Origin of the sequence: Reichenbachiella sp., assembly GCF_039969095.1 — a bacterium.
Classification (GTDB): domain Bacteria; phylum Bacteroidota; class Bacteroidia; order Cytophagales; family Cyclobacteriaceae; genus Reichenbachiella.
This window is the reverse complement of the sequence record NZ_JBDVOL010000017.1, coordinates 230686-346028: the sequence shown is the minus strand read 5'-3', so window position 1 is coordinate 346028 and position 115343 is coordinate 230686. Positions and strand designations below refer to the sequence as shown.

Sequence of the window (115343 nt, the reverse complement as noted above, 5' to 3'; positions counted from 1 at the left end):
GCCCCATACCAAGGAGAGAAACTCACAGCTGTTTTCACCTCAGGAAAATCTTGTCTCATCGCTTGAGCCATGGGATGTGGCGTACGAGTTTGAGCATGCTCGGCTATCCAGCTTATTCTGTAAATGTTTTCGTAGTTCGGTAAATCCCGATCATAAGAAAGTTCATCTGCAACGAAGAGATAAATGAGAATGCTACAAGTAAACCCCAGTGTGATTCCTAATAAATTAATAAGCGTAAAAACTTTGTTATGCTTCAGGGTTCGAATAAATGTTTTGAAGAATTGACTGACCATAGTGTGTTTGAGTTTTTTATTAAAAAGATGACTCAAACTAAAGGTGCGAGCAGTTGACAAAGGTCTTTTCTTATCGGGTAGCCGTTCTTCCCGATAAGATCGAACGTCCTTGGATTCCCGATATTCTGAGGGAGTCAGCCCTGTATGGCGCTTAAAAGCGGTGTTGAAGGCCGATTTGGAGTTGTAACCGACCATCGTGGCTATGTTCTCCACTTTGGTGTCTTTTTGATCAGGAGCCTTGAGTAGATGGCGTGCTTCTCGAATTCGGTATTGACTGATGAGCTCTTGGAAACTTATTCCTTTGTTTTCATTCAGTACCTGTGATAAATGATGAGTGGTGGTATGTAGCTCTTCGGCTAAACTGGATAAAGAAGTATCGTCTTGCAGATAAAATTTTGTTTCGTTCAGTAGCTTTTCCAGCCTTTCCAGAATGGCAGCTTTTTGACTGGCCGACAGTGTAGATTTTTTGTACTTGTTGGCTACCGGAATGGGAGACAGAAAACTAGATTCTTTGAATATTTGAAAATAAATAAACCCGAAGTTGATCAGTACTCCAATCAAAATCAATTCACTGGTTAGAAATTGATCAAAAAATAGAAAAGCAAAAATGAGAAGTAGATTGAAGGTATAATAATTTCTAAACCAAACGACTCGCTTACCTGGATTCTGGAACCACCCAATCCCTCGATTTCCAGCTTCTTTTTTTACTTTTTTAATGGATTTAAAGAGTAACAAAATTGTGAATGTAGAGATCAACCAAGGCTGATTGAAATGAAAAGCCAAACCTCCGAACACAAAGGAAATAAGGACTATCCAAATATAATTTCGACTTATTCTTGAGTTTTGAGTGAAGAAAGAAGAAGCGTACCAGTTTAGGGAGATTGCAATAACAATAAAAGCCAGCTGGAGCCAAAAAGCCTCCAAATGAAGACTTGATAAAAAAGCCAAACCTAAGTAGGCAAAACCCAATTGACCCAAAAACCGACTGGCAGGAAATTTATTGAGTACCAAATAAAGAGAAACACCAATTCCAATGAGGCATGTACACGCCATCAGCATTTCAGTCCAGGGCCAGCTGATCCATTGATCCATGTGATGAAATTAGAGAATAAATGGGAGTTGGAGAAAGGTGTTTGGTTTTAAAAATATTTGAGATATTGGTTTGGCATCGAACCCAGTGTTCGGATCTCGATTTCTTTGAAGTATGTTTCTGCCCCTTCACTTTGAATTTGTATTTTTCCTCTGGTCATTGGAAAGGTTTCCCCATGCTCGATTCGTCGAGAATTCTTTAGAATCATTACTACTTTTCCGTTGACAATATGGAGGCTTTTTCCTTCAAAGCAGATCAGCTCCAAAGTGTTCCATTCACTATGAGGGTTTTCGGCATTTTCGCTTCGCATACAAAAGCCACCTGCCTCTTCTCCTGTACCAAACCCAATAAAATCAGGATTTGGGTCAGCTACTGGATTCATCACACCTTCGGGTATATAGGCTCGAATGTCTATGGCGGAGTTGGCCTGACTCCAATAGTCTCCCATGTGCCCTTCCATGATTTGAAACTCTTGGGATAGCATCCAGGTTCTCCAGTATTCTGCACCCATTGACCCGATGGAGTGGTATAGAATGCCCGTATCTTTTAGCTTTTCTATTCTTGGAATCCACTTTTTGTCTCCCCATTTTACTTTTAGCCGCAGATGATAATTTTCATATTCCTTTTTCGAAATCAAACTTCCGTAGATTTCTCCACTCACTTTCAGTGTAGGCTCACCATACTTTTCTGAAACGGTAAACACGTCATAACCTACAGGGTTTAACCCGATGGGCTTGATGACTTTTCCTTTTGGATCTACAGGTGCATTGCCGTTATAATCGGATTGATGCCGATAACTTAGATAAGTATCCCATTGTGAAAGTTCAGCATCCAAAAGTGGTGTCCAGAGTTTTTCTTTTGCAGAAAATGAACTAAGGATGATTAATAGCGTTTGAGGAAGAAATTTTCTCACAGCGATTTTGAGGTGATTTGTCATGCTTAAAAATACATCATGACTTTATGTGAAAGGCAAGAGATTTTTCACAAGTTACAAAGGGGTTTGTGAACCTGATTTGATACTAGGGTATTTAGACTTCAAACAGCAATCGTTTGCTTTTCTTTACTTCTTCTAGTTGGTTCAAATCAGGAAAGGATTTTTCGAACCAGAGTGTTACCGTTTTTCCAAACAAGGAATTAAATCCGTCCTGTAGCTGGCAATAGTTATCCGCATAGTGCATCGTAGGAATATCGGCATTAAATCGTACCAAAAAATGAACCTGATCTTGGTCTAGCCTCGAGTTTTCGATTGCTGACAATTCCTTCACCTTGTGCTTTTCGCAAAGGGCTTGAACTTGATTGATATGTTTGGCTATTTCTATTACCATATATGATCAAAATTAGGACAGTAGCCGCTTTCTTGATATACCTATTATTAGGTGTATTTTATAATACCCCAATTACGGTAAAATTCAAATTCAACTCCTGACCTTGGCCGTCTAACAAATGAAGCTCGTGCTTGCCTGGTTCGGCAAATAGTCCCATCTGATGCACACGTTTGGTGCTGCCTAGGTAGACGCCATCCAGATGCCAATAAATTATTTCTTTGGTATTGCTATGAGCCGCTTCGAAAACCGTTTGTCCGAAGGTGCCATCCAGTTCTTTTGGGATAAAGACTTTGGCGTTGGCTTTTGGATAGATCATTTCTAAGGTAGCAATTGAAGTAGCCTGTTCACAACCAGTTTTAAATTTTGGTGGACTTTGATAATCCGTGTTGTATTGCCGATAGTACCAGGCCTGAACTGGAGGCAGCATAAACCAGCTTTTATGCACCATTTGATTCACATCATAGCAAGAACTGTTTACCTGATAAGTTTCGGTTTGATCTAAATGAATCAACTGATGAAAGGAACAGGATGTGGAATGGTCAATTGACATGGGCAAAGACGTATCCATCGTGTTTTCGCAATAGCTGTTGGCTTTTTGACCACTTTCTTTGCAGATTTTAAATAGCTGAGTTTCGCTTGTGGGCACTTCATCAAATGGATCACTTTCTAGCTGTTCGAAAACCTGAAACATCAATGGTGCTGCAGCCTTACCGCCGACTAATCCAGGACGGCCTTCTCCATCGGCATTGCCCACCCATACGCCCACTGCATATCGGCCATTGAGCCCAATCGCCCATGCATCCCGAAACCCAAAACTGGTGCCCGTCTTCCATGAAATGGGCGTGGAGGATCGAAACTGCTCCCAGCCCGCAAAGTCATCTGGCCGGTTCAGCCCTTTCATGGCTTCCAACATAGACCAAGTCGATGCGATGCTGAACTCTTCTGGGTTCTGGAAAGTAGGAATTTGCCTTAAGGGTTGATTCACCAAATACTCATGTTCGAAATAATTATCGGCCAGATATAGAGTGGTGATGGATTGATCAAATGAATTTCGATAGACTCTGTAGAGATTAGCATACATATTGACCAGCTCCCAAAGACTCGATTCGGCACCACCCAAGATCATAGACAGCCCATAATGATCGGCTGGTCTATCCAAACTATTCATGCCGATTCTTCGCAGCTTCTGATGAAATTTCTGGTAGCCATATTCCTTTAATAGCATCACAAATGGCAGATTGAGGGAACGAGTCAAAGCCTCATCTGCATGAACTGCTCCTCGGTATTGCAAGTCAAAGTTTTTTGGTGCAAAACCTTCAAAGAAAACAGGGTAGTCGCCAAGCAGTTGCTTTGGTGTGATCAGACCTTCATCTAAAGCAGCTGCGTACAAAAAAGGTTTGAGTAAGCTGCCTGTGCTTCTTTTAGATTGAATGATATCCACAGAAGGGCTGTGAATTTCTTCTGTATCCACGTTGCCGACATAAGCTTTTGTTTCTCCGCTCAATAAGTCAACTACCAACACCGCACCATTAAAAATGTAGTTTGCATTCAAATGCGCTATGTGACTTTTTAGTAAACGATTTACGGTTTGTTGCAGCCTTGGATTAAGTGTCACTACGTTTCGTTGGCCACTTTTGCCTTTTTTGACTAACTCGCCTAAAAGGTGAGGAGCGAATTGAGGCAAATCATGAGGCTGACTCGGAAGCTCTTCCGCTTGGGCCAATTCCAAGGTAGTGGCATCAATCAGATTATTTTCGAATAGCTTGGTAAGCAATTTGTTTCTTTTGGTTCGGAAGGCCTCATCGTTTTTTCCTGGAAAAATAATGGAGGGCTGATTGGGCAAAACGGCTAAAGCAGCAGCTTCGGCCCATGACAATTGTTCAGGTGCTCTGCTGAAGTATCTCCAAGAAGCCGCGGAGATACCTACCACATTTCCTCCGAATGGCGCATGACTTGCATATAGATTTATTATTTCTTTTTTAGAATAAAAGAGTTCGAGTTTCAACGCCAATAGCGTTTCCCACAGTTTTTGAAACACTGTTCTGGATTGATTTCCTCTGGCCATTCTGATGACTTGCATCGAGAGGGTACTCCCGCCACGTTTGATACTTCCAGTTTTTACATTGGTAATAAAAGCCTTGAAAATAGACACAGGATTGACGCCTGGATGGTAATAAAAGTATTCGTCTTCGAAGTACAGAAGCGCTGTTTCAAATTTGATGGGCAGGCTGTCTACCATCGGAAATCGCCACTGACCATCATTGGCTATTCTGGCACCCATCAGCTGGCCTTCTGATGATTCTATAGTTGTGGTATATGGTTGATCGAATAACGGATCAGGTAGAGGCAATAATAAAAACAAAACCGATCCGAGCATCAGAAGCTGCACGAGTCTGTTTTTGAGGACACTTTCGATTTTGTTTTTCATGAATTACTGGTGTGCTTTTCATTTTTAGTTCGTCATTACCCGATTTATTCGGGTGATCTGAATCGGTAACCACTGCTTCTATCGTATATGCAACAAACCCGACAGGGATAGCCCGGACGCTCGCCGGGCTATGACGGTTGATTGGACACTCTATTCCACCACCTTCACCCATTGTCCAGCCGTACGTGCATAGATCGAATTGTCATACATCGCTTCTATAGCCACGGCAGGTAAATAGAATTTACCTTTATAAGAAGCATTGAGTTTGATCTCAAACGTCTTCTTTTCATTTGGTTTCAAATCGAAATATTGCATTACTCGATCATCACGAATATCTATGTAATCTGGTTGATCGCTACTTCCTGAATCTGGCGTCTCATTCAAGCGTGTGTTTATGATTTCCCATCCAGATGGAAAGATTTGTGTCAAGGCTAAATCTTTATATTCTCCTCTTACTCCCGGATGATGAATGGTTACTTGAGCCGTGAAATTAGTGCTTTGATTCAGATCGGTGATATTCAAAGTTTTACCATTTTTACCCTTATAGCTCACGGTCATTTTGATGTTTTCAGCTTTGGCAATCTCCTCACCTCCCAGTGGAATGCCAGTGCGAATGATTCGTGCATATAAGGGTGCATTACCATTGTTTTTGATAACCACGGCCTGTGACTTTTCCTTTTCATCAATCAGAATTTGAGTCACGTATTTTCCTTTTTTGAAACTAGCTACGGCACTGCCCACATTCACTTCAAAATCCATGGCTTCGTTCAATTCTGCTCCTTTCGTATAGCTGGCAATTGCCACCAAACTGTAAGCGGTTGTTTGCGTACTCATCCATCGGTTTTTGTCACCCATCTGCAAAGCGATTTCTTCAAGAATCTGATAAGCTTCTTCTTTTCTATCCAAAACAGAAAGTGTTTCTAATATCATGGCTCGATCACGAAGTCTTGAACCATAGGTATAAGAAGGGCGAGCATATTTTTCAACCGTTTTAGATAAACCATCAATCATCGTTTCAGCAGGGCCTTTGTGTCCCGCTAGGGCATAAGCCAAGGCCAAGCGCCATTTGGCTACATGACTGATGTCATCCATTTCTTTCATGCGATTCATTGCCCCTAATGCTTTTTCGTCTGCTAGAATCAATGTGTACAGTCTATAGGCTTGAATCAGATCATTGTCCCTTCTTCCTCCTTTAGACCATTGATTGGCTTGCCTCTTTTGGAATTTAGCCCAGCGACTCATCAATCCTTCTGGCACGGCGTAACCTTTCTTTTTGGCTTCCAACAAGAAGTGTCCTGCATAATTTGTTCCCCAGTCATTTTCTTCTATCTGGCCTGGCCAGTAAGCCATACCACCATTGACTGTTTGAAAACTGCTAAGCCTTTGTATCGCTGCGTTGATATTTGTGCTGATTTGCGCTTTACGATCATCTGACAACTCAACGAAATCTTCCAAATATAACTGGGCAAATACCGAAGAGGTAGTTTGCTCGATACAGCCATGTGGGTATCGAATCAGGTAACGAAGTCGCTGCTCTAAATTAAGTGATGGAAGAGAAGAAAGTTCTATCAGCCCTTCATTGGTACCGATCATGCCGAGTGGCTTATAGTTTGCATTCCAGCTCGTGTTGGCCGCAATTAGTTCACTCTGCACATCAACCATTTCAGGATTAGATGCTCTCACGTCTAATTCAATTTCATGATTGGATGTGATAGTACCTCCTTTGGCATGGACGGTCACTTTAGCAAAACCCAAAGCTTCTGATGCTTTTACTCTAAAATAAACCACTTGCTCACCTGGTTGAGTAAAATTGACGGTTTGGGTTTTTTGACCCATAACTTTCAATTTTCCCTCTTCTTTTACAGAAACAGAGACTTTCTTGATTTTGGTGTCATTCACAAACACCGTGACAGGCAAGTCCATTTCTTCACCCGGCCCTGCTACTCTTGGCAGCGTGGCCAATACCATGACAGCTTGTTTCACAGGCGTGGTTTGCTCCACTGACCCGTAAGCACCTTCATGTGCAGCCACTACCATGGTTCGTACACTGCCTACATACTGTGGCATGGTGATTTTATGCGCAGCGGTTTCACCTGCTTTTAGTTGGAATGGACCTAAGTATTTCACCACAGGTTTAAATCTATTCGCCTTCTTAGCATCCTGTGCTTCTAGTGGTGCATCCCCACCTATAGCTAGCAGTCTTTCTAATTTTCCACCATAAGCGCCAATCACATCATCATACAAATCCCAGGTTTTAACACCAAGGGCTTCCCGTGCATAAAAAGTATTCCAGGGAGATGGCGTTTTATATTTGGTCAAGTCCAAGATACCGTCATCCACCATAGCCACCGAATATGCCATGGTTCTGCCGTTTTGTTCGCTTACTTTCACTTCGAAAGTTTGCTCTGGATTCAATTCCTTTGGCATTGCGATTTGTGGCTTCAATGTGGTGTTTGGATCTATTACTTTGATAGACTGAATGCCATACATTCGAATAGGCAAATCATTGGCTGTTTGTGCATGCGGCTGAATCATGGTGATATGCGCATATACATTAGGAGACATATCCGATGTAGCTTCAAATTGAATGGCGGTAGATTTCTCTTCTGTTTCTACCCAGAACGATTGGATAATTTTCTTGCCTGTTTCTAAACTCACGAGAACTCGCCCACCTTTGGAACTTGGGAATGTCAATTTCACTTGCTCGCTTACGTCATAGGTTTCTTTTTCCACCTCGAAGTTGAGCATGCTTACACCGCCTGCATCTCCTCTTTTGCCTTTGCCAGCCCATCCTGGCCAGTCGATATAAACTACCTGTCCAGCACTATGACCTGAAATTGGATCAGTCACTTTCACATAATATCTGCCCCAGTCAGGATATTTTACATTCAATTTCCATTGACCTTCTCCGTTTGATGTGTTGATTGTGGTATTTTGTATAGGCGTATTGTAATTGCGGTTGACGTAGTTACCAATGTCGTCGTAGCTATTGTCCCACCACCAGCGCCAGCTGAGCTTGTAAAATTCTACTTCTACATCTCGTCTGCTTACTGGCTGGCCTTTGGCATCTACCGTCACGATTCGAATGTTGTGGTCTTCGTCTGTAAGTAACATACCTCGTTTGTCTCCTTCAGGGGCTTTTAGGCCAACGAATGAGGTATATGGGTAATATGGAATACTGACCTGATCTATGCTAAAATTGCCGCTTTCTTCATACACTTTACCACTAAACGTGGCTCTGAGTGCGCCAGGTGAATTGTTTTCCATGTTTAAGTCCAAGTTTACTTTAGCAAACCCATTAGCATCTAGTCTTCCAGAGAAGACCTCTTGGCTTTCGGCATAAAAGTATTTGGACTCATCGTCGAAACTGAAGCTAGGAAAGTCTTCAAAAGTTGTTTTTACCGGTGAAACGATCATTTCATACTCTGCCTTCAATCCCCCCGCTGTTGCTCCATGGAGCCATTTTACATTCAAATCGCCAGAGATATTATCATCCAAAGCCGTGAGTCTATCCTTTTTGAAATCGAGCTCGATTTTCAAACGGTTGGGTTTGATCGTTTCTATTTTCAAAGACTTATAGAAAGTGGCTCCTCCAGCTTTAACTACCGCTTGCCAACTACCGGTTGGTGCATCGGCTGTGGTCGAAAGGTTAAATGCGTACATGCCGGATACAGACTCCGTTTTTACTACTTTCTTAACCAGTTGCCCTTGTGGATTATTGAACTCTAGTATGACGGGATAGCCTTCTGGTAAGACATTTTCTTTGTCTTCCAAAATAAAAGTCAGATAAATGTCATCTCCAGGCCGCCAAACGCCTCTTTCTCCATAGATAAACCCTTTGACTCCTTTTTGAATTTTTTGACCAGTCACATTAAAATTACTCAGCGAAAGAGAAGAACCGTCATCTATTTTGAGATAACCCATTTGATCTCCAGATTTTGCTACAAGTAAGAAGGGTTTGCCCTTCATTTTGATTTTAGCCTGACCGTCATTTCCAGTGATGGCAGATCCAATGGCTTGCTGTTGATAATCATAAACAGCCAAACTCACATCAGAAAGTGGTTTGGTATCCAGCATATTGGTTGTGAAAACGTGCAGGTCGCCATGGTCACTTCTTTTGGCTACTAAACCAAGGTCTGAAGCTAAAACTAGCTTGGTCGGAGTGTTCCGATACATGTAATAAGAGTCATGGCATGGATTTTCGCGTTCGCGCCAGTCGTAGTTGTTATAGGAGTAATAATTTTCATAGTTGTCCCAGTTGCTACTTTCTTCTTGACTGTCCCAGGCATCCAAGTTTTCTAATTCACCTTCTTCAGTATTTGGGCAAAAGAAAGCCGATTGTCCTTTCCGGAAACCCAATTTGATTTGATACATCGCTCCGGGCTGTATTTTGGTAAACTCAGCAATATCTAGCGTGTAGCGATTCCATTGGTTTAGGTCGGTGACACCTGTCTCTAATAGATTGATGGTTTTTCTGGCCACAGGTCGTCCTACTCGGTTGAGTTCATATTCATCTCCCATGCTGTTGACTTGCAGGTATTGGAGGATATTGTCTTCAAAAACTTGAACGATGGTGACATCTACAGCTTTCAACCCTACGGCCTCAAATGGAATGATTAACCCTTCGGAATTTGGGATGATGGTGCCGCTATTGGCTGCCATTCTCACGTCTGGTTTGGCCTGTGTTAATTCTAATTCTTTAGTAAAATCTTCTTTTAGCGTATAGCCGGCAGAATTTTTTATTTTAGAGAATATCTTGAGAGAGATAGTTCCTTCTATCTCAGCGGTTGGGTATAGCTTCAATTCATTTTGATCAATGGCATATCTAGGTTGGTTGCTTCCCAAGGTGATAAAACCTTTGAGGTTTTGTTTGGGCATCAATGGGTCGGAGAACAAAACAGAAATGTAGTCCTGCGAACCACGTGCGATATTGACAGACAGTACTTTATAATCATTTATAGAAGGAATTTCATAATCCAAATCATCAGACTCGTCTACTTGTATACTTGTGCCATTCCAGGCAATGTTCACTTCGCTAGACTTTTCGCCCCGCTTCACATTTTCAACAGTAAAGGAATGGCGAGTCGGAGTAGAGTGTGTCCAGGATAGAGATAAGCTGGTTTGATCCTGAGAAGCTGTAAGAAGTTGTTCGACGGCTTGGTTATCCACGTCATCCGCCGTTTGGACTTCTCCATTCAATTTTACTTTGGACAGGTCTTTTGGGTCGTATATAGCCATTCCCAACATTTTGACTTCAAAGTTTTGAGGGATGGTTCGAAATGCAAATTTGAATTCTCCTTTGTCCTTAGAATCTGGAAGGATTTCGGCAAGACTGAAAGTAGCACTGTAGCTGGTTCCGTTTTGGAGCTTTCCGGCAGGCTCGAAAATAATGGTTCGGTTATCTTCCCAGTAAGCTTTGCCTTTGAGTGTGGGTTCAAACTCGAAAAGATCAGATGACACCTCAGCACCCGGTTTAATCTCATCCACCGGCTTGGCCATTTTAATTTTGATCTTCGACTGGGCAGAAATGACCCCAGAAGTATAAGCCGAGATATAATCTACAAAGAGACTTTTGGCTTGATCGAAGTTAGGTCCTTCGATTTCAGATTTCTTTGAGCAGCTAAAAATGAATAAAACTGCCATACAGGCAAGGAGGAATTTTTTCATGGTGGTTTACGGATAATTATAGGGTTATAAAAATAGGGGATTGATAATTCATGCAAAGAATTGTACAAACTAAATTTTCTTTGTCATTTCGACGATAGGAGAAATCTAATTGTCAACATAGGAGTATGTTAAGATTTCTCCAGTCATCGGACTATCGTCGAATTCCTTGCGAAATGACAATAGTGAGGGTTCCTCATCTAGCCAGATTTGTCTAATTTTGCCGTCCAATAATTTTGGCGCAAGCCGCTCAATATAAGTACGCAAAAGATGGAATTGAATGCACTCACGGCGATCTCGCCAGTAGACGGAAGATACAGAAGACACACCGCTCAATTGGCTGAATATTTTTCAGAGTTTGGATTGATCAAATACCGGGTTCATGTGGAGGTGGAATATTTCATCGCGCTGTGCCAGCACCCATTACCGCAGTTGAAAGACGTGGATGCTTCCGTGTTTGGCAAGTTGAGACAAATCGTTGTGGAATTTTCTGAAGCTGATGCTCAAGCGATCAAAGACATAGAAAAAACAACCAACCACGATGTGAAGGCCGTAGAGTATTTCATCAAGGGAAAATTTGATGATTTGGGATTGGCTGATCACAAAGAGTTCATCCACTTTGGTTTGACTTCTCAGGACATCAACAACACGGCGATTCCATTGCAATTGAAGCACGCGATAGAGGAGGAGTTTCTTCCATTAATCAATCAGATCACGGATACATTGATGGGCTTGGCAGAAGATTGGAAAGATATTCCTATGCTGGCGAAGACACACGGTCAACCTGCCTCTCCAACTTTATTGGGCAAAGAAATTTTGGTGTTTCATGAGCGTTTGACTCAGCAGATCAATATGCTGGATGGAGTGAGGTACAGTGCCAAATTTGGCGGAGCTACGGGTAATATGAATGCACACCACATTGCTTATCCAGAAATGAACTGGATCAAGTTTGCCAACAATTTTGTGGACAACACACTTGGACTTAGAAGAAGCTATCCGACCACTCAGATTGAGCACTATGATGATATGGCTGCTTTGTTTGATAACCTGAAAAGAATCAATACCATTTTGATCGATTTTAGCCGAGACGTCTGGCAGTATATCTCAATGGGCTACTTCAAACAAAAAATTGTGAAAGGTGAGGTTGGATCTTCGGCAATGCCACACAAAGTGAACCCGATCGATTTTGAAAATGCTGAAGGCAATTTGGGAATTGCCAATGCCAATTATGATTTCCTATCTGGCAAATTGCCGATCTCAAGGTTGCAGAGAGATTTGACGGATTCAACGGTACTGAGAAATGTCGGTGTGCCGATCAGTCACTCGTTCATAGCGTTGAAATCTTTGGAGAAAGGAATTGGCAAGTTGGAATTGAATCAACATGCGATCGAATACGATCTAGATCAAAACTGGGCAGTGGTGTCAGAAGCTATTCAAACCATCTTGAGGAGAGAGGCATATCCAGCGCCTTACGAAGCACTAAAAGCTTTGACACGCGGTAATCAGGAAATCACTCATCAGGTAATTAAGGATTTTGTAGATACGCTAGACGTTTCTACTGAATTGAAGAAGCAGTTGAAGTCGATCACACCGTTTAATTATACTGGAATTAATCCGTTGGGCTAAATGATTGCCGTATTGCGGCATCCCTAGCTGATATTACTGCTGTAATTTCGACAGGTCGTGGGTCTGGCCCGCGAAGGAGCATATTATTACCCCCTACGATCGCCGCTGGTCATGGCGCAGGCTTTAAAGCGTTTGTTGACGGTGGCTTTCCACCAAGGGCCTTTAGTAAAAAACAGGATTGTCTTAGTAGAGGTGTTGGTTTTGAATCTGCGCCACCATGGTACAAGTCCAGGTTCGGGTCGGTGTTCTATGCTATATTCGAAGCCCATATTGTGAGTGACTTGCCGGGCACATGGATTCCCAAATAGCACTTTTCCTCCGTCTTTCACATAGATGTATCGAATCTTTTTTTCCTTTGGAAAATTGCTGCGTTTATTTTCTTTTACTTTCTTATTCACTTTTCGTGTAGGCAAATCTTCTTCAATGGGATTTTGTGCCCATGCTTCCATACTTCCGAAGAGTACGGCAAAAAAGACAAGCAAAAGAAAAGGCTTCATATTCGGATAATCATTTAACAAGACAAGATATAAACTGAATGGCAAAGAAGATAGTGCGTCAAAGGGAAATTATTCCTTCAATTTTAGCGGCTTCCTTATAATGGTCTATAATCTCCTGACTGGAAGAAGCCATCAATTTTACGGTGGTACTGATATATTTTCCCCCACTGGATTGTTTTTGCTTGACCTCGTGCTTGGGAAATAACTTTTCTATCTCGCTCACCTGATCTGGTTTTACGATAAACTTGAACACATAGAGTGTAGGAAAGCTATGAGTATTCTCTAATTTTTCTTTGAATGAGTCTGTAGATTGATCCATATAAACAAAAAAGTCACGTCCCCTTAGGAACGTGACTCAAATTTAAAGTTTTAATGACTAAAAGAACTTATATCTTTCGTCTTTGATTTCTGCCAATTCTTTGATCGTTTGATCAACATTATAAGCGATTCGACCCTGACGTTGTTGCAATACCTGAGTTCGATATGATTCGTAATCAGATACTTCAGGCGCTTCTAGTTTATTGACCATTTCAATAATCAACACACCATTATCAACGCTAAATGGTTTAGTCGTTTCACCGTTTTCCATCGAGAATGCAACACCAACAGCTTCGGGCGCTAGACCAACACTCTTTAGTGAGTTGCTACTCAATTTTAATGCAGGCATGTTATATACTTTAGCACCATCTCCATAACCAGCAGCTATTTCTTCCATTGAACCAGACAATCCATTCAATTTTTCAGAAATGATTTTTGCTTTTTTCTGGTCTCTTACTTTTTTGGTAATTTCAAATCTTACAGATTCCAATTCTGCAGCGCCTTCCTCTTGTTCATCAGTTAATACAGCGATTACATATTGATCGTCGATTTCAAAAACTTCAGACACATCGCCAAGACTAGCATTATTATATGCCCAATAAACGATACTTCTACCTTCTGAAATACCAGTGATTCGTCTATCGTTTTTACGAACGCGAGCGGCAGTTTTTACTGAAAGTCCTTTCTCTTTAGCCGTTGATTCGAATTCTTCAATGCTTGTGGCATTTAAAGCAAATTGCTCAGCGTCTCTATAATATTTATTTCTAGTGTCATCTGTAACAAAAATCTCCAAAGCGACTTTAGCAATTTTGTAAACTACATTCGTTTTGATTTCAGTCACATCAATGATATGATATCCAAACTGAGTTTCTACTACATCTCCTATAAGCCCTTTACTAGGTGCTGCAAAAACAGCCTCTTGGAATGGTGCTACCATAGCTCCTTCAGAAAACCACCCCAAGTCACCTCCTTTAGAAGCAGTTCCATCAGTACCGTGCAATCTTGCCATTTCGGCAAAGTCAGTACCATTTTTGATTTTTCTTAAAACGTCTCTTGCTTCTTTTTTAGCTTTAGCTTTTTCAGCATCGCTATCGCTAGCCCACTTGAATAGGATATGGCTGGCTCTAGCTGAATAGGTGTCGCTAGGTCTCATGGAAGCTACTTTGTATAAAACATAGCTGCCATTTTCTACTACTGGTCCTACAAAAGTACCAGAACCCATCACGACATCATCGCCAAGGAAAACAGCAGGAAGCTCACCAGGTGTATAATTTTTGAATGCATCTGAAGCATCAGAATTTACAACGGCAAAAGTGGAATCGTTATCCGTGCTGATCAATTCCGATTTAAGTTTTTCAATTTGTTCTACGACCATTGCCGTATCGTCAGCTGACGGGATCACATCAAAAGAAACATACTTAACTGATTTTGATTCTTCTCTTTGGTATTCTTTTTCGTTGTTGCTTAAGTAAGAATTCAACTCGCTATCTGATACTTCAATTGCTGAATCGGCCATAGACAAAAACGGAACGTACACATAGTTGATATCCGCTGTGTTGGATTCATTTTGATATTTGTATTTGGCTTCAGCTTCTGTAGCGTAGTTAGTTTTGATCATCAAGTTGTCAAACTTCAATCTCAATCTACCAGGACCTAAGTTTTTCTCGAAGTTGTACCAGTTGGCTCTTTGGGCAGGAGTTTGTTCTCCTAGGTTTTGCAGGAATGCTACTACATTGTCCTTGCTAAATCCGCCTGTTTCAGGGTCAGTGAATGCTTGTCTGATTTCTGGGCTTATATTATCACCTTGAACCATGTCAACAATCTCTTCATCAGATACGTTAATTCCTACGGCATTGAATTCATTTTTGAATGCGTATTCTGCAACAAGCGCATCCCAAGTTAGATTGCGAATGCCTGCCATGTCATTAGACGTTGGAGTTCTTCTGTTAGATTGTGTCCAGTTGTATTCTATTTCATCTTGTTTTGCCAAGAAGTCCTGATAAGAAATTTTAGAGCCAGCGATTTCGCCAACGTTGGTTTTTGAATTGCCAAGCAAAGTTGAATTTGGGCCTAATAGGTCAGCGCCTACGAATGCCACAATTGAAAATCCAATTAGGAAAACAATGATCTTACTCCCCTTCTCTCTTAGCGTATTTATTGCTGCCATTGTATAAGATTGTTTAAAACGAAGCGCAAAATAAGCAAGTCTGATGTTAATATCAAAATTTTCCTGCGCTTAGGAAATTGATTGTCACGGAGTTATGCTTGGTGGGTTTATTTTAAGACGAACCTTTTCAATTCTGGCTTCATCCATAAGTAGAATTTCCATAGAAAAACCTTCTATTTCGATGATTTGACCCTTTTTTGGTAGATTCTCATTAACAGATAAAATCAAGCCACCAATAGTGTCAAAATCGCCTTTTGGCAAGGACCATCCATAAGTTTCGTTTAGATAGGTAATTTCTTGCCTGGCACTCAGGTTATATTCACGATCATTTAGTTTTTCTTCAAGCAAATCTGACTCATCATGCTCGTCATGAATTTCTCCAAATATCTCTTCGATGATATCTTCGATACTCACAATACCTGATGTACCGCCATATTCATCTACAACTAGTGCTAATGTCTTATGATCGGTGATCATTTGTAGCAAGAGCTCATTGGCGGCCATAGTTTCGGGTACAATAATAATCTTCGTCAGAATACTCTTGATATCTGTTGGTTTCTTGAACAGCTCCAAAGAGTGACAATATCCAATGACATCGTCTATGGATTCGTTGTAGATGATAATTTTGGAATGCCCACTTTCGATAAATTGATTATTAAGTTCATCTATACTGGCATTGACGTCAATCGCAATAATCTCCGTTCTAGGAATCATACACTCCCGTACTTTGACGGTTTTAAAATCAAGCGCATTGTTGAAATACTTAGTATCTACATCTTGCTCCGCTTGATCAATTCGATCATCTGCAATTTTTTTAATGTAATTGTTAAGATCCGTGAGGCCAAATACAGGAATTTCATCGGAATAATTGAGTCTAAGCAATTTGACTATGAAAATTTTACTCGCAAAAACGATGAGGAAAACTGCGGGACTTAGTAAATAATAAATGACTAAGAACGGGACGGCCAGAAAGGATAGAAGCCGATAAGGATTAACTAAGAATATACTTTTAGGAATGTATTCAGCCGTAAACAATACAATGACCGTTGAAATAATAGTTTGCAAGAGCAATACAACCAGATCGTTGGAAAATTGGACTGGTAAAATTCTAACCAACCAGGGATCCAATAGCATGGCCATAAAAATACCATAGATCACTAATGTAAGATTGTTTCCAATTAGGGTAGTGGCAATAAAATTCGAAGGTTTACGGGCAAATTTGGAGAGCACCCTGGCCGAAAGGGTACCTTGCTGACCTTGTAGCTCTATATGTAGTTTATTAGTCGTAATAAATGCAATTTCTAGTCCTGAAAAAAGAGCTGAAAAAATGATACATACGATGATTACGCCTACAAGAAATGGATCCATTAGCTTATTGCCTCTCCTTTTTTAGTTTGTATAAAAGTATAAGAGAAATACTTAGCATAAAAATCCAATAAGAATGCATGAACCCCAAAGTCATCGTTTGGTGCAATCCAATAAGGAAAAATGCTGCCGAAAATGTAAGAATGATAATTTGAAATAATTTCATTGTCGGTTATTCTCGGGGTGGTGGATTTGTGGGTGCTGGCATGATTGACATCGTTCCACTAGGTTTAAGTATCGTGTATTCTTCAAAATCCTGAGTAGCTTCTAGCCCTTCACCTGTAAGTACTTCATCTTCTGTTTTTATAGTGACAAAATTGTCGGTATAAATTTGCTCTTCATTTGGATCCCAATTCAGTAGCTCAGTAGATAGTTCATCACCAGAAAAAAGACTCCGCATAATTACATTGCCTTCAGCTTGGTAATAATCTTCTTCTGAGAAGTAGTAGCCTTTATCTGCTACTAATGTGGAGGTGACCAGACCAAATGGGTTGTAAAACCTGAGATAAATACCATTTGGAAAATCACGATCTTGGTTTGCTAATACGAGTTGTGTTCGAGCGACCAGCCTAAGTTTGACGACGGCTGAGTCAGTAAGGAGCATGTCTATGTTTCGCATGGCTACTTCTGGGCCATCATAGATTTCATGTTCTATTTTCTTTTGCTCCTTGCAACTGAAAAGAGTGCTAATTAGACAAACAACAAACCATGATTTATTCATCAAATAATTGTGATCATTTGTACAAAAATAAAAAAGCACTCTGAGGGAATTACTACCTTCAGAGTGCTTTTTATATAGTGATAACTTTTCTTAGGGTCTTCTTTCTAGCACTACTGTTTCATTGATCCAGCAACCTACTGTCATAGATTGGCCTTCAGTAAGTCCTAATTCAAAAATTTCTTCGATCGAAGGAAACTGCTCCTTGGCCTTAGCCATGGCAGAGGTGTCTCCTGCTCTTTTATATTGATTGTAAGCAGCAATGAAAACTAATCGATCATCAACTTTGCTTACCCCAGCTTTACAGTCGTTATAACTTTGCATATAAAGATTGCCAATGAGTGTATACGCTTTTTTTGCAGAAGGGTCGTTAGCCAAAGCTTTTCTTGCATTAGTTCTGGCGGCTACTTTATTTTCATTCGAAGCGTACATTTGTGCAAGACTCATATAGATTTCTGATTTTTTCAAGTTGTCTTCAGTAAGATCTAATGACTGAGAATAGTATTCATTCGCCTTACCTAAATCACCCGAAGAGGCATGTTTCATAGCAATTACTTTGGCCAAACCAAATGCAGGCTCACTTTGGTAAACCATTTCTGCTGCTTCAACGAAGGTTGGACTATCTGAACATTTAGCGGTTAGCATCAACTGGAAAACCTTTTTGGCCATTTTTGGGTCTTTATTTTCCCTCATTTTAGGTGCTAACTTCTCTTCTACAAATGCACAATCTACTGTAACTGTAGCAGTCAAGAGCTTGTCTACATTCGCCTGAATTTTTTCCAATCTTGGTACATTTCGTCCTTTTGCGATTTTACCATCAATTACGTCAGAAATCATTCCATATCGGTCAATTACATCTTCGTCAGAAATATCACCACCACTTAATTTGTATCTTCTTACAACATCCATATAGGCCATCAAGTTGTTGTCCAAAGTTTTGGCTTTGTTCATATCGAAAGTTTGATCGAAAAGAGTCATCAACTCCTGATATTTGGATCTCGTACCTTTGTAATATTTATAGGCGGTAAAAGCTTTTCTATTGAGCACATTGGCTTCATCTCCGAAATACTTGATTCTATCGTCGTACATCGAGAGTGCTTTTTCCTGTAGTGCTAATTTTTTAGCTGGGTCTGATTCGGCATCGACCAAACCTTCGTAGATTTTAGCACCATTGATATATAATGACTCATTGAGATCAGGTGCATTGTCTAGCAACCACTGGTGTGGAGCGACTGCAGTTGCAAATTGCTTGCTTTTTACTGCATCTACGTACAATGCATTTTTTTCTTTGGCCGTTTCTACATCTTCAGGCCACTTCCACCCCTGCTGTGCAATTGAGATTGTATTTATGGCTATAAATAATCCTAATAGTACTAGCTTTTTCATATTTTCAAAATTTAAAAATCTTTAGCCTTTTAATATTCTAAAGGCAAAACATTGCTGATTTCACTTAAAGAAAGCGCAACATAATAATTAATTGTATTTTCTTCTAACAAACCAGCGATCATTGATCGTTGCGCCTAACACAAATTTGAAGTATTGTTCTTTTACAAGCACTCCAGAAGCTTCTCCACGTTGACCATATTTAACAGCCATGTTAATTGCAGATACTCCTTTTACTGGTAAGGACCAGCCAAAATTGATGCCAAAGTTATTTATTGTTTTCCCGTCTATTACAAAAGGTTCTTGTTTATAGTCCAAGCCGATTCGATATTTTATTCTTTTGAGGTAACTATTAACGTCATTATATTTTGGAGTTATTTGAAAGCCCAGACCGATGGCCCAAGTACTTCTGTATTCCTCAGCATCTTGACCTAAACTAGTGTCATCGTATAAAAATCCAGCATTTTCTTGCCAAAATGATCGTTTTATATCCAGTCCTATACTCAACTTATTAAGTATTTGCCAAGAAAACCCAACACCTAATTCTGCAGGTAGTTGATACTTTCCAGACTCGTCATTAATTAAAGTGTCTCCAGGCACATAATTTCCAGTAGTAGTTTCAATTTCAAGTCGATCAAGTCTATTGCCATTAATGTTACCACCAAGGTCATACGTTAAGCCGAAATTCAAAAGATTGGTTTCAGTCACTGCTTTACTATAAAAAAAGCCTAACCCAAGATCAAACCCTGAGTAATTTGTTTTTTCATGCCTTCCAGTTGGAAATTGCTGCGTGACCCCTTCTCCATCTAGGTAGATGGATGTTCTGGCTTCAGTTAAACCAAATATATAGGACATCCGAAGTCCAGCTGAAAGTCCTTTGGCTATTTTCAAGCCATTAGAAAAGTAAACCTGATTTAATCCTCCATCACCTTCAAAATCGAAAATGGCATCGACGTTTGTACCATCTACGTCCTGTCTAGTGCTGAAGCTGTAGTTGACCGAACTGTATGGCATGAGACCAATGTTGGATGTCCATTTATTGGGAATAATTGGAAAAGCGAGAGTAAGATATTTGAAACCTCCAGTTCCCACTTTTACAGAATTGAATTCGTTTGAAACTGTTCTGTTTTCTCCTTCCACACCAATTTCAAAAACGGTTAGCGAATTGTAAGTAAGAAGGGCAGGGTTCATATTATTGACATGCCAGACGGATGGAGTGGCTATGCCTACATTACCCATTGCGGCATTATTTGCGAGCGCCATCCCATTCAAGTCCCCCACGCCAAACACGGTATAAGGGGAGTATTTGTTTTGCGCTAAAACAAATTTGCAGCTTAAAAAAGCTGCAAGAATAATCATCCATTTAACTCTGTTCATTGTACTCCAATATCCTGTTCAATCCGATCAACACCAATTTAGGGGATGCAAAGATGGTTGCTTTTAAATTAGATTCAAAACTATTTGCTGCTCTGCCACATATAATGACTTCTAAATCAGGCCATTTGGCCTGATAACGACTTATTATACCATCCATTTCAGCTAAAATTCCATTAACAACACCACTTATCATCGCTTCTTCAGTCGATTTTCCAATCAATTCAAAAGAATTATAATTAGTGATTAATGGTAGCCTTTTGGTGTAATCATTCATGGCACGGAATCTCAAATCAATTCCAGGGGAAATACTTCCGCCGAGATATTTATTGGTTTTGTCCAAAAAATCATATGTAATGCAAGAACCTATGTCTATAACCAAATTGTTTTTCCCTGAATTGATACATTCAGCACCTGCAAGGGCAGCTACTCTGTCCACTCCTAATGTGGTTTTTGTTTTATAATGATTTTCGAAGGGAGTTGGCGTGTTGGAGTCTAAAATAATTATTTGATCAGCTGTTAGTAAACTTTCCAAACTATGTTCGCCTGAAGTAACTGAAGAGATTATTATACGTTTAGGCTCATTTTGCTTTACGATAGCAATGACCTCTTCGATGTTCTGCAATACCCAGTCCTTGGTCAATTCATTATTACGAAATAGGCCAACTTTTATCGAAGAATTGCCCATATCGATAACGAGATTATTCAGCTTATTGCTCATAGTCAATTGTTATCTTTATTGTACTTTTTCTATACTGTGAAATTAAAGGGAGAACTTATTACGCACAAAAATTGTAAAATATTAATACAACACGTTTGGTTTTCGCCTCACAGACAATATCTTTATTACATTGTAATTGGCCTGCTATGAGAAGAATAAAAAAATTACCTTTTGAAACTAAAATGATCGGTTCAGATTTAATATAATTGCCCTCATTTATTTCTATTAGCAGTATGTACAGATATTTGGTGTTTTTTATTTTGTTGTGCTTTACCCTGAAGGGGTATGCTAGCGATATGGAGACCAAAAATTCGGATTCTTTTGGAGTAGAGGTAGTTACAAGTTCCGACAGCTTATCAGAAATAGAAAGTGAAGATGCCCATCATCACGCGCCTGCCTGGAGCGTAATACCATTTGCCTTATTGCTAATAATGATTGCCACAGGCCCATTGTTCTACGAGCATTTTTGGCACAAAAACTATCCTATTGTAGCCTGCATATTAGCAGCCTTGGTCGTTCTCTACTACTTATTCGGGTTGCACAATGTCCATGCGCCTGTACATGCTTTTGCAGAATATGCTCAATTTATAGCATTGTTGAGTGGTTTGTTTATTGCCTCAGGAGGGATCATGATAGAGGTAGATAAAGAAGCTAAACCGGTTACTAATGTCATCATCTTACTCATAGGAGCAGTAGTTGCCAATATAATTGGGACTACCGGAGCTTCTATGTTATTGATTCGGCCATTTATCAGATTGAATAAAAACCGTATTAAACCCTATCACATCATATTTTTTATATTTATGGTAAGCAACATTGGTGGTTCATTAACTCCGATTGGAGACCCCCCTTTGTTCCTTGGATTTTTGAAAGGGGTACCATTTTTCTGGACGCTCGAACATAACTTTATTCCTTGGTTATTTGCCTGTTTGGCTTTAGCCACTATTTTCTATTTTACAGACAAAAAAAATAAGTCTGATTATAGTTTTGGAGAAAGCACGCACCAGCCTTCGAATACAGTTACGCTCGTAGGAACTAAGAATTTTCTTTGGTTAGCTGTTATTGTAGGTGCAGTATTCTTAGATCCGAATGTGTTGGATTGGGTGCCTGCTATTCACTATGATGGACAGAAATTCTCATTTATTCGAGAAATTATCATGCTTACGGCAGGATATTTATCTTACAAATTTGCGAATAAAGAGGCCTTGCAATGGAACGAATTTAATTTTGAACCCATTCGAGAAGTTGCCTTTATATTTATTGGCATTTTTGGGACTATGATGCCTGCATTGGAGCTGGTTGGGAATTTTGCCCAATCAGATGCTGGAGCCGCTATGATTACTCACAATTCTTTGTATTGGGGAACTGGTTTACTTTCAGGTTTTCTGGACAATGCTCCTACGTATCTCAACTTTTTGACTGCTGCATTAGCTTCACAAGGAGGTTCTATTAGCACAATGTCAGATGTAATAGGATTTTCCAATGGTGAATTTGTCGACTCCATATTGTCACTCAAAGCCATTTCGGTTGCGGCAGTATTTTTTGGTTCGATGACCTACATTGGAAACGGCCCAAATTTTATGGTGAAGTCTATTGCAGAGCAGGTAGGAATTAAAATGCCTTCGTTTTTTGGCTATATCATCAGATTCTCAATACCAATATTGTTGCCACTATTTGTGATTGTTTGGTTGGTTTTCTTCTATTGGGGAATTCTCTAAACGACTATTAAAGAGCCAGCATTTTAATGGCTGTAATTGCAGCTTCATCACCCTTATTTCCATGTTTTCCACCAGCTCGATCGGTCGCTTGTTTTTGGTTTTCGGGAGTTAGTACACCGAAAATTACAGGCTTGTCATATTTTAGAGAGACATTGGTAATTCCATGTGCTACAGCATCACATATAAAATCAAAATGCCGGGTCTCCCCTTGGATGACACACCCTAAACAAATTACTGCATCCACATCATTTCTTTGAGCTAATTTTTGAGCCCCAAGACTTAACTCAAAACTACCAGGAACATCTACTCTATGGATATTTTCCTGAAGCGCTCCGTGTTTTTTTAGTGTTTCAATAGCTCCATTGTAAAGTGATTCTGTTACTTCTTCATTCCATTCAGACACGACAATAGCAAAGGTCTTATTGGATATGTCAATCATATTTTTGGAGCTGTAGTCACTTAGATTTTTTAGATTGCTTGCCATGGGGTTCTATTTTGGATTTTAAAATAAAAAAGGGAAAGGTAAAAACCCATCCCTTTTAAAATGTTTTTGCGAATAGCTTAGTTAGCTAACCCTTCGAGTCTAGCCACATGCTTTACAGACTCCTGGTATTCTGCAACACCATAAAAATCATTCACGATTGTTTGATAGTTTTCTTTTGCTCCACTCAAATTACCTGCTTGTTCGTTAGCAATAGCAGCTTTAACCAAATAGGTTGGGCTAAATTGTTTGTTTGCATTATAATCAGCAGCTTTTTCATATTGATCAGCTGCTTCACTATAATTACCCAATTCCATTTGAGCATCACCTATTAGTGAGTAAGCTCTTGCTTGAATGATATAATCCGAAGCACTGAAAGCGCTTAAGTAGCGAACAGCATTTTCGAAATCACCAAGCTTTAAGTAAGTGGCCCCTGCGTAATAATTAGCCATGTTGGCTGCGTCGGTCATGCCATATTCGCTTATGATTTCCAAGAAACCATAGTTGTTTCCATCGCCATTTAATGCTTTGCCTAAGCTATCTGCTTCAAAGTAATATACTGCTTGAAACATATCTCTTTGGGCATTATCGTTTTGGCCTTTTATGTAGTAGCTGCTAAACATATAGCCAACTATTGCAACTACAATGATTCCTGTGATTACAGATACAACAGTTTTATTCTTTTCAAGAAACTGTTCTGTCCTTGAAAGTTGTTCTGCAATGGCTTCCGGATTCTCAAACAAATCGTGGTCGTGATTCTCCGTACTTTTTCTCTTCTTTGTCATTCTATTTCAAAAATTCTGACCGCAAATGTAGCAATATTTTAAATTCAATAGTAAATGCTACAAATTATATCCGTGATTAGTCCTCCAAGAAAGGGTATGCTGGGTCGGCATACACATCTGTGTAGGCATTTTCTGGAGCAGGATATGCTGATTCTTCAGCGAATTTTACGCAAAGGCTTACTTCTTCCTTTACTTTTTGGTCAATTGTTGTTAATTCGTTTTCTGTTGCTAATTTTTTAGTAAGAATCTCTTTTCTTACCATTTCCACTGGATCTTTTGCTTTGTATGATTCTACCTCTTCCTTAGTTCTATATTTGGCAGGATCTGACATCGAGTGTCCTTTGTATCGATAAGTTCTCATTTCCAACAAAGTAGGACCGTCTCCTTTTCTAGCTCTCTCTGCCGCTCTAGCCACCGCGTGGTGCACGTCAATTACGGACATACCATCCACTGATTCAGACGGCATTTCATAAGCGCTTCCTAATTGATCCAAACCAGTTACGTTGGATGTTCTTTGGACTGAAGTTCCCATGGCGTAGCCATTGTTTTCAATCACAAAGATGGCTGGCAATTTCATTGTCATGGCCATATTTAGAGCCTCATGAAAGGCACCTTGTCTCACAGCGCCGTCACCCATATAGGTGATACTCAATTTGCCAGTGTTATTATATTTTTCTGCAAAAGCAAGACCTGCCCCTAAAGGTACTTGGCCTCCTACGATTCCATGTCCACCAAAGAAATGATGTTCTTTATCAAAAATGTGCATTGAGCCACCTTTACCTTTAGATATTCCAGTCTCCTTCGCAAATAGCTCAGCCATGATTTTTTTTGGGTCAGTACCTAAAGCAATTGGGTGAGCGTGATCTCTATATGCAGTGATATACTTATCTCCTTCTTCAAGCGCACTTACTGCTCCTGCTACACAAGCTTCTTGTCCAATGTACAAGTGACAAAAACCTTTGATCTTTTGCTGACCGTAAAGTTGACCTGCTTTTTCCTCAAACTTTCTCATCATCAACATAGTTTCATACCATGTCATATAGGTTTCTTTTGAGAATTCGTTTTTGGATGTTGCTTTTGATTTCTTTTTTTCTTTTACACTTGCCATTTCAAAAGTTATTTAAGCGGTTTGACTTATTTAAGTACTTTGGGATTGTCGTTTCGCTCGTTTTAACGAACAGCGAAATTAGTTAAATTAGTAGTTACAGCAAAGCATTATGTTTCTTCAATCACTCTCCTTGCAATATTTTAAAAATTATGAAAAGGCGGAAGTTTCATTTTGTGATCATTTCAATTGTTTGGTTGGGATCAATGGTAGTGGTAAAACCAATGTGTTAGATGCCATTCACTATTTATCTACTACTAAAAGTGCTTTTCACTCTTTGGATTCACAAAGTATCAATCATGATGGTCAATACTTTGTGGTTAACGGTCGGTTTTCCTTAAAAGGTAAGCAACAAAAGGTTCATTGTAGCTTGAAGAAAAATTTCAGAAAGACTTTTAAAGTTGATGAATCTGAATATGAAAGACTAAGTGAGCACGTAGGCAAATTTCCTGTAGTGATGATCGCACCTAACGATGATGAACTCATCCGAGAAAGCAATGAAACAAGACGTAAGTTTTTTGATAGCATCATTTCACAATATGATCATGAGTATTTACAATCACTGATCAAGTACAACCAACATCTAAAACAGCGAAATGCTCTTTTAAAAGCCATGAATGAATCGGGGAGAGTTGATGCTGTGATGGTGGAAACCTACGATAAACCCTTGATTACTCTTGGTCAGGGCATTGCAAAAAAGAGAAAATCTTTTATCAAAAAATTTCTACCTCATCTTCAATCTAATTATGACAGATTATCTGAGAGAAGAGAAAGAGTGAGTGTGGAATATAATACTAAAGTGTTGGCGAATGATTTTGCAGAGCAATATGCCAAAGGACTTAAAAAGGATGTAATCACACAACGAACAAATTTAGGTATTCACCGAGATGAGTACTTATTGGTAATTGATGACTTCCTTATAAAAAAATATGGTTCTCAAGGGCAGCAGAAGTCATTATTAATCAGTTTGAAATTGGCTCAATTTGAGTTTATCAAATCACATTTGGGAAAAACGCCCATTCTTTTATTGGACGATATCTTTGATAAACTGGACGACGGGCGAATTTCTCAGTTGATGTCAATAATTGGCTCTGACACATTTGGACAAGTGTTCGTTACAGATGCGCGCGAGGAGCGCACAAGAAGTTTGCTTCAGGGGAAATTCGAACCCATGAAATTATTTCGGGTTGATGAAAATTCGATTGAGGAAGTGAGTTAAGATCTTCTTGTTAATTGAATATTGATGGGCTGATCTGGCCGAAGCGTCAACAAAGGGTTGAAGCCAACATCCTTTGGAGATAACGGGTCTATTTTAAAGGCATTTACAATTTGAACAAGAAGTATGGTCATTTCGAAAATGGCAAAATTGTTACCAATACAAAATCTTGGGCCTCCCCCGAATGGTAGGTATTGAAATTTGTGTTTGAAACTATATCCTTCAAATCTTTCGGGCTCAAATGAATCTGGTTTCTCCCAATACTCAGGGTGATGATGTATTTCGTAAATGCTATTCATCAACTGATATTCTGCCTCGATTTCGAATTCACCCAATTGGTCTGGTGCTTTGGCCTTTCTCACTACATTCCAGATTGGTGGATATATGCGCATGGACTCTTTGATGACCTGACTGGTGTACTTTAGATTGGAAAAGTTCATTAAATCCAAATCTTCAAAATCCTTCAAACCTCTAATTTCTTCGTATAATTTCTTCTGGCTATCGGGGTGATGGGCTAGGAGATGTAAGGTCCATGTCATTCCCAACGAAGATGTTTCGTGTCCAGCTACTAGAAAAGTTAGAATCTCATCTCTAATTTGAATGAAGTCATTTTCAGCATCAAAATTGGTAAGTAAAACAGAGAGAAGATCTTCTATTTCCTTTCCTTCAATTGATGTTCTTTCTTCTATGGTTCTTTGAATCAGGTCATTAGATTCTTTCATCATAACATGATAGCGACGATGATTTTTAGAAGGGATCCAAAGTGGCCATTTGATTGGGTTACGAATTCTATTGACTATAAATTCCTGACCAAAATTTACATGACCCGACATCTTGTTCATAATTTCCTTATCCGAGGAATGAATGAGTGAATTCAATAAAATTGTAAGCGTCAAACCATTCATTTCGGTATCTAACCTCAATTTTTGATTTGCTGAAAGACCTGCAAAGTACTGTTGGCCTGTGCTCCAAACTGCGGGTAGTAGTTTCCTTAATTCATTTTTATGAAAAGAAGGCTGAAGTATTTTTCTGTTTCTATGCCACTCTTCTCCTTCAGAGGTAAGTAGACCATTGCCTAATACAAGCGCGACTTGTTTATATCCGTTGCTTTTGGTGTAATTTTCGTGGTTGGTGGCTAATACATGTTGAGCCTGTTCAGGGTCAGATATCAACGCAAATTTTCCTATTGGCAAATTCAAATCTACAGGTGAAGCATAAACTCTTGCAGCTTCTCTCATGTATAAAATAGGTGAAGCTTGAAATTTTTTTAGATTCTGAAATTTACTGTTTTCAGGAAAGGCTTTTGGTGGTTTCAATTTGCAGCTTTTAAAGCGAATATAGTTTTTATCATGGATAAGCTATATGTCAATTTTCAACAATACCTTTCAATTTCGCTCCATGGCACTAAAAATAGGTTCAAAATATATTAGGTTTATGGTGAACCAATTTTGAACTATATTATGAAATGGCTTCTGTTTTTTATTAGTATCATCTTATTGAATTCATCAGTTTTTGGCCAACAAGTTGGAAGTGGAGTCACAGATGGAATTGATAGGGTCAACAACGATTTACTTACGTCATGGATGAATGATATCCGACCTAGCGGAACGGATTTGTCAGCTGTTGAAGGTTCCCCCTATTTTCTTGATGATTGGACTTATGGCAAAGTAGTATCTATCAAAGGGGAGCGATTTGCGGATGTGAATTTGAAACTTAACCTCTTTCAAAAAGAGTTGATGGTGCAACCACTAAACTCTAAAGATTCTTTTTTAATGGATGATTCTAAGTTGCTACAATTCGATTTCATTCAATCAGACAGCACCTATTCATTCGTAAGAGTAAATCAGCTTGATGGGTCTAAACCCAAGCCATATCTGGATTTTTATCAATTATTGGTTTCAGGCAAGATGAATTTGTTATATCAACCGATAGTAGAAATTCGTCAGCCACCCAAGAATACTATGGCTACTGCAGGTGGCAGAGGTGCTGGTATTTATAGTCGGGAGGATAATTTTTATTTATATAATGGCGTAAGTCTGGAGAAAGTAAAAAAGTCTAAAAAACCGTTATTGAAAGCTTTAGGAAGATATCAGAAAGAGGTAGATCGATTCATGTCAAAGTATAATTTGAAACCAGGAAAGCCAGAGGATCTTATTCAGATTGTGAGATATTACAATACTTTGAACTAACAATTTTTTGTTTCTAACTCAAGAAGTTTTTGCTTTCTCCAGACTCCGCCACCATAACCAGTCATAGAACCATCCGACCCGATGACTCGATGGCAAGGAATGATAATCGCAATACGGTTGTCGCCATTTGCGGTAGCCACAGCACGAATGGCTTTCAAATTATTGATAGCGATTGCTTGTTCTTTATAACTGCGTGTTTTTCCATATGGAATGTCTTGAAGTACTTTCCATACTTTTTGTTGGAATTCAGTACCTGGAGTTTCTAATGGCACTGTAAACTTTTTAAGCCCCCCTTCAAAATACTGTTTCAACTCGTGGGTTAAAGTCTGAAAGAGGGGACTTTGCCCCGGAATCAACTCTGCTTTTAAATATTTTCTGAGCCGCTCCACTTGCGTTTCAATCATTCTCCTGTCTGTAAATTCGAGTAGACAAATCCCTTTTTCTGTCGCACCTGCTATCATTGGGCCTAGTGGTGTAGGAATTCGTGTAACTGAGATCACATTTTTGTATTTACTTTCTTTTGGACTAAAACCAGTCGAGCTTTTGAAGCTATCCAAAAAGCCGCTTAATGATTCGAAGCCATTGCTATAGGCTGATTGAATCACTTGATCGCCTTGTCGGATTTGACCAAAAGCATTATTAATCCGAATTGAGCGAAGATAAGCTTGAAAGGTTATTCCATGGTTTTTCTTAAACCATCTTCTCACTCGAGAGGGGTCGAGGCCACGTTCTCTTAAATTTTGGTCATTGATACGCATATTGGGAGAAGATTCTATATCAGCCAGCAATGGCTTCAACCAAATAGGAACCACACCTTTCATTTCCATCGGGTGACAAACTTTGCATGGTCGATAACCATGATCTAATGCATCTTTTGAGTTCCCAAAATATTCTACATTTTCGGCTTTAGGTTTACGAGCATGGCAAGTAGGTCTGCAGAATATTCCAGTAGTTTTAATAGCGGCAAAAAACACACCTTCGAAGGAACTGTCCTTACGCAGAAGCGCATCGTACATGGTGTCAATATCTGGTAGAAGGGGAAGTTGCATATTCATAAATTTAGTGATTTAGTTGCTAAAGTATAGGCCCTCAGATATTCATTCAACCGAAAAATGGACAACCATTTTTAAAGCAGTGAAATCTCAACAGCAATGCATTCAAAATGCATAATAAATTGATTTTAGGCTAGGTTATCACTGCAATTAAAAATAACTTTAGTTGACTCTAGTTTTTTGGAGTCATTCAACTGGCTCATTTTTCTCGTATCAATTTAAACTCGTTTAGTAATGTGATGGGGCAAAAAAGCAATGGAATGCGATTTGTCTCTTCGTCATTATTTTATAAAAAGGGGCATGGAAAAAGTAAAAAATCAAATTGTTGATTCTACATTATTAGCTGGCGTATGTGCAGGTACGGTGGCCTTTTTGATTGCCTATTATCCTTACAATATTCGGGAAGTATCAATTCTATTCTTCAGCGATTTAATATTGCTTGCGAGCCTTATACTCATTTGCGCGTTCCGTAAGCAGATAAAGATTAAGCATAAAGCTATTGTCGTTATTTTGATTCTATTGGTATTAGTTTTTAGCGATATGTATATGTGGGGGATTTACTCCTTGAATAAGGTTATGATTGTTATTATACCTTTTTATACTTTATTCATTTTCAGATTTTGGAATGCCCTCGTAGTTTATGCTATTTCAATAATTGCCTTCCTAAGTATTGGATTTTTTAAGATTTATAAAACTCAAGAGGCCCAATCCATTATAGAGAGAATGAATTCACTTGGTGTCTGGATTGAAGGAGCTATTTTGCTTTCTACAGTTGCACTTATCATTTTAATTTTTACCCGAAACTATAATAGAGAGCTGTATAATTTGATTGGAAGTCTTGAAAAAAAGAATAATGAGTTGGAAGGCAACCAAATTGAATTAAAAGCAAAAAATGAGAAGCTCAAATCCGCATTCAATGAGTTGCAAATTAACAATGATAAGTTAACTGAATATGCATTTATTAACTCACATGTATTGAGAGCTCCGTTGGCACGAATGCTCGGTTTGGCTGCAGTTGTATCCAAAGAGGTCAAGGTAGAAAAGCACCAACAGCTAATGGGTCAGTTGCTTTCTAGTGCGGAAGAATTGGATAAGGTGGTTTCGAACATCAATAATACCTTGGAAGAGCAAAAGGACCTGACCAGACATAGAGTTGTTGTAGACCACAAAGTTGAAGATGATTTTTCAGCGCAAGATGAATTCGATTCCTAAGCCCATTCCGTACGTAATCATATTGTTGGTACTTTGGGCTATGGTTCAAACGCTGATTTTTCATTTGTATGGAATCAAGAGTGCCGTAGATACTACATTTTATCTTGAAGACGCTGCTTTGATTAGACAGGGTATATGGCCTACGGGAAGAGGATTGATGTATATCAGCTATTCAATGCTATTGGCTGTAATCCAGGTTATTGGCTTGAGTGTTTCTTGGATTATTCTTATACAAATAGCGGCTTCGCTTTTCGCAACAATTGCTATTTTTAGATTGGCTACGGATCTATACAAAAACAAGTACGCGGGAGTTTTTGCAGTTGTCTTCTACCTTCTTTGGATCAAAATACACCAGTGGAATTTTATTCTTTATACAGACTCATTGTTTGCCAGCCTCACTATTATTTCTTTAACTCTATTCTACTTTTCTAAGAAAAGGAGAGATTATATAGTCGCTAGCATAGTACTACTCTTTGCTATTTTTATACGCCCAAATGGTGTTGGGCTTATCATTGCAATGGGAGGATTCTTGATGGTAAAGTTTTATTTTGATGAAAAACGAGTTCTAAAAAATAGCTTCTTAGGCATAAGTGTAGTTTTGATTGCAATTGTCATTAATCATTTATTTGAAGCTCATATCGATTCTTTTTTAGATAGTTATGCTAAAGCAGAAGTCATTTATCCTGGCCGGCAACTCTTCCTGTCTCCTCCACATGATTTGGTGATACCTAATGGTGATTCGCCTGCGCTTCTGCAGTTGGCTGCATTTATTATCTACAATCCTGTATATTTTGGCAAGCTATTTTTACTCAAAGCATTACTATTTCTAGCCAATGTAAAACCCTATTTTTCTTGGGTTCATAATTTCATAATTATTGTGGTGTTGTATCCCATTTATTACTTGGCTGTGCTAGGATATAGAAGACTAAATGATCGCGCCGTCAAAACTTTTGTGAGTTTATTTATTGGATTACAAATTGGGATTGTTGGGCTGACAAGTGAGAATTGGGATGGACGTTTTTTGATTCCACTTTTGCCTTTGATATTTGTATTGGCAGCTGGAGAACTGTCAGTGATAGCTAAAAAGGTTTTCCATGGGTCAAACGAACGATAGCTTGGCCAAGCTTTTGATTCTTCAGGATATGTACGGCAAGATTTGATGACCATGACGAACCAAACATTTTCTGAATTTGCCTTCCTGTCCAAAGTCTTGCGGAGAACTGCTTAGACCACTCCTTTTCATAAGACTGCTCCAGATGTATTCTTTTTAATTGTCCTTTGTTGCAATACTTTATAATTAACTCAGATAGAATTCTAGCTGACCGTATAGCCATCGCCATTCCATTGCCACAGAGAGGAGTGATCATGCCCGCAGTATCACCGCACATCAAAATATGGTTATATACCAGTTCTTTTTTTTCAAATGAAATTTCGTTGATCACTTCTGGCTTATCAAATAAAAAGTCAGAGGTTGCCCAAATGTTTTTTAGAAATGGATTTTCATGAAGCACCTGATATTCCATTTCTTCTACTGTTTTGTGTTTTTTTAAATTGTCACGATGAGATAGATAACAGAGGTTAAATGTTTGGTTTTCGACCTGACTAATTCCACAATATCCATTTCGAAAATTGTGAAGAGCTATTTGATCTGGCGCTTGGTCGCTTTTGATATGATACTTTACACCTAGGTATGGAGACTTTTTTTGCATGAACTTCCTATCCTTATCAAGTATTGATCTTTTGCCTTGCGCTCCAATCACAAGTCTGGATTGGTACGATTTTTTGTTGGCAATGACTTCAAATGATTCATTTTCAAAATCAATATTGGTCACGGTTGTGTTTTCAAAAAATGCTACTCCTGAATTTTTGGCCTGATGGTACAAATAATCGTCAAAAGCATAACGACTAATCCCGAACCCACCTAAACCAAGAGGCAATTCAGCCAGATGACCATTTACTGAAGTGAGTTGAAACTGGGAGATGTTAGCTGGATTCAAGTCTTCGGGAAATAAATCGTTTCTCAAAAGAAATGGTTTGACTTCATTAGAGATATATTCACCACAAACCCGATGAAAGGGGTAGACTTTTTTTTCAAAAAGCGCAACATGAAGGCCTTTGCGACTAAGCAATATGGAATTAAATAGACCCGCAATACCACCCCCGACAACTATAACATCGTACATTCATTAAATATCTCTAGAATTGACGAACAATTAAACGTTGACCGCGTAAAATTGCAACTCTAAACCCTATTGAAATGTCAGAAAACTTATTTCTCCCAGATACTGATAACCGTATAGAAAAATATGAAGCTTTGATACCACAGATAGAAGCTTTGATTTCCTCAGAGTCAGACTTAATTGCCAATTTGGCCAATGTATCGGCTGCTTTAAAGGAAGGTCTCGGATTTTTCTGGGTAGGTTTTTATTTGGTGAAGGGTGATGAACTCGTTCTGGGGCCTTTTCAAGGGCCGATTGCCTGTACACGTATCAAAGAAGGAAAGGGCGTTTGTGGAACAGCTTGGGATGAAAAAAGAACGCTTTTGGTTGATGATGTAGATCAGTTTCCAGGTCACATTGCTTGTAGTAGCGCGTCAAAATCTGAAATCGTATTACCAGCCATGAAGAACGGTGAGGTAGCTTTGATTCTCGATATCGATAGTGATCAGTTGGCCGACTTTAGTCAAGAAGATCAAACCCATTTAGAGCGATTGATGAAAATCATTGAAACAAAGCTTTAGCATACAGGAAAGAAAGTGTTGGATTGTTTTGAATTAAATTCAAGACATGGATCTGCAAAAAACTTTCTCGAAATACTCAGACTTATCCCTTTTACTACTCAGAATTGCGTTCGGTGTTCGCTTGATTTGGGGCACCCAAGACAACATTCTCAGTTACGATCGAATGTTGGAATTTGCAGGCTTTCTTGAAGCCAATGGGTTTCCTCTTCCTATTTTTTCAGCATTTGTATCTGTCTATTTACAGTTTGCTGCAGGCGTTTGTTGGATACTTGGATTTTGGGTTAGAGAATCGGCCTTGGTCATGATGGCCAATTTTATTATTGCCTTCCTTATGGTGCATATTGGAGACACTTATATCAACACAGCGCCAGCCATTCATTTACTTACAATTTCTTTTTTCTTGGTTTGTAGCGGGGGAGGGAAATATGCGATTGATTCTAAGGTTATGATTTTAAAAAAATAAGTTATTTTTGAAAAGCATTTCTGAGAGCCTTATAATTTTACGGTATTACATGTCTATTTTGAAAATAATAATTTTCACATTTCTGAAATTCATAATAACAGTATTTTGTGTTTTTTCCACGTATATAACTTTTAGTCAGTCTCCCGAATTGTGGGGTTTGACGTCAGAAGGGGGAAAATATGGAGCGGGAACAGTTTTCAAGTTTAATGAAGAAACGGATCTTGAGATAATACATTCCTTTAATTTCATTCAAGGATCAAGTCCGTACGACAATGAACTTTGTGAAGACACCAATGGTTTAATATATGGCACAGTTAATGGCGGTGCTACTAATGATGGTCTAATATTTCGTTTTGACCCATCGAATAATTCTTATATAACAATTTTAGAATTTAATGGAGAAGAGACTGGCTCAAGACCTGAAGGAAGACTACTTCTTGCAGACAATGGAAAGCTTTATGGCGCTACCCGAAATGGAGGCTCAAATGATGATGGCGTTCTATTCGAAATAAATGTTGAAAATCTAGAGTATAAAAAAATTATTGATTTTTCAGCCTCAGTGTCTGGGCGTTATCCAAATGGAAGCCTTATTCAAGCATCAGATGGAATAATTTACGGGACAACTCGCAGTGGAGGAGGAAATGGTGGTGGTGTAATTTTCTCGTATGATTTTGATAGCTTTCAAGTGCTTGATGGTTTTTATGAATCCGAAACCGGAATAAGCCCTGACGGTGGTTTATTCGAAGCATCAAGTGGTAAGTTGTATGGAGTATCGTATAATGGTGGGGTAAATAATGAGGGAGCTTTATTTGAGTATAATATTGAAGAAGCTAGTTTAAGTGCCACTTACTCTTTTGAGGGTTCAAATAAAGGTAGTAGCCCTTCAGGAGGCGTTATACAAGGGTTCAACGACAAATTATACGGCCTTACTAGATATGGAGGAGCAAGTGACGCTGGAATTCTTTATGAATTTGACATTAATTCAGAGTTGTTAATAAAAAGGGTTGATCTATTTTCTAATTCTTCAAGCCTTCCTGGAACTTTGACACTTGGAAACGATGGAAAACTTTATTCATTTATAAATAGAGGAGGTGGGCGGTTGTTCGAATATGATATCGAGCGCAATCAATATATCGAGTTGAACGATTTGGATGACGTAAATACAAGATATGGTGATTATATGAGCAAGGGGAGTAACCTTATGATGTCTTCTTCGGGAGACTTGTATGGAATGACTAATGATGGAGGCTTTGTGAATAAAGGAATGCTGTTTGCATATAATTTAGAAGAGGATCTTATAGTTGAAAAATTTAGTTTTGGTGCTCCTGATCATATGGGTGGTCACCCTTATGGGTCTCTAACTCAGAATTCGGAAGGGAGAATATTTGGATTGACTAGAAATGGAGGTATTGATAATGCTGGAGTAATTTTTGAATATAGTTTGTTTGAGAATAAGTACAATAAAATTACTGATATAGGAAAAAATAAAAACGGATATTGGCCAGAGAGTGGATTAACTCAAGCTAACAACAGAAGGTTATACGGTATTGGTTCAGTTGGAGGATGCGGCTCAGAGGGTATTGGTGCAATATTAGAATTAAATCCGTCAACAAATAAAATTTCCATTTTGCATGAATTTAAAAATGATTTAGACAATGGTAGAGTAGGTAAAGGTGATTTAATAGAAGTTAACAATAACCTGTATGGATTTACTATTTATGGAGGAGCTTTTGACATGGGAGTTTTTTTTGAATATAATATAGAAAGTAAGGATTTTTTGATAATTAAAAGTTTTGATGGAGCTGTAAATGGTAAGTTTCCAAATGGCAGTTTACTTTATAGTTCTGAAGGAAAACTATATGGTACCACTCAGGAGGGTGGGTATTATAATGACGGAATACTATTTGAATATGATATAGAATTGGGTCTTTTTTTAAAGTTGAAAGATTTTGATGTAACAGAATCTGGCAGAAACCCAACGGGATATCTTCTTGAATATCCAGAAGGAACATTATTGGGACTATCAACAAATGGAGGTAAAGGATTTTTTGGATCTTTATTTGAATATGATATTGAGTCAGCAGAATTACGTGGAATTTATGATTTTACTACTTCCGATGGTTCTTTTCCAAAAGGGGGACTTTATGAATTCAATGGCCAACTTTATGGGTTAACTTCTGAAGGTGGAAGTGAAGATTTAGGAGTAATCTTTAGTTTTGACTATGCTGATAAGAAGTATACTAAAAAGTATGATTTTGACAATGATACTGGATTCAAACCAATCAATACTAGCCTGACAGGTATTTGGTATAAGGAAAAACAAGACATATCCTTAGTTATTGAAGATCAAATTTACGGAAACCCGTCATTTGAATTGTCAGCAATAACCAATAACGAAAATGAAGTTGAATATTTCAGTTCTAATAATGATTTATTGTCGATAGAAGGAAATCTCGGAACAATTAATCAAGCAGGAACAGTAACAGTAAGTGCGGTTCAGCATGAAAATGATCAGTACTTTGAGGGGTTTTCGGAGAAAGAGATATCTATAAAAAAAACTCCACTTCTTGTTCAAGTAAGAGATGCACAAAGACATTATGGTGAAACTAATGATAACTTTATTTTAGATTATACTGGTTTTAAATATGATGATAATGAGGATTCATTACAAAAAAAACCTGTGTTTATAACTGATGCAACATTAACTAGTAATGTTGGAGAATATGAAATTTATGCTAATATGATTTTGGATCAAAATTATGAGATTGAATTAAGAGAAGGATTAATGACTATTATAAAGGCAAATATGATGGCTTATGTTGACGATCAAACCATAACAGAAGGTGATCAAATACCTGATTTTGAAATCAAATATGAAGGATTTTTGAATGATGATGATGTTATGGATCTTGATAACCCACCATCGGCCAACACTACTGCCGATGAATCAAGCCGAGCAGGCGAATATGATATTATACTGTCTTCAGGAAGTGACAACAATTATTCGATTTCCGTTGAAAATGGTAAGCTAATAATCGAAGGCGTAAAAGGTGAAGAAAATGAGGACGAAGAAGATGTAATCCTAGACATCATAAATTACAGTGAAAGTCATGAAAACATATATCCTAACCCTGTTGTTGACCGGTTTCAATTTACAGATTCTACTATTGAGGAAGCATTGCTCTTCAGTTTAAATGGGAAAAGGATAAAAGCCTTAGTATCAAAAAACAAAGAATTTAATGTGAGCGAATTAGCGCCTGGCACATATATTATAGTTGCAAAGGGATTAACTCAAAATCACATTTCAAGACTTATAAAAAAATAGTTTAGTAACTAAAGCTATTCAGGAACTCAATCATTTCGTCTTTGAATTCAGGTAAGTTCTTACCGTAGTCCACATACTGCATCAGCTTTTGATCCATGTCGGCCATTTGCTGCTGGAGTTCTGTATTTTGATTGACAAATAAGAATTCCAATTCAGGTTTCAATTCTTTCAGCACGTCCACAATGTCCAAAACAGAAAGGTTTCTTTCGGATACATTGTATGCACCAGATGGCACTTCTTTTTTGATAACATCCTCCAAAATGTTGGCGATAGAGTTCACATGAATAAATGCTCTTTTCTGATTGCCGTTGCCATTGATCTGCAGTCTTCCATTGAAATTACATTCAAAAACGAATTTATTGATGACAGCATCAAATCGCATGCTGCGGCTATAGCCATAGACGTTACCACATCGGAGTACAATTGGGTTTCTTTCTTTGCTCAATCGTTGGATATGCTCCTCTCCTCTTTGTTTAGAAATAGCATAAAACGAAGAGGGGTTGATCGCATGATCGTCTTTGATAGGTTTATTGTCAAAACCGTATACGCCCATACTACTCAAATAAATGACTTTTTTGACGTCACTTTCTTCGATTGCATATGTTAATTCCGCAGTTCCCCAGTTATTGATTTGTTCGTAAAAATGCAAATTGACATTGGCGAACGGAGAAGTGACTTTAGCAGCCAAGTGAATGACCACATCTACACCTTCCATCGCTTTTTTCAGACTTCGAGAGTCTAGTAAATCACCTTTCACAAACTCAATGGCAAATGGATTGATAAACTTATCTCCAAGAAACAAATTGTAATTGCCTCGCATCAAATTATCGTAGACAATGATTTTTTCTATTTCTTTATTGCTGCTTAAGTTTTTTATTAATCTGGTGCCTATATATCCGGCTCCACCGGTTATTAATACTTTCATTTCTTATGATAAAATAGGTGGTTATTTACTTACTAATTCGGTGTGGAGACCACATTCAGTTTTGTTCATGCCATACCATCTGGCTTCGCGCTCCATCATTTCTAAACTTGGTTTTCGTGTACATGGCTCACAGCCAATGCTACTATAACCTTGTGATTCTAATGGATGCTTTGGCAGCTGATATTCACGGATGTAATCGAAAATCATCTTATTCGTCCATTCCAGCATGGGGTGAAACCTAACGCTGTCGAACTTAGATTTTTCTTCTACTTTCATTTTCGCTCGATTGGCATTTTGATCCCGTCGAATGCCATTGATCCAAATATCGTAGTCAGAAAGCAAACGATCCATAGGTTGCACTTTGTTGTAATAGCAACATCTATCTGGGTCGGAAGCAAAAAGCAATTTGCCTTCGCTGTCCTTTTGCAGACTTTTAGGAACGTCTGGTTTAATTTCAATCATATTGAGTCCGAACTCATCGGCCAGTTGATCTTTATAAGCCATCGTCTCCGGAAATAAAAAGCCAGTATTCAAACAATAAACAGGTATAGATTTATCAATGCGGCTCAACAAGTGGAGCAACACAATACTGTGCGTTTGAAATGAGGAGGTTGTAAATAGTTTTTTACCTTCCTCCTGATACTTTATGATATGACTTTTTATTTCATCAAAATCCATCGAGACAGGTATTTAAATAAGTTGCGAAGATATATTAAATGCTATAAATAGAACTTAAAAGGATATACTAAACCACTGAGTTAGGTTTAAGGTTACAGTCTTTGTATTTTTTATGGGTGTAAGTTTCAAAATTTACAAAAGAACCAATTCGATAGAATGGCGTAACATTGCACTATGAAAGCAGCAGTTTATAGAGTAGAGCATTTCAATGCAGCCCATCGTCTTCACAATCCTGATTGGACTGACGAGAAGAACCAGGCTGTATTCGGGAAGTGCAATAACCCTAACTTTCATGGGCATAACTACAACTTGGAAGTAGGTCTCTTTGGAGAAATTGACCCTCAAACTGGGTATGTTTTTGATTTAAAAGTCTTGAGTGACTTGATTGAAGACAAAGTGCTCAATAGGTTTGATCATAAAAACCTGAATCTAGATGTGGAAGAATTCAAGAACCTGAACCCAACGGCTGAAAATATAGTTGTAGTTATTTACAACTTACTCCGAAGCGAAATTGAGGAAAAATACGATTTGAAAATAAAGCTATATGAAACAGAAAGAAACTATGTCGAATACCCCATCGGATGATGCGATAGATGATTTCGATCATGTAGCGACTTCTTTTGATACGCCTCTTAGGCCTGATGCTTTTGAGAAGGATGATGATTTGAAGATCGAGCTGATTGCGAAGCATTTCAAAGAAATCATGCAAGTGCTGGGACTTGATCTGACGGATGATAGTCTAAAGGGCACACCCAATCGTGTGGCCAAAATGTATGTAAAGGAAGTATTCAGCGGACTTAATCCTAAGAACAAACCACATGCCCGATTGTTCGAAAATAAATTCGGCTATGATCAAATGCTTGTAGAAAAGGAGATCACATTCTATTCGCATTGTGAGCATCATTTCGTTCCGATTTATGGGAAAGCACATGTGGCCTATATCTCAAGTGGCAAAGTGATTGGGCTTTCTAAAATTAATAGGATCGTACAATACTACGCCAAACGTCCTCAAGTGCAGGAGCGTATGACCGTACAGATTGCTAATGAGCTTTGTAGCGTATTGAAAACGGAAGATGTGGCTGTGGTAATCGATGCCAATCACATGTGTGTTTCTTCTAGAGGGGTTGGCGACACCAATAGTAAAACGGGAACGGCACATTTCAGTGGAAAGTTTACCAATGAAGACACCAAAAAAGAATTTCTAAATTATATTAATACTCCAGCATAAATCTATGCGTACTAACACTGAATCCATTAAGCAAATATTTTTGCGTGACTTAACAAGTCTTGAAAAAGAAATTCGAGCCTATCAAGATGAAGCGAACCTCTGGTTATTAGATGGTGAAATCAAAAACTCCGCGGGGAATCTAGTTTTACATATTTGTGGAAACCTACGCCATTTTGTTGGTGCAGTAATCAGTAGAGATGGATACGTCAGGGAGCGAGAAATAGAGTTTAGTAAAAAGGATATGCCTACAGCTGAATTACTCCGAATCATACAAAAAACAAAGGCAGTTGTCAAAAAGGCACTAGATAAACTCACCGATAAAAATTTGGAGCAGACCTATCCATTAGAAGTTTTTGGCAAACCGATGACTTTTTCCTATTTTCTGATTCATTTAACTGGTCATCTCATGTACCATTTGGGCCAGGTCAATTACCATAGGCGTCTGTTGGCGTCCTAACGCCAATTAGAATGCACAAAATCACTAAACCCACTTTATTGCTAGACAAAAAAAAGGCCATTCAAAACATCAAACGAATGGCAGAAAAGGCGAAAAAATCTGATGTAAACTATCGGCCTCACTTCAAAACTCATTTTTCGAAAGAAATAGGTGAATGGTATAGAGATAATGGAGTTACAAGCATCACAGTATCTTCCATCGACATGGCGGTATTTTTTGCAAGTCATGGCTGGAATGACATCTTGATTGCTTTCCCTGTAAATGTCCTTCAAATAGATGTGCTCAAATATTTGTCAAAGCAAGTAAAATTGAGTTTAGTCGTTGACTCAGAATCAGCAATAGAAGTTCTTAATAATGAAATTGATGACGCCATTGATGTTTATATTAAAATTGATACGGGTTATCACCGCGTGGGCATTTGGCACGAGGAAGTCAACCAAATAAAAGATCTAGGAGAGCTAATCAGGGGACCTCACCAATTCAAAGGTCTTTTGGCTCATTTTGGACACACCTACGGAGCGAAAAGTACCGAAGAAATCCAATCGATTTATCAGTACGGGGTGGAGGCCCTGAACAAGCTGAGAGATGCAATAGATAAAAACTTATTAATATCTATAGGCGACACGCCTTCCTGCAGTCTGATAGATTCGTTTGAAAACATTGACGAAATCCGTCCTGGAAATTTGATTTTCTATGATGTGATGCAATCTGCAATTGGCTCGTGTAGTTACGAAGATATTGCTGTCTGTCTGGCTGCACCTGTTGTCGCCGTTTATCCCGAGCGATCTGAAGTAGTGGTTCATGGTGGAGCGGTACACTTGAGCAAGGATCGATTGCAAGATGTAGATGGAGAATATTTTGGAAAAGTAGTTGCGTTAAAAGAAAAAGGCTGGTCCCAACCATTAGATGGGTATAGAGTTAAAGGTCTTTCTCAAGAGCATGGAAAAATTTTTATCCCAAAAGATCAAATAAAAAAATAAAAGTAGGAGATGTCCTTGGCATCTTACCCATTCATTCTTGCCTTACGGCTAATCTAATGAAAGAATATATGACATTGAGGGGTGAAAAAATAGGAACCATGCATTTATAGCCTCAATTAATCTAGCATATTATTATCTAGCAAAAATTGTAGCATTTCGCAGGCAGCATCATCTATAGGTTTGTAATAGACACCAATTTCATGGCGACTCTTTTTGTTATTAAATTTTAGTTCTTGATCGACATTTTCCACCACAAATTTTCTTGAGAACCCTTTAGTAAATCCAAAAAAGTACAACATTTTAGTTGGGAAAAGCTTTCTTGGAAAAGGGAAAGACTCTCCAAATCGATTGTGTAAAATGTTTGCAATGTCCAGCATGGATTTGGTCTCACTCACCAACATAAAACGACCCTCCGCATATTGGTCTTGTGCTGCAAATATGTGCGCATGAGCCACGTCACGTACATCTACAAATCCATATTGTACGTTCGGTACACCTGTTTTATAAGTGCCATTCGCAATTTTTTTGATAAAATCAAAACTCCCTGATTGGCTGTTTCTTGTCAGAGATGGCCCGAGAATAATGGCAGGGTTGAGCACCACCATTTTCCATCGACTTTGGTCGTCATGAATCCGCCAAGCTTCTCGTTCTGCTACCGTTTTTGAAAACGCTAATGGTTGATGCTTTAGATTGCTGGATTTGTTCCAATAGGCTTCTGAAAATTCTTTTTCTTTGGTGGTCTCTATATCGGAGATGTCACCATAAATAGCGGATACCGCACTAGTAAAAATTACTTTTCGTACGGAAGATGTTTTATTGACCATCTCCAGGACGTTTCTCGTGCCATCAAAAGAAGGGTCAATGAGTTGTTTTTGCGGATTGGTGATGCCACTCAATAGATATGGTGATGCCGTATGAAATACGATGTTGCAGCCATACATAGCCGCTTTGAATCCATCCGGTTCGAGTAAATTTGCTTCTAAAATGTCCAGAGAGCCCCTAGATTTTTCAGCTATTTTTTGAAGATGCTTGTACTTATCTTCGTTATTTAAATCCCGAACAGTCACTCGTACTTTGTAACCATCTTCCAATAAATATTTAACCAGCCAAGATGCCATAAACCCAGCTCCGCCAGTTACCAGTACCGGTAATTCTCTGCAGAGTATATGGGGGTTAATTTCTTCTTCTTCGACCTGTTGTAGCATAGAAATTAAAAATTAACGATAAGCGAAGAAAGTTCCTAATGATCGTAGACTATAAAACAAAAAAGAGAGTCCAGAGTCTCCCTTTTTGTTTTGAAGAATTAATTACACTGTGCTTCTACGGATTCTAACTGATCTTCTAAGAAACTGAGATCATCTTGAAATTGTTCATCAGAGTAATCTTCAATTTCCGACACACAGCTTTCATTGCTTTTTAGAAATTCAATAAAGCCTTCTAGCGTATCAATACATTCATCACAATCATTCGTGCTTTGTGTACAGTCTGAAATGTAATCTGCATTCCAGTCAGTGTATTGAGACTCAAGAGAGTTCTCATCACAATCGTCGTCATCTTTACAGCTTGATGCAAATAAGATGGTGCCCATTAGACTAAGAAGTAATAAGAGGTTTTTCATAATATTGCAGTTTTCGAAAAATATTACCTTTAATTTAAAGAAGTTAAAATTGAATACAGTGTGTATTCGGCAAGGATTATGACTAAATCAGCATTTATTGTTTTAATGAGTCTACTATTTTCTGCTTGTCATGAGCAAAACAAAAACACTGTTTCAACAGCAGAATTGATGAAATCGAGAGAGATTAAAAAGGTCTCAGACGCTGAAATCTTGAAAAAGGGAGGAGAAGTAGGAAATCAGATTTTAAGTGCTGTCTTAGAAATAGCATCTCGAAATGTAAATACGGAAACAGTAAACTGTGAGGTTGATAGTTGGAAAGCAATCGATTCGCTAGAAACGACATATCAGTCAAGAATCGAACGCCTCAATAGCAATAATCAACTAATTTCTGAATTAGAACTTCAACTATTAGCAGCCTATCAGTATAATCTGGAAAATAACGAAAAGCCTACTTCTTCTATTCAGAAGCTAAACTCAAAAACAATTTTATATACCTACCCTATAGATTCAGCAAGTGGCATTTTCAAATATTGCCTGGATAGTATTGGCCAAAAAAAGGTAGAGTTGTGGAGTGTAAAAATTCCCATCAAAGAAATTATCAACGAGCTTTAGGCTTTTTGGTCGTTTCTTGGAGCCATTCTTTTTGAGTTAGACAAAAAAATAGCGAAGATTTATGCCTTCGCTATTTATGAGGTATTAAACTCAAACTAATTATTTGTTAGCAACCAAGCTTACATCAAGTGTGAATTCATTTGAGATGGCTTTATCACCTAAGTCGTCAAAAAAGCTTGGAGACCCATATCTTACGTCATATTTAGTTCGATCCACTGTGATTTTTGCAGTGGCCATAGCCTTTCCTTCTTTTACGCTTACTTCTGCAGGAAAAGTCACTGATGTTGTTTTTCCTTTGATCGTTAAATCAGCTGTCACGTCGAATTTACCTTTTGCTGTACTTTTCACGTTTGTGATTATTAATCCAGCTGTTTTATAAGTTTCTACAGCGAAGAAATCGTCCGATTTCAAATGGCCTTCTAATTTCGCTTGCCATTCACCTTCTAAATCAGTGTTGGCAATGGTTGACATATCAATTTCGAATGACCCGCCTTTTAATTCAGTTCCATCTATTTCCAAAGATCCCTTAGAAATTTTAACTGTACCTGAGTGCCCTCCACTTACTACTTTAGTGGCAGTCCACACCACACTACTTTCTGAAACGTTCGTCTCATAGGTAGCATTTGTTTCGATAGGATTAAGATTCAATCCAATAGCTAATAATAATATGTTTAACATGTTTGATAAATGATTTTAAAATTATGTGTTTGTACAATAGTTGTAATTACAAATATAACGAAGCTTGAATAATTAGGTTTTGAAATTGTCTGATTTTTTCAAATTTTTAATAATCTTAAATGATATTTTGAAATATTCAATAAAGCTGTTGAGAGATAACTAATTAAATAATACGAACGTAAAGTTGAATCAAATTGGTTTATCTTTGCCTCTTATAACAATACAAATTAGATCAAAACAAAAATGACGAATACAGTATTAGCATTTGGGATGCCTGGCGGATGGGAGCTTGTAATTATAGTTTTGGTTATTATTCTTCTGTTTGGAGCGAAAAAAATTCCTGAATTAGCAAAAGGTTTAGGTAAAGGAATTAGAGAATTCAAGGATGCGTCTAAAGAAATCAAAGACGAGATTCAAGAAGGAATCAAAGACGACAAAGAATAATTTTGAGCACATACGATTCATTGTCTCGAATCCAATCAGACATTGATTCGGGAGTCATAGACTGTGTAGGGTTGGTCAACCACTACCTCTCCAATATAAAAAAGAACGAATACCTCAATGCACTCACTGCAGTTTATGCTGATGAAGCATTAGCAGCTGCTCAAAATGTGCAGAAAAAAATTGATGATGGCACAGCCGGCCGATTGGCGGGAATGGTTTTTACCATCAAAGATGTCTATTGCCATGATGGACACGAACTGCAGTGTGGAAGTAAAATTCTCGAAGGCTTCGAATCACAATTTACCGCAACCTGCATTCAACGCCTGCTTGATCAAGATGCGATACTTATAGGTAGAAACAATTGCGATGAATTCGCGATGGGTTCATCCAATGAGAATTCTGTTTTTGGGCCTGCAATTAATGCTGCGGGTCAAGATTGTGTACCAGGTGGATCGTCAGGTGGGTCTGCTGTAGCCGTTCAGGCAGAAATGTGTTTGGTTTCAATTGGATCAGATACTGGTGGTTCTGTTCGTCAGCCTGCTGCTTATTGTGGCATAGTTGGATTTAAACCTAATTATGGACGAATTTCACGACATGGCTTAGCTGCATATGCGAGTTCATTTGACTGTGTTGGGATTTTGGCACATTCTATTGAGGATACGGCCTTGACTTTGGAAGTTATGTCGGGAGCGGACGACTACGACACTACAGTTTCTCATGTAGATGTACCTACTTATTCGAAAAATACCGATTGGCAAAGAGCAGCAAAAGTGGCCTTATTCGATAATATTTTATCCCATGAGGGATTAGATGAAGAAGTCAAATCTGCTACCACCAATGTTTATGATAAGCTACAAGAACAAGGACATAGTTTAGATCATCTCGGATTTGACTATTTGGATTATGTCTTGCCTACCTATTATATCTTAACTACTGCAGAAGCTAGCACCAATCTTTCTCGATACGATGGAGTTAGATATGGCTATAGAAGCGAAAATGGGCATGACTTGGAGTCTATGTACAAGAAGTCTCGATCCGAAGGTTTTGGCGATGAGGTGAAAAAAAGAATATTGCTTGGGACATACGTCTTAAGTGAGGGTTTTTATGACGCCTATTTTACAAAGGCTCAAAAAGTAAGAAGACTCATTCGTGATGAGACAAAAAAAATATTCGAAAAGCACGATTTCATCATTTTACCTACTGCTCCTACTACGGCTTTTGAACTCAACAGTCACAACCGTGACCCACTTGAAATGTACCTTGAGGATATTTTTACCGTTCAGGCCTCTTTAGCGGGTCTTCCAGCCGTCTCATTACCAAACGGAACGGATAAAAACGGAATGCCTATTGGAATTCAAGTGATAGCGAATACTTTTGAAGAAGAAAAACTGTTATCTTTTTCGAAGTACTTGATGGATCAGGTGCTGGCCAAATAAATGATGCACAAAAACATTCTTCTTATCCTGGGGCTTTTTGCCACATTTCAATCCTTAGCTCAAAAGGATGCTACATTGGATCAATTTCCAGAAGTTCCATATGAATTGATGCAGGATCGGCTGAATTGTGCGGAGGGCAGTATTCCATTGGAATTCAATGAGCGTATCAAATCATTTATTGATTACTTCACCATTCGTGATAGAGAATATACTAAATCAGTTTTGGTCAATCGAGACCTTTTCTTCCCAATATTTGAAGAAGCATTGGCCGAAAGAGGCATGCCCGATGAGTTGAAATATTTGTCTATTGTTGAATCTGGACTTCGTCCAAATGCCATGTCCCGTGTAGGTGCGGCAGGTCTATGGCAATTTATGCCTGCAACAGGAAGATCTTATGGATTGTCACAATCTTGGTACATAGATGAGCGAATGGACCCCTACGAAGCCACTCAAGCGGCTTGTAGATATTTGAAAGCTCTGTACAACATGTTCGGCGATTGGGAATTGGCTCTAGCTGCCTACAACACAGGACCTGGAAACGTGAGAAAAGCAATTCGTAGATCAGGTTATAAAAAGACCTTTTGGGAAATTTATAATTACTTGCCTCGAGAGACTCGATCCTATGTCCCCCAGTTTGTGGCTATGATTTATACGCTGAATCATCTCGACGAACACAATTTTATTGTCGAAGATATTGAGATGAATTACCCAATTGCATATGATACCCTTCATGTAAACGGCTATATGCATTTGGAAACATTTGCAAACCTGGTCAATGTTTGCGTAGATGACCTAATCACTCTCAATCCTCACGTGATCAGAGGAGCCACACCAGATGGCACATTAAATTTTCCACTTAAGGTTCCAATTGACCTGGCCGAAGACATTAGATTGAATCGTTTTTCTATTTTGGACTCTGCAAGCAAAGTTGGGAAGCAAGATTTAGAGTATTTGGCAAGAAATTCACCAGGAAGTACCTATGGTCGCACCCGTCAAATCTACCGTGTGAGAAGTGGGGACGTATTAGGTAGTATAGCTCAGCGCTATCATGTAAGAGTATCTGATCTCAAAAGATGGAACAATCTCAATAGTAATATGATCAGAGTAGGGCAGAGATTAAACATCTGGACTTTGCCTCATTATTCTTCACAAACTAGAGAAACCTATGTGGTCAAAAATATTCCAAAACCTGTTCCAATTGTTGCTGGCGGGACATACCATTTGGTGAAATCTGGTGAGTCTCTTTGGAGCATTTCAAAACTCTATGAGGACTTGAGTATCGAGAAAATCAAAAAACTGAACAACCTCACTTCTTCTAATATCAAGCCTGGTCAGAAATTATTGATTAATATGTGACTTTTGGCGAAAGGCGGATTAGCAATAAAAGAATTCAACACTCATGATAGTAAAAAAAATACAGAACCTTTTTCTCATACTAATCACAATATTCGCAGCGAGCTGTAGTTCTGGCACTAATAAAAACGGGGGGAGCAAATCACATTTGCCAGTCGCTCGAGGGGAAGCAAACGCTATCCTTTGCGTGATGGATACATCTCAGTGGAATGGACCTATTGGGGATGCATTACGAGATATTTTTTCTGAATACGTGCCTGGATTACCTCAGGATGAAGCTTATTTCAAGCTGAGAAATATCAATCCATTGAAAATGAATAATATTCTCAAAACAGGTAAGTCCATGATTTTTGTGAGTACCATGGACAATCAAGGGGCTCAAAGCCGTGCCATGCAAAACTATTTTACCACTTCTTCTCTAGAAAAGATCCTACAAGACACTTCTTTGTACCGATTGCCACAAAAAAATCAATTTGCTAGAGGGCAGGAAATTTTACACCTATTTGGACAAACGGGAGATCAGCTTATTGCTCATTTGAAAAGAGACAAAGAGGTATTGAGAAACTATTTCTTAAATATAGAAAATGAAAGAATTGCTAAAGGCCTATTCAAAGTACGAGAGAAACAGATAGAAAAAACTTTGAGAGATGCGCATGGATTTGATGTTCAGGTGCCGTATGGTTACGATTTGGCAAAAAACCAAAGAGATTTTATTTGGGTCAGGTTATTAGATCCCGAATATGAAAAGAACATTTTCGTGCACTATAGACCATACAATTCTAGAGACCCTTTTGATGATGTTTTAGCTTTTAGAGAGGAAATCACTTCATCCTATATGCGTGATATTCAGAAACCAGATATTTTTATGACGCTACAAACCGAGAACATGAATATCCGAGAAGTCAATTTCAAAGGCAAATACGCCAAAGAAGTGAGAGGCCTTTGGAAACTAAGTGATATCTCGGGCGGAGGGCCATTCGTAAGCTATGTGTTTGTAGATGAATCTCAAAAGCGAATGTATTATCTTGAAGGCTACGTATATGCCCCTTCTAAAGACAAGCGTGAATTTATGCAAGAAATTGAAGTAATCTTAAATACTTTCCGCTCTGGTGAAGAATTGAAGTAGAAAAGTTTATCCAAATTGGGGCATTATCAGATAGAACATAATGACCTTTTTCTAGCTCATTTCTCGTAGAATTTCCACATTTTTGATGATTGGTTTTTGCCCGACTTGCATACCCCCATGTGCTCAAAAACCAAGAACATTTTTAATCCACGAATTCTATTATGAGTTTTAAAATAAGAAAAAAGGAAGCGCTTGATTTTCATTCGGAACCTACTCCTGGTAAAATTGAAGTCACCCCTACTAAGCCTTTAGCGACGCAGTATGATTTAGCCTTAGCATACTCACCTGGTGTGGCAGAACCGTGTCTTGAAATTGCAGAAGATAAGGAAAAGGTATACAAGTATACGGCCAAGGGCAATCTTGTAGGCGTAATTTCGAATGGAACAGCTGTGCTTGGCTTGGGCAATATTGGCCCTGAAGCTTCTAAACCAGTGATGGAAGGAAAAGGCGTGCTTTTCAAAAAATTTGCTGGGATTGATGTTTTTGACATCGAAATAGAAGAAAAAAACCCTGACGAATTTATCAAAATAGTTAAATCTCTGGAGCCAACATTTGGTGGCATCAACCTGGAAGATATAAAAGCACCAGAAAGCTTTAAAATAGAAGGTGAACTCAGGGAGCAAATGAACATTCCTGTCATGCACGATGACCAGCATGGGACAGCGATAATCTCAAGTGCGGCTTTGCTCAATGCACTTGAAGTGGTAGATAAAAAAATAGGAGACATTAAGATTGTGGTAAACGGCGCAGGAGGAGCAGCCATAGCTTGTACTGATCTTTATGTCAAAATGGGTGCCACTCGCGAGAACATCGTAATGCTGGATAGCAAGGGTGTGATCAGAAAGGATCGTGATAACCTTGACGTGATGAAAGCAAAGTATGCTACAGATAGAGATATTTCTACTTTATCAGAAGCTGTAAAAGATGCAGATATGTTTTTAGGATTGAGCATGGGCAATGTACTTTCACCTGAAGGCTTATTGTCTATGGCCGAAAACCCAATAGTTTTTGCATTGGCGAATCCAGACCCAGAAATCGCTTATGAATTGGCGATGTCTACTCGAGACGATATTGTGATGGCCACAGGTCGATCAGACCACCCTAACCAAGTCAATAATGTATTAGGCTTTCCGTATATATTTAGAGGCGCATTGGATGTTAGAGCCACATCCATCAATGAAGAAATGAAATTGGCAGCTGTAACCGCTTTAGCAGAAATGACTAAACTGCCTGTGCCGGAAATAGTTTCCAAAGCTTATGGAGAGAAAACCATCAAGTTTGGAAAGGATTACTTGATTCCAAAACCGTTAGACCCAAGACTAATTGCCAACATATCATCTGCCGTAGCAAAAGCAGCTATGGATTCTGGTGTGGCAAAAACCAGTATTGATGACTGGGAAGAATACAAAATAGAGCTGGAAGAACGTGTCGGAGCTGAGAAGCGAATTATCTCTCGTATCATTTCTGCTGCTAAGAAAAACCCTAAACGTATTGTATTTGCTGAAGCAGACGAAGAGAAGATTCTAAAAGCAGCCCAGCTAGTTGCTGATGAAGGAGTAGGTATTCCAATTTTACTGGGGAATGAGAAAAAAATCAAACGTCTAATTGGCGAACTGAACCTAGAATTGGATTGCACCATTATTGACCCATTTTACCAAGAGGAGAAAGTAAATACTTTTGCTAAAATCTATTTCGAAAAGCGAAAAAGAAAAGGAGCTACAGTACAAGAAGGTAGACACCAGATGCTCGATAGAAATTACTATGGCGCCATGATGGTAGAGACTGGAGAAGCAGATGCGCTGATATCTGGCCTTAACAGTGACTATCCGAACACTATTCGTCCCGCATTACAAATCATTGGTGTGGAAGAAGGCTTGACTAGAGTAGCTGGAATGTATATCGTGCGAAATAAAAAAGGCACGTTCTTTTTAGCCGACACGACTGTAAATGTAAATCCAAATGTCGAGGGGTTGGTCAATATCATAGAACTGACACATCGGGCAGTGAAGTTCTTTGGGTTTGAACCTAAAATGGCCATGTTATCCTATTCGAATTTTGGTTCTGCTAAAGGTGATGTGCCTACCAAAACTGCTAAGGCTGTACAGATTGCAAAAGAAAAATGGCCAGAGATGATTATTGATGGAGACATTCAAGCGAACTTGGCCATGAACAAAAAAATGCTGGAAAAAACCTATCCTTTTAGTGATTTGGCTGGTCATCAGGTTAACACATTAATTTTCCCTAATTTGTCGTCTGGAAATATTGCTTACAAATTGCTTATGGAGATTGGAGCCAGTGAAGCCATTGGGCCAATTTTGATGGGCATGCAAAAGCCGGTTCACGTTTTACAGACGGGTAGCTCTGTGAGAGAAATTTACAATATGGCAGCTATTGCTGTTGTAGATGCACAAGCTACTGCCAATAAGAAGAAATAATGATTGCATATCTGGAAGGAAAACTGGTAGACAAAGACCCTACCTATGTCATTGTCGATGTAGGAGGCATGGGCTATCATGTAAAAATCACACTTAATACTTTTGCACAAGTAAAAACACTTGACGCTTGCAAGATTCATACACACTTGCATGTCAAAGAAGACGCACATACTTTGTTTGGTTTTTTTGAAGAATCAGAGCGTAAAAGGTTTTTGCAATTAATTTCAATTTCAGGAGTAGGACCATCCACTGGATTAATGATTTTGTCATCTCTTTCACCAGAGGAAATACATTCAGCGATAGTAAATGGAGATGTAAAAACGATCAGTGGTGTGAAAGGAATTGGTCAGAAAACGGCCCAGCGAATTATTCTTGAATTGAAAGATAAAATGAGCAGAGAAGAGTTGGAAGGTCATTCCCCTGTGATATCATTATCATCAGGCAATACCCTCAAGTCAGAGGCGTTATCAGCTCTTACCACTTTGGGTATAAATAAGGCAGTAGCAGAAAAAACAATTGATAAAATCATGAACGAAACCGCGGAGCAAGTGAGTCTAGAGGAATTAATTAAATTAGCCCTTAAAAGGGCTTAAATCAGCAGAGAAAAGGGTTTGACCTCAATCAAATTCCACATAACACCTATCCTAATACTCATTCTCCTCATGGGAATGCTGAAACCGCTTGCGTCCTTTGGTTATCAGCAAGTGCCTCCTGATTCTGTTTCAGCTGATTCAGTCAGCAATCAAAAATACGAACCTTCTTATCGGCCAACATTTAGACAGCAAGATCGATTCGGAGATCCTTTTTCTAATACACAAAGTCCTTCTCCATTACTTCTTGAAGACCCAGCTTCCATGCAATTGGATCTGGAGATTGATACTGGAATGAATTATACGATTTATGAGCGAGTAGGAGCTTTGAACTACCGCCCAAGGTCGACTATGACTTTTGAAGAATTCAATCGCTATCAGGATGCTGAAATGAAAAAGGAATATTGGCAGAACCGATCCTCAGGTCTAGATGGAGAGAGTGCGGTCAGTGGCAGACGTTTGATTCCTAAGTTATACATCAGCCCAGTTTTCGATCGAATATTTGGGGGGAGCTATGTAGATATCGAACCCAATGGATTTGTAAATCTAGATTTTGGCGGGCGTTGGCAGCGCATAGAAAATCCATCACTGAGTATCAACCAACAAAAAAACGGAGGCTTCAATTATAACCAGCAGATTTCCATGAATGTGGTGGGCAAGGTTGGAGAAAAATTGGCGATCACTGCCAATTTTGACAACAACAATTCCTTTGATTTCCAGAATAATTTGAAAGTAGAATACACAGGATATGAAGAGGATATTATTAAAAAAATAGAAATCGGAAATGTAAGTATGGGTGTGTCCAATTCACTCATGTCTGGCGGACAAAGTCTATTTGGGATCAAAACACAATTGCAATTTGGGAAGCTCTTTGTTACAGCGTTGGCATCTCGGCAACAAGGCAAGTCTCAAAGCAAATCTTTTCAGTTTGGCGCCGAAGGTCAACCTTTCAGCTTGAGAGCAGCAGACTATGACGAAAGGAGACACTTTTTCCTAGCACACTTTTTTCGTGACAATTATCAAACCTGGTTGCAAGACATTCCGCAGGTGACCTCTGGAGTCAATATCACAAGAGTGGAAGTTTACGTGGTCAACACGAATAACGAAACGGCCAATGTCCGAAATTTTATAGCCTTTACAGATTTAGGGGAAGGAGACATAGATAATATTGAAAACACAATGGAATGGGGTAGCACCGCAGGAGGAGGACCAGCCGACAACAAAAGAAGCAATGGAAATGGCCTATGGGACTATATTAACTCGAATGAGGCGAGTATAAGGGATAATGCCAATGTTGAAAATTTCCTTAGGTCAGATGCCAATATGGTAGTTGGTACGGATTATGAAATTAGACCTACAGCAAGGAGACTCGATTCACGAGAGTATAAGTGGCACCCTAAGCTGGGATATTTAAGTCTACAACGAAAATTGCAAAATGATGAAGTTCTGGCTGTAGCATTTGAATATACTTATAATGGTCAGAGCTATCAGGTTGGGGAATTGTCTGAATCCTATGTAGGTCGACCAGATGATGATCTCATTTATCTGAAGATGTTGAGGCCAGCTCGAATCAATACAGAAATAAAGACTTGGGATTTGATGATGAAAAATATTTACTCATTGAATTCTCCTCGAGTAAATGAAGAAGGTTTTGAACTTAGAATTAACTATCGAGATGATACCAAAAACTATGATGCACCCAATTTAAACGAAGGAACAAATACCAATAACGTACCATTGATCGAGCTTTTGGCTTTGGATCAGTTGAATGTAAATGGTGATAATCAAAAGGATGGAAAATTTGACTTTATCCCTGACGTCACCTTTGATGTAGAGAACGGTTATGTGATATTCCCGGTACTCGAGCCATTCGGCGCTACGCTGGAATCTAAATTTGAAAGCAATGAGCAAAGACTGATAGATCAATATGTTTTTCAAGACTTGTATGAAAAATCAAAAATTGATGCAGAGCAAAACATTGCCAAAAATAAATTTTTTCTCAACGGTACTTACTCTTCCAGTGCAGCTGGAGTGTATCCTTTAAATGCATTTAATATTGCCAAAGGATCCGTGAAGGTGACAGCTGGAAGTCAGCTATTGGCTGAAGGAGTGGACTATCAGGTCAATTACAATGGAGGGGGTACCGTTACGATCCTTAATGATGGGGTGACAGCTTCTGGAAAGGAGATTAACATCTCTTATGAAGTGGATGACTTATTTAGTTTTCGATCCAGATGGTTGACAGGTGTTCGTATGGATTACCGATTTTCGGAAAAAGTCAATGTGGGGGCAACCGTATTTCACTTGAGTGAAAGACCAGGAGGAGTGAGCCGCTATACAGCGGGAAATGAACCTATCAAAAACACCAAATACGGCTTTGATGTAAACTTTCAAGATGAGTCTCGAATGCTCACAAAAATGGTGGATGCGCTACCACTCCTCAGTACCAAAGAAAAATCCACAGTAACTTTCAATGGTGAATTTGCTCAGCTACTTCCTGGTACTTCAAATAAAGTAAATGGAGAGAGCTCATCCTATTTGGATGATTTCGAAAACTCAGTGACGCCATTCAATATAGCCGGTGGTCATTTACCTTGGAAACTTGGATCCACCCCATCACAGTTTATCGACGACAGCAACCCTGAGCTGGGAGCAAATTTCAAAAGAGCCAAAATGGCTTGGTATATTATAGACCGTTCGGCCTTCTATCTCACGGGCGGTGACAAACCAGATAATATTACGGATGAGGACCTAGAGAATCATTACGTACGTCCTGTACTTCCAAGAGAAATTTATAAGCAACAGGACCGACAAGTAGTTAACACCAATTTACCTATTTTCGATATTGCCTATTATCCCAATGAAAGGGGCCCTTACAATTATAGTGATAGGATTAATGAAGATGCATTGTTTTCTAGGGATGATGCATATGACAACTTTGGCTCGATTACAAGACAGATTACGGGCGAAACAGATTTTAGTAACAACAATATAGAATACATCGAATTTTGGATGATGGATCCATTTATTCTTGGAGAAAATGGTCGGATCATGGACGGTGAATTTGATGACAACAATGACACTGGAGGAGAATTGGTGTTTCAAATCGGAGAACTCGCTGAAAATATTCTTCAAGAAGGAGTTTTTGAATTTGAAAATGGATTACCTGTAGACGATAGTGATGATGATACCCAACAAACAGATTATGGAAAGGCAAGTACCTTACAGTGGCTCACTGATTTTTTTGACAATTCTGCGTCTGCAAGAGCCAATCAAGATGTGGGGTTAGACGGCATCGATTCTGAAGAGGAAAGAGAACGTTTTGGGAAAATACTAGGACTAGATACAGCGAGTATATTAAGTTCAATTGGTGAACAACGCCTCAGAGATGATGTTGCTGCAGACGATTTTGAGTATTTTCTATCGGATAATTACAATCAGAGAAATGCTAAAGTGCTGGAGCGCTACAAAAAATTTAACGGCTTGGAAGGAAATTCTCCTTTGAGTAGTGGCAATAATGATTTTGCTGCGTCCGCTACAATTGCACCCGATAAGGAAGATTTGAATGGAGATACTTACATCACCTCTTCTGCGGATGAAGCTTATAGAGAATTTAAAATTGATCTTCAACCAGGGGAACTTCGAGTGGGAGAGCATAACATAGTGGATAAGGTAAATGCTGAAGATGGAGCTTCATGGTATTTGTTTAGAATTCCAATCAATCAACCCACAGATACAAAAGGAGATTATACGGTTCAGTCTAATAAGCATATCAGATTGTATATGGCTAAGTGGAGAGAGCCTGTAGTGTTGAGAATGGCGAAGATGCAGCTGGTAGCCAGTCAGTGGAGAAAAACGGTTGAGAATTTGAAGGATAAAGGATTTGATGTCATACCAGAAACGGGTACGTCTGACTTTGAAGTCTCTGTTGTGAATATTGAAGAAAATAGTTTGCCCGCAGATGGTAAACCTCCTTATGTATTGCCTCCAGGCATATCCAGAGATCAAGACAATACCACCACTATTTCACGTCAAGTGAACGAACAATCTTTGAAAATCTGTGTAGAAGAGCTAGAAGATGGCGATGCAAGAGCTGTATACAAAGAAGTGACGCAGGATTTGGTTAATTATGGGAGAATCAAGATGTTTTTTCATGCTGAGCAATACAAAAATGAGATTGTTGATGATGATGAAATGACAGCATTCATCCGATTAGGATTGGATCGGACAAGCAACTATTATGAAATTGAGGTGCCTTTGAAAATTACGCCTGATAATGCGGCTCCATATTCACGCGAAGACGTTTGGCCAGAAGCGAACGAAATCAACCTTGCCTTGGATGAATTGTATGGGACAAAAGCAGCTAGAAATGGCAGTGATGTGAATGTGGAGGATGAGTTTTCCAGACAGTCGACTGATGGTAGGCATAGAATAACGATTGTAGGAAATCCGAAACTGAACAACATTACCATGATGATGATCGGACTAAGGAATCCGAAATCGGAGGACAATGCGGAGCCACATTCTTTATGTATCTGGGCTAATGAGATGAGATTGACTGATTATGATGATGAAAAAGGATGGGCAGCTAATGCCAGAATGAGTTTGAAATTAGCCGACTTTGCCACCATCAACGCAGCTACAAGATATACAAGCGTGGGCTTTGGTGGCATCCAGGATAATATCTCGCAAAGGACAAGAGAAGAGTCTATAGACTACGATCTGTCTATGAATATGAATGTGGATAAATTGATTCCCTGGAAAACAGGGATCAAAATCCCAATGTTCGTGAGCTATTCCAAATCCAAGCAAACGCCAAGATATGACCCCTTAGATCCAGATATTCCCTTGGACGCCTCTGTATTAAAATTTGATCAAGAAGAAGAGAGAGAGGAATACAAGAATAAGGTCATCTCCCAGACGGTAAACAAAAGCATCAACTTCATAGACGTTCACAAAGAAAAAGTTAAGGAAGATGCCAAAAGCCATGTATATGATATTGAAAACTTTTCTTTTAGCTATGCCTACTCAGAGCAAAAGTCGAAAGATGTCAATACCGAAAGAGATTTAAGAAAAGAATATGATGGGAATGTATCTTATCAATATAGTCCTCAACCACCTTCTTTAGAGCCATTCAAAAACTCAGAGGCCTTCTCCAGTCCATACTTGCAATTGATCAAAGACATCAATTTTTCACCTCTCCCTAACAATTTCTCCGTTCGAGCATCGATGAATAGAGTTTTTAGGAAAAGACAATTGAGAAACGCTGACTTGACCACCGATGGCATCGATCCGAATTATGAAAAATACTTTACGTTCAATCGAGCATATAATGTACGATGGAGTATTTTCAAAAGCTTAAGCGTAAACTATAATGCTACGGCCAATGCTATTGTTGATGAGCCAGAAGGAGATATAGATACTCAGGCCAAGCGGGATTCCATTTGGAATAATGTAAAGAGACTTGGGCGAATGAAAAGTTACGATCAAAGTATTGGAGCCAACTATAGATTACCGCTTGACAAATTGCCACTTACTGATTGGATGAGTGCAGACTATCGTTACAACGTCAATTATAGGTGGACAGGCGGAAACATTGGTCAGGTAGAAGAATTTGGAAATCTGGTAGAAAATAGCCGAACAAGAGACCTGACTGGTAAATTTGATTTGGTCAAACTTTACAATAAATCGAAGTACCTAAAATCAATCAACACGCCCTCACGCTCGAGAAGTAGTTCATCCAGGTCGCGTGTACCTGCTAGAGTAGACACCACTCGCAGTACTGGTGGAGGCGCCGGAGTCAAAGGATTTATGAGACTACTCATGTCCGTTAGGTCTGTGAATTTGACATTTGGTAAGCGAGAATCTACTCAGCTCCCTGGATTTGTACCTGTTCCCTATTTATTTGGCATAGATAGTGATTTTGACGCCCCTGGTTCAGCCTTCATTTTTGGTAGTCAGGATCCTGATATTAGGTTTAAAGCCGCGGAGAACGGATGGCTGGTTGAGAACGAAAGGTTGACCACACCATTTGTCCAAAGTCTGACGAATGATTTAAATCTAAGAGCAAATGTGGAGCCATTTAAGGATTTAAAAATCCAATTGGATGCCAAAAGATCAGAAACCAGTGCCTATCAAGAGATTTACCGATTTGAGAGTGATACTTCAGATATTGGCGTAATTACTGAAGGATATAGGTCTCTGACGCCTACCAGATCAGGTAGTTACACGGTTACTTTCTTGCCGATCAAAACAGCTTTTGTCAAAGAGAAATCACAAAATGTTTCTCCTACGTTTGAAGAATTTGTAGAGAACAGAGATATCATTCGCCAAAGACTCAACTTGCTCAATTCAAATGGGGAGTATGATATCAACTCACAAGATGTGCTGATTCCAGCCTTTATTGCGGCCTATTCGGGTAAGGATGCTACATCTGTCAAACTCACGCCATTCCCCAAAACTCCTGTACCTAATTGGAGGGTTGACTATGCGGGATTGAGTAAGGTTAAAGCCTTTAAAGATATCTTCTCATCCATTAATTTGACACATGCCTATGTATCCACTTTCAGTATTACTAATTATACAAATTCCCTCATCTATACTGACGCTAACACACTCGAATTGACCAATAGTATTTTGGAATATCCAATGGCTACAGATACTTTGAACAGTCAATACTTGAGTCCTGTATACGTCATCAATCAGGTAGACATTGTCGAAAGGTTTTCACCGCTCATTGGTATCAATATTCGGACTAAAAATAACATCACTTCAAAAATTGAATACAAAAAAGAACGGAGTTTAAGTTTAAATCTTTCTAATTCTCAAGTCACGGAAATGAGTAGCAGTGACATCGCTTTTGATTTTGGCATCACAAAAAGTAAAATGAAGATTCCTTTCAAAATCAGTGGGAGAACGGTTACACTCAATAATGACATTCAGTTCCGATTCACCTTTACAGTCAGAGATACCAAAACGGTACAAAGAAAAATCGACGACGCACAAGTGGTGACCAACGGAAACATCAACTATCAGGTAAGGCCTACATTGAGCTATGTGGCTAATCAAAAATTGAACATCACGATGTACTTCGAAAAGAACATCAATGAACCAAAAATTTCAAACACCTTCCCAAGATCTTCATCTGCATTTGGTATCCAAATGAGATTCAGTTTAGCTCAATAACTTTTGCATATATCTGGATATAATAATCTTATAAGATTAATAATTCAATTGAGAAAATCGACGTATTTTTGGCTCAGTTATTAAACAAAATCGATTCAAGATGAATATTCCTGAAAACTTACTTTATACAGAAGATCACGAATGGGTGAAAATAGATGGTGATGTAGCCACAGTAGGTATTACTGATTTCGCTCAAGCCGAATTAGGTGATATTGTATATGTAGAAATAGAAACTGAAGGTGAGACCATTGCAAAAGGTGAATTGTTCGGTACGATCGAAGCAGTGAAAACTGTCTCTGATTTGTTCATGCCTATGTCTGGTGAAGTAGCAGAGTTCAACGAGGAGTTGGAATCTGAGCCTGAAATCGTAAATTCAGATGCATACGGAGATGGTTGGATGATCAAAATCAAATGTTCTGATTTGAGCGAAAAAGAAGGGTTGTTATCTGCGGATGCGTATAAAGAATTGATTGGGAAATAATCCTATCAAATTCTACATATAAGAAAATAGCCATTGGATGGACTTGTGCCATCCTATTTGCTACTTTGTCTCCATCGAGCGGCGAACCGTTATTTGATATTCCCATCCGTCATTTGGATAAGCTAGTTCATTTTGGACTTTTTTTTATTCATGCGATGCTTTTGGCTTTAGCACTTGAGGTAAAAAAGGAAGCACTCAAGATTTTTTCTTTTGGTGTGATTCTGACATTGGCTACTGAAGGGCTTCAGACCTATGTGCCTGGTCGCCAAGCGGACGTTTGGGATGGAATGGCAGACGTCTGCGGAACTTCATCGGGAATGCTGTTTGTTTATTTGTTACAGTATCAATCAGTTAAGAAGTAACCCTTAAATCTATAATGTGGATTTATTGTGGATTATTTCGATTGAAAAAAAATGAATTAATGTAGATATAAAGCGGACTTTGCTATATTTGAAGTTGCTATTAGAAAAGAAATTTTATTTAAATAAATAAGCATGGAGCTAAAAAAAGACCCGAGAATATCTCTTGAGAGAAAAACAGGGATGTTTTTTAACATTGGCCTTGCTGTCAGTTTATTGCTAGTCATCACTGCTTTTGAGTGGAGATTTTATGATGATGGAGGATTAGTTGATTTAGGTCAAGTGGATGATGATTTTGAGGATATCATGGAGATTCCTCCAACCGAGCAGCCACCACCACCACCACCAAAGATTGAATTGCCGAAGATTATTGAAATTCCAGATGAGGAAGAAATCGAGGAAGAAATCGAAGTGGATTTAGATGTGGAGATTACAGAAGAAACTGTGATTGAAGATATCGTATTCGAAGAGGCTCCTGAAGAGGAGGTTGCCGATGAGATTTTTGATATCGTGGAAGACCAGCCAGGACCTCCTGGAGGTATGGCAGCATTCTATAAGTATGTAGGTAAGGAAATGAAATATCCTAACCAAGCACGTAGAATGGGTATCGAAGGTAGAGTATTTGTTCAATTCGTTGTTGACAAAGCTGGAAATCTTACTGAAGTGAGAGCCATCAAAGGTATCGGAGCTGGATGTGATGAAGAAGCGGTAAGAGTATTGAAAAATGCTCCGAAGTGGACGCCAGGTAAGCAAAGAGGACGACCAGTGAAGGTAAGAATGATTTTGCCTATCACATTTAAGTTGAGCTAAGCGAAAGCAAAGACATATAGAAAAACCCGATCAGGAAACTGGTCGGGTTTTTTGTTTTTCTAAGCTAGAAGTTAATGGTGAAATCATCGCTATCCGCCACAAAAGGATATTTGGTTCTGAACTTATCCTGTGTGGTTTTACTTAATTTTTGAATAAGAATGCCTTCCTTGTTATCTATGAAGTCAAGTGTCTCTCCTAGATAATCATAAATCCCGCTGTGGCCTACATAGGCATACCCATTACCATCTTCTCCTATTCGGTTACAGCCAAGCGCATAGCTTTGGTTTTCGATGGCTCTAGCCTTCAGTAAGGTGTCCCAAGCATTAACTCTGGGCTTTGGCCAACTGGCAACATAGATCAGCAAGTCATAGTCATAATCATCTTTGTCATACTTGTTTTTTGCCCAGGCAGGGAAACGCAAGTCATAACAAACCAAAGGGCATATTTTCCAACCTTTATATTCGACAGTTAGTCTTTCTGTACCACCCTTGAAAAACATTTCCTCCTTGGCGAGTGAGAACAAATGCCTTTTGTCATAAGTTTTAGAAGAGCCATTGGGAAAGGCCATGAAAAATCGATTGAAATAATCCGCACCTTCTTTCACAATGTAACTACCTCCTACCAATGCTTGCTTCTGATTAGCCATTTGTAATAGCCATTTCTGGGTTTTCAAACCAGGTACTTCAGCCAGTTTTTCAGGAGTCATGGAGAATCCCGTATTGAACATTTCTGGCAGAACAATTAAATCTACAGGCTCTTGAATGCTCCAAATTTGTTCTTCGAACATGGCCAAATTAGCATCTACATTTTGCCAATGAAGATTGGACTGAAGAATGGCTACTGTTAGATCTGACATAATTTTAGAGCGGCTTGTTTAAGTGTTTCTTCACTTTTGGCAAAACAAAAACGAAGTTGTTTGTTGTCTGAGTGATCAGTATAAAACGGTGAAAGCGGAATAGATGCTACCCCGTGAGTCTTGGTGATCCATTCAGCCATTTCTCTATCAGGCTTGTCACCGATATCAGCATACGAGAAGCTTTGAAAATAGGTCCCTTTGCACATAACAGGATTGAGTCTGGAAGGTGCCATCAAATCCAGCAACAGGTCTCTTTTGTCCTGAAAGAAATCAGGCAGAAATTCATAGTGATTGGGCTCTTTTAAATAATCAGCTAGTGCCCATTGTGTCGCAGTACTTACGCTAAAAACCAAAAATTGATGAACTTTTCTGATTTCATTGGTCAGATAGTCAGGCGCTATGGTGTAGCCCATTTTCCAGCCAGTGGCGTGAAAAGTTTTACCAAAAGAATATATGGCGACACTTTTCTTTCTCAGCTCTTCATGTTTCAGCACTGAGTGATGATTTTCTCCATCAAAAATGAGATGTTCATAAACTTCATCACTAATTACATAGATTTCTTTGTCTCTAGTGATCCGCGCTAATTCATTGAGATCTTCTTTCGACAATATAGCACCGCTGGGGTTGTGAGGCGTATTGATGATGATCAACTTGGTTTTAGCAGAGATTTTTTCTTCTACCTCTTCCCACGGTATAGAAAAGTCATTTTTATTTAAATTGATGTTGACAGGTACACCCTTACAAAGTTGAATGGTAGGTAAATAGCAGTCATAAGCTGGGTCAAAGAAGATGACTTCATCTCCTGCGTGAACAATGGCGGTGATGGTTGCGAACAAGGCTTGTGTAGCACCTGCCGTCACTGTGACTTCATTAGGATCAACACCAACGCCATAAGTGTGATCAATTTTTTTAGCTATAGCTTCTCTCAGCGCAGGCACGCCAGGCATAGGTGCATATTGATTCATACCCTGTTTCATATAGTGATGGATACGATCAATAAGTTTTGGCGCTACATCAAAATCAGGAAATCCTTGTGCTAAATTTATTGCCCCACACTCATTGGCCATTTTCGTCATTACGGCGAATATGGAAGTTTGGGCATTAGGCAGTTTGGATTGCATGTTTATTTTTTAGATGGAATTTTGATTTTGTAGTCAGCGTCACATTTTCCTTTCGATATGTTGTTGAGTTTGCCTTTTAGCACTCGTTTTTTGAAAGGGGTCAAATAATCAGTGAACAAGATGCCGTCGATGTGATCATACTCATGCTGAATAATTCGTGCTTTCATTCCATCAAATTCTTCTTCGTGTTCCACGAAATTCTCATCCAAATAATTGATCCTCAATTTAGCATGGCGGGAAATTTCTTCTCTGATTCCTGGAATACTCAAACAACCTTCTTCAAAATTCCATTTTTCGCCTTCTTCCCATACAATTTCTGGATTAATAAAGACTTTTTTGAAATCTTTCATTCCCTCTTCTTCTAAAGGGCTGCCATCCACAATAAACATTCGAATGGATTTACCAATTTGGGGCGCTGCCAAGCCAATACCACTGGCTTCATACATGGTTTCAAACATATCATCCTTTAACTTGATGACGTCCATGCTTCCTTCTTCAATTTCGTCTGCTTCCCGTTTCAGTACCGGGTCTCCATATACTACAATGGGGTAAATCATAATCTCGATTCTAAATATGACTGCAAGATGATTGTTGCGCTTAACTTGTCAACATTCTCTTTTTTCTGTCGATCCTTCTTTTTCATTCCTCCAGTTATCATGGCGTCCATGGCGATTTTGCTTGTAAAGCGCTCATCAACCTGATGGATTTGATGATCTGGAAAATTTTTCTTCAGCAAATTTATAAAAGACCTTACAGAAGCCGTACTGTCTGTGTCCTTATTCATTAAATCCTTGGGCATTCCAATAACAAATTCGTCTATTCCTTCAGATTGCTGATAGTTTTTTAAAAATTCAATGGCTTGAAATGTACGAACGGTTTCTAATGGCGAGGCGATTATTTGTAGAGGGTCCGTTACAGCTAGACCAGTCCTTTTGGTACCAAAATCAATGGCTAAAATTCTGCCCATTTAATTTTGAATATACATCAAATTGAGTTTTTCCTTTGCTTGTTTTTCTAATAACAAAGCTTTCGGAAAGAGCACATGATTTTCAATATGAGCATGTTTTGACAACTCCTGATCAAAGGCCTGTAGCTCTTTGAAAATGACCTTGAGTTGAATATCTTCAATTGCGGAGGTTTGATATTCGCTGGTAATTCCTCGGATTCCTTTCATCTCATCATCTGAGTCCCCATGATGCAAAGCGAATTCTTGAATAGAGAAAGATTCTATTTGGGTAGAAACTTTTGCCGAGCTGGTTTTTCCCATGACAAAACATTCTAAATCGCTGATGTAGGAAAATAACCGATCTTCTTCTTCATAAATGTGATGAATAAAGTCATTGACGAACAAAGGCAGGATCATTTTTAGATCATGAATCAATTCCTTGTCCAAGGTCGGGTTTATAGCATTGATCTGGCGTAGAATGAATGGTAATCGATCTTTGATGAACAATTCATGCGAATGTTTCAGATAGCCAATGATCAATCTCGCTGGGAAATTTTTAAGCTCGGAAGATTCAAATGAAGCTCGGTTTTCCGCCCGTTGCATCACTTCGATGAGCAGGTCAGCATTTATATTGTGCTCACTACATACTTCCTGAAGCGTTTTGTTTTTTGATTTGTAATATTCAACGCCGAAATAGTCCAACACTTTGGCGTAAACGAAATTTTCATTAATTAATATTTCGATTGATTTATTCTCCATGGGTTCTTAATGCACTGCTACAAATATAAAAAAATTGTAAGAGAGCTTAACACCCATTCATATATTCAAACCTTATTTATTTAGAGAATGTCAGCGATGATCTTGCTAATTGAAACGCCTTCTGCTTCTGCTTTAAAATTTCTAACAATTCTATGACGAAGAATAGGTTCAGCTACGGCTTGAACATCTTCAATATCAGGAGAATATTTGCCATTAAGAATGGCATTGCATTTTGCACCTTTGATGAGGAACTGGGAAGCTCTTGGGCCAGCTCCCCACTCTAAATAGGACTTGGCAATATCCGAAGCTCGATCAGAATCAGGTCTGCTTTTATGGACTAGGTTTACCGCATATTCGATCACGTTATCAGCAACTGGAACTTTATTTACGAGACGCTGAAATTCAATTATTTGTTTTGAATCTAATATGCCTTGAACGTCGCTTATGGCATTTGCTGATTCATTTTTCACAATATCGATTTCCGACTCATACGAAGGGTAATCTAAATTGATCATAAACATGAATCTATCGAGTTGCGCTTCTGGCAATGGATAAGTCCCCTCTTGTTCTATAGGGTTTTGAGTGGCCAAAACAAAAAATGGTTCGTCTAACTTCCAATGTTTACCAGCTACGGTCACGGAGTACTCCTGCATAGATTCAAGCAATGCAGATTGAGTTTTTGGAGGAGTTCTGTTGATCTCATCCGCCAAAATGATATTGGAAAAGATGGGTCCTTTGATAAATTTGAAATTTCTGTCTTTATCTAGCGTTTCTGCACCCAAAATATCAGATGGCATCAAATCTGGTGTAAACTGAATTCTATTAAAATCTAAATGCAGCGCAGAAGCGATGGTTCGAATCAAAAGGGTTTTGGCAAGTCCAGGCACCCCAACTAGAAGTGCGTGCCCTTGACAAAAAATGGAAGTAATCAGTAGTTTGACTACTTCATCTTGCCCTACGATTACTTTAGAAATTTCCTTTTTTAAATTGATGTAAGCTTCATGCAAAGCATCTGCAGCTTCTACTTCGGTCGCAAATTCACTCATAGATGTTAATTTATCAAAATTCGGCAATATTCATACTCAGGATCCACATGGATATAAACTTCTCCTTGAGCATCTTTAAACCACTTTGACATTATTTGGTTGCGTTTATTGGCGACAGTGGCCGCTCTTATTTTTTGATAATCTTCTAACAAATTGGCTTGATGTGGAGCAACGCGTTCCTTATACATTATAATTCGCACAGCGTCTGTACCATCAGCCATTCTGAATTCCATAGGTTTAGTGATCGTACCTACCGCCATGGTATCGATGGTAAAAAACAAGGTGGGGTCTAATTCCTCTACTGAAACTCGCATGGCACCAGTAGCATCACTAAAAAATCCACCATTGCCGCTTGTAATCTGATCGTCGGAATGTTCTTTAGCCAATACTTCAAACCGAATGCTGTCTACAAGTACGGCAGTTCTTAGACTGTCTAGGTAATTTTTTGCATCATCAATATCATTCACACTTGGCTGTGGAATAATCAGAATATGTCTGGAGTTATAGGTGTTTCCCCTTCTTTCGATCAATTGAATCAAGTGAATACCAAATTGCGTTTCTACGGGTCTGGAAATCTCTCCTGGTTTCATGCTCAAAGCAGCCGCTTCAAATTCTGGAGCCAATTCGCCTCTTTTGAAAAAGCCTAATTCGCCACCATTGCTTGCAGATCCGGGATCCTGAGAATACTTTTTAGCCAGTTGCCCAAAGTTTTCTCCATTTTGGATTCGTTTTTTAAAATCAATTAATTGCTGTTTGATTTCTGCTTTTCGATCATCATTGACATCTGGAACTTTTACAATTTGACCAATTGTAACTTCCGTTGAAAAGTAAGGTAAACTATCAGCTGGGATTTGGTTATAGAATTTTTTTACTTCTGCAGGAGTGACAGATACATCTTCTCCAATGGTGCCTTGCATTTTCTGAACGATCATCTGTTCTTTGATCTGGTCAAACAACTCAGCTTTGAACTCCTCGATTGATTTGTTGTAGATTTCCTCTAGTTTTTCTTCTGAACCAATCTGCTGAATGAAATAGGACATTCGTCGATCTAAATTGCTTTCTACTTCTACATCTAAAACGTAGATTGAATCTATTTCAGCTTTAGCTACCATCATTTTATTGATAACCAAAGATTCTAATATTTGACATTTGGCATTGCCTTGAGACAATTCACCTCTTGATAAAAATTCAAGATAGGCGCGGTCTAATTCAGACTTGAGAACAATATAATCATCCACTTTGGCGATGATTCTATCAATCACTACACCTTTTTCGTCCGATTGAGCCTGAACGGTGCCTATTGAACTCATCAACAGCCCTATCAACGTTAATTTAATATACTTCAAATTCATTGTTTTCCTTCGCTACTTTGTAAACCTCTTCTTCTAATTCCTTTCTTAATTCCACTTTTTTCTTATTGATTAATATGCTTTCAATGTCATCTTTGATATAACTAAGTGGAGCAATCTGATCGGATATTTTGTAATCTAATACTCGTATAAAGTAATAGTAATTTTCATCTGATGTTTCAACAAAACTATTGTTCTTTAAAAAGTCCGCTTTTTCCTGGACACTGATCAGTGGTGTATTGCTAATAACTTCATCAAAATTGATCCAAAGGTCTATTTCCAATGAGGATTTAGACGCAAATCGATAGCAGTAAGATTGGATTTCTTCAAGATTAGAATCTGGATAGGTTCTGATTAGTTTTCTGAAATTCTCAATTTGTGGTGCCTCCACTGGTACCATGGCAAATAAGCATCTCATTATATTTTGACGAAGTACAAAGTTTTCAAACTTTTCATTGTAGTACTTCTCTATTTCCTCATTAGAAGTTTCTTTATCGAGGTGCTGATTGATGTAATGCATTTCAAATTCATGCACCATCAGCGCATAACGATAGTCCAAAATTTTCCGCTCAATTTTAGCCTCATCAAAATCAAGTTCGGTAGAAGCTCTCGCAATTGTCAGTTGTTTTTTGACCCAGGTGTCTACATATTTAGAGACCACCATACTACTGTCTGCCTGGCTACCTTTTGGAACCAAGCTGCTAATGTCTTCATCGTAGAGGTAGATATCATTGACCCGAGCTATCTTCACTCTATGATCTATTTCTTCAGATGTATCCACATTATAGAGTTGTTCACAGGAGGACATCCATAAAATAATAATACCCGCTAAGTATGTTCTAATTCTCAAATTCTTCAATATATGATTTCAACACTGACCGGTTTAATTTCATTGGGTATTTTTTACTCAACGTCTTCAGCCATTGTTTTTCTAGTTCATTCTGATAATCAGATATGACTAAGCCTCTAATATCTTTCAGCGGCTTGTAGCCTTCAGGCTCAATAGATACAATTATCCAAAGTGTAAAGTAGTTTTTGATATTCTGAACGGAGCTGCCTACTTGCCAATGGGCATCTAGCCATTCCTTTTTTCCTCTCTCAATTTTTTCATCAAAAGTCTGCAAAGTTAATGGTTCTTCACTATTGAATAGACTATCCAATTCGGAATTTGTGAGTTCCAGCTGTGTGCTGACGTTTTGAAGCAAGGTGGAATCCTTTGATACAAAGCGACGAACGACTGCATGTTCGGCCATTTTGTAATTTTTCTTTTTGTTCTTCTCATAAAAATCCAGCAGGCCTATACTATCTACCATGGCTTTATTCCAAACTTCTTTTTCCATCAAATTGAATAACAAAATACCACTTCGGTACTCATCTAAAACCATTTGGTAATCATAGTTGTTTGCTTCTATCAGCTTCAACTCTTCATCAAAAATGCTTTTTTCTTCAAATTGGTTGTATAGTTGCTGCACATAGTCAGGTACAGAAGTAAGCTTTCTCTTTTTCTGTTTTTGTTCAACAAAATCAAAAAAAGTTTTCAGATTGTAATCATTTCCATTAGTAGAAAATAAAGCTTGATCTAAATCAGCTTTGGTATTCAAATAATTCCATTTGGCTTCTAAAAGCGAGGAATCAAAATGAGTGACCAATTGACTGTGTACTGTAGTATTTAGTTCAAAATTTTGAGATGCTTTCAACTTTGCGAGTGTCACAGATTTTTTATCAGCTGCTCTTGTATCTCTTGCTATTTTTTTCTCGAGATCTGCTTTTATTTCATCCAGAGGAGCCATTCCTTTTTTGTCAAGGAGTTTAATAATATGCCAACCAAAACGGGTTTGAACAGGCTCTGAAATATCTCCTTTTTCTTGTAGCGCAAAAGCTGCATTTTCAAACTCAGGCACCAAATTTCCAGTTCCAAACCATTGTAGTTTTCCATTTTGTGGTTTAGTTCTTACGTCATCAGAATACAATTTGCATTGTTCATTCCAATCTGCTCCTTGCTTTAAATTCTGATAAATAGACGTGGCTTTGTCTTTAGCTACAGCTACTGAAGCACTATCTGGTTTGGAGCGAATCATGATATGAGCAGTCAACACTTCTCCTCTTGCCTCTCTCTTATCCTTGATTTGAATGATGTGATAGCCGAATCTGGTTTTGATAGGCCCTACAACTTCTCCCACTTTGTTGTCGTACACTGCATTTTCAAAAGGGTAAACCATCTGTAGCGCGGAGAAGTACCCTAGAAATCCGCTATTTTGTTTGGCACTAGGATCGTCAGATTCTTTAGCGGCAACGGCGGCAAATGATTCTCCATTTATAATCCGTTTTTTTAAGCCCAATGCCTTGTTATATGCCTTAAGTGTATCCTCTGGGTTGCCTTGTCCTTCCGACTTTACTAAAATATGTGAAGCAGATACTTCCAGTTTCATGCGAGCATAGGCCTCTTCGACCATTTCATCATTTACTTTGGTTTGCATCAGGTAGGGTTCCGCCAATTGCTTTTTGTAGGTTTCAAACTCTTGTTTGAATTCTGGGGTTTGATCCTGGCCTAAATTGATAGCCTCTTTGACTTTCAGTCTGAAATTTACATACAAATCCAAGTATTCATTTACTTTGATTTTTGCGCTGTCAGCTGAAGGCTCTTCGGTGTTTTTTAAGAAGTAATAATTAAATGCTTTTATGCCGAATGATTCTTCGCCTAACTGAAAAAGAGTTTCATCTTCTTTGTCGGACTGAGCGAATAATAAAGTCGGAAAGAAGAAATAAAAAAAGAGAAGAGAAAGTCGGGAAGGTTGGATCATTTGTCTTTGGTAATCTTTTTAATCATTCTGCAAATATTCTTATTTTCTTCATTTTTGAACTCCACAGTGTCCATTATATTTTTGACCAACATAATACCCAAACCACCTTTCTTTCTTTTGCGAATGATTTCTTCCAAATTGGGTTCTTTATAATTGTTGTAATTGAAACCAATGCCGTAGTCAATGATTTCAAATAAGACACCATCTTTTCCGTGGTCCTCAATGAATAACTCCAAACATTCCGAAGGATTGCATTTATTAGAATGAATAATCAAGTTAGCGCAGACTTCATCTACCGCTAAGATTATTTTGTGCGCATCTATTTCAGACAAACCAATATCAGCTAGCACCTCCGCCACAAAGTGCCGGATTTCTTTAAGCCGCTCTCTTTTACAATTGGTTTTAAACTGATGCATTTTATTTAATGGCTTCTAGCGCCTCTTCTTTATCTTTTTTGATTGTAATCAATTGATTCAATCCTAATATTTCAAACACTTCAAATACCTTCGGCATCATCCCGTAGATCACAAATTGTATCCCTTCGTTTTCTAAATCCTGAATGATGGACATAAATACACCTAAACCAGCTGAAGAGATGTATTCGAGCTCAGCTAGATCCACTATAATCTTTTTGCTAGCCGCCATGGCATTCTTCAAACTTTCTTCCAAATGAATGGAGGAAGAAGCATCTACCTCACCACCAATTGAAAGCTGGTAGTAAGCTGGATCGTCATTGATATGATTATCTATTTTTATCATTCTAATTAAATTTCACAATTAAAAGGGTGTAGTCATCATTCAATGATTCCTTACCACAAAATTTGTAGAGATCTTTGATTATACCTTGTTGAATAGTAGAAGGTGATTGGTCGGCGTGCCTGGTCAATGCACTTTGTAATCTTTCATAGCCAAACTGCTCCTTTTTATCGTTGCAGGCTTCGGTTATCCCGTCGGTATACAATACCAAAACGTCATTGGTCTGATATGTAAACTCGTTAACCTGTACGTATTTATGGAAATTGAAGTTTCTTAATATTCCTAATCCCAATCCGCGATTCTTAAAATATTTCGTTTCCTTCGTCTGGGCACTATAATAAAGCGAAGGACAGTGACCAGCGCGAGCGAATTGTACTAGTTTCTTTTTACTATCAATCACAAAAAAGGAAACTGTGATAAACGAAGTACTTTCTAAACATCTGCTCAGTGCGTTGTTGGCATGAACCAAAAATTCTTTCGGGTCGAGGTCGAGTTGTACCAAGCTTTGGAAAACACCCTTCATTTGTGCCATGTGGAAGGCTGCTGAAGTTCCTTTGCCAGAAACATCGCCTATAATCAAAGCAGTTCGTTCTTCGTCCAAAGGATAAACGTCGTAATAATCTCCTCCGACTTCATCTGCCGCTTGCGAATAGGCATGAATATCGTATGCCTCGCAAGGTTCAAGTCTATCAGGCAATAGTTTGTTCTGAACTCGATTGGCAATTTTAAGTTCTTCTTTGTAACGTTCGTTAACGATGGCGTCATTTAGAAGACGAAAATTTTCTACAGAAATACTGGCCTGATTTACGAACGTATCAATGATGTCAATCATCTCTTTGTTGAAGCCGTCGTTCACTTCCTTAAGCAAGGCTAGCACACCGATTTTTTCTCCTTTTACTGTTACTGGAAATTGTAAGATCGATCTGAAGTTGACCTCTTTGAGATTCGCTGAGATTTTGAGTGACTTCGGATTTCTGTCGAAGTCAGAATTTAATATTTTTTTAAAGCGACTGTTGTTTACCGCTTTACTAATTACTGGAATCAGTTCTTTATCCAAATTGTGGGTTAAGGTGACTTCTACGTTTTTACTTGGGTCAGAAATTTGTAGCCAAGCTGCCTCAGAGTACACCGCACTGACCGAACTGTCAAGTAAGATTTCATACACTTTCTCCTCACTTTCTCCGGCAGGAATCGATTGACTCAAACGCTGGAAATTGACCGCTTCTTCTAATTTTTTTTCGAATACTGAGGTGGTTGGCAGATTAAAAAGAATGACCAGCAAGGCAATCACACAATAGACTATGATAAATGTAATCAACGCTAAAATGAACACACTATCTAATAAATCTCTCACCAGTTGAACCTTCTCCGAGAAGAACATCAAGGTCTTAAAGAAGTACCAGATGTAAATAATAACTAACAGCACGAAGAGAATACTGCGCCACTTTTGTTTGAAATTCAGATAGGCAATCCACTTTAGGTTAAAGGAGAGATACAATCCAATTAATACAAGAATGGCATAAACAGATAAAAACGCAGGATCTTGATAATCATGCGAAAACAAATCGAAAATCAATGTACCCAAAAGTGCATATTCATAGAGCTGCCAGGTAGCCAAGAGCGTTTTTGATTTTTGATATAGAATCAATCGTTTCCAGACTATGAAAGTCGACACCAGAAAGGCAATGATCAGCCCAATGTTGATGTGGTAGAGAAAATTGATCACCAGTGTATTGCTACCGACTTTGCTGGACGCGAAAATGGTGAAGAAGAATTCGATACAAAGTGTAACTACAGTGGCAATGAGACCTGAGACAAATACGCGCCAGAGCAGATCGACAAAATTGACGCTTTCGGCTTGTCCTATATTAAAGCGATAAAAAAGGATAAGTGAGATAATAAATAGAGCCAAAAGAGCATTCGACACAAAAGGCGGGAAACCAAAGGCAATGCCGTTGAGCTCACTAAATAGCGCCATTAGATCTACTATGGTGAATAGTGACCAGAAAATAATCCCAAGGATTACACTTAATCTAATGATGCCTTTTTGTGAAATCATTCAATGAGTTGATAACCGGGGCAATTTAGCTCAAACCTTATAGGTTTTCAAAACCTATAAGGTTTACTATTGATCTATGATTAGATCTGGCTAGCTTCATGACTGGTATGTAGAACATTGAGTATGTCAATCGTATTTTCATTGATTTCATAAATTATACAATAACTCCACTTGAGTATCTTCTTATTTTTCCTTGATTATTGGGATAGTATTCATCTGCTTGAAATTTTTCTTGAAAGTGGATTAATTTTTTTGAGGAGTTAATAATTTCTGTTCTGACTTTTTGTGTCGCAGAGGGAGATTCCTGCTTGATATAATTATGATGATATTTCAATGATTCTTGAGCCCTTTTCGGCCAAATCACTTTTTTCCTGTTCACCAGTTTTTAGATTCTTTTTCTAAATCTTCATTACTGAGAAAGTCTCCTTTTTCTATTTGTTTTCTGGATTCATCAATGGCCTCAACAGATTCATCCATTGACATTTTTTTATGCGGGCCTTCTGACTTTTGCAGCAAAGTGTAAATGGCCTCTAATTTGGCTCCATCCGTTATGGAATCAATAGCTTGATGAAGTTGTAACTCTGCTACGTTCATGACTAAAAGACTTTTATCAAAGTGAACGAATTGGTGTTAATTCTATTTCATGAAGGTTCGTAAGTAACATTCGAACTAGGTAGAAAGAACACCTACATAAGGTCTAAGGATTTATTAACTTATATTTACTATATAGAATACCTGACATTTTTAATAAAGCTGAATTATTATGTTTATGGATGCAATACTAAAAATGCAAATGCGCTATTCCTTTCTTTTGATTGTTTCAATGGTTTTCCTGTATTCTTGTATAGACCTTTTTCAATATAGTCCAAATGCTATTTCATTGGATGAGTCTCAGAAAGATCTCAATAGAAAAAACTATGAAGAGCTTCTAAGCAAGGAAGGTGACGATACTGTCCGTTTTGTATTTGCTGCAGATACTCAATTTGCTACAGATGAATTGAAAATACTGGTTGATCAGCTTAATAATATAGAAGGGATCGATTTTATGTTGTTAGCAGGTGATTTAGTTCAGAAAGGCACTAGTAAAGAATACAAATGGTTACATAGAGAATTGGAGCGGTTGAATATACCATATTTTGGAATTGTAGGAAACCATGATTTTGAGAGAAATGCTGAGAATATTTTCGAGGCCATGTTTGGCGAAAGAGATTTTTCTTTTGAGTACAAACACACAAAATTTATTTGTATCGATACTAACTCAAAAGAATGGAATTGGAATGGGAAAGTTCCTGATATATCATGGCTGCAAAGTGAAATAGATGCGGCTGATGCAAATGACGATATTGATAAGGTTTATGTCATTTCTCATGTAGCACCTTATGATCATGTGTTTTTTGATGCCGAACTTGAGTATGATTTTGCCAATGCCATAGGCTCAAGCCCTAAAGTCATAGCCTCCCTTCATTCGCATAGCCACAAATGGAAGATATCACGACCTTACCCTGATAAAAAGATTTACCTGCAAGTAACTAGTGTAAAACAAGTAAAGGAAAATAAATGGTGGCAAAGAAGTTATGGACTTATCTCTGTCTCGGACACCACTATTTTTAAGTATAAAATTTACTAGCCATGCGCATTTTCATCTTTTTGCTTGTAATGTGTATTGCAGTTCAGGCTAATTCTCAAGACATTCATTCTTCAACATCTGATTCTTCGACTACTTCTGAGGATAGAAAGTGGTACGTTCCAAGTCATGCCAACATTCAGTTTGCAGGTGGAATTGGTATGTTTTCAGCTGGAGTAGGCTATTTGTATGGTAAAACCAATCATTTTCAATCGGACTTTTATTTTGGATATGTACCTGAATCGAAGGCAGGAAAGCACATGTATATTTATACATTAAAACAGACTTTTTATTTTTTGGAGTATAATTATAAAACATTTCAATTATACCCATTGTCATTAGGACTGACGGTGAATATGAGTAATATCACCTCACCAAATACTGATACTTATCCTATTGTTCCGTATAATTTTATGTTTACTGCCTTCATGGGTGGAAAAGTGGATAAAAAAATGGCCGCAGGGCCTTTTAGCAGAGTAGGCTTTTTTTATGAAATAGGAACTAATCAAGTTGAGGTCGAAGCTTTAATTCGGAATCCTGCGACAATAAAATTCTCTGAGATATTTAATTTAGGGCTAGGCCTTAATTTCCGTTTTAAATAGTTGATTATAAAAAGAAAAACTTTCAAAATACCATCCTGTCGTACTACAGAGATAAATTTCAAAGCCCAATCAATTGATTGGGCTTTGAAATTTTATTTTCTTACCTACTATAATTCGGTGCCTCTCTTGTAATCTGAATATCGTGTGGATGTGACTCTGCCATGCCTGCACCTGTGATTTTTACGAATTTGCCTTTTTTCAGGCCTTCTACTGTGGAAGCTCCAGCGTAGCCCATGCCTGCTTTTAGTCCGCCTGTCAGTTGATAAAGTACTTCAGCCACCATGCCTTTGTATGGTACGCGACCTACGATACCTTCTGGTACCAATTTTTTCACATCGTCTTCTGCATCCTGGAAGTAGCGATCTTTCGACCCGTCCTCCATGGCTTCTACAGAACCCATGCCTCTGTAAGTCTTGAATTTTCTGCCTTCATAGATGATCACTTCACCAGGAGCTTCTTCTGTACCACCTAGAAGTGAACCAATCATGATACAATTCGCACCAGCTACTATCGCCTTCACAAAGTCACCAGAGAATCGGATACCACCATCTGCAATGATTGGAACACCTCTGCCTTCGACGGCTTTGGCTGCTTCGTAGACAGCAGAGAGCTGTGGCATGCCTACGCCAGCAATAATTCTGGTGGTACAAATACTACCAGGCCCTACACCCACTTTGATAGCATCAGCGCCAGCATCAGCCAAGGCAACTGCAGCTTCGGCAGTAGCGATGTTTCCTACGATCACATCCAAGTCTGGATAGGCTTTCTTGATGGTTTTACAGGTATCAATCACTCCTTTAGAGTGTCCGTGAGCGGTATCAATTGATACGACATCTACACCTGCTTCAATCAGTTTTTGAATTCTTTCTTTGATATCTGGTGTTACCCCCACAGCTGCACCTACTCTTAGTCTACCAAATTCATCCTTACAGGCGTTAGGCTTGTCCTTGTTCTTAAGGATATCCTTATAGGTGATGAGTCCAGTCATTTTGCCTGACTCATTCACGATCGGCAGTTTTTCGATTTTATATTCTTGCAAGATTTCTTCTGCTCCTTCCAATCCAATGCCGTCTTTGGCAGTGATTAGATTGTCTTTGGTCATGATCTCTTTGATTAAGAGCTTTTTGTTTTTTTGAAATCTCAAATCACGGTTGGTAATAATACCTTCCAAAATCTTATCCTTGTTAATCACAGGAATCCCGCCAATTTTATGTTCTTTCATGGCAGCCAAGGCATCACCTACCGTTGCATCTCCGTGAAGTGTAACAGGATCGAGAATCATTCCGCTTTGCGATCGTTTCACTTTGCGAACCTGAGCCGCTTGTTTTTCGATGGTCATGTTCTTATGAATAAAACCAATACCACCTTCCAAAGCCATGGCAATGGCCAAGTCAGATTCAGTTACGGTATCCATCGCAGCTGAGACCAAAGGAATGTTTAATTTGATGTTTTTCGTGAGATAAGTACTTGTGTCTGTATCTCTGGGTAAAACTTCTGAATAACCTGGGAGCAGAAGCACGTCATCGTAGGTGAGCGCCTCAAAAACCAATTTAGAACTGTCGAAATGCATGTGCAAATAAGTGTTTTTATTTGCCGTGCAAAACTAGGGTCAAAAATGTTATGAATATGCATGAACCCTTAGATTATTTTTTGTGTTGAGGCATTTATTTATATCTATTCTAAATAAGAAATGACATGATTCTTGTCATATAATATATTCCTTTTTGGGTTAATTTTGCCTGTTCGAATAGTAAGTGTATGCACAATCAATTCAAGGCGGTCAGTTTATCATATAAAAACACGCCAGTTGACGTACGGGAAATGGTGGCATTCGATGAAACGCTAAGCAAGCGGCTTCTCGAATTGATAGAAGATTATGCAGATATCTCAGAAGCATTGATTATTTCTACATGCAATCGCACAGAAGTTTATTATTCTTCTCCTTCAGACCATTACGAAACCATCATCAAATTGATAGGTATCGTAAAAGGCATGTCTGACATTTCAGCTTACAAAAAATATTTTTCTAATCTTAATGAGCATAAGCAAGCCGTTTTGCATTTGTTTAATGTATCTATAGGATTGGAAGCTCAGGTTGTAGGAGATTTACAAATCATCAACCAGATCAAATCAGCTTATCAATTAGCAGCTGATCAAAATATCATCGGCCCTTTCTTACACAGATTATTGCATACAATCTTCTTTACAAATAAGCGAGTGGTACAAGAAACTGCCTTTAGAGATGGGGCGGCATCTGTGTCGTATGCTGCAGTTGAGTTGATTAATGAATTGACCATCGCTCATGAAAAACCAAATATTTTGGTTCTTGGACTGGGTGAGATTGGTGAAGATGTGGTTCGTAACCTAGAGCACGTAGATGAAAAAGAAGTAGTCATTTGCAATCGAAGTATTGAAAAAGCAAATGTCTTGGCGGAAGAATTTGATTATGCAGTCATACCGTTTGAAAATCGCCAGCAAGCCATACTTGATGCTGACGTAATCATTTCGTCTGTTCGTGTGGAGAGTCCTCTTATTACTAAAGATACTTTTGGTAACCATAAGGTCTTAAGCCATAAATATCTTTTCGATTTGTCGATGCCTAGAAGTATTGATCAGGATATCGAAGAGGTGAACGGATTATTACTTTATAATATTGACAGCATTCAAGCTAAAGCCACAGAAGCGTTAGAAAAAAGATTGGCAGCTATTCCTGATGTTAAAGGGATTATCGCTGAAGCCATGGAAGAATTTGGCAATTGGTCAAAAGAAATGGAAGTTTCTCCTGTGATCAACAAATTGAAAAATGCGCTTGAAGATATTCGTCAGACAGAAATTGCACGCCATCTTAAAAAGGCAAACAGTGCCGAAGCTGAACTGCTTGACAAAGCGACGAAAAACATGATGCAAAAAATCATCAAATTGCCAGTGTTACAATTGAAAGCGGCTTGTCAAAGAGGAGAAGCAGACTCATTGATAGAAGTTCTAAACGACTTGTTTAATCTTGAAGAACAGTCGGAAAAAATTAAATCCAAAGGGTGAGTATAAAACCAATTGTCACCTATTTAACAACCTTTCTTCTTACAGCTTTTTTACAATTTCAAACAGAAATTGTGCTTTGCCAATCTTCTTTTGAATTTTATCAGGAGAATAATAAAACAGGTCTTAAAGCCTCGGATGGTCAAGTACTCATTCCAGCTATTTATGATCAGGTAGGTTGGAGTCATGGATTGAGTATGCCTGTCAATGATGTGATCGGTTACAAAAATGATCACTGGGGGCTTATATCCACCAACAATAAAGTAATCACAAGTCCAAGGTATTATTCGCTGCAAGCTTTTCATAAAAACCTGATCATTGCTTCTGTTAAAGGGAAGTTCTCCAATGAGCTTTTTTATGGAGCCATTAATTTCAAGGGAGAGGTAGTGATTGATTTTAAATATCATTCGCTCAAGCCTTTGGATGACTTGATCTTAGTTTCAGAAAGAAAAAAAGGCAAATCCTATTATGGCCTATTGAATCAACAAGGAAACCTACTCCTTCCAACAACCTTTGTTGGAATATCTTATTTTAAAGATGACCTTTTTGTTTTTACAGATATCAACAAACGAAAAGGTATCATCCACAAGAATGGATTAATTAAAATTGAAGCTACTCTGGACAGTATTGCACCAGCTTCATGGCATTATTCTTTGATAATGAAAGGTGGAAAAGTCGGAGCCATTGACTCTGCAGGTTCTGTACTTTTCAAGCCAGAATATAAATCCATACACAATTTGGATCAGTTGGAGAGATTTAAGCAATTTCAAATTTTTGATGCCAATCACAATGCTCTTAAATCTTTTGATTGCGATACACTGTTTGAATTATCGTCAGACTTAATGGCAATTGTACGTAATAACTTTTATGAAATTTTAAATACTGAATTTGAAGTAGTGTATAGAGGTCAATCCCTTAAAAAATTGGCAGCCTTTCGTAAAAATTTGATCTTAAAAAATGGTGTGTATCGCATTGTCAAATACAATGGTGAGTCTGTGAACGCGCATGGTTTTGACACTTTACTCTACGATGACAACTACCTGTATGGAAAGAGCAATGGTCTATGGGATATTTATAACAAGTTTGGTTCCAATATCTCTACACTCAACTTTGATTCTGTTTTGGTTGGAAGTAATAACTTAATCCCAATCAAAAGAAATGGGTATTGGGGATACATAGACCATTCTGGTAAAATGGCCATAGCAGCAAAATTTGATCAGGTCGGATTGTTTAAAGGAAATATAGCTGAAGTGAATTACTTAGGTTCCAGGCGTATAATTAGCCAGTTTGGTGAGTTTATTGGTGAATCGGATTATGATAAAGTGACTATCGAAAAGGCTAATACTGCCCTAGTTGTAAAGCGTGGCCGGACCGACTTGATCAATTATCGCGGTAAAGTTTTATTTCAAACCTATAACAAGCTTTCTCCCCATATTTTCGGATACTTAGAATCTACTGCTGAAGGGAAAGTGGGTCTTATCTCACATTTGGGAGAAATCATTCTATATCCAGAATATGACAGTATCTCTGGGCCAAAAAATAAACGTTATGCCGTCGTCAAACAAGCGAAGAAAACAGGACTTGTGAATATCAAAGGGTTCTGGATTTTGCCTTTATCTGAAGAGACGCAAGAAATCTGTCATGTCAATGAAGGCTTTATCAGTATCAAAAAGAATGGTCAGTATGGCTTTGTGGATTTTGGACAAAGGCTGCTCATAGCTAATAGATACGAAAAAACTAAACCCTTCACCTCAGGCTTGGCTGCTGTTGCTTTGAATGATAAATGGGGCTTTATAGATAAGAAAGAACAGTTGATTATACAGCCGACATATACTTATGTCTCATCTTTTAGAAATGGAATTTCTCTAGTTGGAAGAGATGGAAAATTCGGAGCTATAGATGCTTTAGGTAAAGAAAAAATTAAGATCGAATTTGATACTCTTGAGTCTACTACGCATGATTTTTTGTTAGCAAAAAAAGAAAGCAAACAAGGACTATTCAATCAATTCGGAGATTTATTACTACAGCCTTCTTATTCTGATATTCGACCGACCATGGACGATCACTTTATCGTTTCTCGAAGAGGCCTGTACGGACTCATAGACTCCTCAGGGAGATATAGTATTCCACTAAAGTATTTTAGTATTCAAGAAATTTCTCGTGGCAGATATATATGTCTTGAAACTGGAGCTGCAGAATTGGAATAACTATTGATTCAGCCCTACAATAGCAGTGTATGCCTCATCAAAATTGAAGAATTTTTCAACCGCTTTTTTTATAGTTTGCTCATTAGCATTTCTCAAAGCTTCAAAATATCGGTCATAGTAAGAGACATCAAGTCCAGCTTCTTGAACCTTTTTGAATTTTTCCATCACATGAAATGGAGTGCCAATTGAAGCTAAAAAGGAACCAGATAGATAGTTGGTAAGGACTTCTATTTCTTCCTTTGGAATCGGGTCATTTAGTAATTTGTCGATTTCATTTTTGATTTCGACAAAAGTATCTTGTGTGTGGGCTGCTACTACATCAGCACCAATCATCCCAAACGAACTGTGTTTTAAATGTATTGGATAAGAATTGATTCCATAAGTATATCCTTTTTCCTCACGGATGTTTTTCATCAAACGAGAGCCAAAATATCCACCTAACAAACTGTTTGCAATTTGATAATCAAAATAGTCTTTCTGAGTCCTGTCTGGGATCAACCAGCCCATGCGAATTGAAGATTGCATGCTACCCTCTTTTTCCACATAGATTTTCCTCTGTTTAGAATAAGGTGCAATTTCTGTTTTGGAGAATACCAGACTTTTTGGAAAGGTAATCTGAGTTTCTAATACAGCTAATAATTGCTCATCTATCTGTCCGGAGATGTAAATTTTAGGTTGATGAAACAGTCGCTCTGTATAATATTTTTTCAGATCCTCAATTTGAACATTATCAATATCATCAGAACATAATGCTTGTCCATAGGGATAAGTAGAACCATAGATAGCTTCTCGCAATTTCTTAGAGGCAAATAGATTGCTTTTGTTGTCATTTAATGCAATCTGATCCTTGCGGTTGGATTTTAAAATTTCAAACTCAGGTTCTGGAAAAGCAGGCTCATTGATTAATTCATTGAGCAAGGAAATAACCTGATTAAAATTTCTTTTCAGGCCATACACCGTAATAGAAACATCGTCAAAACCTGGGCTGATTTCCAGAAACGCACCGAGTTTTTCAAAACCTTCGGTGATTTGGCGAGCTGTTTTATTCTTGGTTCCTTCGGCAAGCATTTTGGCCGTTAGCCATGAGACAGATTTTTTGGACTCAAACCAAATGCCAGCTTCAAAAACAAGTTCAATTTTAACAACAGGTTGGTCGCCAGCTTGAAGCCAAAAAATATCAATTCCAGCAGTAGAAGATTGCTGGTTGATCTTGGGTAATCCACTAAAAGCAATTTCGCCTGCTGGAGGTGCAATAGATCTATCTAGCATCAATTCACCGTCGTGTCTTGTACTTCAGCTTTGTCGAAGTTGAATAGGAGAGAAAAACGAATGGTTTCTGCCAATGGATGATTGTTGTCACCAGGAACTAGGTAAGAGAAATCAATTCCAAATTTTTGATACCTCAATCCAAGACCCAAGGTAAGATACTGTCTACCACCTTTGTTTTCGTTTTCATAAAAATAACCCAAGCGGGCTGCGAAGAGTTCTTTATACCAATACTCGACTCCTGTGGAAATCATTATTTCTTGCATTTCTTCTGAGAAGCCATCAGGTGCGTCCGTAAATGAGCCAAACATACCAGCCATGAGGTTTCGATTAGGGTCTTTACCTTTCAATATGACTTGGTCTCCATTGTTATCAATAACAGGGGTTTCACCATCTTCCTCGTAAGCATAAATAGGAGGAGTAGGAACCATCAATTTGTTTAGGTCAAGAGCAAAAGTCAATGAATTGAAAGCATCTAGTCCGACTTTTATAGCGGTTCCTACTCGAAGATTTATAGGAATAAAATCCGCATCACTTTCCGTACCATAAGTTGTTTTTTGACCGATATTGGTGATAGCTGTACCGAAAGATATTTCAGAATCTTTACCACCAATTACAATAGGATTAGTGTAATAAAACCCTAAATCAACGGCAAAGCTGGTTGCAGCTTTGGCTGCGTTGGTTCCACTTCCAATCAGGTTAGACCAGATATATCTTGCGGAAACACCTATGCCTATTTTCTCCGTCAATTTTCTGGAGTATGTTGCATCAAACGCAACTTCTCTAGGGTTTTCAGTTCCTAAATCTCCACCTATCACATCTGTTAAATGAATTTTCCCTAAGTCAAAGTATCGCATAGATACACCAACAGTTTGAATTCTATCTATTTTGTAGTAGCCTGATAAGTAGGTAAGTGACATGTCATCTACTATTTTTCCCAGCCAAGGAGAATAAGATAATGAGGCACCATAGTTATGCTCAATGAAGGCCAATTTCCCATTGTTCCAATGAACACTATTGGCATCTGGAGAAGTAGCCACACCTGCATCTCCCATACCAGTAGCTCGGGAGTCAGGGGCAAAACTTACAAAAGGCACTGCTGTTGTAATAACTCGACTACCTTCTTGACCAGAAGTCTGAGTTTGCGCAAACACAACTAGGTTAGGAATTGAAAGGATTGTTGCTAATAAAATCCTTTTGAATGTTGTTGTTGTCATAGATTTAAAAAATTAACGCACAAAGATAGCTAATTCATAATTACTATTCTTCGGAAGACTTCTCCCGACGAACCATCTACTCTACTTTGCACTTTGAGTTGATAAATATAGATTCCTTTTCTTACTCCTGTAATACCTATGGTGTTCAAGTTCCAAACTAATTCCAAAGAATGGTTCGAGACATTGTCAAAACGGTAGGTTTGAGTATATATTTCTTGACCACGCATATCCGTGAGCGTTAAGTAGGCGACTAAATCTTCTCCTAACCTATCGTGATCAAACCTAACTGTAGTTTGATCCACATCAGGGAGTATTGGGTTGGGATAGCTGATAACATTGGTGAGTTTTATTCCATTTTCCTTGGTGATGAAGAATTCAATTTGTTCAGTTGCAACATTGTTATGAATATCTGAAGCTTCGATTGACAATTCATATCGACCAGGTTCCAGGTCTTCAAGTGGATATGCAATCCATCCTTCTTGATAAGTGTCTAAAGAAGCTTCATAATACTCATTGAGTGGGACAGGTTCATTGTCATTGAGATACAGAAGCAACTCATTGCCAAAGCCGATATTTGAAATATTAATACCACTTTCATCCTTCAGGTGAACAAGTAATAAAGGAGAAGGACCAACGGTTTGTCCTGATTGAAAAGTGGAGTCGTTTAAGAAAATGGATATCTCTGGTTCGGACCGATCAGGATTGGTGACTTTTTCAGATCCCCCAACTATCACTTCTGCGAAGGCACCGTGGGCATCAGAAGTAGATAGATTATTTATAGCATAAAAGCTTAATTTTCCTTCTCCAAAAGAGTAGTTAATGTTTTTTGGAACGATGAAATCGATTTCAAATTGACCTTCTGAAACAGTTGCTTTCCCCTGAAATAAAAGAACGTCCCTAATTTCAAATGTCTGTTTGGTCGATTGATCGCCACGCGTTTGAAATTTTGTTGGTTTGTCATAGGCAGTCAATGTTACTACCCCATCAAATTTTGAGTCAAGAGTTTCATTGGTTTGAATCTCCCCACTTATTGTGTATTTACCAAATGCTTTTAAAGTGTCGAGCTCGTCCAGAGTCTTTCCATTTATTGCAGTCAGTTTTACAGTTTGTTCTGGAAATGATATTCGCATCATCGGATCTCCGAGAAGTGCGTAGTTTCTATTGCCTGGTCCAACAAGACTATTATTTTTAGTTTCCTTAATCATATCTCCCAGCCGCTTGAATTTACCTCCTACTTTTTGCATTGCAGAAAAATAGAAAGCTTCATTTAGTTTGTAGTTGGTATTTGCGTAGACAGGTCTAGCCGCTGTGATAAGTGCTATCGAGCCACCATAAGGGAGTAAAACCATCTGTTCACCTCCAGATACTCTATTTGGATAATCATAATTACCAAACTGACAAGTGGCCGTTACAAAGAGAGACATCAATAAATTATTACTTAAATCATCTATCATTAATTCATTAAAAATGTCTTCACCAGTCAGTTGACCTTCATTGCCATGACCAGTAAAATTCACAATTAAATTGCCATCGGATAAAGCACTCAAAAAGGCATCTGAAGCTTGAGGTGATTTGTTTTGTGTTTGTACGTAAGCGTCAAGATAGACCTTGTTTATATTCAGTTCTTGTCGGGTTGTATCTACATATTTGGACATTTTATCAGCATCCATTTGATGAATGTTGCTGTCTCCATCGTCTGCTATGAAGGTGATTTTATTACGCCATTTACCGTAGCCTAGAGGATTGGTTTGGTAGCGAATGATCTTGTTGACCACAGCCTCTCCAGCTTCATTCGTTTGAATGGGAATACGGCCAATACCAAGCTCCATGGTATGATCTCCAGCTTCAGTTTCTACCCACTCCCCTTCATCATCGGACATGAATCCAAAGTAATCGTCTGAAGAAAAGCTTTCTAAAGGGTCTAACGAATTTCTCGACTCATAGACGGGAACGTAATTCGTCATATCAATGCTCCGATTTTTATAATCGAATGAGCAGTCCCCAAAAAGCAGTACATATTTTAACTGATCGTATTTGTCATATTGGAACTTGATAAAATCTCGAAGAGCAGACACATCCTGCATTCCACTAGAAAACTCATTAAAGACTTGATCAACAGTTACTACCTCCACTTGCATGCCGTCGAAAGCTAGACGAAATTCAGCCAAACGATTGGCAGAAGGCAAGAAATTGGGATGTGTGATGATAATACCGTCTGCTGCAGGTAAGCCATGAAGGTTTTGATTATTAATTTTTTTAATGAAAATGGGTGATAATTCTTGACCTTCATTAAATGCAACATAGGAGGTTGATTCGTTTTCGGATTCAAATAAGACCGTTCCGTTTGACTCTTCTACTTGAATGTTTGAAACAGAAGTAGGTGAGGAAATATCCCATATTCTTGTGGTAGAACTTCCCCCAGATAGTTCAAAAGCTTGTGTACCAGAACTATTGGATCTAAACCACTGAATACTTCCTTGATTTAAGTCAAGTTTTTTCTGTAATTGTACATATACGTAATCTATATAGCCTTCTGAGATGCTTTCATTATTGAATTTGAAGTTGAGATTCAATCCATTGCTTACATTCACTGAAGAACTGGAAATAGTAAATGTATCAGATTGTGTATCTGCTCGTGGAGTATATTTATTGGTAGAAACGGGAGTCATTTGAATCGTACCAAGTTTTGAGCCATTGGCTTCGAGGTCAAAAGAAGAAGAGCTGGAAGATCCAGACAATAGACTTGTGAAGACTTGGATATCAGATTCATTGACTATTTCATCAGTATCAAAAGAAATGCTATGGCTTTTATTAGAACTATTAAATCTTTCACCATACCATTCGCGTCCAGAGTCGACAATACTGTTTTCTTCAAGTTCGTGAATTTCTAATTTTTGGTATGTTCTGGTAGTTGCAATATTCTCATCGACTATTGTGGCAACCGTCGGAGTCCGTAATCCATTCGTGTCTTTTATAGTGAGAAAATAAAATGCAGTGTCAGTATATGGATTTTTTTCAAATTGAAATTGGTTGGTACTTTGACTATAGCTCAAGTGATTAGGTGATTTGCCGTAAAAGAGAATGAAGTCATTCGCGTCAAATTTCCCATCAGATTGTCCCTTTACGAAAATGGAGTTTTCAATTAAATCAACCGGGCGGTCTGCCTCGTTAGATTGGGGAAGTATCCCATTATAGGCATTGCCATAAATGGCTATTTTTTTTGGATCGAGACCTTCTAAGTCGATCCCCATTTCTTCTAGTAGAGTATTATCTATTTTGTAAGGACCATCCTCCAAAATGGCCAATTTGTACCAACTACCACTGGAAAGCACAGAAGAATTCTGTGCTTTTACTTTTTGAATAAAAGTAAAAGCTAATAAAACGGTACAAATGATATGTAAAATTCCTTTCAACTTAATCTTATCAACGTCAACAAAGGACACTTTCGTTCCTTATGTTTTAGGAGCCATTAAATGAGTTAAAATAGATCCAACTATATACATGACAATAATTAGCGGAACAGCCACTAACTGAAAGAGAATTGCCATGATCAAACTTAAAAGCAAAAAAGCATATTTAGCTTCATTACCTTTCCAACCATACTGTTTAAACTTAAAAGCCAGCATAGGTATATCTGCTACTAGCAAAAGAGAAGTACAGATCGTAATGCCCACTAAAACCTCCCAATTGCTTACAACATCATACCACAATCCTTCATTTGCTAAATGAGCCAAGGAAATGATAAAAAATGCATTTGCAGGCGTGGGCAATCCAAAAAACCGGTCAGATTGACGCTCGTCGTTATTGAACTTGGCCAATCTAAGCCCAGACATCACTGCTATCAATATAGATAAGTATTTCCAAGGGGAGTCAGGAGCACTAATTTGTAGCAATTGATACATGACCAATGCCGGAACTACTCCAAAAGAGACCATATCGGCGAGAGAGTCCAAGTCTTTACCAATATTCGAAGTCGATTTTAATAAACGTGCAGCAAAACCATCAAAAAAATCGACTACCCCAGATAACAACGTGTAGTATAGTACATACTCCAATCTACCTTCAAAAATCTCTATGATAGCAAAACAACCAAACGCCAGGTTTAAGCTAGTTAATGCATTTGGGGTTAAGTTTCGAATGCTCATTTAGATATTGCACAAAAGGGGTTCGACACTTTTTCTTTTCCTACGGTCGTGGTTCCACCATGCCCTGGATAAACTATTGTATCGTCATCTAGCACAAATACCTTTTCATGGATACTTTTAATAAGTGTATCAAAATCACCACCTGGTAGATCTGTACGGCCGATACTTCCATCGAATAATACGTCCCCTCCAATGCAAATATTTTGTTCTTGATTCACCAATACCACATGCCCTGGCGCGTGCCCTGGAGTAAAATAAATATCGAGCTTTGAGTTGCCAAATTCGATTTGATCACCTTCATTAAAAAAGTTGTCTGCTTCAGTGTTTTCAAAATTTTGAAAACCATAAGCTGGCGCATACACTTCGACAGATTTTAAAGTGGCTTCATCTTCTTTATGAATAGTCAATGAAACGCCGTATTTCTTTTTAATAAATGCATTACCAAATACATGATCGATATGACAATGCGTATTGATAAGTTTGACTACCTTCAATTCGTTGGCTTCTATAAAGTCGGTCAGTTCATCATTTTCGGCTTGTTCATAACATCCCGGATCAATAACAATTGCTTCTTTGGTCTCGTCATAAAGCACATAAGTGTTTTCCATGAAAGGATTAAAAACAAAATTTTGTATTTGGATCATATTTATAAGTTGTAAGTCCGCAATTTTGTCGGATTATTGCTCAATCGCAAATATAACATGTACGACTACTTAATCATCGGTCATGGACTCGCTGGCGCTGTACTTTCGCAGAAATTGCTAGAAAGAGGACAAAAAATAATGGTGCTGGACGAACCAAGTAACAACCATTCATCTGTGGTCGCTGCTGGCATTTTCAATCCTATTACTGGAAGGAAAATGTTTAAAACTTGGAAAGCCAATCAGTTGTTTCCTGAATTGATGAATTTTTATCCCTCTTTGGAAACAAAGCTGAAAGCCAAATTTTATCATCCTATAGGAGTCTATCGGCCATATTTTGCCATCGAAGATCAGAATGATTGGGAAGCAAAAAAATCTGATGCGAAGTTTGAATCGTACATAGAACAGGCCACCACATCAAATACATCCACTCATCAGCTTCATGATCCTTACGGAGGGTTGTTTTTGAAACAAGCGGGGTATGTGAATATTGTGAAACTGTTGAATGCCAACAAAAATTATCTGATCGATAAGGGTAGTTATCGAGAAACAATGTTTTATGAAAAGGAATTGAAGCACGAAGGGGATTGTTTTTCTTTCGGCGAATTGAATTTTAAGAAAATAATCTTTTGCAATGGAATTCATGCTCATTCATCCGAATGGTTTCAATGGTTGCCGTTTCACCCTGTAAAAGGAGAGTTGATCGATGTAGAACTGAACAAACGTCCTCAAACCATTTACAATAGAGGCGTATTTATGCTTCCATTTGATGGAGGACATATAAGAGTTGGATCTACCTATCATCACCGTTTTGATAACATGGAACCAACCGAAGAAGGACAAAATGAATTAAAAGAAAAGTTGGGCGGATTGTTGAAAGAGTCGTATAAAATAAAAGGAAGCCGAGCGGGTGTTCGACCAGCGACCAAAGATCGCCGCCCATTCATTGGAAAACATCCAGATAATGAACATATTTATGTTTTTAATGGTTTTGGTTCTAAGGGAGTTTCTCTGATTCCACATTGCTCAAAACAATTAGTAGCATACTTGTTAGATGGGGAGGCGTTGGATACTGAAATTGATGTTAGTCGTTATTATTCTCACTATCCTGCTCGATCAAAAAAATAGCTATATGCAATTGAAAGTACTACTTATTGGTTTATTTGTCTTAACTGCTTTGACTTCTCGGGGTCAAGAGCACAGAAAGGTATTTGGCCAGAATAGAGTACAGTATAAAAGTTACGATTGGAACTATTATAGTACGGATGACTATGATGTTCATTACTATGCGCTGGGCGAAGATTATGCAAAGCTCACTATGGATTATTTGGACGAAGAATATGATAAACTGACAGATTTGTTGGGCTATGCTCCTTTTTCCAAGACTAAAATTTTCATATACAATTCACCAGTAGATCTCAAACAAAGCAACATTGGTGTGGATGGGGCAACATTTACCATTGCAGGTCAGACCAAATTTGTGAAACTACAAGTCGAAGTTGCTTATCCAGGAAGTATCATAGAATTTAAGAAAGAGCTCAAATTTAGACTTACCAAGATGCTCCTCGACGATATGATGTTCGGAGGCAGTTTAGCAGAGATGTTTCAGAGTGCCTATTTGCTTCATTTACCAGAATGGTTTATAGGAGGGGCTGCGCATTATTCAGCATATGGCTGGAGTGTGGAAATGGACGACTATATGCGTGATTTTCTCACCAAAAGGAAGACCAAAAAATTGAACCGATTGGAAGACGTTCGAGCTCAAATGGTGGGTCAGTCGGTTTGGAATTATATCGCTGTGAAATATGGAAAAAGCAATTTGTCCAATATTCTCAACCTTACTCGGATTATTAGAAATCCCGAACATAGTATTGCAAGTTCACTCGGTATCTCATTTAAACAGTTTAAGTACGAGTGGGCTGAGTATTATCGAAATGCAAATGCCACCTTGGATGCGGCTTATGATTCACCTGAAAAAGACAACAAACTAATAAACAAAACAGGAAAGGTTGCAAAACTAACGAAGGTTCGTGTAAGTCCAGATGGGAAATATTTGGCCTATGTAAACAACTATAGAGGCAAATACACGGTGAATGTTAGAAATATTGAAACTGGTAGAGAAAGAACAGCGCTTCGAGGTGGCTATCATGTGATCAATCAAGAAGTAACGCTCGAGCTACCGATCATTGAATGGATTACAGATAAAAAATTAGGGATTATCCAAAATTGGTATGGCACCAATTATTTGGTGTCTTATGACGTGCTCACCAGATCTAAGCAGCGAAAATCGCTACTCAGGTTTAACCAAATTCAAGGCATTGGATTCAATGACAATGGAAAACTGGCTGTGATAAGTGCCGATATTCAGGGTCAGAATGATCTTTATCTCATTAGTATGAGAAGAAATGCCGTAAAACGATTGACTAAAGACAAATATGATGACCTCAACCCTAAATTCATTCCTGGAACCGATGCCATTGTTTTTAGTTCTAACCGGCCAAGTGATACACTCAATTTAGAGTTAGACAACATCAATGATGCTCCTGAGGTTTTGAATTTGTTTGCTTATGACCTGGACACCACCACCAATGTTGTCTTTCGGATGACTAATACACTAAGCAATGATTATTACCCTGTACCTGTAGATAAAGAAAATGTTTTTTATCTGAGTGACCAAAAAGGAATCTACAATCTCTACAAGTATGATTTTTCAAATGGAATTTACAATCAGGTATCCAATTTTAGGACCAGTTTGCAGGAGTACGATATAAATAGAGATACCCATGATTTGGCATTTTTAATGCTCAACGATGGAAAATCGAGAATCTATCTTCATGAGAGTTATAATTTGGATCAAACCACATTTACACCTCCTACTTTACGTAATCAATTGGAACAAGTAGAATTTATCCGAAAAAGAAGAGCAGAAAAGGCTACTGATGATATGCCACAAGAAGAATTTGAACTGGGTGAGGGTCTTTTTGATGTGGAGCGTGAAGGGGAAGGTTCTTTGATTGTTGATGAACAATTGGAAGAAGAGGAAGATGAGTTTATTGATACAGATGACTATCAATTCGAAGATGAACCAGAAGATGAGGAAGATGGCCAAGCATTTTCATTTCTCACTACGTATCAAAAAATGCAAAGAGAACCAAGCGTAACGGGTCCCCATAAATATCAAACTGCCTTTTCTTCAAACAATGTGATTACCACCTTCAAAATAGACCCGGTTAGGGGCTTTGGAATATTGATGGAATATGAGATGAATGATGTCCTTGAGAATCATAAATTTTATGGAGGTTTTCTTGCGATTACAGACCTTAAGAGTGGTGATTTTTTCGCAGAATATCGCTTTCTAAAGTATACCATAGACTTGATGGCCAGATATGATAGAAATGTATATTTGGAAGAACAGTTTGATTTTTCCGGATCTGGAGATGAGATTATTCAGAAGTATAAGAAGAATACTTTTACATTGGGAGCTTCCTTACCTTTATCTGTAGCTACTCGATTTGACTTCCAGCCATTTATGACATTTACTCATTTTTATAATTTAAGTCCAGATGCCTTGCAACTGAGTAGTGCACCACAAGAGTATAAATTGGAATCACACAATACCTACGCTGGATTCAAAACGCACTGGGTATATGATAATACATTGGCCAATGGCCTGAACCTTTATGAAGGAAGTCGAGCGAAAATTTCTTTTGAGCACTATCAAGCATTGAATGACAATGCACTAACCTTTAGTAATTTTACTGTTGATCTACGACGATATCAGAAAATATCAAGAGAGTTAATTATTGCCACACGCGTGTATTTCGGGCGCTCATTTGGTAATCATCCCATGACATACATGCTCGGTGGCATGGACAACTGGGTGGCAAATGATAGTGAAAACACTGATCAGGTAAGCTCACCTCTACATTTCAGCAATACTAAAGACAATTCAGATATTTTATTTGCCCAATTTGTTAACCTTCGTGGGTTCAATTATAACGAATTCAGTGGTTCAAATGTGCTCACATTGAATGCTGAATTGCGTTTCCCAATTATTAAATATTTCTCAAGGGGGTCTATAAAATCTAATTTCTTAAGAAACTTTCAGGTTATTGGGTTTTATGATTTAGGATCTGCATGGACGGGCAAGTCTCCTTTCAATGAGGATCATGAAGTCAATACTAAGATTGTTAAAAGAGAGGGCTCTCCTTTCGAAGCTGTAATTCGCGCATCAAACAATCCATGGCTGGCTAGTTATGGTTTTGGTCTTCGCACAGTGTTATTGGGTTATTATGCCCGATTTGATTTTGCTAAACCCATGGCCGATTATGAAATTGGTAAAATGCAATTCTATCTCAGTTTAGGTTATGACTTCTAACAGCAGCCTGAATCAGTTCTATTTTTAATACTGGGCTTATTTAACGATCATTGCAGATGCTTAAATCTATGACTGGGTACGGCCATGCTAAATTTGAAAATGATCAAATGAGCATTGATGTAGAGATCAAATCTTTGAACTCCAAATTTTTGGATATTTCTACCAAGTTGCCAAAAGAAGTGGCAGCTTTTGAAAATGAGATCAAAAAAATTCTGACTGAAAAAATCGTAAGAGGTAAGGTCAATTTTAGCGTAGAGATAGCCTTGAAAAATGGCATTGGTAGCGCTGGTACACTTAATCAGTCCTTGTTCAATCATTATAAGAATGAACTGAGATCGGTTGTAAGCGAACAAGAACTATCTGATACGGATTTAGTAAAAGAGGTTCTTCGCATGCCAGATATCTTAGAGTTCACAGATACTACCAACGATCAGGTAGACAGGGATCAGCTGTTTTCTCTGACGGGTGAGGCACTAGTCGAATGTGAAAAGTTTAGAATTCAAGAAGGTCAGGCAGCAGAATCAGCGTTGGCCACGTTCGCCAAGCATATTGATGAAAAGTTAGCTCTGATTAAGCAAAAAGATCCTGAAAGGATCGAAGCTATCAAGGATAGAATCAATGAAAGTTTATCTGAGTTGGCAGCTTCAGACAAATCCGACCCCAACCGATTTGAACAAGAGCTCATATACTACATCGAAAAACTTGACATTGCTGAAGAAATCATCAGATTGCAAAATCACATTGCTTATTTCCATGAAACTTTAGCGGAGAAAGAATCTCAAGGTAAAAAACTAGGTTTTATCAGTCAGGAAATGGGTAGAGAGATAAATACCATTGGCTCAAAAGCCAACAACTCTGACATCCAAAAACTGGTGGTGGACATGAAGGATGAGTTAGAAAAAATCAAAGAACAGGTTCTCAACGTAGTTTGAAGATTAGTTAGAATGGACTTACGACTATTTTAACGGTACAGCTTTGATTACCACTGGTAGCCTTTGCTAGATACAAACCATCTTGAAGAAACCCCAAGTCCAGAGAAGTTTTAATATGCGCAGTCAGAAAGACTTCTGCAACTTTATGGCCTGTAAGTGAATAAATTTCTAGTCGAGTATCAGCCATGTTTGACTGAAAATTTACAATTCGATCAGACAAAGTTGGCACTGGGAAAGCGGTGATGGATAATTTATTTTCGTCCTCAGCAGTAGAAGTCGAGAGTAATCTCAACCCACCTTGGATGCTACCCACGGCAATCACAACTCTTCCCAACAACTCTCCAAAGGCTGGTTTGGATATTCTTCCAAATCTAGTAGAGACCAATACACTCGATGAATTAAGTTTTATTATGGATTCTTGTGGAACGGAGTTACCTGAGTGGAAATCAGAATAGATTAACATTTTTCCTGTTCTATCTGTCGTGATCAGGTCAGTTCCGTCAATATCGTCTATTGCTCCAGTAGCTACAGAAAGATTGCTTTTGTCTCCGTCAGCTACGATATTTAAAAATCCCTCAGTTTCAAGCGTAAACATTGGATGGGTTGAGGTGCCCGTATTTATATAATAATCCAATCTTCCATTCGATATACCCAGCAGTAAATCAGGCAAATCATCATCATTAATATAATCCAAGGTGAAATCATCCAATCTTGAAAAATTGAATTCTATGAATTGTAGCTGTGATAATTCCAAAGTTTCGAGCGTAGATCCGTTGTTTCGAATATAAAAAAGCGTAGATCTGAAGCTTTCATCCAAGGCGGAAAACACGAGATCAAGTTTCTGATCACCATTGATATCTACGAATTGCGGTTTGAGTTCGGTAAGACCTAAAGTCGAAAGATCGTATAAATCATCGGTTACCCATTCTAAGCCACTTTGGGTTGATCGGTAGTAAGTCAAGGAAGAAATAAAGTCATTATTGTTTAGGCTACCCACATTGCCAATAATCAGGTCATTGTTTCCGTCTCCATCTATATCTGCTATGGCAGGATAGGCGTGTTCACCGACATCTATCATTTGATCCTGCAGAAAAGGAATTGAATTTTCAAATTGATTACTACTACTTTCACTATTCTCAAAAAGAAGGCTTGAAGATTTAAAGTCAATCTCGCGAAAGGTGTTGGACCTTACATTGCTGGAAACAATCAAATCTTTTTGTCCATCAAAAGTGACGTCTTCGTAGCCTCCAGTAGGAAATGAAGTAAAATTAAGGTTGGAGCTAAATAATGGAAAGGCATTGTCGAATGAGGCAAAGGAGGGTGAATTTAGGCTGCCATTATTTTCGGCATAGCTGAGATTTTCGCAAGTTTCTTGACTAAGCACCAAGTCCATCAGTCCATCTGAATTGTAGTCTAATGAAAGCAGAGCTTTGCCTCCAGCATGCAAAATTCTACCAGACGAGCTGCATGGTTCATCAATAGTGAAATTATCACAGCCACAGTCCCAGATGTCGCCATACGAACGTGTCTCACGAACGAAATCTAATCCACAAGACCCTTCATTTTCAACCGAATGATTTTTATGAAATTCAATCTGACTACTGGATGCAAAGTCAAACCCTAAAATGTCCAAATCACCATCGTTGTCTAAATCGGCTATAGATGGGATATCAGTAGGGTTAAAGAGTAAATTGATTTTTGAACTCGACCCTAGAGTTTTAAGTGGCTCAGCGACTAATTCCCATGAAACTGAATTGTTGGAAGATATATTCCTAAAGACTCGAATTCCTTGTCCCGTATAAGTAAAAAGATCCTTGAATCCATCACAATCATAGTCTGCAAGAATCATCCAGTGTTGAATGTTTTCGGGAAACAAAAACTCAAAATAAGGTTGATAGATATATGCTGTTCCCGTATTCTCAAAGCAATTGATTTTATCAGCCGAACGATCAAAAAGGACTAAATCCAAGTCGCCATCACCATCTAAATCAATCGTATGATACTGCGCACTATTGATACCACCGGTAAAGGCCAGTTCAAGCGTTTGATTGTTTTTGATTGCGAAGGGTTGAATAATCTCTAATTCCACTTGGGCACAAAGAGACTGAGTGAGGAGAATTTGGATTAATAAAAATTGGGATATTCGCATCATAATCAATTGGCACTTTCATGCTATCCGACAATCAAACCGTCAATAACCAGAATTATTGGGTGCTGGTAAATATATTTGTGACCTGCCATACAAATAACAACAAATTTGGATCAAACCATTTCTTTCCTTTACGAAAAATTTTTAAACAGTGCCGGTGTATGCACTGATACCAGGTCGCTTCAAGAAAATCAAATCTTCTTTGCGCTCAAAGGAGATAATTTTAATGGCAATGTCTATGCCGCTCAGGCCATTCAAGAGGGCGCACTTGTTGCGGTAGTTGATGAGACGCAGAATGAAAAGAATGAACAATATGTTGTGGTAGACGATGTCTTGAAGTGCCTTCAATCATTAGCTATACATCACAGAAACCAATTCAAAATCCCATTTTTGGGAATTACAGGCTCCAATGGAAAAACTTCAACTAAGGAATTGGTAGCTCGAGTATTGGGATCGGATCGCAAAACTCAATACACCAAAGGAAATCTCAACAATCATATTGGTGTGCCGCTGACGCTTCTCAGCATTGCAGAAGATACGGAATTTGCCATAATAGAAATGGGAGCCAACCATGTAGGGGAGATCGCTTCACTTTGCGAAATGGCTAAGCCTACGCACGGATTGATTACTAATATTGGAACTGCTCACATTGGAGAATTTGGCGGGCAAGAGGCCATCATTAGGGCCAAAAGTGAGCTGTTTGATTATCTCAGAAAGACGGACGGGATTCCGTTTATCAATCTAGAAGACCGGATATTGCAAAACATGTCAAAGCGGTTTTCTAACGCCATTAGCTATCCAAATGAATTATGTTCCCTCAAATCAGCTACTCCATTCGTTCATTATAAAGATGTGCATGGCGATACCCATGCCACTGAGATGATCGGAGCTTATAATTTCCTCAACATTTCTGCTGCAGTTACCATAGGCCACTTTTTTGAAGTGGAAGATCCTTACATGGCGATAGATGGCTATATGCCTGATAATAACCGATCTCAAATGATTGAAATTGGTTCGAATACCATTATACTAGATGCCTACAATGCCAATCCAGACTCTATCCGGGCAGCTTTAGATAATTTGGCTATAATAGATAGTAATCATAAAGTGGCCATTTTAGGAGACATGAAAGAACTGGGTGAGTATGCTGAAGAAGAGCACAGAAAAATCATTGACTATGCTGAAACCTTGGGCCTTAATGAGGTGTATTTGGTAGGGAATGATTTTAAAAAGGCACACCATCATTCTAAATCTAAAGTATTTGAAAAAATTGATGAACTAAGCGATCTCCTCCAAAAGAAGCCGCTTACTGCTGCCATCGTTTTAATCAAAGGCTCACGAGGCATGAAAATGGAGCAGCTTACTAAACTCACGGACCTATGGAATTAAAACCTACCATAAAATTTCTGAATGAGCTTTCAGCCAACAACAACAAAGAGTGGTTCGACGCCAATAGAAAAACCTATGAATCATGTCGAAAAGATTTTTTGGGATTTGTTGGAAACATTATTGACGAGATAGCCAAATTTGACTCAGAGCTCACAGATGTCGATCCCAAGAAATGTGTCTTTAGAATTAATAGAGATATTCGCTTTAGTAAGGACAAGACTCCGTACAAAACTAATTTTGGAGCTCTGATGGGAGGTGCAGGAAAAAAGACAGAGGGCACAGGTTTTTACATTCATTTGGCTCCTGGGCAGAATTTTGCAGGAGGAGGAATTTACATGCCAAAACCTGAGACTTTGGCTGCTATTAGACAAGAAATCGATTACAATCCAGATGGTTTGAATATGCTATTGGCATCCAAAAACTTCAAAGAAACATTTGGCGAAATAAGAGGCGAAAAATTAAAAACAGCACCAAAAGGGTACCCAAAAGACCATCCAAATATCGAATTGTTAAGATTCAAAAGTTTCTATGTGATTAAGGAATTTAGTGAGAAAGACCTCGCTGATGAAGGCTTCTTTGATGAGTTGATTTCGACCTACAAAAAGGCTTATGAGTTCAACAAATACTTAAAAGAGGCAATTAGTTGAAAATAATTATGAAAAGATTTGGTAATATAAAATCATAATCTATTTTTGCACACCCAAATCAAGGGCGCTTAGCTCAGCTGGTTCAGAGCACCTCGTTTACACCGAGGGGGTCGGGGGTTCGAATCCCTCAGCGCCCACCACTTCAAAAGCCATTTCGGTAATTCGGAATGGCTTTTTTTATGCCCAAAAGTTTAAGATATTATTAGGGATGAGAACCCCCGACAAACAATAAGGTTCGAAACCGACGAAGGAGGTTCACGAAGGGTTTGTGCGCATGACTGTGTGTATGAGTAATCCCTCAGCGCCCACCACCTCAAAAGCCATTTCGATTACTCGGAATGGCTTTTTTTATGCCTGCGATTTTAGAATATAAAGAGGGATGAGAGTCCTATCTATTGGGAGACACGTATAGATAAAAACATGAATATTGAATTAGACTTCTTGTTCGGCTAAAACTTCTTTTACAATTTGGGCAAGGTGATCCGGACTCGCAACCGGTTTCATAACGAATTTGGCAGCACCAGCTTTTAGTAACTCCTGCTCATGCTCATAATGTGAGGACAACATGATGATGATAGGCTTGTGTTCAAGTGCGTCTATGGTAGTGAAGCCACTTATTTCGGGCATATCTACATCTAAAAAAAGAATGTCTGGCTTCAATTTGTCTATAGCCATCACGCCTTCAATAGGATTGCTATAAGCGCCACTAAATTCTAGAAAATCAACGCGCTTGATATATTGTTCAAGTATTTCATTGAACATCTTGTCATCATCAATACAAACGCAACTATATTTCATTTCTGCCAGTTTTATAGTTCTATAAAGATAGTTCCATTTGATCGAATTTTTGAAATTTAGCCGCCACTTAATAGAAAAATGACAATCATTCTTATTGTCTAATAAAATGTACAATTTTGCCCAAATCAAGAAAATTCATGAAGGTATATTTAGATAATTCGGCTACTACACCAATGGACCCAGAGGTTTTTGAAGCTATGAAACCATACTTTATGGATAATTACGGGAATCCTTCTTCTATTCATTCACATGGCCGACAGGCGCGCTCTTCTATCGAAAAATGCAGAAAGCAAATTGCAGATTTATTAAACACCTCTCCTGCTGAGATTTTTTTCACGTCTGGTGGCACAGAGGCAGACAATACAGCAATATGTAGCTCAATAGAAAGCCTTGGGGTAAAAAGAGCAATAACTTCAAAATTAGAGCATCATGCTGTACTGCATACATTAGAGTATCTAGCAAAGCAAAATAGAGTGGAATTAAAGTTTGTGGATATTGATCCCGAGGGTCGAATAGATATAAATCATTTAGAGTCTTTGTTACAAGAGACACCTTCTTTTGTAAGTTTGATGCATGCCAACAATGAAATTGGTAACCTCAATGACATCCAAGTTATCGGCGAATTGGTAAAAAATAACAAGGGCTATTTTCATTCGGATACCGTGCAAGCCATGGGCAAATATGAGCATGACTTATCTCAGCTTAAAGCCGACTTTATTGTAGGCGCAGCACACAAAATTTATGGACCGAAAGGCTGTGGTTTTCTTTATATCAATCATGAAACTAAAATCAACCCTTTTATTCATGGTGGAGCACAGGAAAGAAACATGAGAGGCGGTACGGAAAACGTAGCAGGTATTGTGGGGCTGACTAAGGCACTAGAAATTTCTTATCGTGATATGGACAAAAACCGCAAGCATATTTCTGCATTGAAGGAGCAAATGCTGGCTGGTTTGAAAGAAAAAATATCTGGCGCAACTTTCAATGGTCTATCTGGAAATATGGAACAAAGTCTCTATTCTGTGATTAATGTAGGCTTACCGGCCACAGATGAAAATGATATGTTACTGTTCAATCTCGATATCAAAGGCATCTCAGCGAGTGGAGGTAGTGCCTGTGCCAGTGGATCTAATATTGGCTCGCATGTATTAACTGCACTTGGTGTAGATCCTGAAAGAGGAGCGATACGATTTTCATTCTCCAAATATACCAAGCCCGAAGAAGTGGATTACGCAGTTGATGCCTTGGCCGAATTGATGAATTAACTCTTAGCTAAATCACAAACACAATCCACCCACATTGGATGTACGTTAAGGCTTTCTACCAAGTCCCATCGTTCTCCTCCTAATGCCAAGAAATCTTCTTTGTAAGTTTTGCCTACTTCAAATGTAGTTTCTAGACAGTCAGCAACAAATGCAGGAGAAAAAGCTAAAACTTTTTTGTGTCCAGCATCAGCCAATTCAGTTATCACTTCATCCGTATATGGTTTGATCCATGGGTCTTTTCCTAGCCTAGATTGAAAGGCAGTGGATACTTTATCTTCCGGTAGACCAAGTTTCTCAGCCATTAGTCGGGTGGTTTCAAAGCACTGAGCTCTGTAGCAGTATCTGTTTTTGCTGTGGCAAGAATTGCAGCAATCACATAGTTGACAAGTACTGATTTCGGCTTTCAATATTTGCCTTTCGGGCAGACCGTGATAACTAAAAAGGAAATGATCATAGTCATGTTCGTCCATCCACTTCTTTGCATTTTGAGCGATTGTTTCAAGCAATTTTGGGTGATCGAAAAATGGGCCTTCAAAATCAATTTTCGGAATTACTTGCCAGCCACCAACTATTTCCATCACCTTTTGGATCACAGAACCATTGGATGCGGAAGCATACTGTGGAAATAGCGGAATCACTTTGATCTGAGTGACTCCAGAATTCTTGAGCTTATCCAGACCCGATTGTATCGACGGGTTTTGATAGCGCATGGCTAATTCTACCTGATAGTCTTTCCCTAGTTGTTTCTGAACAGCCTCAGTTAAATCCTCACTGTAGAATTTGAGCGGAGAGCCACGATCCTCCCAAAGCTTTTGATATTCTTTGGCAGACTTAGGGCTGCGAAAAGTGGCAATAATAATATTGACTAAAAACCACCTGGACAGGTAAGGAATATCAATCACTCTTTCGTCCATGAGAAATTCTCTCAAATACTTTCTGACATCTTTTACTGATGGGCTGTCGGGTGTGCCCAGGTTGACAAGAAGGATTCCTTTTTTCGCCATGATCATTTTTTAATTGACACAAAGAAAGACGAGAAAGAGGATACAGCCAAATAATAAAAAAGCTCCAGATGGGGAACACCTGGAGCCAGCAGCATTTTGAGAAAAATTAATTATTATGTACTGGCTAAAGTAGAGGGAGACGATTTACAGATCTTGCCAAATGATTTAAACATTCTGCCAATAAGCGCATCTACTTCAAAAAGTACGGTTTTAGGAGTAATTCTTAATTGGGATATTCAATTGATTGGCAATTTCTTTTGATTTTTTTAGAATAAAATTCAACCTTTTACTCGAACCAATGTAGGCAGGCTCTTCTTGTCCTGTAAATTTGATATAGGCCTTAAATACATATTCCTTTCCATGTCTGGGTTGACCAATGTCAGTCATACTATCGTTATATTTACTTACATAAGTAAACACATTTTTTGCCTCCTTCAAAAATACGTACTCTGCTTTTTCATAGTCAAAGTATTTGCCTTTCTTGAATCCTAAAACCCACAGGTATTCATTGAAGTGGTTTTTATTTACGTTGATGTTCAAACGATAATGAGTAGTGACCATCAAAATTCCAACAATCAGCAAAAAAGGTGTTGCCTCTGGTCTGGTGAATATGGCTCCCAATCCTGCGGCAATAATTCCATAACCAATTATTATAAAGTTGAAGGGAAGGTAGAATGAGACTTTAATGTCGATTGGCATTGGCATGTTGCGTTTCAAGTTGAAATGAAGGGTGTAAAATAAAAAAGGCAATCTTCTTTCGAAAATTGCCTTTGTGTTGCTCCTCTTGTTAGACTCGAACTAACGACCCTCTGATTAACAGTCAGATGCTCTAACCAACTGAGCTAAAGAGGAATTTTATGTAATAGTCATTCGCTTTTGAATAACTCCCTGATTTTGGGACTGCAATATTAGTGGCTTCTTTTTAATTCTACAATATAAGTATTCAAAAAATTACAAGTTTATTTCTTGTCCGGATTGATCTATGATTATTCAGACATATTGCATCCTAATTATTAAACAAAACGGACAATATGGCGCAATAAAATTGATTATTTGCAATTAATCAGACATAATGGCATTAAAATTAAGTTTTTATGCTAATGGCATACAATTAGCAATAAGGCTTCATGAATTTATTGTTCAACAAAAAATTAAATAAAATGTCATTGATTAAGTATAACCCAAGAACCCTAAGAACATTCACTACAAACAATATGTTTGATGACTTGTTCAACGATCGTTTTTTTAACAACGATGTGACTGTTGGAAAATCATTTACCCCTCAGGTAGATATTTCAGAAACAGAGAAATCATTTGAATTGAGTTTTGCCATTCCGGGCATCAAGAAAAATGAAATTAGCATTGACTTAAATGAAGGTCAATTGATCGTAAGTGGTGAAAGGAAATTTGAAGAAAAGAAAGAAGAGAAAAACTTCCATTCTGTAGAAACCAGATATGGTTCTTTCAGCAGGTCTTTCCACTTGCCAGACAACATCGACGCAAACAAAGTCGAAGCAAAATATGAAGATGGGCTTTTGAATATCACCATCCCTAAGGATGAGAAGAAGATTCAGAAGAAGACCATTGCTATCAAGTAATAGTTAGTAAGTTGAGGTTGGTTTTAACCCCGACAACTGGCCTCCAGCCCGTTGGTCGGGGTTTTTTGTTAAATGTTGTTAACATTATTATCCATTAAATTTATATGCCGTTAATTGGTCAGAAGAAAGTAAAAACTTAAAGAAATGAATAATAGACAGTTTTTTATCAGAATGGTGTTTGCCTCTATGTTAGGAGGAATAGTGGCGCTCGGCGGATATCAAATGATCAAAGAAGATCAAGTTCGTGTGATTCAGGCAGACAATCAGCCAGTAAGATTTTCAAATTATGAACTAGACTCATCTGCGATGATTGTTCCAGAAGGTTTGAACTTCGTTTATGCAGCCAAAGCAGTAACCCCAGGAGTCGTTCATATTAGAAGCACGTTCGAAGGCTCGTCTCGAATGGGGCAAGGCACGAATCAGTTTGATGAATATTTCAGACAGTTTTTTGGTGACCCTCAAGGAGGCAGCCAGCCACAGCAACGACAATCTATGGGATCTGGCAGCGGCGTGATTATTAGCCAGAACGGATACATCGCGACCAACAATCACGTGATAGAAAGTGCAACTGAAATTGAAGTTTTACTGAATGACAATAGAACCTACAAAGCTGAAATAGTTGGTACAGATCCAACTACTGATTTGGCACTATTAAAGATTGATGCATCAGGATTGCCATTTATTAAAGTAGGAAATTCTGATCAAGTCCAGATTGGTGAGTGGGTGTTGGCTGTAGGGAATCCATTTGAATTCCGATCCACGGTTACTGCTGGTATCATCAGCGCCAAAGGTCGAAACATTAACATTTTGAGAAATAGGAATAACCTTCAAATTGAATCATTTCTTCAAACTGATGCCGCTGTGAACCCGGGAAATTCAGGAGGTGCATTAGTGAATCTAAGAGGTGAACTGGTGGGAATTAATACGGCCATTGCTACACCTACAGGCACTTATGCAGGCTATTCATTCGCCGTTCCATCCAATTTGGTAGACAAAGTATTGGCGGACTTGAAAGAATTTGGCGTGGTACAACGTGCGCTGCTAGGCATTAACATTCGAGATGTGAATGCTCAGTTGGCTGAAGATGAAGATTTGAATGTATTGGAAGGTGTCTATGTAATTAATGTAAACCCCAACAGTGGAGCTGATGATGCTGGCATTGAAAATGGTGATGTGATTATTGCTGTGCAAGGCGAGAAGGTAACAAAGACTTCTGAGCTACAGGAAAAAGTAGCATTGAATAGACCTGGTGATAAAGTAAAAGTGACACTCATCAGAAACGGCAAAGAGAAAACAGTAACCGCTACTTTGAAAAATACTTTGGGCACCACTACCACCATTGCGTCATCTAATAATATGACGATTCAAGGAGGCACTTTTGCTGACTTATCCAAAGATGAAAAAGCAGAATTGAAAATAGAAGGGGGTGCTAAGCTATTGAAGGTAGAAGGCGGCAAATGGAGAGAAGCTGGTATCAAGGCTGGATTTATTGTAACGGCCATTGATAAGCGTCCCATTCTTTCAGTAGAGGATTTGTCAAGAGCACTGACTCGAACCAATGACGGATCTGGCTTGTTGATAGAAGGCTTGTATGAAGGAGGCGAGAAAGCTTATTACGGCATTGGTTGGTAAAAACCATCTATTCTGATACGATATTAACATAATCCCCGCTCGTTCGGGGATTTTTTATGTATCAATCCTATTAATCAGTAGGATCATCTATTTTTGCGGCAACTCTAATTAACACAGAAATGGCAGACAAATTCGGCATAACGCAAGCGTTAAAAAACCTCGGCATTGAGGAATTAAACATGGGATCAAGCACCGGTTCTAATTGGATCAAATCCAACGGTGCAGTCATAGAATCCTATTCTCCAGCAGATGGAAAACTGATTGGAAAAGTGACTTCTGGTTCAGAAGAAACTTATGAAGAAATTATTAAAACAGCTTCTGAGGCTTTCAAATCTTGGAGACTGGTTCCAGGACCCAAAAGAGGAGAAATCGTTCGTCAGGTAGGTGAAGCCTTAAGAGAACACAAAGAAGATTTAGGTAAACTCGTTTCTTACGAAATGGGTAAATCTTACCAAGAAGGATTAGGTGAAGTTCAGGAAATGATCGACATCTGTGATTTCGCTGTTGGACTATCTCGTCAGATGTATGGATTGACCATGCATTCTGAAAGACCAAGCCACAGAATGTATGAGCAGTATCATCCATTAGGTATTGTAGGTATCATTTCAGCCTTCAACTTCCCAGTAGCCGTTTGGGCATGGAATAGTGCTTTGGCTTGGGTTTGTGGAGATGTTTGTCTTTGGAAACCAAGTGAAAAAACACCTATTACTGCGATTGCCTGTCAGCACATTACTGACAAAGTATTCAGAGCAAACGGCGTAGCAGAAGGCGTAAACAATTTGATTATTGGTGATGCCAAAATTGGCCAGTTGATGTCGAATGACAAACGCGTACCTCTAGTTTCTGCAACAGGCTCTACTCGTATGGGTAAGGCTGTTGGTGAAGCAGTAGGCGCAAGATTGGGAAGAGCTTTATTAGAATTAGGTGGAAACAATGCCATCATTATTTCTAAGCACGCAGATTTGGATATGTCTTTGATAGGTGCTGTTTTTGGAGCAGTAGGTACGGCTGGACAGCGTTGTACTTCTACTAGAAGACTCATCATCCACGAAGACATTTATGAAGATGTGAAAGCCAAATTAAAGAGTGCTTACGGCCAATTGAAAATTGGAAATCCTTTGGATGAATCTAATCACGTAGGGCCATTAATAGATACCCTTGCTGTAGATATGTATAGCGAAGCAATCAAAAAAGGAAAAGCTGAAGGGTCTAAAGTAGTAGTAGACGGAGAAGTACTTTCTGGTGAAGGATATGAGTCTGGGTGCTATGTTAAGCCTGCGATTTATGAAGTGGAAAATCATTTTGAAATCGTACAACACGAGACGTTTGCTCCGATTTTGTATTTAATCAAATACAAAAACATTGAAGATGCGATTGCCATCCAGAATGATGTGCCACAAGGACTGTCTTCTGCGATTATGACGAACAATATGAGAGAGTCAGAAATGTTCTTGTCTCATGGTGGATCTGATTGTGGAATCGCCAACGTAAATATTGGTACTTCTGGTGCTGAGATTGGTGGTGCATTCGGTGGTGAGAAAGAAACCGGCGGCGGACGAGAGTCTGGATCAGATGCTTGGAAAGTCTACATGAGACGTCAAACGAATACGATCAATTTTGGTACTGACTTGCCGTTGGCACAAGGGATCAAATTTGAGTTTTAATTGAATAAGCCGTCATTACCCGATGTTATTCGGGTGATCCTTATCGGATCGTAAAATGATTGAGAAGTGCAGTTCTAACTGCAAACAGATTACCCTAATGATCCCTACTTCGTAGATCTCATCGGGTAATGACGGTGATTATGAAAATAGCTCAGGGTTTAAACCCTGAGCTATTTTTTTTTGCAGTTTGTCATTTCGTAAAGAATTCGACGATAGTCGAGTGACTGGAGAAATCTCGTTAATTCCTTGCAGCTACTCTCTGACACTTGCCAAGATTCTTTCGCGCTGTTACGGAATGATTAGAAATTTTCAAACCTACGATTCTTGGGTATATTTAAGATATGAAAACATTAACCACACTCCTTTCATTATCCATATTATTGGCCTGTGAGCCAATAAGCCAAAAAGATAAACCCGAAGTAATTCCTGAATACACGCTACCATCCACTCACAAACACAATAAGTGGAGTCGAACCATTGCTCCGGTTTTGTCAGTACCTAGCGGAGCCATTGTAGAAGCATTTACAGAAGAAGCCACAGATGCCCAGTTGAATGTGAACTCTACCATAGAGGACATGGCAAATGTGTCCTTCGACCCGATTCACCCTCTCACAGGACCTATCTATGTAGAAGAAGCCCAGCCGGGTGATGTTTTGGCCGTGACGATGCACAAGATAGAAGTAGGCAATTGGGGCTGGTCGGCTATTTTTCCTGGTTTTGGTTTTTTAGCCGACACCTATACGAAACCTTATTTAAAAACTTTTAAGATCGATAGTGTAGAGAAAGTCATTCACTTTTCTGAAAAGATCAAAATCCCCACGAGACCATTCGCTGGGGTCATGGGTGTAGCTCCTGATACCGATTCTTTACTCTCTACCATTCCTCCACGTGCGAATGGAGGCAACATGGATGACCCGAATATGGTCGAGGGAACGACGGTATATTTTCCCATTTTTGTTGAAGGTGCACTTTTCTCAATTGGCGATGCACATGCTGTGCAAGGCATGGGTGAAGTGTCAGGTACAGCCGTGGAGTCTCCCATGCGATTTGTTTTCGAATTGAAATTGCTCAAAGGTCAAAAATCCTACCTCAACGAACCACAATACGAAACGGACGATTATTACGCGGTAACTGCCTTTGGTACTACCATTGATATTGCGACTAGGAAAGCCGTTCAGTATATGATTGAATACTTAGTCAATGAACACGGGCTTACTGAAGAGGATGCCTACATTCTTTGCTCTTTAGCAGGCGATCTCAAAATCGCAGAAGTGGTCGATGTTCCAAACATGCTGGTGACGATGCATATTTCTAAGGAGGTGTTGGGGATTAAATAACATCGTCATAGCCCTTGCTTGTCAGGGCTATCTCTATCTTCTAGCAGAATGATCGAAAAGTGTAGTTCTTACCTTAAACAGATTGCCCGAACTGACGTCGGGTAATGACGTAGTAATTTTTACTATTGCATTTCGCTAACCTCATCAAACAAATCCCGCATTTCAAGATTCATTTCTTTAATCAGGTTTTCTTTCCACTCTCTTTTGTATTTTTTGATCCTTTTTTCTCTTTGGATTGCAGATTCAATATCAGCAAAGAATTCGTAGTATAGCAAATCTGTGCAGTTATACTTTTTAGTGAATGCAGCACCTAATCCATTCTTGTGTTCGTAAATGCGGTTATGGAGATTGGAAGTCACTCCAGTGTAAAGTACTGTTCGGTTTTTGTTGGAGACGATATAGATGTATCCGCCATTGGACATAGTTAAAAATAACTAAAACTATCGTGTAATACTCAATTAAACCCGTCATAGCCCGATTTATTCGGGCTATCCGTATCGTCTAGAAGAATGATCGGAAAGTGCAGCACTCACCGCAGACAGATTACCCGAATGTTCCTTCGTCTCATCGGGTAATGACGGGATGTTTGATCACCCATTAATCGCCTCTACCTCTGTCACTTCAGGAACCATTCTCTTCAAGAGATTTTCGATACCAGCTTTGAGTGTGAGGGTAGAAGAAGGACAACCGCTACAAGCACCTTGAAGCACTACTTTTACCTTGCCGTCTTCGAAAGAATGGAAGTCGATCGCTCCGCCGTCTTGCTCTACGGCCGGGCGAATGTACTCGTCCAAAATACCTTTGATGTTTTCGTCTAAATCAGAAACAGGTGCTTTTGGAGCAGCGTCTTCTGTTTTAGGCTCAGCATAAGGCTGAGAAAGATTCACAGCTAGTTTGCCTGATTCCAAGTAACCTTTGATGTGCTCTTTCACGCCATCTCTAACTTCTTCCCATTCCGTAGCTTCGTCTTTCGACACGGTGATGAAATTGCTCATCACGAATACGCCTTTCACAAATGGAAAAGTGAATAGCTCTTGCGCCAACTCAGAATTAGTTGCGCGTTCTGGCGATGGGTAATCGAAATTAGTGCCTTCTGGTACCAACATAAAATTCGCTACAAACTTGAGCGTGTTTGGATTCGGGTTCGACTCGAAATATATATTGACCGGGGTGTTTGCTACTGCTTCAGACATTTGCTTTTCTTTTACTAGAGATTACAAAGATACGAAACACTAGGGTTCTTTGTTTGGTTCTTTAGGGAGGAATTAATTAGGCTTTCGTCATAGCCTCAAAAGCACTACGTCATAGCCCTGTTTATCAGGGCTATCCCTATCTGATCGCAGACGGATAGAATAGCGCAGCACTTACCTCTGACAGATTACCCGAATGCTTTTTCCTCCGTCAAAACCATCGGGTAATGACGAGGTTTTCGCTTGAGCGCATCTGTGATACGTTCTTAATCTTTTCTAGGCATTTAAAAATGCCCATGAAGATCCAGTCGCAATACAATTGCGACCGAGCGGGTGAGATTTCTATTCTTTCAGAGCTCATAAGCACAAGCTATAAGCTTGCGCCAGCAATGGTTTATTCAATCTCGTTATATAATTTAACAATTTCAATAATATTCTCAACACCTAATTCTCCCGTTGATATTCTATTGTATATTTCAGGATTATCTAAAAACAAAATTGAAGTTTCTTCGCGAAATTTTTTATTTGATCGCGGTATTTTGTGGAATTCATTAGTTGTAGGATGAGTTATATAGAAATAACTAGTTGCGTCCCATATAATTCGCGATAAATCATATGGCGGAATTCCCGAAAACCCTTCCTTGACAATTTCACTTTGATTTATATATTGATATCTGTCTGACCCACCAGTATAATTATAGTATAATTCCATTCTACCACCAACAAGCCGAGGGACAATAGCACATCCTTTCCCGTAAATAATGCTAGCGAAATACATGCCTTCTACCTGTATACCAATCACCTCTCTATTTTTAAATTTTTTGAGGCCTTCTTTTGTCTGTATCTTTACATTCCAGAAAACACCATTTTTAGGCATCTCAATCTCTCCAAAAATGGTGTCATATTGAATGGTCTCTTCGTTAGGTCTAAGGATCACATAACCTTTGGGGTTTTGCCCATAGGTTAGGAATGAATAAAGAACAAACATCCCAATAAAGAAAATATTAAACCTTATATTATTCATATCGAATCAGTTGTAAATCTACCATTCGCAATAACCTATACCGATCGGGCGCGTTTGCATTGCGTAACAGACGTGCTCGATCGGGATGCGATATATTTAACTGGTGGTTTCAGAGAGGAATCAATACTTACTCAACTCCCCTTCGCTTTTCGCGATTAAAGTAGAAACGGTAGCATCACCAGTCACATTTACTACTGTACGGCACATGTCGAGGATGCGATCTACAGGGAAGATGATGGCGACCCAAGCTGGGTTCAGGCCTACGGACTGAAGCACGATAATCATCATCACTAAGCCGGCACTAGGTGTGGCCGCCGCTCCGATAGAAGCTAGAGTCGCTGTCAGTACGATGGTCAGCTGCTGAGCTACGGTAAGGTCTACCATGTGTAGCTGAGCCAGGAAGACTACAGCTACTGCTTGGTATAAGCTGGTGCCGTCCATGTTGACGGTGGCGCCTACAGGCAGCACAAAGCTGGCGATATTGTTGGACACACCCATGTTGTCTTCTACGCACTCCATAGTGACTGGTAGCGTGGCCGCACTAGAACTGGTAGAAAAGGCCAGAAATTGCGCCGGGCTGATATTTTTAAAGAACTCCTTGTAGCTCAGTTTAGGCACAAAAACTTTCATGATCAAAGGATAGAACACGAATACCAAAAAAAATAAGCCAGCTACTAAAGTCAGCGAGTAAGAACCTAGTCCAAGGAAAATTTCAAATACTTCTGCAGGGGTATCTGCCATCTTAGCAATCACTCCCGCCAGTAACGCAAATACAAAAAATGGAGCAGCACCCATTACCATATGTACCATTTTAAGAAATACTTCATTCATGCTATGGATAAAGTCAACCACAGGCTTCTTTTTGTCATCCGGCACCATCACGAGCGTGATCCCAAAGAAGATGGAGAAAAAGATCACCTGCAACATCAATCCATTGTTGGAGATGGAGAAAATCACGTTTTCTGGCACCATTTCAACAATGAACATGAGTGGGCTGCCTTCTTTTTGTTTTTGGGCTGACTCCATACGTTCAGCGACTTTCTTCTGATCTTCCTCGGATAGTTGATTGGCCTTTTGCGCGTCCGTGATTAGATGTTGATAGGCTGGGTCATTTAGGTATGATTGCCCATCGTGAGGGACGCCCATGTTCTGATCTTGCAACCAGAGTTCAAAGGCTATTCTGTTTTTCACTCGTTGATCCTCTTCTACAAAATTCCCCGGTTTGACCAGGTTCACTAATAGCAAGCCTATACCTACCGCAGCCACTGTAGTCACCATATAAGCGCCCAATGTTTTGCCACCTAATCGACCCAATTTCGACACATCGCTCAACCCAGAAACACCACTTATAATGGAAAAAAGCACCAATGGTACAGCAATAAACTTGAGTAATCGAATGAAAATAATACCAAATGGGTCTATCCAAGTAATGGTAAAATCATTCCAACCTAAGGCACTAGACACAAAGGCCCAGATCACACCTAAGACCAGACCAATTACTATTTTGATGTGTAGGGGTAAGTTTTTCATTTTACGAATTAATTGCTGTTCTAATTAATTCGCCAAGATACTAACCTTTTAGAAGTGTGGACTTGTTCAACAGATAAAAATCAAGAATGGTCAAAGCTGACATCGCCTCTACAATAGGTACGGCTCTTGGCACTACACACGGATCGTGACGTCCTTTTCCAGAAACAGTAATTTCATTTCCATCCTGATCCACAGAGTCTTGATCTCGCATAATAGTGGCTACCGGTTTGAAGGCTACATTGAAGTAAATGTCTTCGCCATTGGAGATACCACCTTGAATGCCGCCAGATAAATTAGTTCTGGTTTTTACCTTGTCGCCGTCTTTTTCGATGATGTCGTTGTGATCAGAGCCTTTCATTTTGGCTCCTTCAAAGCCGCTTCCATATTCAAAACCTTTTACCGCATTGATGCCTAACATGGCTGACCCCAATCGGGCGTGTAATTTGTCGAATACAGGTTCTCCCAGACCAACCGGAGCGCCTTTGATCACACCCGTGACCACACCGCCTACCGTGTCTCCATTTTTGCGAACGCCGTCAATAAATGAGATCATTTTTTCCGCGATGGATTCGTCCGGACAGCGAACGATGTTGTTCTCCGTTTTAGATAGGTCTAATTCCAGATAAGTTTTTTCTGTTTTTAAGTCGCCCACTTGAGAGACATAAGCGAATACTTCAATGCCCAATTGACGCAGTGCTAATTTGGCTAAGGCACCTGCTGCCACTCGAGCGGCGGTTTCTCGAGCAGAACTTCTACCACCCCCTCTGTAATCGCGAATGCCATATTTTTCCTGATAAGTAAAATCAGCGTGAGAAGGTCTATAAGATTTCGCAATATGGGCGTAGTCTTTGCTTTTTTGGTCTGTGTTGTGGATGACCATGGCAAGTGGCGTACCTGTGGTTTTGCCTTCGAAGACACCAGACAATATTTCGAAACTGTCTGGTTCCTTTCTTTGAGTAGTAATCTTAGATTGGCCTGGTTTTCTTCTTTCCAGTTCTGACTGAATAAAAGCCTCATCAACTTCAATACCAGCTGGGCAGCCATCGATAGTTACACCTATGGCTTTGCCATGCGATTCTCCAAATGTAGTGATCTTGAATAATGACCCGAATGAATTACTCATATAACTTTTTGTATTCTTGTTCCTCGCCTTTGTTGGTGTTGTCACCAACGAACCTAAAATTATGCGGTTGGTCAAAAGACCAGCCTTAGCGGAATTCAAAATTAAATGAAAATACTTTGAGGCTTGTTGTTTTATTAACAGGAAGTCCTATTTTTTGAACATTACCATAGCGATCAGGCCAATGAGTACAAATATTGCAATGTTGGCCATGCTGCGCATGCGATCTTTTGAATCTAGTGCCCTGAGTTGATTGCTCTCTATATCCATCGCATCATAGAATGAACCCATGTCATTGGACAGTATGTATTCATTTTTTTTGCTCTCTCCTGTTACATTCAAGATCAGATCTGACTTTAAGGTGTCATAAGTTTCAGATTTTGTATTGAAATAAATGAATTCTAGATAATCTCCTAGCGCATATTCGCCGGGCTCATTGGGAATGCCATAATAACTAAAGGATTTTGTTCCTCTCACTTTTCCATGTCCACGACTGATGTCTTGTCTAATGTTAGGAGAGTAAATGTCGAAATTGTCGTCTTCTTTTAGTCTAGGTTCTCCTATAGCTGAGATATTTCCTTCACCTGTAATGTCGAATGAATAGTTGAAACTTTCTCCTGTTCGAAGTGACTGACTTGAAATCTTTTCTTTTAATCGGTAATTACCTACGGTCACACTTTCTTTTAATGGGTGCGGTGGTAATTCTTTGATGGTAACAGTTTTAGGTTTTGTCTTGAAAGTAACAATTTCCTCCTGCTTGTTGCGTCCAAAAAAAGTAGGGTTTTTGGCTACTTTATATTTGATTAGGTCGAGCCCAACTTTAGGGAAATTGATTGTTTCATTGTTGAGCGGATAATAGGCAGCTTGAAAGATTTTGAATTGCGTATAGCTCTGGCCATTGATTTCTACAGGTTCTCCTGTGATATTGTCGATATTAAAATTCTCCTCCCAGCAATTGGCAGGTTTGATCTTTTTCATGATATCAGGAATCTGTTTACTGAGTTCATAGAATCTCATATCTGCTCGATTGTTGCTGGCAACATAAAAAGCGAGCGTCAAAGTAAAACCTTCGCCTGGATATACCGAAGATTTATCTGTAGTCAGAGCTAGGAAGGCGTCTGCTTTCACATCAACAAATTCTTGAGGTGCATTTTGCCTCCCAAATAAATCCTGAAATGGATCAGATCCAAACGGGTCATTTCGTTGTCGGCGCTGTGCGGGAGGTCCCACTTTAATTTTTTTCCCTTGTACATTATAATTCTTTCCATTCACTTCCATGGAAAATGACTGCAAGGTAAATTCTCCTTCGGCAGTAGCTACATAATTTTGAATGATGCTTTGTGAAGAGCTTCTACGACCATTGATAAAATTGGTAGATGAGGAGGAGGAAGTACCTCTTTTTACAAATCCTGGTATTTCAGGAAAAGGCGAATAGTTTTCAAGTCTTGCGTTTTGAATAGTCAATGTAATGGTAAAGGCCTGATTACTGGCGATTTGGTCTGGTCCCAAATCAATGCTCACCTGCTGTCCAAGAACTTTAACACCAGTTAACAATAAAATAATCGTGAATAAAAACCCTACTTTCCGCATGACCGTTTAGAAGAATAAAATTGCTAATCTAAATGATATTTCTTATTTTCAGGTGCAATTTGGTGGATGGCAAACGTGTCATCAGGTTTATTTAATAAATTTTAACAAACCACTTAATCCATGCTGGAATATTCTAAAACAATTCTGTCAAAAGTTAGTTTTGACAAAAATTTGTTTGACAAAGAACTAGCAAAAGCAATCACGCTAGTAGGAAAGGAGCTTGAAGCTCTAAGAAAATGGTGCTACGACAAATTCGGTCATTTGTACCTCAGTATTTTGAATAAACATTTTAAATTGAATTAACATTAAGCTCCGAAACTCGGAGCTTTTCTTTTTTATACTTTCTTCGATTTCAAAATATCTCTTCAAATGTTTTCACAAAAGCTTAATATGGTCATTTTTTTGGCCAGTATTATTTGTGTCACATCCACCTTGGCTCAATCGGATGCGCAACTAAATAGAATACCATATAGTAGTTTGGTTGATCATTCTGATCGAGAATACTTGCTCTATTTACCAAAAGGCTACGAAGATGATCCTGACAAGGAGTGGCCTGTATTGTTTTTTTTGCATGGCAATGGAGAAAGGGGCAACGGCAAGTCTGAGCTTGACTTTGTTATGGTCCATGGTCCTTTGTACGAAGCATGGATTCAGAAACGAGACTTGCCTTTTATCATTATTGCGCCTCAGCTCCATATGTTTGGCAGGGACAAGCATGCGAAGTACATAGCCGAAAGGACATTGGATCAACTTCCTAAAAGGCTCGAAAATGGTGTGCCCGAGCGTGAAGCTAAATGGAGTTCTGATGAACAAATGGAAGGAAGTCTCTCGGTAGATAGTTATCCATTTGAAGCTTTGGGCCCTCCTATGGGATGGGAACAAGTAGAGCAGGACTTGCTCCATATGTTAAATTATGTCACTACCAATTACCAAACAGACCAATCAAGAATATATCTAACGGGGCTGAGCTATGGCGGCTTTGGAACATGGTATATGGGTAGTAAATACCCAGAATTGTTTGCAGCTATAAGTCCGGTGGTAGGTTGGGGTCATCAAGATCTTATGCCCTCTCTAGCGGAAAACAAAATACCTATTTGGTGTGTTGCAGGAGGAAGGGATCTGGCTGTAGAACTGAAGTATTTTTATCCTGGACTTAATGAGTTAGAGCGACTAGGACATCAAGTGAGGTTTACCATTGAAGCTGATATGGCGCACGACACCTGGAAACGGGTATATGCAGGAGAAGACCTTTATAATTGGTTTTTAGCTCAGCACAAATAACTTTGTCGGGTGAAAATTTAATGTTATGAAAAATTTATTCATTTTCCTTTTGGTTTTATGCTCGTTTTCTGCGCTAGGAAATCCGAAAGATACCATTACTAGTAGGCTTGAAACGCCCTATCTGACGTTACAAACATTCGTTTCCAATGTAGCTGAAGATAGCTACAATCCTGAAGCAGCTTCTATTATATTCAATAATCCAAGATTGACCATTGACCAAAAGGTAGATTATGTCAAAAGATTAGAACAAGTGTTTGAAGGAGCAGGTATTTTGATTTTTTTCAATCAAGTGCCAACCCAAACTGATTATTTTGATTCATTAAATAATGAAAATAGATATGTAATTAATAGCCGTTATCCAGAAATTTATTTGCAAAAACGAAGAGGGCGTTGGCAAATTCAACCTGAGGTGATGGAGTCTATAGACAAGGTGCATGAAGAACTCTTTAAGTTTGACCCTAAAAATTTCATTGGATTAGAATTTGAAAAGACAGGTCTCAACGCTCATTTCTTAGGAATAAAGCTTTGGCAATGGCTAGGTATAGTTATCCTATTTGGTCTGTGTTTTTTGATCAGACACATCTTTATGGTCATTTTCGAGCGGATTTTTATCCGTCTTCTTGACAAAGTGGGCCAGAGAAATATTGGCAGCAGATACATCTTACCAGTGGCAAGACCTGCTGGCATGCTCATGGTTTTCTTTTTTGTTGGTGCGCTATATCCTAGTTTAGAATTACCTCGTCTGGTTGGTTATTATGTGGTTTTGGCATTAAAAGGGTTGATCCCCCTTTACGGCATGATTGCACTCTATCAAATGACTAGCGTGGTAGACGTATATTTAACCAGATTAGTCAATAGTACGGAGAGTACATTGGATGACCAGCTGGTTCCAATCATTAGAAAAGTATTAAGGATTGGCATAGTAGTCATAGGCGGGTTAGTCATATTGGACAGTCTGGATGTTCCTATTTTACCGCTATTGACCGGCTTATCCATAGGCGGTTTGGCGTTTGCTTTGGCAGCACAAGATACGATTAAGAATTTCTTTGGTTCGTTAATGATTTTCGTTGACAAGCCTTTCCAAATTGGGGATTGGATAGTGTCTGGCGATATAGATGGTATGGTGGAAGAAGTGGGATTTCGGTCTACGAGAATCCGAACCTTTAGAAACTCAGTAGTATCCGTTCCGAATGGTCAATTGGCTGACAGCACGATCGACAACAATGGGCTGAGAAGAATGAGAAGGTTTAGAACCATCATTCAGATCAAATATGACACGCCGCCTAAACTAATTGAGACGTTTGTAAAAGGACTCAATAAAATTGTAAAAGATCACCCCAAAACCAACAATGACAAATACGAAATTCATTTCAATGATTTAGGGGCACACTCTTTAGATATTTTGTTTTATATCTTTTTTGAGGCTCCTACTTGGACAGATGAGTTGAAATTCAGGCAAGAAATCTTATTAGAAATATTGAAACTAGCAGAATACTTAGGTGTAGAATTTGCCTACCCTACACAAACGCTTCATGTAGAAAATATGCCTGGCCATGATTTTTTCGATCCAAATTACATCAATGACCAAAAGGCGTTGGATGGTAAATTGGATGAATATTTTAAGGCTTAGGCTTGAGCAATTTGTAAAGCCCAATGATGCCTATTATGCTTAAAACAATAAGCCATATTACATGATCTTGGGTTTCTAATGCTTCCATAAGATATGATGCTTGC

At 38.7% G+C, this 115343-nt stretch carries 93 protein-coding genes, 2 tRNA genes and 1 pseudogene (2 of these 96 only partly in view); 41 read left to right on the top strand and 55 right to left on the bottom strand.

Translation table 11 applies throughout. The annotated features are described in order from the left end of the window. From ABJH98_RS19570 to ABJH98_RS19550, 5 genes are all read right to left on the bottom strand, one after another. Positions 1 to 1385, bottom strand: the 5' end (the start) of a protein-coding gene (locus ABJH98_RS19570; protein ID WP_348309471.1) for an ABC transporter permease. It extends 2137 nt beyond the left edge of the window; 1385 of the gene's 3522 nt are visible here — the first part of the coding sequence; it begins with the start codon at positions 1383 to 1385; its stop codon lies beyond the left edge, outside the window. A 47-nt stretch (positions 1386 to 1432) separates the two neighbouring features. After that, positions 1433 to 2320 (bottom strand): DUF1080 domain-containing protein, encoded by an 888-nt coding sequence (locus ABJH98_RS19565; protein WP_348309470.1) that lies wholly within the window; start codon positions 2318 to 2320, stop codon positions 1433 to 1435. Positions 2321 to 2411: 91 nt separating this feature from the next. Then, positions 2412 to 2708, bottom strand: a complete 297-nt coding sequence (locus ABJH98_RS19560) for a hypothetical protein (protein ID WP_348309469.1) — start codon at positions 2706 to 2708, stop codon at positions 2412 to 2414. A gap of 58 nt (positions 2709 to 2766) precedes the next feature. Then, positions 2767 to 5136 (bottom strand): penicillin-binding protein 1C, encoded by a 2370-nt coding sequence (gene pbpC, locus ABJH98_RS19555; protein WP_348309468.1) that lies wholly within the window; start codon positions 5134 to 5136, stop codon positions 2767 to 2769. A gap of 150 nt (positions 5137 to 5286) precedes the next feature. Continuing rightward, positions 5287 to 10803 carry an MG2 domain-containing protein gene (locus ABJH98_RS19550; protein WP_348309467.1) on the bottom strand — a complete coding sequence of 1839 codons (5517 nt, stop codon included), beginning with the start codon at positions 10801 to 10803 and terminating at the stop codon, positions 5287 to 5289. Between the two features lie 267 nt (positions 10804 to 11070). On the opposite strand from ABJH98_RS19550, the gene purB reads away from it, so the two are divergent. After that, positions 11071 to 12426 carry an adenylosuccinate lyase gene (purB, locus tag ABJH98_RS19545; RefSeq protein WP_348309466.1) on the top strand — a complete coding sequence of 452 codons (1356 nt, stop codon included), beginning with the start codon at positions 11071 to 11073 and terminating at the stop codon, positions 12424 to 12426. 86 nt (positions 12427 to 12512) lie between these two features. Here the strand turns inward: purB and ABJH98_RS19540 are convergent, their stop codons facing one another. The 8 genes from ABJH98_RS19540 to ABJH98_RS19505 form a co-directional block, all read right to left on the bottom strand. Continuing rightward, on the bottom strand, positions 12513 to 12923 hold the full coding sequence (locus ABJH98_RS19540; RefSeq protein WP_348309465.1) for a hypothetical protein: 411 nt from the start codon (positions 12921 to 12923) through the stop codon (positions 12513 to 12515). A 58-nt stretch (positions 12924 to 12981) separates the two neighbouring features. Then, the gene (locus tag ABJH98_RS19535; protein WP_348309464.1) at positions 12982 to 13242 is read right to left on the bottom strand and encodes a DUF493 family protein; all 261 of its coding nucleotides are present in this window, start codon (positions 13240 to 13242) and stop codon (positions 12982 to 12984) included. A 57-nt stretch (positions 13243 to 13299) separates the two neighbouring features. After that, positions 13300 to 15408: a SurA N-terminal domain-containing protein gene (locus ABJH98_RS19530; protein WP_348309463.1), complete on the bottom strand. Its 2109-nt coding sequence runs from the start codon at positions 15406 to 15408 to the stop codon at positions 13300 to 13302. Positions 15409 to 15492: 84 nt separating this feature from the next. Further along, positions 15493 to 16776 carry a hemolysin family protein gene (locus ABJH98_RS19525; RefSeq protein ID WP_348309462.1) on the bottom strand — a complete coding sequence of 428 codons (1284 nt, stop codon included), beginning with the start codon at positions 16774 to 16776 and terminating at the stop codon, positions 15493 to 15495. Positions 16777 to 16945: 169 nt separating this feature from the next. Next, on the bottom strand, positions 16946 to 17494 hold the full coding sequence (lptC, locus tag ABJH98_RS19520; RefSeq protein ID WP_348309461.1) for an LPS export ABC transporter periplasmic protein LptC: 549 nt from the start codon (positions 17492 to 17494) through the stop codon (positions 16946 to 16948). 90 nt (positions 17495 to 17584) lie between these two features. Further along, on the bottom strand, positions 17585 to 18877 hold the full coding sequence (locus ABJH98_RS19515; RefSeq protein WP_348309460.1) for a hypothetical protein: 1293 nt from the start codon (positions 18875 to 18877) through the stop codon (positions 17585 to 17587). A gap of 87 nt (positions 18878 to 18964) precedes the next feature. Continuing rightward, on the bottom strand, positions 18965 to 20251 hold the full coding sequence (locus ABJH98_RS19510; RefSeq protein ID WP_348309459.1) for a hypothetical protein: 1287 nt from the start codon (positions 20249 to 20251) through the stop codon (positions 18965 to 18967). Continuing rightward, complete coding sequence (locus tag ABJH98_RS19505; RefSeq protein ID WP_348309458.1) at positions 20238 to 20969, bottom strand: type III pantothenate kinase; 732 nt, start codon at positions 20967 to 20969, stop codon at positions 20238 to 20240. Before ABJH98_RS19505 ends, ABJH98_RS19510 begins: the two co-directional genes overlap by 14 nt. Before the next feature lie 296 nt (positions 20970 to 21265). On the opposite strand from ABJH98_RS19505, the gene ABJH98_RS19500 reads away from it, so the two are divergent. Then, positions 21266 to 22687 carry a sodium:proton antiporter gene (locus ABJH98_RS19500; RefSeq protein WP_348309457.1) on the top strand — a complete coding sequence of 474 codons (1422 nt, stop codon included), beginning with the start codon at positions 21266 to 21268 and terminating at the stop codon, positions 22685 to 22687. A gap of 7 nt (positions 22688 to 22694) precedes the next feature. Here ABJH98_RS19500 and ribH read toward each other — a convergent pair whose 3' ends face one another. From ribH to pdhA, 3 genes are all read right to left on the bottom strand, one after another. Continuing rightward, positions 22695 to 23171 carry a 6,7-dimethyl-8-ribityllumazine synthase gene (ribH, locus tag ABJH98_RS19495; protein ID WP_348309456.1) on the bottom strand — a complete coding sequence of 159 codons (477 nt, stop codon included), beginning with the start codon at positions 23169 to 23171 and terminating at the stop codon, positions 22695 to 22697. A 77-nt stretch (positions 23172 to 23248) separates the two neighbouring features. Next, positions 23249 to 23953 (bottom strand): tetratricopeptide repeat protein, encoded by a 705-nt coding sequence (locus ABJH98_RS19490; protein ID WP_348309455.1) that lies wholly within the window; start codon positions 23951 to 23953, stop codon positions 23249 to 23251. Positions 23954 to 24029: 76 nt separating this feature from the next. Further along, positions 24030 to 25061, bottom strand: a complete 1032-nt coding sequence (gene pdhA, locus ABJH98_RS19485) for a pyruvate dehydrogenase (acetyl-transferring) E1 component subunit alpha (RefSeq protein WP_084372917.1) — start codon at positions 25059 to 25061, stop codon at positions 24030 to 24032. A 109-nt stretch (positions 25062 to 25170) separates the two neighbouring features. Here pdhA and recF point away from each other — a divergent pair, with 109 nt between their 5' ends. Further along, a complete protein-coding gene (recF, locus tag ABJH98_RS19480; protein WP_348309454.1) occupies positions 25171 to 26277 on the top strand; it encodes a DNA replication and repair protein RecF in 1107 nt (368 codons plus the stop codon). Here recF and ABJH98_RS19475 read toward each other — a convergent pair. Then, complete coding sequence (locus ABJH98_RS19475) at positions 26274 to 27590, bottom strand: cytochrome P450 (RefSeq protein WP_348309453.1); 1317 nt, start codon at positions 27588 to 27590, stop codon at positions 26274 to 26276. The two genes, recF and ABJH98_RS19475, sit on opposite strands and share 4 nt — an antisense overlap. 144 nt (positions 27591 to 27734) lie before the next feature. On the opposite strand from ABJH98_RS19475, the gene ABJH98_RS19470 reads away from it, so the two are divergent. After that, positions 27735 to 28463, top strand: coding sequence for a hypothetical protein (locus tag ABJH98_RS19470; protein WP_348309452.1), 729 nt, complete (start codon positions 27735 to 27737; stop codon positions 28461 to 28463). Here the strand turns inward: ABJH98_RS19470 and ABJH98_RS19465 are convergent. Then, positions 28460 to 29518 carry a methylated-DNA--[protein]-cysteine S-methyltransferase gene (locus tag ABJH98_RS19465; protein ID WP_348309451.1) on the bottom strand — a complete coding sequence of 353 codons (1059 nt, stop codon included), beginning with the start codon at positions 29516 to 29518 and terminating at the stop codon, positions 28460 to 28462. The genes ABJH98_RS19470 and ABJH98_RS19465 overlap by 4 nt on opposite strands. Positions 29519 to 29815: 297 nt before the next feature. Between ABJH98_RS19465 and ABJH98_RS19460 the strand changes: the two genes are divergently transcribed. Then, the gene (locus tag ABJH98_RS19460) at positions 29816 to 30727 is read left to right on the top strand and encodes a hypothetical protein (protein WP_348309450.1); all 912 of its coding nucleotides are present in this window, start codon (positions 29816 to 29818) and stop codon (positions 30725 to 30727) included. Then, positions 30693 to 31841: a hypothetical protein gene (locus tag ABJH98_RS19455; RefSeq protein ID WP_348309449.1), complete on the top strand. Its 1149-nt coding sequence runs from the start codon at positions 30693 to 30695 to the stop codon at positions 31839 to 31841. Before ABJH98_RS19460 ends, ABJH98_RS19455 begins: the two co-directional genes overlap by 35 nt. On the opposite strand, the gene ABJH98_RS19450 is transcribed toward ABJH98_RS19455, so the two are convergent. Beyond that, positions 31807 to 32910, bottom strand: coding sequence for an NAD(P)/FAD-dependent oxidoreductase (locus tag ABJH98_RS19450; RefSeq protein ID WP_348309448.1), 1104 nt, complete (start codon positions 32908 to 32910; stop codon positions 31807 to 31809). The genes ABJH98_RS19455 and ABJH98_RS19450 overlap by 35 nt on opposite strands. 74 nt (positions 32911 to 32984) lie before the next feature. On the opposite strand from ABJH98_RS19450, the gene ABJH98_RS19445 reads away from it, so the two are divergent. Genes ABJH98_RS19445 through ABJH98_RS19435 form a run of 3 tightly spaced genes read left to right on the top strand, consistent with a single transcriptional unit; the run spans position 32985 to position 37255 of the window. Then, positions 32985 to 33467, top strand: coding sequence for a GAF domain-containing protein (locus tag ABJH98_RS19445; protein WP_348309447.1), 483 nt, complete (start codon positions 32985 to 32987; stop codon positions 33465 to 33467). A 46-nt stretch (positions 33468 to 33513) separates the two neighbouring features. Continuing rightward, the gene (locus ABJH98_RS19440; RefSeq protein WP_348309446.1) at positions 33514 to 33930 is read left to right on the top strand and encodes a DoxX family protein; all 417 of its coding nucleotides are present in this window, start codon (positions 33514 to 33516) and stop codon (positions 33928 to 33930) included. Between the two features lie 49 nt (positions 33931 to 33979). Continuing rightward, complete coding sequence (locus ABJH98_RS19435) at positions 33980 to 37255, top strand: choice-of-anchor tandem repeat GloVer-containing protein (RefSeq protein WP_348309445.1); 3276 nt, start codon at positions 33980 to 33982, stop codon at positions 37253 to 37255. A 1-nt stretch (position 37256) separates the two neighbouring features. Here the strand turns inward: ABJH98_RS19435 and ABJH98_RS19430 are convergent, their stop codons facing one another. Continuing rightward, complete coding sequence (locus ABJH98_RS19430; RefSeq protein WP_348309444.1) at positions 37257 to 38180, bottom strand: NAD-dependent epimerase/dehydratase family protein; 924 nt, start codon at positions 38178 to 38180, stop codon at positions 37257 to 37259. Between the two features lie 21 nt (positions 38181 to 38201). Further along, the gene (locus ABJH98_RS19425; RefSeq protein ID WP_348309443.1) at positions 38202 to 38858 is read right to left on the bottom strand and encodes a phosphoadenylyl-sulfate reductase; all 657 of its coding nucleotides are present in this window, start codon (positions 38856 to 38858) and stop codon (positions 38202 to 38204) included. Between the two features lie 174 nt (positions 38859 to 39032). On the opposite strand from ABJH98_RS19425, the gene ABJH98_RS19420 reads away from it, so the two are divergent. The 4 genes and pseudogenes from ABJH98_RS19420 (at position 39033) to ABJH98_RS19405 (ending at position 41580) form a co-directional block, all read left to right on the top strand. After that, positions 39033 to 39443 (top strand): 6-carboxytetrahydropterin synthase, encoded by a 411-nt coding sequence (locus tag ABJH98_RS19420; RefSeq protein WP_348309442.1) that lies wholly within the window; start codon positions 39033 to 39035, stop codon positions 39441 to 39443. Beyond that, positions 39403 to 40086 carry a GTP cyclohydrolase I FolE gene (folE, locus tag ABJH98_RS19415; protein WP_348309441.1) on the top strand — a complete coding sequence of 228 codons (684 nt, stop codon included), beginning with the start codon at positions 39403 to 39405 and terminating at the stop codon, positions 40084 to 40086. The genes ABJH98_RS19420 and folE overlap by 41 nt, the downstream gene beginning before the upstream one ends. A gap of 4 nt (positions 40087 to 40090) precedes the next feature. Beyond that, positions 40091 to 40543 (top strand): DUF1572 family protein, encoded by a 453-nt coding sequence (locus ABJH98_RS19410; protein WP_348309440.1) that lies wholly within the window; start codon positions 40091 to 40093, stop codon positions 40541 to 40543. Positions 40544 to 40554: 11 nt separating this feature from the next. Then, positions 40555 to 41580, top strand: a pseudogene (locus ABJH98_RS19405) (alanine racemase). A 59-nt stretch (positions 41581 to 41639) separates the two neighbouring features. On the opposite strand, the gene ABJH98_RS19400 reads toward ABJH98_RS19405, so the two are convergent. Both ABJH98_RS19400 and ABJH98_RS19395 read right to left on the bottom strand, forming a co-directional pair. Further along, a complete protein-coding gene (locus ABJH98_RS19400) occupies positions 41640 to 42728 on the bottom strand; it encodes an NAD-dependent epimerase/dehydratase family protein (protein ID WP_348309439.1) in 1089 nt (362 codons plus the stop codon). 98 nt (positions 42729 to 42826) lie between these two features. Further along, entirely contained in the window at positions 42827 to 43141 is a 315-nt protein-coding gene (locus ABJH98_RS19395) for a hypothetical protein (protein WP_348309438.1), read from the bottom strand. 105 nt (positions 43142 to 43246) lie between these two features. On the opposite strand from ABJH98_RS19395, the gene ABJH98_RS19390 reads away from it, so the two are divergent. Next, entirely contained in the window at positions 43247 to 43753 is a 507-nt protein-coding gene (locus ABJH98_RS19390; RefSeq protein ID WP_348309437.1) for a hypothetical protein, read from the top strand. A 99-nt stretch (positions 43754 to 43852) separates the two neighbouring features. Here ABJH98_RS19390 and ABJH98_RS19385 read toward each other — a convergent pair whose 3' ends face one another. After that, positions 43853 to 44431 (bottom strand): YceI family protein, encoded by a 579-nt coding sequence (locus tag ABJH98_RS19385; protein ID WP_348309436.1) that lies wholly within the window; start codon positions 44429 to 44431, stop codon positions 43853 to 43855. A 243-nt stretch (positions 44432 to 44674) separates the two neighbouring features. Here ABJH98_RS19385 and tatA point away from each other — a divergent pair, with 243 nt between their 5' ends. The 10 genes from tatA (at position 44675) to ABJH98_RS19335 (ending at position 60650) form a co-directional block, all read left to right on the top strand. Continuing rightward, on the top strand, positions 44675 to 44875 hold the full coding sequence (gene tatA, locus ABJH98_RS19380; RefSeq protein ID WP_176214756.1) for a twin-arginine translocase TatA/TatE family subunit: 201 nt from the start codon (positions 44675 to 44677) through the stop codon (positions 44873 to 44875). Positions 44876 to 44877: 2 nt separating this feature from the next. Then, positions 44878 to 46311 carry an Asp-tRNA(Asn)/Glu-tRNA(Gln) amidotransferase subunit GatA gene (gene gatA, locus ABJH98_RS19375; protein ID WP_348309435.1) on the top strand — a complete coding sequence of 478 codons (1434 nt, stop codon included), beginning with the start codon at positions 44878 to 44880 and terminating at the stop codon, positions 46309 to 46311. Beyond that, entirely contained in the window at positions 46312 to 47667 is a 1356-nt protein-coding gene (locus ABJH98_RS19370) for a LysM peptidoglycan-binding domain-containing protein (RefSeq protein ID WP_348309434.1), read from the top strand. It abuts the gene before it with no gap. 43 nt (positions 47668 to 47710) lie between these two features. Further along, positions 47711 to 48790: a DUF4837 family protein gene (locus ABJH98_RS19365; RefSeq protein WP_348309433.1), complete on the top strand. Its 1080-nt coding sequence runs from the start codon at positions 47711 to 47713 to the stop codon at positions 48788 to 48790. A gap of 161 nt (positions 48791 to 48951) precedes the next feature. Next, positions 48952 to 51225 (top strand): NADP-dependent malic enzyme, encoded by a 2274-nt coding sequence (locus ABJH98_RS19360; RefSeq protein ID WP_348309432.1) that lies wholly within the window; start codon positions 48952 to 48954, stop codon positions 51223 to 51225. Then, complete coding sequence (ruvA, locus tag ABJH98_RS19355) at positions 51225 to 51818, top strand: Holliday junction branch migration protein RuvA (RefSeq protein WP_348309431.1); 594 nt, start codon at positions 51225 to 51227, stop codon at positions 51816 to 51818. The genes ABJH98_RS19360 and ruvA overlap by 1 nt, the downstream gene beginning before the upstream one ends. A gap of 69 nt (positions 51819 to 51887) precedes the next feature. Then, positions 51888 to 59000, top strand: coding sequence for a cell surface protein SprA (sprA, locus tag ABJH98_RS19350; protein ID WP_348309430.1), 7113 nt, complete (start codon positions 51888 to 51890; stop codon positions 58998 to 59000). Positions 59001 to 59100: 100 nt separating this feature from the next. Continuing rightward, positions 59101 to 59481: a glycine cleavage system protein GcvH gene (gene gcvH, locus ABJH98_RS19345; protein ID WP_348309429.1), complete on the top strand. Its 381-nt coding sequence runs from the start codon at positions 59101 to 59103 to the stop codon at positions 59479 to 59481. 65 nt (positions 59482 to 59546) lie between these two features. Then, positions 59547 to 59843 carry a VanZ family protein gene (locus ABJH98_RS19340; protein ID WP_348309428.1) on the top strand — a complete coding sequence of 99 codons (297 nt, stop codon included), beginning with the start codon at positions 59547 to 59549 and terminating at the stop codon, positions 59841 to 59843. 132 nt (positions 59844 to 59975) lie between these two features. Beyond that, entirely contained in the window at positions 59976 to 60650 is a 675-nt protein-coding gene (locus ABJH98_RS19335; RefSeq protein ID WP_348309427.1) for an energy transducer TonB, read from the top strand. Between the two features lie 64 nt (positions 60651 to 60714). On the opposite strand, the gene ABJH98_RS19330 is transcribed toward ABJH98_RS19335, so the two are convergent. The 13 genes from ABJH98_RS19330 to ABJH98_RS19270 all read right to left on the bottom strand — a co-directional run bounded on the left by ABJH98_RS19330 (position 60715) and on the right by ABJH98_RS19270 (position 72937). Continuing rightward, positions 60715 to 61506 carry an amidohydrolase gene (locus ABJH98_RS19330; RefSeq protein ID WP_348309426.1) on the bottom strand — a complete coding sequence of 264 codons (792 nt, stop codon included), beginning with the start codon at positions 61504 to 61506 and terminating at the stop codon, positions 60715 to 60717. Next, positions 61494 to 62627 (bottom strand): methionine aminotransferase, encoded by a 1134-nt coding sequence (locus ABJH98_RS19325; protein ID WP_348309425.1) that lies wholly within the window; start codon positions 62625 to 62627, stop codon positions 61494 to 61496. Before ABJH98_RS19325 ends, ABJH98_RS19330 begins: the two co-directional genes overlap by 13 nt. A gap of 2 nt (positions 62628 to 62629) precedes the next feature. After that, positions 62630 to 63184 carry a peptide deformylase gene (def, locus tag ABJH98_RS19320; protein ID WP_348309424.1) on the bottom strand — a complete coding sequence of 185 codons (555 nt, stop codon included), beginning with the start codon at positions 63182 to 63184 and terminating at the stop codon, positions 62630 to 62632. Further along, complete coding sequence (ruvX, locus tag ABJH98_RS19315; RefSeq protein ID WP_348309423.1) at positions 63181 to 63594, bottom strand: Holliday junction resolvase RuvX; 414 nt, start codon at positions 63592 to 63594, stop codon at positions 63181 to 63183. The genes def and ruvX overlap by 4 nt, the downstream gene beginning before the upstream one ends. Further along, positions 63595 to 64332, bottom strand: coding sequence for an iron-sulfur cluster repair di-iron protein (locus ABJH98_RS19310; RefSeq protein ID WP_348309422.1), 738 nt, complete (start codon positions 64330 to 64332; stop codon positions 63595 to 63597). Between the two features lie 80 nt (positions 64333 to 64412). Next, on the bottom strand, positions 64413 to 65378 hold the full coding sequence (locus tag ABJH98_RS19305) for a MoxR family ATPase (RefSeq protein ID WP_348309421.1): 966 nt from the start codon (positions 65376 to 65378) through the stop codon (positions 64413 to 64415). Positions 65379 to 65383: 5 nt separating this feature from the next. Beyond that, positions 65384 to 66724 carry a peptidylprolyl isomerase gene (locus ABJH98_RS19300; protein ID WP_348309420.1) on the bottom strand — a complete coding sequence of 447 codons (1341 nt, stop codon included), beginning with the start codon at positions 66722 to 66724 and terminating at the stop codon, positions 65384 to 65386. Continuing rightward, positions 66711 to 67577: a peptidyl-prolyl cis-trans isomerase gene (locus ABJH98_RS19295; RefSeq protein WP_348309419.1), complete on the bottom strand. Its 867-nt coding sequence runs from the start codon at positions 67575 to 67577 to the stop codon at positions 66711 to 66713. The genes ABJH98_RS19300 and ABJH98_RS19295 overlap by 14 nt, the downstream gene beginning before the upstream one ends. After that, positions 67567 to 69528, bottom strand: a complete 1962-nt coding sequence (locus tag ABJH98_RS19290) for a peptidylprolyl isomerase (protein ID WP_348309418.1) — start codon at positions 69526 to 69528, stop codon at positions 67567 to 67569. The genes ABJH98_RS19295 and ABJH98_RS19290 overlap by 11 nt, the downstream gene beginning before the upstream one ends. Continuing rightward, entirely contained in the window at positions 69525 to 69944 is a 420-nt protein-coding gene (locus ABJH98_RS19285; RefSeq protein WP_348309417.1) for an ATP-binding protein, read from the bottom strand. The genes ABJH98_RS19290 and ABJH98_RS19285 overlap by 4 nt, the downstream gene beginning before the upstream one ends. Before the next feature lies 1 nt (position 69945). Further along, positions 69946 to 70287 carry an STAS domain-containing protein gene (locus tag ABJH98_RS19280; protein WP_348309416.1) on the bottom strand — a complete coding sequence of 114 codons (342 nt, stop codon included), beginning with the start codon at positions 70285 to 70287 and terminating at the stop codon, positions 69946 to 69948. 1 nt (position 70288) lies between these two features. Continuing rightward, on the bottom strand, positions 70289 to 72343 hold the full coding sequence (locus tag ABJH98_RS19275) for a SpoIIE family protein phosphatase (protein ID WP_348309415.1): 2055 nt from the start codon (positions 72341 to 72343) through the stop codon (positions 70289 to 70291). Positions 72344 to 72718: 375 nt separating this feature from the next. Continuing rightward, on the bottom strand, positions 72719 to 72937 hold the full coding sequence (locus ABJH98_RS19270; protein WP_348309414.1) for a hypothetical protein: 219 nt from the start codon (positions 72935 to 72937) through the stop codon (positions 72719 to 72721). A gap of 175 nt (positions 72938 to 73112) precedes the next feature. Here ABJH98_RS19270 and ABJH98_RS19265 point away from each other — a divergent pair, with 175 nt between their 5' ends. Beyond that, positions 73113 to 73970 carry a metallophosphoesterase gene (locus ABJH98_RS19265; RefSeq protein ID WP_348309413.1) on the top strand — a complete coding sequence of 286 codons (858 nt, stop codon included), beginning with the start codon at positions 73113 to 73115 and terminating at the stop codon, positions 73968 to 73970. A gap of 2 nt (positions 73971 to 73972) precedes the next feature. After that, a complete protein-coding gene (locus ABJH98_RS19260; RefSeq protein WP_348309412.1) occupies positions 73973 to 74569 on the top strand; it encodes a hypothetical protein in 597 nt (198 codons plus the stop codon). A gap of 100 nt (positions 74570 to 74669) precedes the next feature. Here ABJH98_RS19260 and guaB read toward each other — a convergent pair whose 3' ends face one another. Continuing rightward, a complete protein-coding gene (guaB, locus tag ABJH98_RS19255) occupies positions 74670 to 76139 on the bottom strand; it encodes an IMP dehydrogenase (RefSeq protein ID WP_348309411.1) in 1470 nt (489 codons plus the stop codon). Between the two features lie 188 nt (positions 76140 to 76327). Between guaB and hemA the strand changes: the two genes are divergently transcribed. Together hemA and ABJH98_RS19245 are read left to right on the top strand one after the other, a co-directional pair. Then, positions 76328 to 77608 (top strand): glutamyl-tRNA reductase, encoded by a 1281-nt coding sequence (gene hemA / locus ABJH98_RS19250; protein WP_348309410.1) that lies wholly within the window; start codon positions 76328 to 76330, stop codon positions 77606 to 77608. Further along, positions 77605 to 79812, top strand: a complete 2208-nt coding sequence (locus tag ABJH98_RS19245) for a WG repeat-containing protein (protein WP_348309409.1) — start codon at positions 77605 to 77607, stop codon at positions 79810 to 79812. The genes hemA and ABJH98_RS19245 overlap by 4 nt, the downstream gene beginning before the upstream one ends. Here the strand turns inward: ABJH98_RS19245 and ABJH98_RS19240 are convergent, their stop codons facing one another. From ABJH98_RS19240 to ABJH98_RS19220, 5 genes are read right to left on the bottom strand one after another with little or no spacing between them, the layout of a single operon-like run. Continuing rightward, positions 79813 to 81081: a pitrilysin family protein gene (locus ABJH98_RS19240; protein ID WP_348309408.1), complete on the bottom strand. Its 1269-nt coding sequence runs from the start codon at positions 81079 to 81081 to the stop codon at positions 79813 to 79815. Further along, positions 81081 to 82295 (bottom strand): type IX secretion system outer membrane channel protein PorV, encoded by a 1215-nt coding sequence (gene porV / locus ABJH98_RS19235; RefSeq protein WP_348309407.1) that lies wholly within the window; start codon positions 82293 to 82295, stop codon positions 81081 to 81083. Before porV ends, ABJH98_RS19240 begins: the two co-directional genes overlap by 1 nt. A 29-nt stretch (positions 82296 to 82324) precedes the next feature. Next, entirely contained in the window at positions 82325 to 85708 is a 3384-nt protein-coding gene (gene porU, locus ABJH98_RS19230) for a type IX secretion system sortase PorU (RefSeq protein ID WP_348309406.1), read from the bottom strand. Positions 85709 to 85747: 39 nt separating this feature from the next. Continuing rightward, positions 85748 to 86440: a CDP-alcohol phosphatidyltransferase family protein gene (locus ABJH98_RS19225; protein WP_348309405.1), complete on the bottom strand. Its 693-nt coding sequence runs from the start codon at positions 86438 to 86440 to the stop codon at positions 85748 to 85750. Then, positions 86437 to 87084: an MBL fold metallo-hydrolase gene (locus tag ABJH98_RS19220; RefSeq protein ID WP_348309404.1), complete on the bottom strand. Its 648-nt coding sequence runs from the start codon at positions 87082 to 87084 to the stop codon at positions 86437 to 86439. Before ABJH98_RS19220 ends, ABJH98_RS19225 begins: the two co-directional genes overlap by 4 nt. A gap of 57 nt (positions 87085 to 87141) precedes the next feature. On the opposite strand from ABJH98_RS19220, the gene ABJH98_RS19215 reads away from it, so the two are divergent. The 3 genes from ABJH98_RS19215 (at position 87142) to ABJH98_RS19205 (ending at position 92391) form a co-directional block, all read left to right on the top strand. Beyond that, entirely contained in the window at positions 87142 to 88209 is a 1068-nt protein-coding gene (locus ABJH98_RS19215; RefSeq protein WP_348309403.1) for an FAD-dependent oxidoreductase, read from the top strand. A gap of 4 nt (positions 88210 to 88213) precedes the next feature. Next, positions 88214 to 91459, top strand: coding sequence for a translocation protein TolB (locus ABJH98_RS19210; protein ID WP_348309402.1), 3246 nt, complete (start codon positions 88214 to 88216; stop codon positions 91457 to 91459). A 68-nt stretch (positions 91460 to 91527) separates the two neighbouring features. After that, on the top strand, positions 91528 to 92391 hold the full coding sequence (locus ABJH98_RS19205) for a YicC/YloC family endoribonuclease (RefSeq protein WP_348309401.1): 864 nt from the start codon (positions 91528 to 91530) through the stop codon (positions 92389 to 92391). 7 nt (positions 92392 to 92398) lie between these two features. Here ABJH98_RS19205 and ABJH98_RS19200 read toward each other — a convergent pair whose 3' ends face one another. Next, positions 92399 to 94543: a T9SS type A sorting domain-containing protein gene (locus ABJH98_RS19200; RefSeq protein ID WP_348309400.1), complete on the bottom strand. Its 2145-nt coding sequence runs from the start codon at positions 94541 to 94543 to the stop codon at positions 92399 to 92401. A 105-nt stretch (positions 94544 to 94648) separates the two neighbouring features. On the opposite strand from ABJH98_RS19200, the gene murF reads away from it, so the two are divergent. The 3 genes from murF to ABJH98_RS19185 all read left to right on the top strand — a co-directional run bounded on the left by murF (position 94649) and on the right by ABJH98_RS19185 (position 96716). Next, positions 94649 to 95929, top strand: a complete 1281-nt coding sequence (gene murF, locus ABJH98_RS19195; RefSeq protein WP_348309399.1) for a UDP-N-acetylmuramoyl-tripeptide--D-alanyl-D-alanine ligase — start codon at positions 94649 to 94651, stop codon at positions 95927 to 95929. Continuing rightward, positions 95920 to 96576 (top strand): DUF2461 domain-containing protein, encoded by a 657-nt coding sequence (locus ABJH98_RS19190; protein ID WP_348309398.1) that lies wholly within the window; start codon positions 95920 to 95922, stop codon positions 96574 to 96576. The genes murF and ABJH98_RS19190 overlap by 10 nt, the downstream gene beginning before the upstream one ends. A 62-nt stretch (positions 96577 to 96638) precedes the next feature. Beyond that, positions 96639 to 96716 (top strand) — tRNA-Val (locus ABJH98_RS19185). A 292-nt stretch (positions 96717 to 97008) separates the two neighbouring features. Here ABJH98_RS19185 and ABJH98_RS19180 read toward each other — a convergent pair. Next, entirely contained in the window at positions 97009 to 97374 is a 366-nt protein-coding gene (locus ABJH98_RS19180; protein ID WP_348309397.1) for a response regulator, read from the bottom strand. Positions 97375 to 97511: 137 nt separating this feature from the next. On the opposite strand from ABJH98_RS19180, the gene ABJH98_RS19175 reads away from it, so the two are divergent. After that, positions 97512 to 98639: a cysteine desulfurase family protein gene (locus ABJH98_RS19175; protein ID WP_348309396.1), complete on the top strand. Its 1128-nt coding sequence runs from the start codon at positions 97512 to 97514 to the stop codon at positions 98637 to 98639. Here ABJH98_RS19175 and hemH read toward each other — a convergent pair. The 3 genes from hemH to ABJH98_RS19160 form a co-directional block, all read right to left on the bottom strand. Further along, entirely contained in the window at positions 98636 to 99643 is a 1008-nt protein-coding gene (gene hemH / locus ABJH98_RS19170; protein ID WP_348309395.1) for a ferrochelatase, read from the bottom strand. The two genes, ABJH98_RS19175 and hemH, sit on opposite strands and share 4 nt — an antisense overlap. Positions 99644 to 99853: 210 nt before the next feature. After that, positions 99854 to 100342: a hypothetical protein gene (locus ABJH98_RS19165; protein ID WP_348309394.1), complete on the bottom strand. Its 489-nt coding sequence runs from the start codon at positions 100340 to 100342 to the stop codon at positions 99854 to 99856. A gap of 79 nt (positions 100343 to 100421) precedes the next feature. Beyond that, positions 100422 to 100495, bottom strand: a tRNA-Asn gene (locus ABJH98_RS19160). A gap of 308 nt (positions 100496 to 100803) precedes the next feature. On the opposite strand from ABJH98_RS19160, the gene ABJH98_RS19155 reads away from it, so the two are divergent. The 4 genes from ABJH98_RS19155 (at position 100804) to ABJH98_RS19140 (ending at position 105874) form a co-directional block, all read left to right on the top strand. Next, entirely contained in the window at positions 100804 to 101241 is a 438-nt protein-coding gene (locus ABJH98_RS19155; RefSeq protein WP_348309393.1) for an Hsp20/alpha crystallin family protein, read from the top strand. A gap of 144 nt (positions 101242 to 101385) precedes the next feature. After that, positions 101386 to 102873 carry a Do family serine endopeptidase gene (locus tag ABJH98_RS19150; protein ID WP_348309392.1) on the top strand — a complete coding sequence of 496 codons (1488 nt, stop codon included), beginning with the start codon at positions 101386 to 101388 and terminating at the stop codon, positions 102871 to 102873. A 119-nt stretch (positions 102874 to 102992) separates the two neighbouring features. Beyond that, complete coding sequence (locus ABJH98_RS19145) at positions 102993 to 104537, top strand: aldehyde dehydrogenase family protein (RefSeq protein ID WP_348309391.1); 1545 nt, start codon at positions 102993 to 102995, stop codon at positions 104535 to 104537. 341 nt (positions 104538 to 104878) lie between these two features. Beyond that, on the top strand, positions 104879 to 105874 hold the full coding sequence (locus ABJH98_RS19140; RefSeq protein ID WP_348309390.1) for an acetamidase/formamidase family protein: 996 nt from the start codon (positions 104879 to 104881) through the stop codon (positions 105872 to 105874). Between the two features lie 122 nt (positions 105875 to 105996). Here ABJH98_RS19140 and ABJH98_RS19135 read toward each other — a convergent pair whose 3' ends face one another. From ABJH98_RS19135 to ABJH98_RS19110, 6 genes are all read right to left on the bottom strand, one after another. Then, positions 105997 to 106296, bottom strand: coding sequence for a GIY-YIG nuclease family protein (locus tag ABJH98_RS19135; protein WP_348309389.1), 300 nt, complete (start codon positions 106294 to 106296; stop codon positions 105997 to 105999). 168 nt (positions 106297 to 106464) lie between these two features. Continuing rightward, the gene (locus ABJH98_RS19130; RefSeq protein WP_348309388.1) at positions 106465 to 107067 is read right to left on the bottom strand and encodes a NifU family protein; all 603 of its coding nucleotides are present in this window, start codon (positions 107065 to 107067) and stop codon (positions 106465 to 106467) included. A 391-nt stretch (positions 107068 to 107458) separates the two neighbouring features. Continuing rightward, the gene (locus ABJH98_RS19125) at positions 107459 to 108088 is read right to left on the bottom strand and encodes a hypothetical protein (protein WP_348309387.1); all 630 of its coding nucleotides are present in this window, start codon (positions 108086 to 108088) and stop codon (positions 107459 to 107461) included. Between the two features lie 120 nt (positions 108089 to 108208). Further along, positions 108209 to 109618, bottom strand: a complete 1410-nt coding sequence (locus ABJH98_RS19120; RefSeq protein WP_348309386.1) for a dicarboxylate/amino acid:cation symporter — start codon at positions 109616 to 109618, stop codon at positions 108209 to 108211. A 40-nt stretch (positions 109619 to 109658) separates the two neighbouring features. Next, positions 109659 to 110741 carry a chorismate synthase gene (gene aroC / locus ABJH98_RS19115; RefSeq protein ID WP_348309385.1) on the bottom strand — a complete coding sequence of 361 codons (1083 nt, stop codon included), beginning with the start codon at positions 110739 to 110741 and terminating at the stop codon, positions 109659 to 109661. Positions 110742 to 110888: 147 nt separating this feature from the next. Then, positions 110889 to 112328, bottom strand: a complete 1440-nt coding sequence (locus ABJH98_RS19110) for a BatD family protein (RefSeq protein WP_348309384.1) — start codon at positions 112326 to 112328, stop codon at positions 110889 to 110891. 369 nt (positions 112329 to 112697) lie between these two features. Here ABJH98_RS19110 and ABJH98_RS19105 point away from each other — a divergent pair, with 369 nt between their 5' ends. After that, positions 112698 to 113609: a prolyl oligopeptidase family serine peptidase gene (locus ABJH98_RS19105; protein WP_348309383.1), complete on the top strand. Its 912-nt coding sequence runs from the start codon at positions 112698 to 112700 to the stop codon at positions 113607 to 113609. Positions 113610 to 113634: 25 nt separating this feature from the next. Continuing rightward, positions 113635 to 115239: a mechanosensitive ion channel family protein gene (locus ABJH98_RS19100; RefSeq protein WP_348309382.1), complete on the top strand. Its 1605-nt coding sequence runs from the start codon at positions 113635 to 113637 to the stop codon at positions 115237 to 115239. Here ABJH98_RS19100 and ABJH98_RS19095 read toward each other — a convergent pair. Beyond that, on the bottom strand, positions 115229 to 115343 hold the 3' portion of the coding sequence (locus ABJH98_RS19095) for a VTT domain-containing protein (protein WP_348309381.1). It continues 557 nt past the right edge of the window; the window shows 115 of its 672 coding nt (coding positions 558-672); its start codon lies off the right edge, out of view; the stop codon is at positions 115229 to 115231. The genes ABJH98_RS19100 and ABJH98_RS19095 overlap by 11 nt on opposite strands.

Excerpts from the sequence above, each read along its gene's own strand:
- porV (WP_348309407.1), bottom strand. The coding sequence starts at position 82,295 with ATGACAACAACAACATTCAAAAGGATTTTATTAGCAACAATCCTTTCA.
- ABJH98_RS19510 (WP_348309459.1), bottom strand. The coding sequence starts at position 20,251 with ATGAACAGAGTTAAATGGATGATTATTCTTGCAGCTTTTTTAAGCTGC.
- ABJH98_RS19530 (WP_348309463.1), bottom strand. The coding sequence starts at position 15,408 with ATGGCAGCAATAAATACGCTAAGAGAGAAGGGGAGTAAGATCATTGTT.
- ABJH98_RS19395 (WP_348309438.1), bottom strand. The coding sequence starts at position 43,141 with ATGAAAAACCTCTTATTACTTCTTAGTCTAATGGGCACCATCTTATTT.
- ABJH98_RS19210 (WP_348309402.1), top strand. The coding sequence starts at position 88,214 with ATGCAATTGAAAGTACTACTTATTGGTTTATTTGTCTTAACTGCTTTG.
- ABJH98_RS19410 (WP_348309440.1), top strand. The coding sequence starts at position 40,091 with ATGCGTACTAACACTGAATCCATTAAGCAAATATTTTTGCGTGACTTA.
- purB (WP_348309466.1), top strand. The coding sequence starts at position 11,071 with ATGGAATTGAATGCACTCACGGCGATCTCGCCAGTAGACGGAAGATAC.
- ABJH98_RS19420 (WP_348309442.1), top strand. The coding sequence starts at position 39,033 with ATGAAAGCAGCAGTTTATAGAGTAGAGCATTTCAATGCAGCCCATCGT.
- ABJH98_RS19175 (WP_348309396.1), top strand. The coding sequence starts at position 97,512 with ATGAAGGTATATTTAGATAATTCGGCTACTACACCAATGGACCCAGAG.
- ABJH98_RS19310 (WP_348309422.1), bottom strand. The coding sequence starts at position 64,332 with ATGGAGAATAAATCAATCGAAATATTAATTAATGAAAATTTCGTTTAC.
- ABJH98_RS19155 (WP_348309393.1), top strand. The coding sequence starts at position 100,804 with ATGTCATTGATTAAGTATAACCCAAGAACCCTAAGAACATTCACTACA.
- ABJH98_RS19525 (WP_348309462.1), bottom strand. The coding sequence starts at position 16,776 with ATGGATCCATTTCTTGTAGGCGTAATCATCGTATGTATCATTTTTTCA.
- ABJH98_RS19220 (WP_348309404.1), bottom strand. The coding sequence starts at position 87,084 with ATGATCCAAATACAAAATTTTGTTTTTAATCCTTTCATGGAAAACACT.
- ABJH98_RS19305 (WP_348309421.1), bottom strand. The coding sequence starts at position 65,378 with ATGAGTGAATTTGCGACCGAAGTAGAAGCTGCAGATGCTTTGCATGAA.
- recF (WP_348309454.1), top strand. The coding sequence starts at position 25,171 with ATGTTTCTTCAATCACTCTCCTTGCAATATTTTAAAAATTATGAAAAG.
- ABJH98_RS19445 (WP_348309447.1), top strand. The coding sequence starts at position 32,985 with ATGTCAGAAAACTTATTTCTCCCAGATACTGATAACCGTATAGAAAAA.
- ABJH98_RS19370 (WP_348309434.1), top strand. The coding sequence starts at position 46,312 with ATGATGCACAAAAACATTCTTCTTATCCTGGGGCTTTTTGCCACATTT.
- ABJH98_RS19565 (WP_348309470.1), bottom strand. The coding sequence starts at position 2,320 with ATGACAAATCACCTCAAAATCGCTGTGAGAAAATTTCTTCCTCAAACG.
- aroC (WP_348309385.1), bottom strand. The coding sequence starts at position 110,741 with ATGAGTAATTCATTCGGGTCATTATTCAAGATCACTACATTTGGAGAA.
- ABJH98_RS19100 (WP_348309382.1), top strand. The coding sequence starts at position 113,635 with ATGAAAAATTTATTCATTTTCCTTTTGGTTTTATGCTCGTTTTCTGCG.
- ABJH98_RS19270 (WP_348309414.1), bottom strand. The coding sequence starts at position 72,937 with ATGAACGTAGCAGAGTTACAACTTCATCAAGCTATTGATTCCATAACG.
- ABJH98_RS19435 (WP_348309445.1), top strand. The coding sequence starts at position 33,980 with ATGTCTATTTTGAAAATAATAATTTTCACATTTCTGAAATTCATAATA.
- ABJH98_RS19145 (WP_348309391.1), top strand. The coding sequence starts at position 102,993 with ATGGCAGACAAATTCGGCATAACGCAAGCGTTAAAAAACCTCGGCATT.
- ABJH98_RS19125 (WP_348309387.1), bottom strand. The coding sequence starts at position 108,088 with ATGAATAATATAAGGTTTAATATTTTCTTTATTGGGATGTTTGTTCTT.
- ABJH98_RS19165 (WP_348309394.1), bottom strand. The coding sequence starts at position 100,342 with ATGCCAATCGACATTAAAGTCTCATTCTACCTTCCCTTCAACTTTATA.
- guaB (WP_348309411.1), bottom strand. The coding sequence starts at position 76,139 with ATGCATTTCGACAGTTCTAAATTGGTTTTTGAGGCGCTCACCTACGAT.
- ABJH98_RS19290 (WP_348309418.1), bottom strand. The coding sequence starts at position 69,528 with ATGATCCAACCTTCCCGACTTTCTCTTCTCTTTTTTTATTTCTTCTTT.
- ABJH98_RS19140 (WP_348309390.1), top strand. The coding sequence starts at position 104,879 with ATGAAAACATTAACCACACTCCTTTCATTATCCATATTATTGGCCTGT.
- ABJH98_RS19130 (WP_348309388.1), bottom strand. The coding sequence starts at position 107,067 with ATGTCTGAAGCAGTAGCAAACACCCCGGTCAATATATATTTCGAGTCG.
- ABJH98_RS19335 (WP_348309427.1), top strand. The coding sequence starts at position 59,976 with ATGGAGCTAAAAAAAGACCCGAGAATATCTCTTGAGAGAAAAACAGGG.
- pbpC (WP_348309468.1), bottom strand. The coding sequence starts at position 5,136 with ATGAAAAACAAAATCGAAAGTGTCCTCAAAAACAGACTCGTGCAGCTT.
- ABJH98_RS19470 (WP_348309452.1), top strand. The coding sequence starts at position 27,735 with ATGAAATGGCTTCTGTTTTTTATTAGTATCATCTTATTGAATTCATCA.
- ABJH98_RS19560 (WP_348309469.1), bottom strand. The coding sequence starts at position 2,708 with ATGGTAATAGAAATAGCCAAACATATCAATCAAGTTCAAGCCCTTTGC.
- ABJH98_RS19240 (WP_348309408.1), bottom strand. The coding sequence starts at position 81,081 with ATGCTAGATAGATCTATTGCACCTCCAGCAGGCGAAATTGCTTTTAGT.
- ABJH98_RS19515 (WP_348309460.1), bottom strand. The coding sequence starts at position 18,877 with ATGAAAAAGCTAGTACTATTAGGATTATTTATAGCCATAAATACAATC.
- ABJH98_RS19455 (WP_348309449.1), top strand. The coding sequence starts at position 30,693 with ATGATTTTTCAGCGCAAGATGAATTCGATTCCTAAGCCCATTCCGTAC.
- ABJH98_RS19150 (WP_348309392.1), top strand. The coding sequence starts at position 101,386 with ATGAATAATAGACAGTTTTTTATCAGAATGGTGTTTGCCTCTATGTTA.
- lptC (WP_348309461.1), bottom strand. The coding sequence starts at position 17,494 with ATGAATAAATCATGGTTTGTTGTTTGTCTAATTAGCACTCTTTTCAGT.
- ABJH98_RS19365 (WP_348309433.1), top strand. The coding sequence starts at position 47,711 with ATGATAGTAAAAAAAATACAGAACCTTTTTCTCATACTAATCACAATA.
- ABJH98_RS19325 (WP_348309425.1), bottom strand. The coding sequence starts at position 62,627 with ATGCAATCCAAACTGCCTAATGCCCAAACTTCCATATTCGCCGTAATG.
- ABJH98_RS19200 (WP_348309400.1), bottom strand. The coding sequence starts at position 94,543 with ATGATGCGAATATCCCAATTTTTATTAATCCAAATTCTCCTCACTCAG.
- ABJH98_RS19465 (WP_348309451.1), bottom strand. The coding sequence starts at position 29,518 with ATGAATATGCAACTTCCCCTTCTACCAGATATTGACACCATGTACGAT.
- ABJH98_RS19390 (WP_348309437.1), top strand. The coding sequence starts at position 43,247 with ATGAGTCTACTATTTTCTGCTTGTCATGAGCAAAACAAAAACACTGTT.
- ribH (WP_348309456.1), bottom strand. The coding sequence starts at position 23,171 with ATGGCAAGCAATCTAAAAAATCTAAGTGACTACAGCTCCAAAAATATG.
- pdhA (WP_084372917.1), bottom strand. The coding sequence starts at position 25,061 with ATGGCAAGTGTAAAAGAAAAAAAGAAATCAAAAGCAACATCCAAAAAC.
- ABJH98_RS19260 (WP_348309412.1), top strand. The coding sequence starts at position 73,973 with ATGCGCATTTTCATCTTTTTGCTTGTAATGTGTATTGCAGTTCAGGCT.
- ABJH98_RS19215 (WP_348309403.1), top strand. The coding sequence starts at position 87,142 with ATGTACGACTACTTAATCATCGGTCATGGACTCGCTGGCGCTGTACTT.
- ABJH98_RS19550 (WP_348309467.1), bottom strand. The coding sequence starts at position 10,803 with ATGAAAAAATTCCTCCTTGCCTGTATGGCAGTTTTATTCATTTTTAGC.
- ABJH98_RS19450 (WP_348309448.1), bottom strand. The coding sequence starts at position 32,910 with ATGTACGATGTTATAGTTGTCGGGGGTGGTATTGCGGGTCTATTTAAT.
- hemA (WP_348309410.1), top strand. The coding sequence starts at position 76,328 with ATGCACAATCAATTCAAGGCGGTCAGTTTATCATATAAAAACACGCCA.
- ABJH98_RS19225 (WP_348309405.1), bottom strand. The coding sequence starts at position 86,440 with ATGAGCATTCGAAACTTAACCCCAAATGCATTAACTAGCTTAAACCTG.
- ABJH98_RS19535 (WP_348309464.1), bottom strand. The coding sequence starts at position 13,242 with ATGGATCAATCTACAGACTCATTCAAAGAAAAATTAGAGAATACTCAT.
- ABJH98_RS19190 (WP_348309398.1), top strand. The coding sequence starts at position 95,920 with ATGGAATTAAAACCTACCATAAAATTTCTGAATGAGCTTTCAGCCAAC.
- ABJH98_RS19490 (WP_348309455.1), bottom strand. The coding sequence starts at position 23,953 with ATGACAAAGAAGAGAAAAAGTACGGAGAATCACGACCACGATTTGTTT.
- ABJH98_RS19275 (WP_348309415.1), bottom strand. The coding sequence starts at position 72,343 with ATGATTTCACAAAAAGGCATCATTAGATTAAGTGTAATCCTTGGGATT.
- ABJH98_RS19135 (WP_348309389.1), bottom strand. The coding sequence starts at position 106,296 with ATGTCCAATGGCGGATACATCTATATCGTCTCCAACAAAAACCGAACA.
- ABJH98_RS19505 (WP_348309458.1), bottom strand. The coding sequence starts at position 20,969 with ATGAGCAATAAGCTGAATAATCTCGTTATCGATATGGGCAATTCTTCG.
- ABJH98_RS19500 (WP_348309457.1), top strand. The coding sequence starts at position 21,266 with ATGGAGACCAAAAATTCGGATTCTTTTGGAGTAGAGGTAGTTACAAGT.
- sprA (WP_348309430.1), top strand. The coding sequence starts at position 51,888 with ATGGGAATGCTGAAACCGCTTGCGTCCTTTGGTTATCAGCAAGTGCCT.
- ABJH98_RS19280 (WP_348309416.1), bottom strand. The coding sequence starts at position 70,287 with ATGATAAAAATAGATAATCATATCAATGACGATCCAGCTTACTACCAG.
- folE (WP_348309441.1), top strand. The coding sequence starts at position 39,403 with ATGAAACAGAAAGAAACTATGTCGAATACCCCATCGGATGATGCGATA.
- ABJH98_RS19330 (WP_348309426.1), bottom strand. The coding sequence starts at position 61,506 with ATGTCAGATCTAACAGTAGCCATTCTTCAGTCCAATCTTCATTGGCAA.
- ABJH98_RS19360 (WP_348309432.1), top strand. The coding sequence starts at position 48,952 with ATGAGTTTTAAAATAAGAAAAAAGGAAGCGCTTGATTTTCATTCGGAA.
- ABJH98_RS19440 (WP_348309446.1), top strand. The coding sequence starts at position 33,514 with ATGGATCTGCAAAAAACTTTCTCGAAATACTCAGACTTATCCCTTTTA.
- ABJH98_RS19385 (WP_348309436.1), bottom strand. The coding sequence starts at position 44,431 with ATGTTAAACATATTATTATTAGCTATTGGATTGAATCTTAATCCTATC.
- ABJH98_RS19265 (WP_348309413.1), top strand. The coding sequence starts at position 73,113 with ATGGATGCAATACTAAAAATGCAAATGCGCTATTCCTTTCTTTTGATT.
- ABJH98_RS19120 (WP_348309386.1), bottom strand. The coding sequence starts at position 109,618 with ATGAAAAACTTACCCCTACACATCAAAATAGTAATTGGTCTGGTCTTA.
- hemH (WP_348309395.1), bottom strand. The coding sequence starts at position 99,643 with ATGGCGAAAAAAGGAATCCTTCTTGTCAACCTGGGCACACCCGACAGC.
- ABJH98_RS19205 (WP_348309401.1), top strand. The coding sequence starts at position 91,528 with ATGACTGGGTACGGCCATGCTAAATTTGAAAATGATCAAATGAGCATT.
- ABJH98_RS19540 (WP_348309465.1), bottom strand. The coding sequence starts at position 12,923 with ATGAAGCCTTTTCTTTTGCTTGTCTTTTTTGCCGTACTCTTCGGAAGT.
- ruvX (WP_348309423.1), bottom strand. The coding sequence starts at position 63,594 with ATGGGCAGAATTTTAGCCATTGATTTTGGTACCAAAAGGACTGGTCTA.
- ruvA (WP_348309431.1), top strand. The coding sequence starts at position 51,225 with ATGATTGCATATCTGGAAGGAAAACTGGTAGACAAAGACCCTACCTAT.
- gcvH (WP_348309429.1), top strand. The coding sequence starts at position 59,101 with ATGAATATTCCTGAAAACTTACTTTATACAGAAGATCACGAATGGGTG.
- ABJH98_RS19285 (WP_348309417.1), bottom strand. The coding sequence starts at position 69,944 with ATGCATCAGTTTAAAACCAATTGTAAAAGAGAGCGGCTTAAAGAAATC.
- ABJH98_RS19460 (WP_348309450.1), top strand. The coding sequence starts at position 29,816 with ATGGAAAAAGTAAAAAATCAAATTGTTGATTCTACATTATTAGCTGGC.
- ABJH98_RS19180 (WP_348309397.1), bottom strand. The coding sequence starts at position 97,374 with ATGAAATATAGTTGCGTTTGTATTGATGATGACAAGATGTTCAATGAA.
- ABJH98_RS19105 (WP_348309383.1), top strand. The coding sequence starts at position 112,698 with ATGTTTTCACAAAAGCTTAATATGGTCATTTTTTTGGCCAGTATTATT.
- ABJH98_RS19110 (WP_348309384.1), bottom strand. The coding sequence starts at position 112,328 with ATGCGGAAAGTAGGGTTTTTATTCACGATTATTTTATTGTTAACTGGT.
- tatA (WP_176214756.1), top strand. The coding sequence starts at position 44,675 with ATGACGAATACAGTATTAGCATTTGGGATGCCTGGCGGATGGGAGCTT.
- ABJH98_RS19400 (WP_348309439.1), bottom strand. The coding sequence starts at position 42,728 with ATGCTACAACAGGTCGAAGAAGAAGAAATTAACCCCCATATACTCTGC.
- def (WP_348309424.1), bottom strand. The coding sequence starts at position 63,184 with ATGATTTACCCCATTGTAGTATATGGAGACCCGGTACTGAAACGGGAA.
- ABJH98_RS19430 (WP_348309444.1), bottom strand. The coding sequence starts at position 38,180 with ATGAAAGTATTAATAACCGGTGGAGCCGGATATATAGGCACCAGATTA.
- ABJH98_RS19425 (WP_348309443.1), bottom strand. The coding sequence starts at position 38,858 with ATGGATTTTGATGAAATAAAAAGTCATATCATAAAGTATCAGGAGGAA.